Origin of the sequence: Acinetobacter bouvetii, from assembly GCF_902753875.1 — a bacterium.
Classification (GTDB): domain Bacteria; phylum Pseudomonadota; class Gammaproteobacteria; order Pseudomonadales; family Moraxellaceae; genus Acinetobacter; species Acinetobacter bouvetii_A.
This window is the reverse complement of the sequence record NZ_CADDTS010000032.1, coordinates 1-115,343: the sequence shown is the minus strand read 5'-3', so window position 1 is coordinate 115,343 and position 115,343 is coordinate 1. Positions and strand designations below refer to the sequence as shown.

The 115,343-nt window shown below is 40.3% G+C and carries 73 protein-coding genes, 8 tRNA genes and 1 pseudogene (1 of these 82 running past the window's edge); 53 read left to right on the top strand and 29 right to left on the bottom strand.

All coding sequences use genetic code 11. The features are described from left to right. Positions 1-29,095: the 3' portion of a tandem-95 repeat protein gene (locus tag FB6_RS09695; protein ID WP_174559800.1), read on the top strand. It extends 9,608 nt beyond the left edge of the window; only the last 29,095 of its 38,703 coding nucleotides appear in the window; the start codon falls outside the window, past its left edge; it ends in the stop codon at positions 29,093-29,095. 68 nt (positions 29,096-29,163) lie between these two features. Further along, positions 29,164-30,255, top strand: a complete 1,092-nt coding sequence (locus tag FB6_RS09690; RefSeq protein WP_174559799.1) for a hypothetical protein — start codon at positions 29,164-29,166, stop codon at positions 30,253-30,255. A 126-nt stretch (positions 30,256-30,381) separates the two neighbouring features. On the opposite strand, the gene FB6_RS09685 is transcribed toward FB6_RS09690, so the two are convergent. The 5 genes from FB6_RS09685 to FB6_RS09665 are packed head-to-tail and all read right to left on the bottom strand — an operon-like array spanning position 30,382 to position 38,401. After that, entirely contained in the window at positions 30,382-31,182 is an 801-nt protein-coding gene (locus FB6_RS09685) for an efflux RND transporter periplasmic adaptor subunit (RefSeq protein WP_174559798.1), read from the bottom strand. Continuing rightward, entirely contained in the window at positions 31,183-33,183 is a 2,001-nt protein-coding gene (locus FB6_RS09680; RefSeq protein ID WP_174559797.1) for a hypothetical protein, read from the bottom strand. Next, entirely contained in the window at positions 33,176-35,344 is a 2,169-nt protein-coding gene (locus FB6_RS09675) for a site-2 protease family protein (RefSeq protein ID WP_174559796.1), read from the bottom strand. Before FB6_RS09675 ends, FB6_RS09680 begins: the two co-directional genes overlap by 8 nt. Positions 35,345-35,348: 4 nt before the next feature. Further along, a complete protein-coding gene (locus tag FB6_RS09670) occupies positions 35,349-37,037 on the bottom strand; it encodes an efflux RND transporter periplasmic adaptor subunit (protein ID WP_217427335.1) in 1,689 nt (562 codons plus the stop codon). 29 nt (positions 37,038-37,066) lie between these two features. After that, positions 37,067-38,401, bottom strand: a complete 1,335-nt coding sequence (locus FB6_RS09665; RefSeq protein WP_174559794.1) for a TolC family protein — start codon at positions 38,399-38,401, stop codon at positions 37,067-37,069. A 786-nt stretch (positions 38,402-39,187) separates the two neighbouring features. Between FB6_RS09665 and FB6_RS09660 the strand changes: the two genes are divergently transcribed. Beyond that, positions 39,188-39,706, top strand: a complete 519-nt coding sequence (locus tag FB6_RS09660; protein ID WP_254592224.1) for a hypothetical protein — start codon at positions 39,188-39,190, stop codon at positions 39,704-39,706. 269 nt (positions 39,707-39,975) lie between these two features. On the opposite strand, the gene FB6_RS09655 is transcribed toward FB6_RS09660, so the two are convergent. Beyond that, positions 39,976-40,305 (bottom strand): hypothetical protein, encoded by a 330-nt coding sequence (locus FB6_RS09655; RefSeq protein ID WP_174559792.1) that lies wholly within the window; start codon positions 40,303-40,305, stop codon positions 39,976-39,978. Positions 40,306-40,631: 326 nt separating this feature from the next. On the opposite strand from FB6_RS09655, the gene apbC reads away from it, so the two are divergent. Further along, a complete protein-coding gene (apbC, locus tag FB6_RS09650; RefSeq protein ID WP_174559791.1) occupies positions 40,632-41,909 on the top strand; it encodes an iron-sulfur cluster carrier protein ApbC in 1,278 nt (425 codons plus the stop codon). A 152-nt stretch (positions 41,910-42,061) separates the two neighbouring features. On the opposite strand, the gene FB6_RS09645 is transcribed toward apbC, so the two are convergent. Beyond that, positions 42,062-42,610: a DUF2062 domain-containing protein gene (locus FB6_RS09645; RefSeq protein ID WP_174559804.1), complete on the bottom strand. Its 549-nt coding sequence runs from the start codon at positions 42,608-42,610 to the stop codon at positions 42,062-42,064. A gap of 272 nt (positions 42,611-42,882) precedes the next feature. On the opposite strand from FB6_RS09645, the gene FB6_RS09640 reads away from it, so the two are divergent. The 6 genes from FB6_RS09640 to FB6_RS09615 all read left to right on the top strand — a co-directional run bounded on the left by FB6_RS09640 (position 42,883) and on the right by FB6_RS09615 (position 50,513). Further along, positions 42,883-43,476, top strand: a complete 594-nt coding sequence (locus tag FB6_RS09640; RefSeq protein WP_174559790.1) for a LysE family translocator — start codon at positions 42,883-42,885, stop codon at positions 43,474-43,476. 142 nt (positions 43,477-43,618) lie between these two features. Then, positions 43,619-44,188, top strand: coding sequence for a dCTP deaminase (gene dcd / locus FB6_RS09635; protein WP_174559789.1), 570 nt, complete (start codon positions 43,619-43,621; stop codon positions 44,186-44,188). A gap of 245 nt (positions 44,189-44,433) precedes the next feature. Further along, a complete protein-coding gene (locus FB6_RS09630) occupies positions 44,434-46,140 on the top strand; it encodes a hypothetical protein (RefSeq protein WP_174559788.1) in 1,707 nt (568 codons plus the stop codon). Between the two features lie 10 nt (positions 46,141-46,150). Further along, positions 46,151-46,819, top strand: coding sequence for a hypothetical protein (locus tag FB6_RS09625; RefSeq protein ID WP_174559787.1), 669 nt, complete (start codon positions 46,151-46,153; stop codon positions 46,817-46,819). 32 nt (positions 46,820-46,851) lie between these two features. After that, on the top strand, positions 46,852-49,110 hold the full coding sequence (locus tag FB6_RS09620; protein ID WP_174559786.1) for a DUF6160 family protein: 2,259 nt from the start codon (positions 46,852-46,854) through the stop codon (positions 49,108-49,110). A gap of 23 nt (positions 49,111-49,133) precedes the next feature. Further along, complete coding sequence (locus FB6_RS09615; protein ID WP_174559785.1) at positions 49,134-50,513, top strand: hypothetical protein; 1,380 nt, start codon at positions 49,134-49,136, stop codon at positions 50,511-50,513. Positions 50,514-50,572: 59 nt separating this feature from the next. On the opposite strand, the gene FB6_RS09610 is transcribed toward FB6_RS09615, so the two are convergent. The 4 genes from FB6_RS09610 to FB6_RS09595 form a co-directional block, all read right to left on the bottom strand. Then, positions 50,573-52,288, bottom strand: coding sequence for a proline--tRNA ligase (locus FB6_RS09610; RefSeq protein WP_174559784.1), 1,716 nt, complete (start codon positions 52,286-52,288; stop codon positions 50,573-50,575). Positions 52,289-52,384: 96 nt separating this feature from the next. After that, positions 52,385-55,489, bottom strand: coding sequence for an efflux RND transporter permease subunit (locus FB6_RS09605; protein ID WP_174559783.1), 3,105 nt, complete (start codon positions 55,487-55,489; stop codon positions 52,385-52,387). Positions 55,490-55,512: 23 nt separating this feature from the next. Continuing rightward, entirely contained in the window at positions 55,513-56,640 is a 1,128-nt protein-coding gene (locus FB6_RS09600) for an efflux RND transporter periplasmic adaptor subunit (protein ID WP_174559782.1), read from the bottom strand. Between the two features lie 63 nt (positions 56,641-56,703). Beyond that, on the bottom strand, positions 56,704-57,348 hold the full coding sequence (locus FB6_RS09595; protein ID WP_174559781.1) for a hypothetical protein: 645 nt from the start codon (positions 57,346-57,348) through the stop codon (positions 56,704-56,706). A 279-nt stretch (positions 57,349-57,627) separates the two neighbouring features. Between FB6_RS09595 and pilG the strand changes: the two genes are divergently transcribed. The 6 genes from pilG to FB6_RS09565 all read left to right on the top strand — a co-directional run bounded on the left by pilG (position 57,628) and on the right by FB6_RS09565 (position 66,142). After that, entirely contained in the window at positions 57,628-58,011 is a 384-nt protein-coding gene (pilG, locus tag FB6_RS09590) for a twitching motility response regulator PilG (protein ID WP_004723803.1), read from the top strand. Between the two features lie 23 nt (positions 58,012-58,034). Further along, entirely contained in the window at positions 58,035-58,403 is a 369-nt protein-coding gene (locus tag FB6_RS09585) for a response regulator (RefSeq protein WP_174559780.1), read from the top strand. A 5-nt stretch (positions 58,404-58,408) separates the two neighbouring features. Continuing rightward, positions 58,409-58,945, top strand: a complete 537-nt coding sequence (locus FB6_RS09580) for a chemotaxis protein CheW (protein ID WP_174559779.1) — start codon at positions 58,409-58,411, stop codon at positions 58,943-58,945. A 45-nt stretch (positions 58,946-58,990) separates the two neighbouring features. Then, positions 58,991-61,063, top strand: a complete 2,073-nt coding sequence (locus FB6_RS09575; protein ID WP_174559778.1) for a methyl-accepting chemotaxis protein — start codon at positions 58,991-58,993, stop codon at positions 61,061-61,063. Positions 61,064-61,236: 173 nt separating this feature from the next. Further along, entirely contained in the window at positions 61,237-65,679 is a 4,443-nt protein-coding gene (locus tag FB6_RS09570; RefSeq protein WP_174559777.1) for an Hpt domain-containing protein, read from the top strand. A gap of 4 nt (positions 65,680-65,683) precedes the next feature. Beyond that, positions 65,684-66,142, top strand: coding sequence for a hypothetical protein (locus tag FB6_RS09565; protein WP_174559776.1), 459 nt, complete (start codon positions 65,684-65,686; stop codon positions 66,140-66,142). An 80-nt stretch (positions 66,143-66,222) separates the two neighbouring features. On the opposite strand, the gene dapE is transcribed toward FB6_RS09565, so the two are convergent. The 3 genes from dapE to FB6_RS09550 form a co-directional block, all read right to left on the bottom strand. Next, positions 66,223-67,359 (bottom strand): succinyl-diaminopimelate desuccinylase, encoded by a 1,137-nt coding sequence (gene dapE, locus FB6_RS09560; RefSeq protein ID WP_174559775.1) that lies wholly within the window; start codon positions 67,357-67,359, stop codon positions 66,223-66,225. A 118-nt stretch (positions 67,360-67,477) separates the two neighbouring features. Further along, positions 67,478-67,621 (bottom strand): entericidin A/B family lipoprotein, encoded by a 144-nt coding sequence (locus FB6_RS09555; RefSeq protein WP_174559774.1) that lies wholly within the window; start codon positions 67,619-67,621, stop codon positions 67,478-67,480. 123 nt (positions 67,622-67,744) lie between these two features. After that, on the bottom strand, positions 67,745-68,614 hold the full coding sequence (locus FB6_RS09550) for a DUF1853 family protein (RefSeq protein ID WP_174559773.1): 870 nt from the start codon (positions 68,612-68,614) through the stop codon (positions 67,745-67,747). Between the two features lie 96 nt (positions 68,615-68,710). On the opposite strand from FB6_RS09550, the gene FB6_RS09545 reads away from it, so the two are divergent. The 11 genes from FB6_RS09545 to FB6_RS09495 all read left to right on the top strand — a co-directional run bounded on the left by FB6_RS09545 (position 68,711) and on the right by FB6_RS09495 (position 71,348). Then, complete coding sequence (locus FB6_RS09545; RefSeq protein WP_174559772.1) at positions 68,711-69,094, top strand: YbaN family protein; 384 nt, start codon at positions 68,711-68,713, stop codon at positions 69,092-69,094. Positions 69,095-69,102: 8 nt separating this feature from the next. Beyond that, positions 69,103-69,618 (top strand): cell wall-recycling L,D-carboxypeptidase ElsL, encoded by a 516-nt coding sequence (gene elsL, locus FB6_RS09540; protein WP_174559771.1) that lies wholly within the window; start codon positions 69,103-69,105, stop codon positions 69,616-69,618. A gap of 306 nt (positions 69,619-69,924) precedes the next feature. Next, a tRNA-Val gene (locus tag FB6_RS09535) sits at positions 69,925-70,000 on the top strand. 24 nt (positions 70,001-70,024) lie between these two features. Next, positions 70,025-70,101 (top strand) — tRNA-Asp (locus FB6_RS09530). A gap of 50 nt (positions 70,102-70,151) precedes the next feature. Beyond that, positions 70,152-70,228, top strand: a tRNA-Asp gene (locus FB6_RS09525). Between the two features lie 21 nt (positions 70,229-70,249). Then, a tRNA-Val gene (locus FB6_RS09520) sits at positions 70,250-70,325 on the top strand. A gap of 13 nt (positions 70,326-70,338) precedes the next feature. Beyond that, positions 70,339-70,415, top strand: a tRNA-Asp gene (locus FB6_RS09515). 31 nt (positions 70,416-70,446) lie between these two features. Continuing rightward, a tRNA-Val gene (locus FB6_RS09510) sits at positions 70,447-70,522 on the top strand. Between the two features lie 46 nt (positions 70,523-70,568). Further along, positions 70,569-70,645 (top strand) — tRNA-Asp (locus FB6_RS09505). Between the two features lie 90 nt (positions 70,646-70,735). Next, positions 70,736-70,811 (top strand) — tRNA-Val (locus tag FB6_RS09500). Positions 70,812-70,886: 75 nt separating this feature from the next. Continuing rightward, positions 70,887-71,348, top strand: coding sequence for a DUF2750 domain-containing protein (locus FB6_RS09495; protein WP_174559770.1), 462 nt, complete (start codon positions 70,887-70,889; stop codon positions 71,346-71,348). Between the two features lie 636 nt (positions 71,349-71,984). Here the strand turns inward: FB6_RS09495 and FB6_RS09485 are convergent. From FB6_RS09485 to yccS, 3 genes are all read right to left on the bottom strand, one after another. Continuing rightward, complete coding sequence (locus tag FB6_RS09485) at positions 71,985-74,621, bottom strand: PepSY domain-containing protein (protein ID WP_174559769.1); 2,637 nt, start codon at positions 74,619-74,621, stop codon at positions 71,985-71,987. A 178-nt stretch (positions 74,622-74,799) separates the two neighbouring features. Further along, complete coding sequence (locus FB6_RS09480; protein ID WP_174559768.1) at positions 74,800-75,360, bottom strand: YcxB family protein; 561 nt, start codon at positions 75,358-75,360, stop codon at positions 74,800-74,802. Between the two features lie 85 nt (positions 75,361-75,445). Then, complete coding sequence (gene yccS, locus FB6_RS09475) at positions 75,446-77,620, bottom strand: YccS family putative transporter (protein WP_174559767.1); 2,175 nt, start codon at positions 77,618-77,620, stop codon at positions 75,446-75,448. A gap of 137 nt (positions 77,621-77,757) precedes the next feature. On the opposite strand from yccS, the gene FB6_RS09470 reads away from it, so the two are divergent. Continuing rightward, complete coding sequence (locus FB6_RS09470) at positions 77,758-78,975, top strand: multidrug effflux MFS transporter (protein ID WP_174559766.1); 1,218 nt, start codon at positions 77,758-77,760, stop codon at positions 78,973-78,975. 57 nt (positions 78,976-79,032) lie between these two features. Here FB6_RS09470 and FB6_RS09465 read toward each other — a convergent pair whose 3' ends face one another. Continuing rightward, entirely contained in the window at positions 79,033-79,740 is a 708-nt protein-coding gene (locus FB6_RS09465) for a nitroreductase (protein WP_174559765.1), read from the bottom strand. Between the two features lie 463 nt (positions 79,741-80,203). On the opposite strand from FB6_RS09465, the gene FB6_RS09460 reads away from it, so the two are divergent. From FB6_RS09460 to FB6_RS09425, 8 genes are all read left to right on the top strand, one after another. Beyond that, positions 80,204-81,544 carry a DcaP family trimeric outer membrane transporter gene (locus FB6_RS09460; protein ID WP_174559764.1) on the top strand — a complete coding sequence of 447 codons (1,341 nt, stop codon included), beginning with the start codon at positions 80,204-80,206 and terminating at the stop codon, positions 81,542-81,544. A gap of 283 nt (positions 81,545-81,827) precedes the next feature. Then, positions 81,828-82,841, top strand: coding sequence for a patatin-like phospholipase family protein (locus FB6_RS09455; protein ID WP_174559763.1), 1,014 nt, complete (start codon positions 81,828-81,830; stop codon positions 82,839-82,841). A gap of 296 nt (positions 82,842-83,137) precedes the next feature. Continuing rightward, positions 83,138-83,335 (top strand): hypothetical protein, encoded by a 198-nt coding sequence (locus FB6_RS09450; RefSeq protein ID WP_174559732.1) that lies wholly within the window; start codon positions 83,138-83,140, stop codon positions 83,333-83,335. A gap of 355 nt (positions 83,336-83,690) precedes the next feature. Continuing rightward, on the top strand, positions 83,691-84,212 hold the full coding sequence (locus FB6_RS09445) for an acyl-CoA thioesterase (RefSeq protein WP_174559762.1): 522 nt from the start codon (positions 83,691-83,693) through the stop codon (positions 84,210-84,212). Between the two features lie 130 nt (positions 84,213-84,342). Next, on the top strand, positions 84,343-84,906 hold the full coding sequence (locus FB6_RS09440) for a TetR/AcrR family transcriptional regulator (RefSeq protein ID WP_174559761.1): 564 nt from the start codon (positions 84,343-84,345) through the stop codon (positions 84,904-84,906). A gap of 27 nt (positions 84,907-84,933) precedes the next feature. After that, positions 84,934-86,121, top strand: coding sequence for an MFS transporter (locus tag FB6_RS09435; RefSeq protein ID WP_174559760.1), 1,188 nt, complete (start codon positions 84,934-84,936; stop codon positions 86,119-86,121). A 13-nt stretch (positions 86,122-86,134) separates the two neighbouring features. Beyond that, positions 86,135-87,028 (top strand): LysR substrate-binding domain-containing protein, encoded by an 894-nt coding sequence (locus tag FB6_RS09430; protein ID WP_174559759.1) that lies wholly within the window; start codon positions 86,135-86,137, stop codon positions 87,026-87,028. 149 nt (positions 87,029-87,177) lie between these two features. Beyond that, positions 87,178-87,792: a glutathione S-transferase family protein gene (locus FB6_RS09425; protein ID WP_174559803.1), complete on the top strand. Its 615-nt coding sequence runs from the start codon at positions 87,178-87,180 to the stop codon at positions 87,790-87,792. A 97-nt stretch (positions 87,793-87,889) separates the two neighbouring features. Here the strand turns inward: FB6_RS09425 and FB6_RS09420 are convergent, their stop codons facing one another. Together FB6_RS09420 and FB6_RS09415 are read right to left on the bottom strand one after the other, a co-directional pair. Further along, a complete protein-coding gene (locus FB6_RS09420) occupies positions 87,890-89,497 on the bottom strand; it encodes a bifunctional 3-(3-hydroxy-phenyl)propionate/3-hydroxycinnamic acid hydroxylase (RefSeq protein WP_174559758.1) in 1,608 nt (535 codons plus the stop codon). Between the two features lie 324 nt (positions 89,498-89,821). Next, on the bottom strand, positions 89,822-90,046 hold the full coding sequence (locus FB6_RS09415) for a hypothetical protein (protein ID WP_174559757.1): 225 nt from the start codon (positions 90,044-90,046) through the stop codon (positions 89,822-89,824). Between the two features lie 596 nt (positions 90,047-90,642). Between FB6_RS09415 and FB6_RS09410 the strand changes: the two genes are divergently transcribed. From FB6_RS09410 to FB6_RS09390, 5 genes are all read left to right on the top strand, one after another. Next, positions 90,643-91,647 carry a CobW family GTP-binding protein gene (locus FB6_RS09410; RefSeq protein ID WP_174559756.1) on the top strand — a complete coding sequence of 335 codons (1,005 nt, stop codon included), beginning with the start codon at positions 90,643-90,645 and terminating at the stop codon, positions 91,645-91,647. 116 nt (positions 91,648-91,763) lie between these two features. Beyond that, positions 91,764-92,294, top strand: coding sequence for a YaeQ family protein (locus FB6_RS09405; protein ID WP_174559755.1), 531 nt, complete (start codon positions 91,764-91,766; stop codon positions 92,292-92,294). Between the two features lie 89 nt (positions 92,295-92,383). Next, positions 92,384-93,007 carry an MgtC/SapB family protein gene (locus FB6_RS09400; RefSeq protein ID WP_174559754.1) on the top strand — a complete coding sequence of 208 codons (624 nt, stop codon included), beginning with the start codon at positions 92,384-92,386 and terminating at the stop codon, positions 93,005-93,007. Positions 93,008-93,096: 89 nt separating this feature from the next. Next, on the top strand, positions 93,097-93,435 hold the full coding sequence (locus FB6_RS09395; RefSeq protein WP_092818761.1) for an FKBP-type peptidyl-prolyl cis-trans isomerase: 339 nt from the start codon (positions 93,097-93,099) through the stop codon (positions 93,433-93,435). 127 nt (positions 93,436-93,562) lie between these two features. After that, a complete protein-coding gene (locus FB6_RS09390; RefSeq protein WP_174559753.1) occupies positions 93,563-95,437 on the top strand; it encodes a sensor domain-containing diguanylate cyclase in 1,875 nt (624 codons plus the stop codon). Positions 95,438-95,468: 31 nt separating this feature from the next. On the opposite strand, the gene FB6_RS09385 is transcribed toward FB6_RS09390, so the two are convergent. Beyond that, positions 95,469-95,915: a GNAT family N-acetyltransferase gene (locus FB6_RS09385; protein WP_174559752.1), complete on the bottom strand. Its 447-nt coding sequence runs from the start codon at positions 95,913-95,915 to the stop codon at positions 95,469-95,471. Between the two features lie 354 nt (positions 95,916-96,269). On the opposite strand from FB6_RS09385, the pseudogene pgaB reads away from it, so the two are divergent. The 3 genes and pseudogenes from pgaB to pgaD form a co-directional block, all read left to right on the top strand. Beyond that, positions 96,270-98,159, top strand: a pseudogene (gene pgaB, locus FB6_RS09380) (poly-beta-1,6-N-acetyl-D-glucosamine N-deacetylase PgaB); the annotation flags it as partial. A gap of 11 nt (positions 98,160-98,170) precedes the next feature. Next, a complete protein-coding gene (pgaC, locus tag FB6_RS09375; RefSeq protein ID WP_174559750.1) occupies positions 98,171-99,463 on the top strand; it encodes a poly-beta-1,6-N-acetyl-D-glucosamine synthase in 1,293 nt (430 codons plus the stop codon). Next, positions 99,453-99,866 carry a poly-beta-1,6-N-acetyl-D-glucosamine biosynthesis protein PgaD gene (gene pgaD / locus FB6_RS09370; protein ID WP_174559749.1) on the top strand — a complete coding sequence of 138 codons (414 nt, stop codon included), beginning with the start codon at positions 99,453-99,455 and terminating at the stop codon, positions 99,864-99,866. Before pgaC ends, pgaD begins: the two co-directional genes overlap by 11 nt. 78 nt (positions 99,867-99,944) lie before the next feature. Here the strand turns inward: pgaD and FB6_RS09365 are convergent, their stop codons facing one another. Beyond that, entirely contained in the window at positions 99,945-100,898 is a 954-nt protein-coding gene (locus FB6_RS09365; protein WP_174559748.1) for a DMT family transporter, read from the bottom strand. A gap of 73 nt (positions 100,899-100,971) precedes the next feature. Continuing rightward, complete coding sequence (locus tag FB6_RS09360) at positions 100,972-101,112, bottom strand: hypothetical protein (protein ID WP_174559747.1); 141 nt, start codon at positions 101,110-101,112, stop codon at positions 100,972-100,974. Positions 101,113-101,231: 119 nt separating this feature from the next. Here FB6_RS09360 and FB6_RS09355 point away from each other — a divergent pair, with 119 nt between their 5' ends. Next, entirely contained in the window at positions 101,232-101,714 is a 483-nt protein-coding gene (locus FB6_RS09355) for a hypothetical protein (RefSeq protein WP_174559746.1), read from the top strand. A 50-nt stretch (positions 101,715-101,764) separates the two neighbouring features. On the opposite strand, the gene FB6_RS09350 is transcribed toward FB6_RS09355, so the two are convergent. Genes FB6_RS09350 through FB6_RS09340 form a run of 3 tightly spaced genes read right to left on the bottom strand, consistent with a single transcriptional unit; the run spans position 101,765 to position 104,073 of the window. Then, entirely contained in the window at positions 101,765-102,328 is a 564-nt protein-coding gene (locus tag FB6_RS09350; RefSeq protein WP_174559745.1) for a TetR/AcrR family transcriptional regulator, read from the bottom strand. 12 nt (positions 102,329-102,340) lie between these two features. Further along, complete coding sequence (locus tag FB6_RS09345; protein WP_174559744.1) at positions 102,341-103,243, bottom strand: alpha/beta hydrolase family protein; 903 nt, start codon at positions 103,241-103,243, stop codon at positions 102,341-102,343. A 44-nt stretch (positions 103,244-103,287) separates the two neighbouring features. After that, positions 103,288-104,073 (bottom strand): crotonase/enoyl-CoA hydratase family protein, encoded by a 786-nt coding sequence (locus tag FB6_RS09340; protein ID WP_174559743.1) that lies wholly within the window; start codon positions 104,071-104,073, stop codon positions 103,288-103,290. 222 nt (positions 104,074-104,295) lie between these two features. On the opposite strand from FB6_RS09340, the gene pnuC reads away from it, so the two are divergent. The 3 genes from pnuC to FB6_RS09325 all read left to right on the top strand — a co-directional run bounded on the left by pnuC (position 104,296) and on the right by FB6_RS09325 (position 105,803). After that, entirely contained in the window at positions 104,296-104,880 is a 585-nt protein-coding gene (pnuC, locus tag FB6_RS09335) for a nicotinamide riboside transporter PnuC (protein ID WP_174559742.1), read from the top strand. Positions 104,881-104,897: 17 nt separating this feature from the next. Next, the gene (locus tag FB6_RS09330; RefSeq protein WP_174559741.1) at positions 104,898-105,170 is read left to right on the top strand and encodes a hypothetical protein; all 273 of its coding nucleotides are present in this window, start codon (positions 104,898-104,900) and stop codon (positions 105,168-105,170) included. Positions 105,171-105,305: 135 nt separating this feature from the next. Beyond that, a complete protein-coding gene (locus FB6_RS09325; protein ID WP_174559740.1) occupies positions 105,306-105,803 on the top strand; it encodes a DUF2505 family protein in 498 nt (165 codons plus the stop codon). Positions 105,804-105,839: 36 nt separating this feature from the next. Here the strand turns inward: FB6_RS09325 and FB6_RS09320 are convergent, their stop codons facing one another. Both FB6_RS09320 and FB6_RS09315 read right to left on the bottom strand, forming a co-directional pair. Beyond that, positions 105,840-107,162 (bottom strand): MFS transporter, encoded by a 1,323-nt coding sequence (locus tag FB6_RS09320; protein WP_174559739.1) that lies wholly within the window; start codon positions 107,160-107,162, stop codon positions 105,840-105,842. A 152-nt stretch (positions 107,163-107,314) separates the two neighbouring features. Beyond that, a complete protein-coding gene (locus FB6_RS09315; protein ID WP_174559738.1) occupies positions 107,315-107,518 on the bottom strand; it encodes an amino acid transport protein in 204 nt (67 codons plus the stop codon). 222 nt (positions 107,519-107,740) lie between these two features. On the opposite strand from FB6_RS09315, the gene def reads away from it, so the two are divergent. The 3 genes from def (at position 107,741) to FB6_RS09300 (ending at position 109,970) form a co-directional block, all read left to right on the top strand. Beyond that, positions 107,741-108,220 carry a peptide deformylase gene (gene def, locus FB6_RS09310; protein WP_174559737.1) on the top strand — a complete coding sequence of 160 codons (480 nt, stop codon included), beginning with the start codon at positions 107,741-107,743 and terminating at the stop codon, positions 108,218-108,220. 107 nt (positions 108,221-108,327) lie between these two features. Next, entirely contained in the window at positions 108,328-109,512 is a 1,185-nt protein-coding gene (locus FB6_RS09305; protein ID WP_174559736.1) for a GGDEF domain-containing protein, read from the top strand. Between the two features lie 26 nt (positions 109,513-109,538). After that, positions 109,539-109,970, top strand: coding sequence for a hypothetical protein (locus tag FB6_RS09300; protein WP_254592223.1), 432 nt, complete (start codon positions 109,539-109,541; stop codon positions 109,968-109,970). A 64-nt stretch (positions 109,971-110,034) separates the two neighbouring features. On the opposite strand, the gene dhaK is transcribed toward FB6_RS09300, so the two are convergent. Further along, positions 110,035-111,765 (bottom strand): dihydroxyacetone kinase subunit DhaK, encoded by a 1,731-nt coding sequence (gene dhaK, locus FB6_RS09295; protein ID WP_174559734.1) that lies wholly within the window; start codon positions 111,763-111,765, stop codon positions 110,035-110,037. A gap of 367 nt (positions 111,766-112,132) precedes the next feature. Here dhaK and FB6_RS09290 point away from each other — a divergent pair, with 367 nt between their 5' ends. Together FB6_RS09290 and FB6_RS16565 are read left to right on the top strand one after the other, a co-directional pair. Next, on the top strand, positions 112,133-112,894 hold the full coding sequence (locus tag FB6_RS09290) for a hypothetical protein (protein WP_174559733.1): 762 nt from the start codon (positions 112,133-112,135) through the stop codon (positions 112,892-112,894). 7 nt (positions 112,895-112,901) lie between these two features. Beyond that, positions 112,902-115,220, top strand: a complete 2,319-nt coding sequence (locus FB6_RS16565) for a DEAD/DEAH box helicase family protein (RefSeq protein WP_254592222.1) — start codon at positions 112,902-112,904, stop codon at positions 115,218-115,220. Positions 115,221-115,343 lie beyond the last annotated feature (123 nt).

Genomic DNA, 115,343 nt, shown 5'->3' with positions numbered 1-115,343 from the left:
CAATAAAGACGTCGACCTATATCAGATTATGCTGGTTGCTGGTGAGCGTTTAAATATTACTTCTTATACAAGTGATTATTTCCTCACACGAATTTTTGATGTAGATGGCAGAGCAGTTTACAGCACATATTATGGTGATGAATCGGGATCCAATTATTATACTGTAGAAAAAACAGGTGTTTATTATATTGGATTAAGTGGATACCAAAATAATAATTATAATCCGCTAACAGGAATAAATACTAAAAATGCATATACCGGCAATAATACAGTTGTTCTAAGTCGTCAGTCCGGATTGATTCGTCCAGTTACACCATTTACTGAGCAGATTATCCTGCCAGAAAATATCACTTCTACAGAAAACTGGTCTGGCAGTATTAATACCAGTTCATTCCAGGAATTTTATTTTGAAGTGAAGTCTGACGGTCTATATTATTTAGACCGAATCCAGTCCACCTATAATTCTTCAAATTATTATCAGGTTTCTGTGCTGGATGCTCAATCAAGAGTGGTAGGGATAGGCTTTAACACTGCTTATTATTTAAAAGCTGGTGTATATAAATACATAGTTAACAATACTTCTTATGCAGAAAATATCCAATTCAAATGGAGCAATCTGTCTGACCCGGCTACAGAGATTCAGCAGGGTCAATCTGCCACTCTAAATTATTCAAAAAATGCAACAGCCGATCGTGTATTTAAATTCTATGCCGAGGCTGGACAAACCATACAGTTTAATAGTTTGGGGCAGGTATCCGGCACTACGCCACTCTATAGAATTGTCAATGAATTCGGTCAAATTATTAGCGGCAACAACCTGAATTCCTCGCAAGATGGTGCTTTGATCAGCCTGAAACATAGCGGGCATTACTATATTGTTTTTGACGATATAACGAGTGGATATAATTCTGAATATTATCAATATTCCGGTTCTGTTTCGTTCCAGCTTGATAATGTCAATTTACAGAATATTCCTCAGTTGCGTTTAAATGACAAAACATCAGGGCTTTTAAATGCTGCAAATCAGGAAGCGACATATCGTCTGCAAGTAGATGAAAAGTCGACAATACTGCTTGATTTATTAACAGCAACGGATTCAAATGTTGTATTTACCATTATTGATCGTAATGGCAGCACCGTTTTTTCCGACAACTCAACCAATTTAATTAATAACCGGATATTGTCGCTTAACGCAGGTATTTATACGGTCAAAGTCAAAACAACATCGTTCAGCCAGCAAGCTTATGGTTTTAAATTTTTAGATTTAAAACAGGTTCAACAGTTGAGCAGTGGCCAGATTGTTGAAGACCGTCTTAAACCTGAAGGCGAGCTGTTTGCATATCAGATTGAAGCAAATGCCGGGGACCGTATATTTATCGATTTTGATGAGCTAATTGCACCAAGCTATGGCTATTACAATGGGCAGTGGAAGCAAAACTATTCCACCAGACTGATTGTGATAGACCCATACGGCCGTCAACAAGTTATTTCCAGAAATGATCTAAACAACCTGGGTTCAGAGTTTGTTGCGACGGTTTCTGGTCAGTACTGTATCTTGTTTGACGAATCAAACCGTAATGATATTGAGTTGCCATTCCGTATGGCGGTGTATGTGCATGCACCATCTAATCCTATTGTGATTGATACTGAAAATAAACCTCAAGTGAATTTGTCTGCACAAAATCTGAGTGTGAAGAGTGTTGATGGTGGCGCTATTCAGGCAGGCAGTCAGCTAGAGATTCAATGGACGGTCAGCAATACAGGTGATATTAGTACATTTGGTGATTTTACCGACCGTATTTTGATTAAACGTAAAGATACAGGCGAAATTATTGCAGAAAGTCTGGTGTCTTATTCTGAACAGCAACAAGGCAGTATCTTGGCACAGCAGTCAGTGATTCGAACAGCTGTAGTTAAACTTCCTGAAGGAAATTTAGGCGCGGGTGATTTTGAAATCATTGTTGAAGCGGATTTTTATAATCATCAAAAAGAAACAGTAGAAACCAAAAAAGATAACCAGACAATCTCAGACTTCGCCAGCGTATTAAGAAATTATCCTAATTTAACTGTGGAACAGCTGGCGTTATCTCCAACGCTGAACTGGCAGGCAGGTGAAACCGTTACGCTCAACTGGAATGTTAAAAACTCAGGTCAGGTAGCGGCTCAGGGCAACTGGGTGGAGCGTGTTGAAATTATTAATCTCACCACGGGAGCGGTTGTAGTCAGTAAAGATGTCCTGATGACTGAACAAAGCCTGAGTGCGAATAGTCATATTCAGCGTAGCTTTGACTTTATCTGGCCATCCGATGTACATGCTATTGGGCAATTTGCCATTAAGGTTAAAGTCGATGCCCTCAATGCTGTTCCGGAATACAGTGCACAGGGTTCACTGGAAAATGACAATGAAACCCGGATTACCGTAAGTGCAGGACCAGATCTGGTTGTTCAGAATTTACAGTTGATGCAATCGCAAATTCAGGCTGGTGATCTGGTCACGGTGAACTGGCAGGATGTCAATCAAGGCAGTGTAGCAACACCTAAGAACTATCAGGACCGGATTATTATCCGCGCCAAAAATGCAGATGGCAGTGCTGGTCAGATTGTAATGAATTTTGCTGTGGCATTTAATGGTAATGCTGCATTGCCATTATTGGCAGGTGAAACACGCGACCGCAGTTTCAGCTTCACCATGCCAGAAGGTGTTGAAGGTATTGGTCAGTTCATCATAGAAGTGGTTGCCGACAGCAACATTACCGGCCAAGGTGTGATTTATGAAGTCAATGTTTCAGGAAATGCCGAGACCAATAACAGCAAGACAGCAGCCTTTATCTCAAGCGCCAAAACTTATGCCGATCTGGCTGTATCTAACATTATTGTGCCGACAGAGATCGGTTCAGGTAATGCTGCTCAGATTCAATGGACAGTTTCCAACTTGGGTGACAAGGCTGCCGAAGGACAATGGGTAGACCGGATTGTCTTGAGCCGTGATTCAATTATTGGCAATGCTGACGATATTATTCTGGCCAGCTTTAATCGGATCAAAGAATTAAATCCGGGCGAAAATTATCAGCAAAATGTCACGATAAAAATTCCGACGCGTATAGAAGGCCAATATTACTTAGCGGTCACCAGTGATGTGAATCAGAGTGTTAAGGAACCTGATACTCGAGCAAACAATCAGTCTATTTCTGCTAAGCTAAATATTGTTAAAACCTTTACAGATTTGGTGCCGGAAATTATTTCATCTCCAGCTGCACTTGGGGTGAATGAATCAGGACGTATAGTCTGGAAAGTTAGCAATAATGGAAACTTGACGACAGATATTAACCGCTGGGTTGATACAGTTTATATCTCTACCAAATCCGTTTTTGATTCAACAGCAAGCATGCTGGGTTCAGTGACCCGTGCGGGAGGACTGGCAACCGGAGAATCTTATGAAGCCTATCTGGATTTCTCTCTGAATAAAGTGTTGGGGCAATACTATATTTTCGTCAAAACTGACAGTTATGGTGCCGCTTATGAGCCAGAACACACCGCTAACAATACTGTGGCGTCTGCGCCATTATCTCTTGAAGGTGAAAAACTTCCAGATCTACAGGTGTCTGACATTCAGGTACTCTCACAATGGCAATCCGGGCAACAGCTTAAATTATCCTATACGTTAAATAATACTGGAACAGCTGATTTTACTGGTTTGGTGTATGACAGCGTGCGTTTGGTGAATGTCAATGATCCTGCCCAAACTTATACTTTGTCATTTTCACCGTCGTCATTTAACAGAAATATAGTGAAGGGTGGGAAAGTTGTTCAGGAAGTCAGCTTTACTGTGCCGAATATTGCTTTGGGGCAGTGGCGTTTGGAAGTTATTTCAGATGAGCGCAATTATGTCCGTGAGCTGAACCTTGTGAGCCATACGGCAAATACCGTAATCCAAATGGTGAGTACGGATTTGGTCACTGGAAATATCCAAACCTCAGGTATTTTGCAGGGCGGTCAGGAAATAGAAATCTCTTGGATTACCTATAATCAGGGAGAGGCTCAAGCTGGCAATGTGAAAGATATTGTCTATCTGTCTCTGGATGATGCCGTCGATGGTAAAGACATCAAAATTGGCGAAGTTCTTCACACTGTAATTGCGGGTCAGTCATCTGTTTCGTCTGTATTGAATTATAAATTTCCGCTGGATTTATCAGGCAAATGGCGTTTGATTATTGTGACGGATGCCAGCAAGAACAATGCAGAAAAAGATGCAGAAACAAACAATACTACACTTCAGTCCTTAGATATTGCCAAAGCTTTATATGCTGATTTAGTGGTGACGGATATTCGTGTTCCTGAGCAGACCATTGGCGATCCGGCAATGTTCAAAGTGGAATGGACGGTTTCTAATATGGGAACTGGTGCAGGCATAAATACAACCTGGACAGATACCGTCATTTATTCTACAGACAATGTTCTGGGTAATTCAGATGACATTGTTTTAGGCAAGGTTGTACGCAATGGAGAATTACTGAAAGATGAAGCCTATACCTCATCTGTGGAATATCGTTTTGGTCCGAATTTCACCCGAAATGGATTTGTCTTTGTACAAACAGACAGCCTGAAACAGGTTTGGGAAAATGGACTGGAAGATAACAATACGCTCAAAGCGGATCATGCTGTCAATGTTATGCCAAAGGCTTATGCCGACTTGCAGATTGTCAATGTAGAGGTGGAAAATTTAGGCCAGTTATACAGTGGTGCTTCAACGCTGATTTCCTGGACGGTTGCCAATAAGGGTATCGGCATTACAGATAAAGACACTTGGGTGGACAATATCTGGCTCAGCAGTAATGCAGACGGTAGTGGTCAATTATGGCAGCTTGGATCTGTGAAACATCTGGGATATTTGGCTGCAAGTGGTGTTTATGAGCACAGCCTGAATATTCTATTACCAGATGGCTTAAATGGTACTTATTACCTGAATGTGGCTACCGATTATGGCAATAATGTTTTTGAGTTTATTTACGATAAAAACAATAGCCATAATGGTATTTCTACCAGTATCCAGCTTGCAGACTATCCAGATTTGGTTGTTGAAAATATTGTCCTGCCTGTATCTGCATTTGAAGGGCAGGAAATCGAATTTAGCTGGACGGTACGTAATATTGGTCTGAAGGATGCGACTGGCGTATGGAATGATTCAGTACGGCTGGTTTCCATAGATAACAGTAAAAATCCGATTGCGCTGGGTAACTACAGTTATACTCAGGGTGTGGAGATGGGTAAAACCTATACTCGCACGGAAAAAATCCGTTTACCGGCCCGCCTAGAAGGGGCTTGGCGTTTGGAAGTCACCACCAATACAGGCAATCAGATTTATGAACTGGCTGGCAATAGACAGAACAATATCCTGATTTCTGATGATGTATTGCGTGTTGACTTGAATGCGCGTCCAGATTTACGAGTTACTGATATAGAAATACCGGATTCGGTCGTCGCTGGTGGCAAAATCAGTGCGAAATTTACCGTATCCAACATGGGACCAATGGTGACATCATCCCAGTGGAAAGATTCGGTGTATTTATCTCTGGATGGAAAACTCAGTTCAGATGACATTTTAATTGGTCGTTATAACAGTGGTTCAGCTTTGGCAACGACGCAAAGCTATACTACCTTGACTGAAGATTTCACCATTCCGCTGCGTTACCGTGGTGACGTGTACATTATTGTTGTCGCGGATCAGACATCTTCTGTGGATGAATATCCAAATGAAACCAACAATGTCCGTGTACAGAAATTATTTGTTGAACCGGTTCCATTTGCAGATCTGGTTGCCAGCGATGTGGTTGCCCCTGATCAGGTGACTCATGGCAGTAAAATCTCAGTAGATTATAAAGTAACTAACAAAGGCTCGGCCAAAACACAGGGTGACGACAGCAGTATTACGAGCTGGGTCGACAGTATCTGGTTAACGGTGGACAAACGTCAGCCAAGTCCATCTAAGGGTGATATCAAACTGGGTGAAATACGTCATAGTGGTCATTTGGAAATTGGTGAGGACTATCTTGGTAATCTCACTGTCACCATTCCGGAAGGGACATATTCAGGGCAGTACTATATTACCGTCTGGAGTGACACTTATGATGTGATTCTGGAAGACACGCTTGCCAGCAACATTAATCTGGATGACCCATCTCAGTTTAATAGTAATAATTTCAAGGCAAGACCAATCAGTGTTCTGGGTTATACACCACCAGACTTTACGGTGGTTGATGTTAAGGCACCGATACTGACGCAAACCGGTAATGCTTACCAATTCAGCTATACTGTGAAAAACCGTGCAGATGAATTTGAGGGTAAATGGACTGATGAAGTCTGGCTGGCGGACAATGCAGACCTAAGCAAAGCCAAGGTTAAATGGAAACTGGGTGAATTTACCCAGAACAGAAAACTGGGCTATAACGAAACCTATACGGTAGAACAAAGTATTGCTGAGTTGGCGCCGTCTGTTTCCGGGCTATATCTGGTAGTACAAACCAACGTAGGTCAATTGCTCAACCAGAAAAATCAGGTGCGTACAGAAAAGGCCAAGGATAATAATGCATTAGCTATTGCTTCTGAGGTCATTAATGCCCCAGCCGATCTAGCAGTGAAAGAAGTACTGGTCGATTCTCAGGTTTATTCAGGTGAAAAAGTTAATATTTCCTGGACGGTTGAAAACAAGGGTGCAGATGTTTGGACTGGAACTCAGTCCTGGACTGATTATGTTCTGATTAGTGCATATCCAAACTATATGCCTGAATACTCAACTGTGATTGGTTCAGTGACTTATTCGAATGTTCAAGGGCTGAAGTCTGGACAGACCTATACGTCTACAGGCCAGTTCAATGTACCTGCCGGCTATGATGGCAAATATTATATCTATGTCATTAGTGATGCGCGGATGGGGTCGGGAGGCCGAGTATATTATCCATCTGAAGCCGAATCATGGCCAAGTTCAAATGATGGTGCATTGGAACATTATCTCTCCACCGTATTTGAAAAGGGTGTTGTTTCTAACAATATTAATCAGACTTCACTGGATATTATTTATCGTGAGCCTGATCTGGTGATTCAGGATATTCAGGTTTCCAATCCGGCTCCGGATGCGGGAGATACCATTACCGTTACCTGGACAGTGACCAATAATGGAACCCGAGATACCCGAGTTTCATCCTGGTATGACGGCATTTATTTGTCACTGGACGATAATATTGATATGGCTGACTATCCAGTGGTAGATCGTGGTAGTGAGTTTGAAGTTTTCTCAAGAGTCAAGCAAACCAAGATTTACAATGCTGAAGGTAAAGCGGACGTACTTAAAGTTGGGCAAAGTTATACCCAGTCCGTCACATTTACCCTTCCATCAGCAATTGGTGGAAAATTCAACATTATTGTCAAAGCTGACACGAACTATACCAAAGATTGGGAAGAGCCAGTTCCTTCTTTAATTCGTAAATCATTGGATACCATTGATAAAGTACGTCAATACGATCAGGGTGCTGTTTTAGAATTTAAAGATGAAGGCAATAATGAAAAATCGATTGAGCTGAACGTTAATTATGTCAGCCCACCTGATTTACAGGTGGTTTCGGTAAATAGCCCGCTGAGCGTGATTTCAGGACAGAAAGTCGATATTTCCTATGTTGTTAAAAACATGGGAGGAAAAACACCGGGCGATCAAAAATCCTGGACTGACCTGATTTATATCTCGACAGACCGTGTGCTTGACTTGAACAAGGATAAACTTCTGGGCTATGTCAATCATGGCACAGGATTAGCTGCAGATGCGGAATATACCGCCTCAATTCAGGCACAAATCCCGACAGAAATGAAGGGAACCTACTATGTCTTTGTGATTACAGATCCTGCTTATTATCGTGATGGCGCAACAGGCAAAGTATTTGAATTTGACAATGATCTAAACAATGCCACGACTGCATTACAACCCTTGTTGATTATTCAGCCAGACCCTGTCGATTTGCAGGTCACAGACATCGTGATGCCAGGTCAGGTGAAAACAGGTGAAAAGCTTACAGTTCAATATACCGTGCAGAATAAGTCCGAGTATCAGGCACATGGTCAGTGGTCAGATGCTATCTATCTGTCACGTGACAATGTCTGGGACAAGCAGGATCTTCTGCTTGGACGTTATACTCACAATGGTGGTTTAAACGCGCAGGGAACTTATACCGGTTCTGTGGAAGCGATGCTTCCTGCTATTCAGGATGGACAATGGTATATTGTCGTGCGTCCTGATATTTATAATGAAGTTTATGAAGGCAATATCATTTATACCGAAACAGGTCTAAATATTGCTCCAAATGAAGCAAATAACGAAATGGCTTCTGCATCTACCATTGCAGTGACAGTGCCAAAATTATTGCTCAATACCAGCACGGATCTGAATTTAAGCAGTGGTAACAGCTATTTATATAAAGTCGATGTTGGCGTTGGGGAAACCTTGCGTGTCCGTCTGGATTCCAGTGCGCTTCAAGGTTCAAACGAACTGTATATCCGTTATGAAGCGGTACCGGGCAGCGGTCAGTACGATTATGCCTATACACTGGCAAATTCACCTGATCAGGAAATAGTGGTGCCGACGACACAGGCCGGTAGTTATTATATTTTGGTTAAATCAAGCAACTCTGCGAAAAATACAGCAGCAACCATCATTGCAGAAACTTTACCGTTATCTATTACCAAAGTTACCCCTGATCAGGGTGGAACAGGTACTGACGATTATCGCTGGGTGACAGTCGATATTTATGGTGCGCAGTTTGCTGCAGGGGCACTGGTGAAATTAAGCCGTCCGGGTGTCTTTGAAATTGAACCAGAACGCTGGCAGGTGATTGATGCAACGCATATCCGTGCGGTATTTGACCTGCGTGAAGTACCCCATGGTCTGTATGACATTGTAGTAGTGAATCCAAATGGCGACCGTGTGACTGAACCGTATCGCTATCTGGTTGAGCGTGCCATAGAGCCTGATGTCACCATTGGTCTGGGTGGCGTGAACAGTGTCGAGCCAGGAAACAGCTCTTTATACAGTGTGTCATTGCAAAGTTTGACTAATGTGGATACGCCATATGTGCGTATTGATATTGGTGCGGTGGAAATGGGCTATAACGAGTATTTGCTTGAAGGCCTGAATTTACCATTCCTGATTTTTGGTTCAAACGTGGGTGGACAGCCTGCCGGCATTATCTATGGTGATCAGGCAAATACTCAGCAATATGGTGTAACGCCAACCGATCAGAGCCAGCTGAAAAATATTCCATGGGCAAGTCTGGACAGCACACTGAATACTGCGGGTATTAACCTTGCTCCAGGTTATGCATTTGACTTTAATGCTGCTGGTTTTACCGGTTTCACCTTTAGCCTGAAGACTTATCCAGGTCTTAAAGAATGGATTGAAATGGATTTTGAAGGGCTGAGAGAGCAGCTTTACATGATCCATCCTGAGTGGAAAACTCAGGGACTGCTGGATAATGGTATTTATGATTTAAATAAAATTGCACCTGGGCTAGCAACACGCTTCCTTGATCCAGAAGAGCGCCTGACTGATCAGGAAGCCATGGCGCTGGCTTTCCGTTTCAATATCACTGCGGCAGCAACACCAATCAGCCGTGCAGAATTCATTCAGGATCAGGTGCAGCATGCACTGAAAATGCGGGATGCCATTGTAGAAGATGCATCTGCAAGCATGAACCTGAAAGCACTGGCAGCTGATGAAACTCAATGGGTTCAAGGCTGGCTCGCGGCATTGGAGGAAGCAGGATTATTACGTCCGGAAAATGAAGCACCGGCCATTCGTGAGAACATTAATGTACTCAGTCTGACTGCCAATCTGGCAACAGGTCTGTTATTGTCTAAAGCAGGTGAAAGTTATAAATCACAGGCAAGCATCAAGGCATTCTTTGAACAGATTCAACAATGGTATGGCGATACGTCTAAGTGGGCGGGTGATCCTGAGGCATTAAAAGCGAAGGTGGCTTATTACGAAACGCGCTCCAATGATGAAGGCGTCTTTGTAGAAATCCCAGTGCCTGAAAATATCACTGCTGAAGATTTATTGTTGAACAATCAAGGCAACCCTCACTTTATTAACTTTAATGTATTTGTGGGTGATCAGTCCTATCTTGAATACCTGCGTAAACTTGGTCTATTGGATGAAGATTTCAATCCGGTAGGTGCTCAGGCACTGGCACTAAAACAGTACTTGCAGCAAATGGCGACTGTGAATAACGATGTGATTCGTGTACAGGGACCTTCGGTGATGCCGCATACAGATGGCAAATCCTATGTGCCGGCTGAAACTGCGTTGCCATATAAAATCAGTTTCCAGAATAGCAGTGAAGCGGCTTTAAATCAGATTCGTCTGGTTTCTCAGATTGATGAACAGCTTGATCCTTATAGCGTGCGTCTGACTGATATTAAAATTGGCGATATCAATATTCATGTTCCAGAGAACCGCAGTAGTTTCACCAGCGATTTTGATTTTACCTGCAGCCTTGGCTTTATTCTTCGAGTCAGTGCAGGTGTAGATGCTGAAAACAAAGTATTGAACTGGTTAATTCAGGCGATTGATCCTGCGACAGGTGAAGTGTCAAAACTGGATTTACATTCTTTATTAAAAATTGATGGAAATAGTAAAGGCTTTGTCGGTTATACCGTTCAATCATTGGAAACGTCGGCATCGGGTGAGGAAATTGTTACTCAGGCCCGAATTTATCTGAATGATACGCCTCCAGTAGACAGTCAGGTTTACAGTTATGTACTGGACAATCATCGTCCGACCACTGTGCTTAACGTAACTTCTCAGCAAAGCCCGGTTGCAGACCAGGTTCATTATAAAGTGAACTGGTCGGCACAGGACGATTTAAGCGGTATCCGTTATGTCACCTTGTATGTGGCTGAAAATGGCGGTGATTTTAAAATCTGGAAAAAACAGCTCACACAGGCTGAGGGTGAAGCTTTATTTGTTGGGCAGGCAGGAAAATATTATGAATTCCTTGCAGTTGCAACAGATATTGCGGGTAATCAGGAAACCGCCAAAGTCAGTAACGCCGTTATCCCGGATGATGGTTCACGTCAGCAGGTTCTAAGTGAAATTGGCAGTAATGAGTCGGTGCAACAGACTGCACAGATGCCTCAGGCGTCTCAGGACCGTGATTATTTAGATAATGCACTGTTCACAGAAGCACAGAAGGGCTTTGCAGGACAAATCGATAAAAATCAAAGTACAGACCTGAATTCAGTATTGTCGCCATTCACCTTGAATGCGTTTGCAAGCGGTTTTAATGCCAGCCAAGGGGAAGTAGGTGCGCTGGCAATGATTGAATTGCCGGATCTCAGTATTTTAGTGAGCGCAGGACAATACCGTAATCAGCTGTTTATTTATGGTGAAGATGGCGGTACGACGCAGAAACCATTATTTACTTTTGACCAGCCAATTATGGATATGGCAGTGGATTCCAAAGGTCAATTGTGGGTACTGACAGGTGCCGAGTTGTGGTTACTGGATTATTCTACAGGCCAGATCATAGAAAGATTCAAGGGGCCTGCGAATGAGCCATTAACGCATGCTATTGCAGTTGAACCAGAAACAGACCGTATTTATGTCTCTTCAGGAAATGGTATCGAAATTTTTGATATCAATGCTCCTGATGGTCAGCGTTGGACGCATTTCTCCAATTCGCTGGTGTCAGATCTTGCTTTTGGTCCTGATGGCCGTTTATGGGCAGTACGCTGGACCAGTGCCAATATTCTGTCCAACCTGGGCAAGACTGATATCATCAGCATGCCGTTATCAGGCAAGACCAAAGGCCGCGCTGAAGTTGAATATACTCTGAATGGCTTAATCGACAGTCTGGTATTTGGTCAGAAAGGATCGGCATTTGAAGGCTTGCTGTTTGCTTCAGCGAACAATAGCCAGCAGTTGACCAATAACAGCAAGTCACTGGTCAAAATTGAAAATTCATCCGTATGGATGATTAGCCTTGCCAAGCATCAGGCGGTTCAATTGGCCAAAGGGGGTTCACGTGGTGAATCCATCTTGATTACCCATGATCAGCGCATTCTGGTTGCACAGACCAATAGCATTGATGAAATTGCATTGCTGAAAGCACCAACAGTGATTTCAAGTTCAATTCAGGATGGTGCATATTTACCATTGCCATTAAGTTATGCAACGCTTGGTTTTGATCAGGCAATGTGGCTAGGCAACAATGGCAATGACAGCAGTGACGTTGCAAGTGTCCTTAACCCGGAGAATTACCGTTTTGTCGGATTGGGTAAAAATGTCAATCAAACCCTGATTCCTGAAGCGGTGAAATGGGATAAAGCAACCAATAGTGTCATTCTGACCTTGCCAAATATGGCAGCAGGTCAGTGGCGAATTGAAGTTTCATCAAATCTGCAAAGTGCGAAGCAGACCCGACTTGAGGGTGTCTATACTGCGGCATTTACCACAGTGACCGACTACAGCGCTTTCATCACGATTGAATTTGATAAAACCCGCGCTGACCGTCTGACTGGTACAGTCAGCTATGATGTAAAACTGACCAATATCGGACAGGACAATATTCAAGGGCCTTTATTACTCCTACTTGATCCAGGTCACTACTTTAATGGCGGCATTGTGGCAAGTCAGCAGGGACAGGGCGTTCAGGATGAACTGTGGCTGCTTGATCTGGGAAGCTATATACAGGCTCATGGCGGCAGCTTAAAAGCGGGTGAAAGTCTGTCTGGCATTACGGTATCTGTAGTGAAAGCAGAAGATTTAACGCTTTCTTCAGATGCTGCACGCTTATTAAAATTTGATCTTTCGCATCAGATTTATGCATTGCCGTATGACAATCAGCCTCCTGTGATTAGCTATGATGAAAATCAGTTAATTGCCAAGGTTAATGAAACCTGGACACTGGATTTGGATGCTGTCGATCTGGACGGTAATCAGTTCCAATGGAGTGTGGTCGAAGCACCACAAGGTGTCAGCATCACTTATCAAGCCGAAGGTCAAATCAATGATCAGGGCTATATCTCGCATGCACAATTGAGCTGGACGCCAAATACAAAAGATCGTACAGACAGTGAAATCCTGATTAAAGTCGTGGACAGTCGTGGTGGTGTGGCCTTTAAACGTCTGAAACTTGAAGTCGTGGGTGCCAACCATGTTCCTGTGATTTCTGCCATTCGTGATATTACCCTGACTGAAGGGCAAAGTCTGGCACAGCAACTGCTGGTGGCAGATCAGGATGGTGATCGTATTGCCATGTTGGTACGTAATCTGCCAGCAGGTGCTGAGTTTGATGCAGCTACTGGTATGCTCAGCTGGACACCGGCCTATGATCAGGCCGGAGTTTATGAAGGGATTGAACTGGTGGTATCCGATGGCAAACATGAAAGCCGTTACCAGTTCAAAATTACAGTGAAGCAGGGCTTTGAAAAACCTGTACTTTACGCCGTCGCTGAACAGCAGTTACGTGAAGGCGATCGTTTCACTCTACAGCTTGCAGGCCAGTTGCCACACGGACTGGAGCAATATTCGGGCTATGACATCGAACTGAAATACAGCGCAGAGTGGCTGCCAAGTGGAGCGACATTAAAGAAAGAAACCGGCTGGCTGGAATGGACGCCTGGTTTTGCTCAGGAAGGTCAATATGACATTCCACTGCGTCTGGTGGCAACCTATACGCCTAGCAATGGTGGTATCCCGGTCAGAACGGTAGCAACGCAAACTTTAAAGCTGATGGTTCATAATGCCAATGCAGCACCACAGTTCGAATCCGCAGCAAGCTGGACCGTATTGGAGGGTTCAAGTGTTCGCTTAAGTGTCTTTGCATTTGACCCGGACAATCCAGAATTTGAACCTGCATTCAAGTCTCATAGTCAGAGCCAGGCTGTTCAGATGACGGATATTACACCGTCAGTTAGCTATGAAGTGTCGGGCTTACCTGAAGGGGCAGTATTCGATCCGGAAACACTGGAAATTTACTGGAATCCGGGCTATCAGCAAGCAGGCATCTATAAAGTTCGTGTCGTGGCAACAGATGATGGAAATGGCACGGGAACCCCACTTTCCACAGAACGTATTTTTACCATTAACGTATTAAACGCGAACCGTGCGCCAGAAATTGGTGATCTGCAAAGTGTTATTGTGGATAAAGGTTCAGTGCTGGAAATACCGGTGTCTGCTACAGATAAAGATGGCAACAAGATTGATCTTCAAATTGAAGGTTTACCGCCATTTGCGACTTATGTTCAGGTTCAAACCGGTTCGGAAGTGAAAGGAATCATCCGCTTTGCACCAACTGAGGGACATCGTGGTGATTACACCATCAATGTAACCGCATTTGATAATGGTGATGGCGATATCAACCAAATACAGGCAACCAGCAAGAGTTTTGTGCTAACTGTAAGAAGTTATAGCGAAGCACCAATACTGAATGTACCAGCAAGCAGCGTTGCTGTGGCAGGTCAAACCATTCGTATTCCGGTATTTGTATCGGATCTGGATCAGGATGAGCTGAGTTATGTGGTTCAGGGCTTGCCGACAGGTGCGCAGCTGATTCAAAGTAATCAGTATGGCTATGCAGAAATTGTATGGACACCTACAGCAAATCAGGTTGGTCAGTACAATTTGAGTGTTCAGGTTTCTGACACTGGGTTGCCACCTGAAAATCTAGGCTACAGTGTACCTGCGGATTATGTTCCTGTTCCTAGCGTTGCAGTTCATGATATCAAGATCATTGTTCGCGCTACCAATGCTGCGCCAGAGCTGCTGGGTATTCAGGTCAATGCTGGCAGAACAACACATCAAGAAAATGATGTGCTGGTTATTGATGCTCAGGAAGGGCAAATGCTCAACTGGACCGTGCTGGTCAGAGACATAGATCAGGACTCGTTAAGCTGGTACTTCAGTCAATTACCTCGTGGTGTTAATATCACGACCCAGTCTTTGGGTAATGGTCAAAGCCAGTTGTCCTTCAGCTGGTTGCCAAGCATGTTTACAGCTCAGGGCAGCCTTGCTTCAGCGGAACTGGGACAATATAACTTTACGGTCACAGCAACGGATGGCAGCACGTCGCTTAACCAAAAACTACGCATCAATATCAGCAATGTCAATCAGCAGCCAGTCTTTAGCAGTGTACCGCTGCAACTGGTCTATGAAGGCGAAACCTTGGCCTTTAACTTGCTGGCTCAGGACGCCGATAACGACGCACTGCGCTATCAGCTGGTTCACGATGAAAATACACCAGAAGGTATCTTGGTGGACGCGACTACAGGTTATGTCGAGTGGACACCGACGGCCGACATGGTCAACAATGGCAAGGCTGATCAGCAAGCCTATGATTTAACCTTCATGGTCAGCGATGGACAAATCACTGTACTGAAAAAAGTTCAGGTTCGTGTGCTGGATGTAAATAAAGTACCATCCATTCAAAGTACAAACCGCACTCTACTTGTAGGTCAGGACTTTGGGCTGGATGTAACCAAAGCTGCTCAAAATAGCCTAAGTAATAACGGGAATATATGGGTAGCCGATGCAGATGGAAGTACACAGACTCAAGGCTTAACCGTCAGTTTTGATCAATTGCCTGAAGGCGCAATCTATGATGCTGTAACAGGAAAACTGAGCTGGACGCCTGGTCCGGGACAAATTGGCAAATTTGTAATTTATGCACGGGTTTCTGATGGATATGACACCGTTCGCCAAGCCATCACGCTGAATGTGGTTGCAGAACGCAATGCCTATACGCCTGATTTACATATTGAAACAACGCCAGCCATTCCTGTCCTTGCCGGACAAATCGTAACAGCGACCGTACGTGGAGATAGCTTCAGTGCCATTGCCTCAACAGTAGTTGAAGTTCGTGGTAGTGCAATGGGAACAGAGCAATGGCAAACGGTTGTACTGGATTCAACAGGTCGTATCAAGCTGACAGGTAAGCAGCCAGGTCTGATTGAAATCAGAACCACAGTTACCGATATTGATGGCTTTACCCAGCAGCAGACAGAAACAATCCGAGTGCGTGACCCATTAGATACGGTTGCACCGGTGCTGTCATGGCAGGGGCAGTTAAATGGCGCTTCTTTACTTAATCAGCCTGTTGTCATACAGAATCAGACTGACATTACAGCCTTGGTGAAAGAACAGCAATTGATGGGCTATAAGCTTGAAATTGCCAGTAATAAGGCCGGAAATTTGCAATGGCGTACATTGCAGGAAATCTCACTGAAAGCTGAATATAGCAACCAGATTGTCGACGTTTTGTCCCTTGATCCTGCATTATTTGCTAATGGCGCATATCAGTTACGACTGACCGCGTGGGATCTATCAGGCCGTTTGGAAGAAATTTATGCCAATGTTGAAATTAACAGCAGTCAAAAACAACTGAATCTGGCAACCAGCGTAGATGCGAGCTTCGCACTGGGTTCGCAGAATATAGATATTGTCCGCTACATGACAGCGGACAATACGCAGGGCGATTTTTCTAACTGGCTGACCAGTTTATTTGATACCCAGTTGACTCATAATCAGCGTTTGACCACCAGTATTGGTACTGTTGCAGCATGGCAAACAGGTGCACAGGTCTGGTTGCAGATTCCTCAGGGACTTACAGGACCTGATGCACAACAAATGCAGTATCTGAATTTCAGACTGGATTTACAGCGCACCTATGCAAATGGGGCAAATACTGGAATCAGCCAGTTAACGCCATTATTTAGTAGTGATCAGGGCTGGACATTAACTGCGCATAGTACAGAACAGCGCATGGTCGAGAATTTAATTCAACAAGGTCAGAGTTTGTATAGTGAAAGTACTGGCCTGGCTTGGGTACCATCGTACTTTGTACTGACTTCACCACAGGGTGTTCGTTATCTGCTTGATCAGTCTGGTCAGGTGATGTCTGTAGAGTTTAGCAATGGTGAAAAATGGCTGGTTGGTCAGAACAATATTGTTCTAACGGCCGGTCAGACCCAGCAATTCATTGAATTCAAACGTGATACTCAAGGTCGAATCAGCCAAATTACTGGCAAGACCGCAGCAGGCAACCAGATTAGCCTGTTGTACCGTTACAACTCTAATAATCAGCTGGAACTGGTACGCAACCTGATTACTGGTGAAGTGGTACAGCGTTATGTATACGCTGAAACAGGAGAGTTAAGCCTGGAGAAATCCACTGCTTATCTGGGTGCGACTGTGGACTGGATGAATTCATCTGCAACCCAGCCTCAGTGGCAGGGTCAGATTGACCAAGGGACACAATACTTTGATTTTGCACTTCGTGAGTCAGAACTTGCTTCTACCATTAAATCAATGGGGGCGTCGGGTGCCGTCATTGTTGCAGTAGAAACTGTCGGCAATGTTCAGGATATTGCTATTAATGGTGCAACAGTCGTATCACAGCAACGGGTTGGAAACAGACTGATTACGCTTGTGAGATTGACCAGTGCAGGCTTTAAACAGCTTGCTGTGACTGCTGAAGGAACGGTGAGTATTCGCCTTTCTGTTGCTGGTGACATGAATGCAGATGGTTATGTAGATGGCTTAGACAGTGCATTGTGGCAACAGGCCCAGACTTCGGCACAACTGCGTGACTTGAATGGAGATGGCATTGTTAACAATACCGATCTGCAAATTCTTTATGCCAATTATGGCTGGAAAACTAATCAGGCACCGGTGAATGTGATTGCCGATGGTGAACAGGTTCTGAAAACACATACTGACTTGACTGTAAGTGGTGCACTGAATCAGATTGCAGTGGACCGTGAAGGAGATGCTGTTTACTGGAATATTCTTTCTAGTGCGCATGGTACGGCACAATTGTCAGCCAATGGCAAGAACTTGAGCTTTAAACCTGAAGCAGGGTTCTCTGGCTATGCCACTGTGACTTTACAGGCCGATGACGGTTATGCCAAAGGTAAGCCAATCGAGCTGAGTATTTATGTCAGCGATGCAAAACTGGTACTGATTCATATTGAACGCCTTGCAGCACTTGCCTTGGGCAACAGTTCAACATTACAGATTACTGCTGACTTTGAAGATGAAGATGATGTGGTCTTAACGCCAGATTATTTACAGTTTATTAGTGATAATCCAGATGTATTGACGGTGGATGCACAGGGTAATGTTACGGCTAAAAAAGCAGGGATTGCCACTGTTCACGTGTCTGCTCGTGGTATTGAAGGGGTGAATGTAATATCTGTAGATATTAATCCTTATACACCTTATGTAGATGAAAATGGCTTTGAAGTAGATGTTTATCCAAAAGCAATCAATTTACCTCTTTCTGTAAGTAGACAGCTGAAAGTTCATGATGCTGATGGTAAATACATTTCAAATTCCAGTTCAGGGATCAAATATTATATTAGTAACAGTTCATTAGCGGAGGTAACAGCAGATGGATTAATCATACCAAAAGCTCTGGGAATTACTAAGGTAACAATCATTTATGAAAATATGCAAACTGAAATATTGATGCATATACAACAAGAGCAAATTGGGAAAATCAAAATTCCAAGTAAAGATGGTGGAATAACATCAGATTCTACAGGAAATGTTCTAATGGTAGCATCAGGTTCGTTGCCAGATAATACCGAAGTATCGATTGAAACTGTTTCTTTAGATAGTATCAGTTTACCTCTACCTGCTAAAGAACACTTAGCTGGACTTGCTGCATTTGAAATAGATTTGTCTGGAGAAACTGCATCTAAGCCGTTGCAATTGGCGATTAATGTAGGTGATTCATTTATAGACCCACAAACTGGGCAACATACACAATTAGAAGAAGGCTCGGAAGTTTTATTTTGGAGGAAAGGGACATTTGTAGATGAAAATGGAATAGAGCGAGAGACTTGGTGGTTATTAGATAATGGTTTTGTTGATGCGAATGGGGTAGCTCGAACTGCGAGTCCACCATATGGGGGAGTTTCTGTTTCAGGAATGGTTGTAGTTACAACGGCAGTTAAAGATGTTGATAAAAAGACAGGAGCAATGACTATTGTCCAAACTAATCAGGACTACTCTTTTATTTATAGTTTAATGGCCAATGCTGTTATGGGAATGGGGAGAGGTGTATTATTAGATACCTTGATAGATTCAGTATTTACATTATATGATAATTTCTCAGTGGTAACTTATACTCTCGCTGGTAGTTATAGTAAGGAAATCATAGTAAACAAAGATGATGGAGGAATAACAAAAGCGACGATCGATGTACCAAAACTGGATACTGAAGAACCTATAATTACAGGTTATTCATTTAATGCTAATACAAATGAACTGATAGTTGACGTTAAAAATGTTTCAATAGCAAATGAATTAAATATATGGTTAGTCCCACAGGGAGACCAAATAGATCAACCTGTAGATAGTGCAGATAAGGGTTTGATTTGGAAAAGCTATAGAGCCTTTTGGACGGACGTAGATAAGTATGTTATTAAAATAGATAATGGTGTAGCTCTTGGCTTACACAATATTTATCTTGAACAAAAAAATTATACTTATACTGATAATGGCATTAGAGTCGCTGGAGATTATTCAGAATATTCGGATCTTGTAAGTCTTCAAATTGAACCGCCAAAAGTTTCTATTGCATTAAGTAATACAGAAATCATTATTAGTGAACAAGGGAAAATAACAACTGATTTTGGAATTAAGCGTGTTGTTAAATTAGATGAAAAAGGTAACCAGATACAGTTATCTTTACATAGCAATAAAACAGATCCAATTGCATATAATGAAGATGGTTCTTTAGCTTTTATAGCTGGTAAAAACATTATTTATGTATTGGATATGATCTCTTACAAAATAGTTGAATCAATACATGTAAAAAGTTCAGGACAATATATTACAGCTCTTTTATATAATGATGGTTGGTTATATGTGAGTAGTTATGGCCCATCCTCATTGATTCGTATTAATGTAGATGAATTATCGACAGAGTTTTTGAGTGTTCAACAGACTTTAGATATTACTACTTCAGCCATCACTGGTTTTGGAGATATGGCTATTAGTCAAGGCAGATATTTAGCTGTGATCGCATCAGTATCAGATAAAGGGGTATTAGGAGGAATTGGTGGGGCTGTATATTATAAGAAAGATCCAGTAGGTGATGTATATATAATTGATTTAACTAAAATTGATTTCAAAGGTAATTTTACTGAAAATAATGCCATAGATGTAATTGATATTGGAGATCTAGGAAATATAGGTCAACGTCCTTTACGTATTACAGAAGGATTGTATTCTGGCGAATTTATAATGACGAGTCTTCGTGATGTAAATTATGGTCTTAGTACTATAAAAGTCGGGTTGGATAATAAAGGTAATTTTACTCAAACTTCAAAACATACCCGTATTAAGTTAAAACCAACGTATACATACGCAGATTATAATCCAGCTATTAGAACAAATAGACAAGAGATTCAAAACTCATCAGATGTAGTGTTAGTTAATTATAATAATATGTTATATGCCTTAGTTTCAGATTATAACTTCTGGTTTAATGATAGCTCTATAACAGAAGAAGGTATGTGGGGAGTAAATAAACGAATTGGAGGGAAAATTGGTATTATTCAAGATCCGTTTGGCTATTATGGAGACCCAATATTTATTGGATCAACTATACCAATTCAGGGAGCATCTATTGAAACATTAACCGTGACGGATGAAGGTCTATTACAGGCTAGTGCATGGATGGATGAAATGGGAGGCCCAGATGATGGTTATTATTCTCGAATGTTTAGAAGTATTTTTGTTTGGGATATAAAAAATTTATTGGACTCAACAAATAAGTTTATAGACCAAAATAAGGTTGATACACAAAAGCCAATTGAAGCTGCTTTACCATCAAGATATGATGATTTGACGGGTATGAATATTTTTAATAATTCGGTAAGAACTATACAAAGTTATTCACAGCAAAAAAATAATATTTTTGATTTAGATAGTGCTTTGAAAAATAATACTTCTGAAGAAGGTGGAAATGAAACACCAACAGAAGATAAAGAACATGTTGAGACAGAATACTTTGACTTGAAACTAATGGGAACTGCTGGTGTAGCTCTAACAAGAGAATATGCAAAAAACCTGTATATGAGTGCGATGGTTCAAACTGAACTATTGAACATCTTATATGGTTATTCAGAGCCTGAAGCTGAAAAAATAAGTATTGCAAAACAATTATTCCTATCTACATATGCAGATGATGTAAAAGGCAATAATCAATTATCTCTGACAGATAATGAGTTATTTGGGATCTTTGATCAATATAATGAACTATCTATTCAAGACTTAGAATTAATGTTAAGGGCTTCTTTCTTAACTGAACAGCTTTTGAATAAAGAAATGGGGTGGTTAATTGAACAACTTAATCTGCATTTACCTACACCGACAATAGGCATAGATGATCTAAATTCAACAGTGACACTTGAGTCATGGTCAGACTTGTTGAATGGCGAAGATGTTGAAATTCAAATTACTGAAAATTCTATTACAGCAAAATCGAAAGGAAAAAATTTAGTTGTTTCATTAATAGTATCTTCACAATTAGCAGTACCTGCAGGAAAAGTAGGAAACTCCGCTGCGAATTTAAATCGTCAAGCTGAAAGAGTTGTTCTAATGAGTAACACTTCGGCAAAGGCATCACGCCAGATTGCTCAGACCGGAACTAAGGTTGCAAATAAGATTAAGATTGGCGCTAATGTATCGAATGGAGGAAAATCAGTATCTAACGCTTTAGATGCTGGGAAAAAAGTTCAGCAAGCCAAAACATCAATGACACAGGCAATAAGAGAGTCAATAGCCAAAAATTCAAGAGCTATAAAAGCAATTGCAGCTACGGCAGCAGCAGCTACAGCAGCTTATTTGATCAAAGAAACAAGTACTAATAATCCAGAAAAGAAATCTGAAAGAAGTAAAACTTATTTTGTTGGTGGTACCTCTATTTTAACTGATGTAGCCTATAATAAATATAAAGAAATTATTGAAGGTGATTATTATGAGAATGGGGTTAAATACAATTTGACATATGGGGGAGATATTAAAAAACAGCAAGAATTACTTGTAAAGTATCTGAATGAGTTAATACAGGATAAATTTTTGTTTTCAGGTATGGGGGATAATATTAAAGTTGAACTGGTGAGTGGTCAACAAACAGGGCAAAAAACAGTTGATGGAGTTGGATATGCTAATGCTGTAATTAGTTTTAATTTTATGATACCGACATCAACTTCAAATGATGGTTTAGTGTTTGATTCGGTTGGTATGCCTGTATCCAAAGAAATTCAAATTAATACTAGAGATTGGGCTTTCCTTCAAAATAATTATATTTTTGAGAATAAAAGAAAAGTTAATGGTAATACTAAAGCAGAAATATTTTATACTCATGATGGTTCAGCGAATAAGAATAATGTTATGGCTGGATTTGATTTAACCTTTAGAACGCTTAAAAATAAGTTATTAAATCCGGCGATGTTGTTAGATAGAATTGAGATTGATTTAAATTATGTTGCCTTAAAGGATAAGTTTTTATTTGCTTCAGTTATTCAACATGAATTAACTGAAATTATAGAATTATATACTTTGGCAGCAAAAAATATTGTGACCGCTGATAGATTGAAAAAAATAGTTTCTGACAATACATATGCAGAACATGAAGATGCGAAAAAGGCAAGTGATGCATTACTTGCAGAACTTCAACAATCTCAAATTGATGATGAATTCTTTAAATCTAATGTTTTAGCTAAGTATCAAACTGAACAATTGAAGAGTCTTTATGGTGAATCAAAATGGATGGGAGATCTGCATGAAGATGCAGTAAAACAGCATATTGAAGATCAACATAGTATTTCTGATAGTGAATATTTTAGCCAAGTTAATTATCAGCTCTATGTTAAAACCAAAGTAGTCGATAACTATGGTGATGAAAAATACATTTATACTCCTAAAGAATATACATTTATTGATCCAAAATTAGGTGCATATACGCAAGAAGTTCGTGGTTATTTTGATGGTTTATATTTTGATGCAGAGAAGAAGTTACTTCAAATTGTCGAAGCAAAATCTTCATTACAACAATATATGCACGATGCTATTAAAGGGGGAACGAATAGTTTAGGAGCTGAACTTGCTGATAATTTGTATGAGGAAATCAAGAAAGCAATTGGATATCAGCCTAACCAGAAATATTTATATAGAGATATTTTAAAGCAAGATGATCCGAATGAAGAAATTGTGATTCGTATATTTAATAATGATTTAATTAAAAAGTTAAGAATTATAGAGCAACTAAATGGTATTACTATTCTTGTTGAAGGGAGTGATGGTGGATATTACCTAAATAAACAAAGCGATGTAAAATCTGGTAGCAATGTAGTGGGTGTAAACCGAAGTATAGAACTGTATTTACGTTATTACGAAAAATCTACGAGTTCGGGCACTGCAGAACAAAATATTAAATCTGCAACTGCTTATGATAAATATTATGTGGTCAATAGTAGTAACTATACGCAGTTTATCGATGGCTCAGTTAAACGCGAAAAAACACAACAAATGCAGGTTTTAATTTCTGAAGCCGCTAAGCAGCAGTATCAGATTAACCGTATTACAATTGAAAGTCTATTTAACACTGCACAGCAATATTGGGTCAATTTAGGTGTGAGTGCAGATTTGTTTGCAGGTGTATCACTTGATATTCAAGATATCGGTATAGGTAATACCATTGCCTATGTAGAAAATGGTCAGCATATTATTCTATCTCCAAATGCGGCTGGTTATGGCTGGTTTATTGATGAAACACCATTTGAACACAATGAATTTGATTTAAATTCCACTGCAAATTATGGTGAGGCAGAAGATCGAATCATTGCTGGACAAATTGATCTCTTGACGGTTTTAATTCATGAATTAGGTCATACTATTGGTTTATCAGATACATTTGTTGCTAAAATGATGATGGGCGGATTTATTCAGCCTGGCATTCGGTTATTACCAACTGCAGAAGATCTACGCGGCTGGGTAGTTCCTGAAGAATTACCACGCCAAAGCTCTGATATCCATTATTTTATTGTTGGTACTTTAGTTGCTAAACCTATTGGTGGCAAAGCTTGGGATAGTACAGAACTAAATATTCAGGATATGTTCCAAAATACTTCTACTGCATGGAATACATCTGGAAATGTCTCTCAGAAATTTGAAGATGTAATTTTACAAGAGATTAAACAGCAACACACCAACCTTTCCCAAGCCTTCAAAGTAGGTGAATACGACCGCGTTCTGACCTTTACCGTAAAAGATCAGCAATTGTCAGACTATAACAACCGTCCTGACGATGCTTTTGAAGTCGCCTTATTGGATGCTCAAACAGGTGAAGCATTGTTTAAAGTAAATGACTTAAACAATACCGATTCACTGTTTAACCTGCAGGCCAATGGAACATATTCACTTGCTCAGGGTATTGAGCGCATCATCAATGCAGATGGAACCCAAACCTTCTTCATTAACCTGGATCAGGCACTTGTGGGTCGTGAAGTCCTGTTGTCATTCGACTTGCTCGGTTTTGGTGAAGCAGACAGTCATGTGACACTCAGCAACATTCGTATGGTTGCCGAAAGTATGGCGATTAATGATCAGTACACACTGGATGAAGATGCAATACTTTCAGGCAATGTCCTGAATAATGATGTGCTGATTCATCAGACGGTAGACAATGTCATACTGGTCAATGCGCCACAACATGGTGAATTGATTCTGAAAGCCAATGGTGAATTTAGCTACACACCACATGCAAATTACTTTGGCGAAGACCAATTTAGTTATTACTTTGTGATGACTGATGGCACAGAATCTAAAGTAGCAACGGTAAAACTCGATATTCAATCTGTGAATGATGCTCCTGAATTTGTTCAACAACCTGAATGGGAAGTCATTGCAGGACAGCCTTTAGTACTGAATTTTGATCAGTATGTACAAGACATTGAAAATGATGATATTCAGGTTTCAATCACAGTACAGCCTGAGTTTGGTATGATCAGCTTTGATGCGCAAACAGGTCAGTATGTTTACTTGGTTGATAAAGACTTTGTTGGTACGGACAGCTTCAGTATTGTGCTTTCTGATGGCGATGCAACTTCTGAGACCTATACTTTCAGCATTAAGGTATTGGCATCAAATACAGCACCAGAGTTAGTTGGTCAGAACATCGTGACTGATGAAGATCAAGGCATTGTTATTGACTTACTGGCAACTGCACATGATGAAGATGGTGACGTGCTTACAGCTGTAGTCGTGACTCAACCTATACATGGAAGACTGGAGTTGCTTGAAGATGGACGCTATCAATATGTTCCGGCGAACAACTACAATGGTACTGACAGCTTCAGCTATAGCGTGAGCGATGGTGAATTAAGTTCTCAAGTTGTTTCTGTCAATATTGTGATTCATGCTGTGAATGATGCTCCAGAACTTAGTGCCCAGCAGTTGGCGACAGATGAAGATACTTCAGTGATCTTCAATCCATTTGCGACAGCTTTAGACATAGACAGTGTCAACCTGACTGCGGTTATTGTGGTGCAACCTCAGAACGGACGATTAACTCAAATCTCTACCGGTGCATATCTGTATGTGCCATATGAAAATTATAATGGAACTGACAGTTTCAGTTATCTGGTGAGTGATGGTGAGCTGAACTCTCAAATCGTAACGGTATCTATAGTCATCCACGCCGTGAATGATGCACCTGTGGCATCTCCGATGATCAAGATACTGGAAGAAGATACTGAAATTGTCTTCAGTTTATTGGGCAATGCCAAAGATGTGGATGGAGATAACCTAACTGCTGTGGTTGTGAATCCACCATTGCATGGGCAATTAACTGAAACACTGCCAGGAATTTATCATTATGTTCCGGAACCGAATTTTAATGGTAAAGTGATCTTCAGCTATTATGTGACGGACGGGGTTTTACAGTCTGAAACGGTAAATGTGCTGCTGGTTGTTACGTCAGTGAACGATAAACCTACACTGACACCACGTATTATCTCCATGGTAGAAGATGGCCAGTTAATGCTGAATCTGCTGGAAAATGCTCACGACGTTGAGGGGGATCAGTTAAGTATCGTCATTACTGAACCACCGCTTCATGGACAATTTACAGCGGCAGGTGGCGGTTATTACCACTTCATTCCTGAGCCGAATTTCAATGGTGAAGTGACGTTCAGTTATTACGTGACAGATGGTCAGCTTAATTCAGAAACCGTGAATATTCTGATTATTGTTAATGCTGTGAATGACGCACCGGTATTGTCTGCCCAGAATCTAGTGACGGATGAAGATACAGCACTTATCTTTAACCTGTTACTGACGGCTTCCGATGTAGATGGTGACAGCTTAAGCACAGTGATTGCCAATGCGCCAACCCGTGGTCAATTGGTTCAGCTTGCAGATGGACGATATCAGTATCAGCCAGTTGCAAATTATTATGGAACAGACAGTTTCAGTTACTTCGTCACGGATGGACAGGCCCAGTCTCAGATTGTGAATGTCAATATTACGATCAACCCAGTCAATGACATGCCTATAGCGAAACCTAATGCTATTCAGGGACAGGAAGATCAGGCTCTGATCCTGAAATGGTCGGATTTCGCTCTCAGTGATATAGATGGCGACACTTTAAAACTGTTGATTAGTTCATTGCCTGAACGCGGATTATTACAACAGTTTAAGGATAATCAATGGATCGGGGTTTCTTCTCTGACTCTACTTGGTCAAGCAGATTTTGATGCAGGGTATATCCGATTTGTTCCGGCTGCCAATGAAGCCAGTGATGCTTTAATTGCAGGTATAGGTAATAACAAGCAGATTTATGCTCAAATTGGCTATAAGGCATTTGATGGTCAGTTCTATAGCGAATCTGCATATCTGAATATTCAAATAGAAGCCGTTGCTGATCAACCTGTTGTATCTGTAGGTTCTAGCACAACTCAGGAAATTATCTTCCAGACTGGATGGGAAAGTGCCGTTAATAAGGATTCAACATCCACGCTTCTTGAACAAAATGTGTTTGAAGGTTGGACTTTACTGAAAGGGCTGGATTGCAATCTGTTTGGTACAGATGGTTTTGAAATCTGGAGCAATAATGACCGTATGGATAATGCCTTTGCTATAGCAAAAACTGTACAGGCAAAAGCAGGCAATGGTCAAAATTGGCTAGAATTGAACGATGCCGGCTTGTTCCAGGCTCAGACTCTCGGGATTTCTAGAAATGTCGAAACTGAGCTGGGCCGCAGCTATAACTTGAGCTTCGACTATGCAGGTCGTTTAGGCTTCAGTGAATGCTTTACCCAAATTGCAATTTATGTCGATGGTAAACGCATTGCGACTTATGCCAATACCAGTCCAAATGACCAGTTGAACTGGAAAAATGTACAGTTCAGCTTCGTAGGTACGGGCAAAGCACAAAATATCCAGATTCGTATTGATGCGCCACTGACTCACTTAAGTGGTCGTGGAGCAATGATTGATAATATTGTGCTTTCAACCCAAAAATCCTTGAATACGGGTAAAGAAGATCAAAGCATGCTGTTGCCTGAATTGCGGGCAACGTTGCAGGATGTGGATGGATCGGAGCAGTTGAAAGTTGCTCTGGTTGGATTGCCTGTGGGTAGTCAGCTCACAGATGGTACACATCAGTTTATTGTGACTGAACAGAAAACTGTAGCAGATATTACCGACTGGAATATGCAAACTCTGCAGCTGACTCCGCCTAAAGATTTCAGTGGTGAAATTAAGGTACAGGTTGTTGCGAGCAGCATTGAACGTGCAAATGGTAATGTTGCGACCGCAATTCACGAGCTGAAATTACAGATTGCTGCTGTTGCAGATGCACCTGTTCTGGAAACACAACAGTCGAAAAATGCCTTAACCAGCCTCCAAGTGTTCCAGACGGAATGGAGCGGTGTCTATAACGCCATACTGAATAAAAATGCAACCGTTGTTTATGGTAGCAGTCTAGACGGTTGGACAGGACACAGTGACCAGTTACTGAAACTTGATGCATTTGAGGTATGGCATGCTGGAGACCAGATTAAGAATGCTTCTGGTAAATTGGTCAGCTTGCAGGGCAAAACATCAAATGCCTGGATTCGATTGAATGATGGTAAGGATACCTTGTATCAACAAAATGCCATTGAAAGACGTATCAGCACCATCAATGGTAATGTCTATAACTTGAGTCTGGAGATGGCTGGCTTGCCAGGTCTTATTGCAGATTATGGTCGAATCGGTATTTACCTCGATGGGCAACGCATTGCATCTTTCGATGCGGCAAGCGATCTGACGGCATTAAATTGGCAGCAATACAATATTGACTTCAATGGTAATGGCAAAGAGCGTGTACTTCGCATTCAACTTGAAGGTAATCTGGCTGGTCGTAGTGCCTTTATTAGCAATATTCGCTTGGTAGAAACTTATATTTCTACGGCAAATACTATTTATGCGGCAATTGGCCAAACCACGTATTTACCTGTGCTGACAGCACGTTCTACCGATCTGGATGGTTCTGAAACGATCAAGCTGGAAATTTCTGGATTAAGTCAGGGTACGGTGTTGACTGATGGTACTCGCTATATCACAGTGCAGTCGGCGCAGCAGTGGATTGATATCAGTCAGTGGGATACAACTCAATTGCGATTTGCGAGTAATAGTAGTCAGAACATGAGTGTTCAGGTTCGGGCTACTGCGGTCGAGCAAAGTAATCAGCACAGTGCAAGCAAGCTGACTACAATTCAGGTGAATATGTTGGGTGGCACGGCATGTGCAACACCATGGCAACTGCTGAATGGCTTTGTTTCTACATGGAGCAATCACATTTCTTCTGTATCTTTAGCTGTACAAGCACAGTGGGCATGCCCAATTCAGTTTAATAGCACTATTGATTTTAATATTCTGAAATCAAGTCAGGATGAAGATGATGAATGGCTAATACTACGTGAGCAAAAACAATCTGATGCCTGGCTTAAGGCACTGGAATTGCAAGCCCAGCTGAACTGGAAAAAATTGATATAACTAAAGTAAAAGAGATATCCATAAGTGGGTATCTCTTTTTTTGAAATTTAAATTATTTAAGGAATAGTATGTCTGCATTATTTTATGTCTGGGATGCAACACAACATAACCCACTAATAACAATATCTACATTGGAGCAGGCGGAGTACTTTGCAACTCATCCTCAAGATATAGGTTTCACTGAAAATTTAAAAAACTGGCTCATTGAAGTTGAAGGTATCGTTACTAATCCTGAACTTGCAGAAAACTTTGATGAAGAAATTATCCAGTTCTTTAGTAATGTAAAAGGCTTTTTTAATTTTTCTACAAATGTTTTTGTCATCGAATATATACAGGAAAAAAGTAAATACCTTTATAAAATATTGGTTGATACACTACGTAAGTATAATCTCGTTGCTTTTGATGCAAAACATTATGTGTTTTTTAGTCGGGATGTTATTTTCCCCGATCAGAAAAGTATTGAACAGATGTTAAGCTCTGTCGAAGCAGTATCAAGAGAACAGTTATTACAATTTAAAGCTATACCACAAACACAAGAGAAGCTCAGTATTTTTGCAGATCAGTGGTTAGATTTAAATAAAGAATCTTTAAATTTTATAAAGCAGAGAAAAAAAAATCAATTTAACGAAACTATATATCATCGAGATTTTAATGATCAAATATATGAAGGTATATTAATACTATGTTCAAGTAAAAAAAATGTTTTAGCATATAGCCAAATTGCTTTGGGAAGTTATATTCAAATTTCATCAGAAAAAGCAATCCGTATACTACGCCAACATTTTATAGATGATCATACCTTGCAGTATTTACCCAATATTCATGGAATAGAGGGGGAAGCAATTCATTTTAATGATCCACAACAATTGCAGCACGTGTTACAACAAGTTTATGATTTTTTAATTTATGATGAAGAAAAACATAAAGATCTGGAAACTTTAAATCAGTGGTTGAATCATGGAGATGAAAAAGAATATATCACAGGTCTAGGTGCTATCTCACGTTTAGTGTTAGCAAAGTATGTTAATGATCCTTTATATAATCAATTGATGCAGGAAGCTTTGCCATATGTAAATAGAAATAGATTTTTTAAGAATATGACTTTAGAACAATTTCATGAAAGATTAGAGAAAGAAATAAAGGATATTTTAGAAAAATAGTAACATCAAAAGAAGGGCTGAAGGGTAGTGTTACATTTCAGCCCTAAATCTTAGAAGTAAATAAATGAAGAAATTATTAATACTTCTAAGTAACTTATATTAAGAGATACTCTTTAAAAATAGATTTTATAAGTACATCTTACAACGGATTCCACTTGGAAATTTTACAGAATTACTCAAAATTGTAGTACCTGCACTGAATGTTCCAGAACTGGCATCAATGACCTGATCGACATGATCAAGCTTTACCGTCGCTATAAATTTGTCAAAAGGTGCCTCAGGTACAATTTTGACAACTTGCCCTTTTTTAATTGAGCGGAAATATTTTAAAGGAATAATGGCATTAATTTTAAATTGATCAGTCTGGGCTATTTTTAGAATTGGATTTTTTCCTTCAGTTGGTCCAACCATGCTTCCAGCGTAAATATATTGCTGCATGACCACCCCATTAAACGGGCTGTAAATTTTTCTGCGATTCAAGTCAGCCTGACTTTGCTTATATTCAAATTCTGCCTGTTTCAAATTTTCTTTGGCCAATTGAAGTTCTGCTCGAGCCTGACTCAGTTCATTGATTGCATCATCATAAGCCTGCCTTGAAACAAAATTCTCAGCACTTAGTTGCTTCATACGCTCAGCTTTTTTTGTAGCATGAGTAATTTTAGATTGGGCTGTTGCGACATTTCCCTTTACTTGAGTACGGTAATAAGCAGTTTGGGTGGCTGACTTTTCAACATTGGCTTCTATTTGAGCCAGAATCTGACCTTTCTTGATTGTACTGCCAGCTTTAACATGTAATTGCTGTAAAGTCCCGGTCACAGGACTTCTGATTTCTACAATCTGTGCAGGCTGAACCATGCAGGCGAAATTAACCGTATTTGCAAAAATAGGGCAGCTGATGCCGGCGAGTAAAAGTAGTGAGTATTTCATTTAGTAAATTTTCCCCGCAAAACCAATTTGTGAGTTGAGCTTCTTGTCCTGTTTAAACATGGCTATCCGGTTACGGTAAGCTCGTTTCTGGCATTTTTTCTGCATGTGTTTAACTGCAAGAGTGAGTAAGTAATGTTGGATAAAAATAAGTGGTATGAGGTTGAGTAACCAGACAAACCATTTGGCATTTTGTTGTAATAAATCATCTGTGCCGCAGACATAGGCAACACATGATCCTTGATCTCCTTGACGTCCAGCCCGTCCATAAAGCTGCCGGTCAATTCGGGCAGATTCATGGAATTCAGTCAAAATGACATGTAAGCCGCCGGCCTGTTTGGTTTCAGGGCGCAGTTTGATGTCTGTACCGCGACCTGCCATGTTGGTTGCCACAGTAATTTTACCGCTATGACCTGCTTCGGCGATGATTGCCGCTTCCTGAGCATCTTGACGGGCATTTAGTACAATATGGTCAATATCTAAGTTTGTGAGTGCTTCAGCAATGGATTCTGATGCTTCGATGCTTCGGGTTCCAATCAATACTGCACGATTTTGATGTGCGATAGCCTGAGCATGACTGGCAATGGCCTTATATTTTTGCTCATTGGTTTTGAAATAGCGGTGTTTATACTGCTGACGTTTTGACGGAATATTTGGAGGAATCTGACAGACTTTTAAACGGTAGATCATCCATAGTTCACGGGAAACTTCCAGTCCCGTTCCCGTTAAACCAGATAAAAGCAGATATCTTCTAAAAAAACGCTGAAAAGTCATCTTTGCCAGCGTATCTCGTCCTTTAGACAGCTCAACGCCTTCTTTGGCTTCAATCAGCTGATGCAGTCCCTGTTCCCATGAGCGATCTGCCATGATACGGCCCGTACTTTCATCTACAATCTGAATTTTATTGTCCTGAATAATATACTGCTGGTCTTTATGATAAAGATGTAATGCCGTCAGCGCCTGCTGAACCAGAAGTATTTTCCAGGCATGATTGTACCAAATCGGGCGGATGGCATCGGGCAGGGCAACCTGCTTCTGTTCAGGAATATGTTCAATGTGAATGTGGTGTTCAGCTTCCCGAATCTCAAAATCAGTATCTGGATGAAGTTGTCTGGCCTGTGCAATAGCCCAGTGAATCACCTCCGGTTCGATCAAGCCTTCAGCTTCCTGTGAAATCACCATCGGGGTTTGAGCTTCATCAATAAATACACTGTCAGCTTCATCAACGATACAAAAATGCAATGCAGGAACAATCATGTCTTCTGCTGCAGACTGTCCAAAACTTAAATTGCGTAAATTTTCAATCTGACGCGGCTGGGTGCCTTTACCGGAAATATGATCTTTCAGGTAATCAAATACAATTTCATTGGCAGAGACATAGCAAATCCGTTTCTGGTAATTCTGCTTTCGTTCAGGGATTTCCATTTCACTGTTAATTGAACCGCTGCTTAAATGAAAAAATTCAAATAATGGGCGCAATTCTTCTTCATCACGTTGTGCAAGATAGGCGTTAGTCGTCAGTACATGGACATAATTACCAGTAGCTGCCATAAACGTTGCTGCTATGCCAGCAACCAGTGTTTTACCTTCACCTGTAGGCATTTCAGCGAGCCGGCCAGTTAAAAGAATATAGGCTCCCATAAACTGGACCGGATGAGGGTATATCTTAAACACTCTTGAAATGGCTTCACCTATACAGGCAAAGGCGATGGCCACATTGTCATAACTTGCTTTGACTGTTGATAATAAGCTCAAAGCTTCATTAAACGTCTTGACCAGTTGCTTATGATCTAGTTGGCTAAGCGCAGCCTTATGCACAATAATTTTTTGGGAAAATTGCTGTATGACTTTTCGTGAAATTTTTTTCGCAGGAATCCATCCCATCAAATTTGAAAAAAAGATCTCAAATTTATGCAATTCCTGATCCTGTTGTTCTTCTCTTGAAACGTAGGACAAGTAAAACGGATGTAAGGACAGATTTTTAATCACGCTCAGGTTAGACATAGAATTGCTCCAGGAATAACTGACGAAGTTTTCTAATCCATTGCAATGCTAAAGGTGAATAGCCCAAGTCAAATCGTACATATGCAATATCCCCAAACACGTTCGAGTCTATGGGTTTAGACAACTGAATATCGAGATCGAAATAATTCTGTAAGGCAGAAGCGCCGTCCTGATCGGTTGGATCAACGGTAATATTTCCGCCTGCCTGACTACCCAAAGCCGTGGAGAAAAGTTTCTTTTGGGTTTGTGGTGTACTTCTGACAATGTTTCCAGTGTAAATGGTATCAAAATGATTTTTAAAACGGATTTCAATACCTTTTAATCGGGTCTGTATCAATTCATAATCTTGCTGGACAACGGCACTGCGAATAAGCTGAGCAGGCTGGTCTATCACATAACCGATAATGTCACCGCGTTTATAAAACCGATGATCCTGCTCGATATGATCTTTTGCAAACCAGTGTCCAGCAATCGGACTATGTATATTTAGTTGATTTACTTTGAGTTGATATTGCAGAAGCTGCTGATCGAGTCCTTGTTTTTGTAATTCAAGTTTTTCACGCAATTGCACATCATCCAGAGAAGCCTGCCGAATTTTATAATCCGCTTCTTCAACCTGTAATTTTTGCAAGTTGTATTTTTCAGTGAGTTCAGCATTTTCCAGAGTAAAAAGAATCTGATTTTTTGCAATTTTATTATTGTTTAAATGAATTGTTTTTACGCTGCCTGATTCCATGGCCCGAATCATGGATTCTTCGGGTAACCAGACCACCGCTTGCTGAGTGGTGTAATAGGGAAATGGTAAAATGCAGAGGATGAAAATAAGGGATAGCATGATCCAACGAAAACGTTGAATAGCCTGGTCGCGATATTTGGACAAACTTGCCCCCTGATAAATATGCTTAATGCCTTTGTATATAGGCATGACAATGGTCATAAATGCAGAAAGAATGGCGAGCAAGACACCAAACATGAAATATTTTTGTGCCACAAACCAGATCAGACCCAGCATGATACTAATACGGTACAGGGGGGAGAAAAATCCGTACACGATAAGCCAGAACCGTTCTTTCTCTGCGGCAAACGGGGGCTGAGCAGTATTGGCTCCAAAAATATACTTGTCTGAAAGGTAAACCCAGTATTTTGTTGCCCGACCAGCAAGATTCGGAATTTCCAGTAGGTCTGAAAGAATGTAATAGCCATCATAGCGCATTAAGGGATTGCCATTGACCAGTACTGTAGAGACGGCGGCAATGAAGATGACATTATAGGCAAAGGCATGGACGAGCCCTGTTTCGGTAGAAACCCATAAGTAGATCGCAATGGCACCGAGTAACAACTCCATCATGATTCCAGCAATTGAAACAGCAATTCTTTGCCACTTGGATACAAAATGGTAAGAAGAAGACGCATCTACATAAGGAATGGGGATGAACAGAATAAACATCAGGCCCATTTCCCGGACATTTCCATTCCAGGCTTTAATGGCAAGACCATGAGCAAATTCGTGAATAATTTTCACAATGGGATAGGTCAGCCAAAGGATAAAAAGGTTACTGGTTGAAAGAACCCGATCTGATAAATTACTGCTTAGACTCTGCCAGTTTTCTGCCAACAACAATAAAGCTGGAATAACGATGAATAGCCACAATACAACTCCCCATACGTTAAAGATGGAGCGTGAAAGTTTTTTGCATTGATTGAAAAAAGCATCTGGATACAGGAGCGGAACTTTGAGACTTATCGGATTTAGAAAAGACTGTTTGAGTTTATTAAATTTGTGCTTTTTATAGCGTTTGGACATTTCCTCTGCATCAAACGAAACTTCTGTCTGTAGTAGGTCATTACTATACAATTGGCTGAGTAATTGAACCAATTCATTTTGGCTGATGGCTCTGTGTTGCTGATTAAACTGAACATTTTGCTGTTCAATATGTTCTGCGGCCTTATCCCATATTTGCTCAACATTGAATTGACCGTCCAATAAAGTAATGACATACCAAGTTTCAGGGTTGACCCGAACAAAACGTTGTGACATCGGCTCAAACAGCAGAAACCATGATTTCCCACGCAGGATACGTGGTAATACTTCTACATTCTGGCGTAGCTGAGGTCTCAGATGGCGAACCACATGCCAATGTTCAGAAAACAGGCTTTGCATGTAATTACCAGGTAGACCAGATTTTGAGTTTCATCCAGTTGATGAAATCTCTTGACCAGCGGAACAGCAAATTGGTTTTTCCAACGGTAATTTTCCCTACACCTTGCATGCCTGGAGTAAGGGCGGGAGGGGAGTTTTGCCAAGCCGCTTCAACCCTGAATCCATTGATATTATTCTGAACCGCTGCAACTGGCGTAATGCGTGTGACTTTGAACTTAAAAGTTTGATCAGGAAAGCTGGTGAGTTTCAAAACACCATTCTGTCCGGTTTTAACCAGATGAATGTCTTGATCTGCAACATGCAATATGACCTTATAAGCATCCTGCGATGCGATTTGAAACAGCTCTTTTCCTGTTTCTATAGGTGTGCCTGTTTGTTGTACCCAGTCGCCGTCAATCACTGTCCCGTGCAAGGGTGAAACAATATTGGTCTGTATTAATTTTCTTTGAATGGTTTGTATTTTAGCTTCTTGCTGTCTTATCTGATTGGTAGCGAGACCGCTATCTGTCAGGTTCTGTTCAGCCATAGCCACACGAAATTGATGCTGTGCCTGATCAAGTAAGCTTTGTTGTTCAGCCAATTGAATTTTTAAATCAGTATCATCAAGTTTGATTAAGGTCTGGTTGGCTTTGACTTTATCGCCTGGACGTACCAGTACTTGCGTGATAAATCCTTGCATCGGTGCTGCTATGATCCACCTGGTTTTTCCTTCAACATTCAGATTTGAAGTCACCAGCTTATCGACAGGAATTAGAGTAATGCCGATTAGAAAGATGCCTAATAATAGGCTGACTATTTTCCAGGCATAGTGACCTTGTTGGGTATATTTACCCAAAAAATGACGACCCGTGTGAATACTGTGTTGAACCAGACCTTGCTCTGCTTTTTTCCATAATGTTAATAATGGCTGCATTAAGTCAACATTGTTTTTTAGATATATCGTAAGTGCTGTATGGTCAGATTTTTGCTCAAATTTACGGTCTTTTGCCACAAGCACAGCCTGTACCACACCATGATTAAAAATGGGATAAGCCCACCAAAAAGGTTCATGAATTTCATGTTGTAGCATCACTGCTTGAAGTGCAATTTCCTTCATTTTCTGCATATCGGCAGAACCTTTTTCAGTCCAGGACAAATCTGATGAAACTAACCATTCAACATGATCTGCTGGTTGAACATAAAAATAGTTCAATTGAATGTTTTCATATTCCGAAAATTGGTTTCGAATATAGGTCGTGGTTTGATTGATCCATTCCTGGGCTGCAATTCGAAATTCTGACTGATTGATAACATATGCAAAAATTTCAAGCAGTTGTTCAGAATTCCATGCTTGCTGTAATTGCTGGGTCTGATGTTGATAAAACAACCATCCCAGACTGGTACGAATGATTTCTAAGGTAGCTTCATGAATAGGTGGAGCAAGATAAAGACCAAAACAGGATAGAGCATCTTGTTGGTTAAGCCGATAGCCCAGTAAATAGCCTGAATTCCAGCTTTGAAGATGAATTGGTTTTTCCTGAGACAGCAACGTTTTAATGCTGTTCCATTTTTCTTGTGAAATATCTTTAAATTGATGGGTTCCAAAACTTAAAAAATTTTCAAAGCAAACATCAATCACATTAATATTTAGTTGTTTCAGATTATTCAACCAGTGTTGAATGGGTTCGGGCATTTTTATAGTTTGTTCTTGCATATTATTGTCTGTCATATACGTTTAATTTATTAGCTTTGTGCGTAAAAAATTTGATCTATATTTACTAAATCTGCATCTGTGAAAGTACCGAGTATGATTTTGCATTTAATGTAATTTTGCCAGGCTTCGTACCAAGCACTTATTCTTTCCTGTTTGATTTCAAAGTATTTTGATTGTGCTTCTAGTACATCAGCATTCACGCGCATACCTACTTCATATGCCCGTTTATTGGATTGCCATGCAACCATTAAGGAAGATTCTGCTTCTTTCATACCATTGGCTTTAGACATTGATGAAAGCGTCGTGTAGAAACTTTCAAGCATTTGGCTTTGTTGTTTTTGAATTGCCAAGTTTAATTCATTTTTACTTTTATCAAGGGAAGCCTGTTTCTCCTTAATCTTAAAATGGGTTTCGGAGTTATACATGGGCACATTTAATTCAAACCCGTATAAATAGTCCCAGCCATCCTGTTTATTTGAAAAAGCAGTATCTTGAGATTCAAAATTTCGGCTGAGTTTGGCTGAAAAATTTAAGTTTGGGTATCTCGCTGCTTTTGCTTGTTTTAACTCTATTTTTGTTGCTTCTAAATTGAGTTCCGATATTTGAATTTGCTTATTGTTCTTTAATAAAAGTTGAGAAAAAAAATCTTGATCTGATATGGACAAAATCGGAAGCACGGCAAGTGAGTTTTGAATTTGCTGAATTGTGAAATCACCAGTTCCTATGAATTGCGATAAAATATTTTTTTCGCGGGATATTTCTAGATACAGGCTTTGTTCCTGACTCTGTAGAGTGGCAAGTTTGGCTTCAGCTTCTTTTAAGTCAGTAATTGAAACCATGCCTTGATCGAAATTGGCAGCAGCCATTCTTTTTTGTTCATAGATCAATTTTTTTTGCTGCTGCATCAATTGGTATTTAGAATCCAGATTGAGTATCTTGAAATATTGGTCAACAATATTTAATAGTAATTCATCATGAGTTGCTTGATATTGTACCAATGCAACTTTTTCAGATATCTGTGCAGATGAGATTTCTTCTTGTATAGACATATTAATGATTGGAAATGACATCTGAATCGCATAATTTCGAAGACGATAATCGATTTCTTTTCCTGCATCTCGTGCGCTAATCCCTTTTTTTTCTTGAGCTGTAAAGTTTATTTTTGGCTCATTGGCAGCTTTCGCCTGATTGATTTTCTGTTTGACGATTTCTTGTTGACTCAATGCAAGGGGAAGATGAGGTGAAAACTTTTTTGCTTTTACAAATAAAGTTGATAAATCATCAGCATGTACGTGATTCGAACATGAGATTGATAAAATGCTTGAGATTATCCCTATGCAAAAAACAAAAGATTCTTTATTCATAATGTGATTATTTGTATATTTTTTGAAACATTTTTGAGTTGCGTGTAATTTGCACTAATTTCATTTTTTTTTCAAGATTGTTTCTCGTACTGTATTTCTTGCAAAAGAGTATCAAATTTAATCTATTTTTAGCTTGAAATATTTCAATTCCATTTTTATTTTTCTGGTTTAATTTTTTAATGAAATGAAAAATTTAGACTTAGGTTCCACATAAATTATTCAGAAAATAGAATTTAAAAGATGAAATAAAATCAAAGTCAAATAAGCTGATTTAAATGTGTATCCGAACTATTAGCACAACTATGCTTTTATACAGATTGAGAAATACGCAATGTTATGTGAAATATTCTGCAATTTTTCAGTTGGCTTTTTCTCTATATCTGTAAATTGTTGTGACCCAATAATTTTTTATTCTGGAAAAATGTAGTTTGTAGTACATCGCATTGACCTGATCATAATGATTAAAAATAATGATATTGAAGGCGAGCTGGAATGCTGCAGGGCAAACAGCTGTCTAGAGACCGGTAGATCTATAGTTGGAAAAAATCGGTTATTAAGCCATTCGGAATGGCTAAACGGATTAAAAAATTTTGAAAATGAGTCATTTATTTGCATTTAAGTCGCCGAGCAGGAACTTATAACGTGATCAATTATTAGGTCTGATCTGGTTGTATCAATGTGTTTTTACTCATGATGCAAGGAGAACCTGTCATGAATTTTTCTAAAGTTTTCATCATTGCCGGATGGGTTACACTATCCATAACGACCACACTCGCTGCCGACCAAATGACCAAGGGTGCTAAAGCAAGCTCCGAGCAAGCTTCTTCCACGGCCAATACAAAAGATATTGCCAGTGCAATGAGTGCAGCACCGAAAAAGGTCGGTGCTGCAGCGACTATCGTGGTCGTGGAAGGGGACGGAAAGATGCGAACCTTGCGCAAAGGACACAATGGTTTTACTTGCATGCCTGACAATCCGACGACTCCAGGCCCGGATCCCATGTGCATGGACAAAGCAGCTCTAGAATGGGCCGAGGCCTGGATGGGGCACAAAACACCGATGGCAGGTAAGATTGGTTTAATGTACATGCTGGAGGGAGGAACAGATGCCAGCAATGTAGATCCTTATGCAAAAAAACCTACAACTGGTAACCACTGGATCAAGACAGGCCCGCATGTGATGATTGTTGGGGCAGAGCAAAGTTTCTATGATATGTATCCTAAAACTGCACAGCCAGACACTGGAGCACCTTATGTAATGTGGTCAGGAACACCTTATCAGCACTTAATGATACCGGTTAAATAAGGATTGATTAAATAAAAGTAGCAAGATTATGTTGGGTTTGCTGCAAGGCGGATGATCAAATCAGTTTTTCTGACTTGACCCCAGACAGTGCATGCTCTGTCATAGATTGTTCAATTGAAAATTCAGTAAGGTTGAAGCTTAAAGATCGTCATCTTTAAGCTTTGCTATTAATTATCATAGGTAAACCTTGCACAGATATAGGTAGATTAATCAAAGAAAAAGTGTGGGGAAATATTGCTTATCTAGATGGATCTATAAAAAAGTAATTTTCAGCTTTTCTTGAGCGGATCTTTAATGTCCTGATCTGTATTGAGCCATTCAATTTTTTTAACCTGATCATTAATAATGGTAATCGTATAAATCATATTCTCGATTTCATAGCGATAATCCATGGCTAAAGCCGAATTTTTACCTTCAATGATTTCATGTGTAATCATTGATGTTGGAGATAGTTTCATACGGTTTTCCATATCTGTAAAGGAGTCGCCTAAGCTGATTATTTGACCAGCAGGTGTGCGTATGGATGAGGTCTCGTTTGCTGCATGAGCAAAGCCCATCGCCGAGATAAAAATAAATGGTAGTAAGCCTTTCAAACGCATGGAATCCCCAAAGAATAATTCTAATAAATTTAATAATATGTAGCTAAAATAAAGCACAAAATACAAGCATTTTTGTATGAAAATTATTACAAAATAATTATTTTACCTGTCTGTTTAGCTTCATGTGGGAAATGATTGAGCTCTAGAGAAAAGGGGAGTTTAAAATGATTGAATGCATATTCAATACCAGCTAGAAGTTAAAACCAAGTAATGAAGTTGGATTTTTTTGCAACTTTGTAAAAGCAGAGCTTAACTTTGCTTAACCTTCACTGCATTTAAAGTTAAACTATGCTATTCAGCTGTATATCCATACTTGGAGTAAACTTATGTCGTGGCTTTCTTCGCTTAAATCTGTTTTTTCGCCAGCTCAGGAGGTGAAGGAAGAAGAAATCCAGAATGTGCTCCAAAGCTATATTTTGCCCAACTCCAATCATGCACTGAAAGACCGAATTACCCAGGTGAATGTTGAAGGTCGTATCTTACAAATTACCATTAATACCTATCCTGAAGAGGCGGATCATTTACAAAAAATTCATGATGATCTGGCCGATGCACTGGAAAAATGTGGTATCCAGGAACTGAATATGCATGTGATACAGCAAAAGCATGCTCAGGGTGAAAGCTGCTCTAACCATGATCATGGCAAACAGGGACATAGCTGCGCCAGTAATGCTCAGACGGCTACACCATCATCAGCTCAAAAACTTCCGCCTGTGGTGGATGCTTCCGGAAATACAGCACCGGCTGCAGCCAAACAGGATGAAGATCCAAACAATCAACCGATTCAGAAAGCAGCTCCCCAACAACGCGATGTGCCTAAACATCCACGTATCCAAAATGTGATCTTGGTATCTTCCGGTAAAGGTGGGGTGGGTAAATCGACCACAACGGTTAATCTGGCATTGGCCTTGCAAAAACTGGGTTTAAAAGTCGGAGTCTTGGATGCCGATATTTATGGACCAAGTATTCCGACTATGCTTGGTAATGCTGGCCGTACGCCTATGATTGAAGCAGAAAATTTTGTGCCGATTGATGCCTATGGTATGGCAGTGTTATCCATTGGGCATTTAACTGGAGATAACAATACGCCTGTAGCTTGGCGTGGTCCTAAGGCCACCGGTGCATTGATGCAGCTGTTTAATCAAACTTTATGGCCAGATCTGGATGTGTTGATGATTGATATGCCGCCGGGCACAGGTGATATTCAGTTGACCCTTGCACAGCGCATTCCAGTGACAGGTGCGGTGATTGTGACTACACCGCAAAATGTGGCGCTTATGGATGCGACCAAAGGCATTGAACTGTTCAATAAAGTGCAAATTCCGGTCATGGGTGTGGTGGAAAATATGTCGACGCATATCTGTTCCAACTGTGGTCATGAAGAACAGATTTTTGGTACCGGTGGTGGTGATAAGTTATCGGAACAATACCATATTCCACTGCTTGGTCGTTTGCCTTTAAATGTGCAGATTCGTGAAAATGCCGATGCCGGGAAGCCTTCCGTACTGGTTGGTGATGATGCGGCTGAAAGCTATATGGCGATTGCGCAAAAAATTGCCGATCAATTGCCTCAAGTAGAAAAGCCAAAAAACCGAATTTTCTAATGCTGAATTGAATAGCACTATTAAAAAAGCTCAACCTGGTTTGGGCTTTTTTTATCTCGGTGAGAAATATTTATAAAATAATCAATAATAATTTTTAGGATTAGATGATGTCTAAGTGGAGGAAAATGTGAAGGAGCAGAAGATGCTGGCGATTATTTCATAAACCGGCGCCGATTATAGTGCTGAACAATATTCCAACGCCAAAATAATCGTGTAATCACATATAGTATAACGGCAAAAATAAAGGCTTCTAATAACAGCCCGGATAAAAGAATTTTCGCCAGACTAAAATCAATGTGGCCGCTACCAAAGTGGGTAATCCAGTGACTGATCTGATGTAGTACGCCTAGGAGCATATCCTGATCAATCATGTTGACCCCGAATATTTTAGTGCCTAACCAAAAACCAAGATACAGGATTGGAACCAGGGTAAATGGATTGGTTAACCAAGCCAGACATAAACTCACTGGTAAATTGACTTCAAATAATAATACCGTCAGCACAATCAAAATACTATGAAACGGCAAAGGTAACATGCCCCAAAAGGTCCCTATAAAAACAGCTTTTGAAATCGACTTTCTGTTCACATACCAGAGTAGTGGATTTAAGGTGCGTTGACCAAAAATCTTCATCACTTTCATCTCCGCAATTTTATGGGGAGAAGGAAGCCATGATTGAAAGAATTGTTTTGCCATACGAATAGGTACTTGAGGAATAAGCTATTGTGCCTGAATAGATCACCATATACAGCTTAAGTATGACTTAAAGCCGACAGTAATGTTGAAAAAATATCAATTTTGAAATTTTTTATAACAAATGACGCTGGAGTTATACTTGAACTATGTAATTTAATTTATTGAAAATTATATAGTTATTGTTTAAGTGTGGGCACTTTGAAAAAGATATAAAATTCCTCAATTGCTAAGTACAATAAACTGATTTACTCTTCGCGCACTCTATAGAGAGAACGCATATGATTTCATGGCTGTTTATTGGTTTAGTCATTACCATTTTATTGACTCCTGGTCCAACCAATACTTTATTGGCATCTTCCGGTATTCAGGTCGGTGTGCGTAACTCTTTACGTTTGATTCCTGCCGAATCTTGTGGCTACCTCATCGCCATTACTGTTTGGGGCGTGATCATTGGGACTGTCTCAACTCAATTTCCAATAGTACCGACCATCTTAAAACTCATGAGTGCGTGCTATATCATTTTTCTGGCAGTTAAACTCTGGAAAACCGCAGATATTGAAGCGAGCTTTAATCTGCCTACCATTCGTCCTCGTGAATTATTTTGTGCCACACTATTGAACCCTAAAGCCTTACTGTTTGCTTCGGCTGTTTTTCCAAGCACTGCATGGCTCAGTGTGAATGATTATGCTGCGCATATTGCCATGTTCCTGATTTTAATTGTCCCGATTGCCTTGTTCTGGATTTTTATCGGTTCCGTTTTGGCATCCAATAAAGTGCGCTGGCTCAATCAGTCAAACTTGCAAAAAACTGCTTCAATAGTGTTGATCAGTTTTTCAATTCCCTTAAGTTATTCAGCTATTTTAAGTTTTTAAATTTTTTAAGGTTTTAAATTTGGGCGATACAAATGCACATTTTGTAAAAAATCGCATCATCGCCTGATCATCATTTCCATTACTGCCAATTTCAGTTAAAGTACAGCGCAATAATCGAATTAACTATTTTTGGATTGAAATAATGGCAATTAAGTCTGATCGTTGGATTCGCGAAATGAGCGAAAAACACGGCATGATTGAACCGTATGCAGAAAACCAAGTGCGTTATGACGAAGCGGGTGAAAAACTCATTTCTTATGGGGTTTCAAGCTACGGTTATGATGTTCGTTGTGCACGTGAATTTAAAGTCTTTACCAATGTACATTCAGCAATTGTCGATCCAAAAAACTTTGATGAAAACAGCTTTATCGATATTGAATCGGATGTCTGTATCATTCCGCCAAACTCTTTTGCTTTGGCCCGTACTGTTGAATATTTCCGTATTCCACGCAATGTCTTGACCGTATGTTTGGGTAAATCGACTTATGCGCGCTGCGGTATTATTGTCAATGTGACACCGCTGGAACCTGAATGGGAAGGTCATGTAACCTTGGAGTTTTCAAATACTACCAACTTGCCAGCACGTATTTATGCAGGTGAAGGTGTAGCACAAATGTTATTCTTCGAATCTGATGAAGTATGTGAAACATCTTATAAGGACCGTGGTGGTAAATATCAGGGGCAAACCGGGGTCACTTTACCTAAAGCCTAAGTTGTATAAATAATTGAATAAGCGGATCATTTTGGTCCGCTTATTTTTTGCCTGATTCATTCATCGGAAACTGGCTTCATTCGACCAGTTTTTTTTGCAATTGCATCAATATTCAGCATAATAAAAAGTTATAAAAACTTGGTAAGAACATTGTTGTAATGACAAATTAATAAAAATTCGACATACCAAGCTTAGGATGAATGAAAAATAATGATGCGGAGCATCTGATAAAAAGGAAGGTCGTGATGACTCAAAGTTGGAAGAATGCAGGATTCAAAAAATCCTGTTTGGCCAGTGTAATCGCAGTGTTACTAAGCCCGTCAGTTTATGCGCTTGAATCTTTATCCGATGATCACCTTGCTGATACAACCGGCGAAGGGATTGCATTGTTACCCGAAAATTTTAAAATGGTCTTTCAGGGTGCCAAAGATGTTTCAGCAGCATCTACTTATGGTACAGCCACCGATGCTGCAGCCTTATTAACTGCATCAACAAGTGATACAGGTTTCATTCGTCTTATTCCGACAGGTGAAAATTACGCAGGTTTAGCTTCAACAGTAACTTCAGCTCAGGCAGCTGCCAAGCAGACCAAAGCAGATATTTTTATTTATGGTTTGGCTCTGTCTAAAAGTAATGATCAATTAAATCAACGTTATAGTAACCAAGTTTTTACTTGGGGAAGTGCAGCCAATCCATGGTTGTTTAGAGCTGGTACAGAAAAACAGGTTCAGCAATTCCAATCAACAAATACAGCTGCAGATATTGGCTATCTGGCATTAGAAGCACCATTGGTTACGGTTGCTGCGGACGAAAGTGATAATAATATTAAATTAGGTTTTTGGTTAGATGCTTTCTCTCGTAAATGGGGATCAAGTAATGCGGTGAATATTATTACCGGAGCACCTGTAGCATCTCCAGTGAGTGGAGATAGCTCAAATGACCAAAATTTGGATAAAAACCAGCGTTTACGTCTACAATTTGTTGCAAATGGTCTGAGCTTAAATGGTTCGCAAGTACGTTTGTTTCAGACACAAAGTTCGAGTGTGGCACAACAAAATCAAACATTGGGGATTGCCAGTATCTTACGTCTGAATACCAATGATAATCCACAGAATATAAAATCAACAGACACAAATTTAGCTGCAAAAGCAATACGAATTAGCACGGCTGCTACGAATGACGGTACCTATTCTACTCCTGCTTTAGATCGTTCTGTAGCTCCAACTTTTGATAGTACAGAAGGTCTGTATATATATAGTCCAAATATAAACTTGGTATTAGGAAATATGTATCAACCCTTTATTGTAGGATCTGAAGGAAAAAACATTATTCTAGAAGTAACATCACTCCCAAAAGTTGATAGTATTTATAATAAAATTTATACCTATTATAAGGATACAGAAGCAACTTATGGAGCGGATACTTCCGGTGGATACTATAAATCTAAATCAGGCACTTACTATAGCACTGCGAATTTCTCCAGTGTCTCAACGCTTTACCGAAAAGATGTTAATGCAACAACTAAAGTGACGAGTTACGTTGCGGATCCTGCAGGAACCTATGTAAAAGACGATGTGAGCAAGGGCTATGTTGAATTGGTAAATACAGGCGCTATAAGCTCTCCAACCAAATATTCAATTAATAATCAGTCGGTTCTAACTACACTTGCGACTCAGTATAAAGGGTCTACATGTAATGTGAGTGTTTGTGGAAGTAATGTCTCACAAATTAATGCCACGAGTTATCAAGGTACAAGCGCAACCCATAGCAGTATTTCCATGGGCACTGTGGCACGTGATACAGCGAATACTTTAATTGCTAACCGTGATAGTACAGCTACCGGTATTATGTTTAAAAGTTCAACTGTAGGGGCTACCCCTGTTAATTTGGGCTCTGCAGCGATAGATGGGGTGTTGATTCAGCATTTAAAATTTAAAACAACAGGACTATAGGGGTTTTACAATGTTAAGAAAATTAATGACTTCTGTATTGTTGCTATCTTCTGGTTTTACACAAGCTGGCTTATCAAATTTAAATAATGACGATATGCAATCTGTTGTTGGTCAAGGTGGTGCAGATTTAAATTGGACCCTGTCTCTAAATCATAAATATGCAAATGATATGAGTTTAAATGCGATTTCAACAGTGGATTCTTCTGGGGTTACTACCGCAGCAAATTATGGATATGCATGTACAAACAATGTTTTGTGTCGTTTAGCGATTGCGCCGAATAATCATGCTGATAGTTCTGGCAATAAAAAATGGCTGGTCTTTAAACAAATACAAGGCACACTTCAAATTGATAAATTTTCACTGGATGGATCAACTATTTTAAACAAGGATAGCCTGCCTCAAACAGCAATGAAGCTGAGTTTCTATGATGATAAGCCTCTCAAAATAAGGAATTTAGGCTTTTCTAGTTTAGCTGTGGAAACAGATAAAACAGGTGAAGCAGGTTATCTGGATGCTACTACATATGCAAAGTTTAATTCGACTCAAGATGTACCAGCATTTGACAAAGGTGCTGAGACTGGATTTATGGGATTAAATATGCATGGCAACCTGCATATGTCAGGGAATCTTAAAATCTTTAGTTATAACTGCGCAGGGACAGCAACCAGTCGCTGCTAGTCAGCTCAAGATTGAAGAATAGGGATATTAAAATGAAAATAATAAAATTAAATATACTGACTGCCTGTGTGTTGGTTGCGCAATATGGTTATGCAATTCAAGAGCTAACAGATCAGACTCTTAGTCATGTGACTGGACAGGATGGCATTACCATCACCCATGAAATATCGAAAGCGACAATTAATCAAGCGAACTGGGTGGACTATACCAATACTGGCAATATGAAACTGGGGCTTTCGGACGTTGTGGTTACTGGTAATGGTCAAACTAATATAATGAGTCAGTTGGACTTTGATGTAGGCGCAACGACCAATGGTGCTGGTGTGAAAATAAGGGCAAGTGTTTCTCCTTTTCAGGCAACTGTAAAAGACATTATGCTCATTTGTGATTCATGCACTACTGATAAAAAACAAAGTCTAGGTTCTTTGGGTATTAAGACCACTACACCTTTTGTTATAAATTTAGAAACGACCAACGGTTTATTTAATCGAGATGCCAAGGCTCATCTTGATCTCAATTTGCAAAACGCCAGTATCAGTTATGGCTTAAATAATCATAATCTGACATTAAAAGATTTTAACTTTAATCTTTCTGCTGATGGCTATATGTATCTACAGCAAGGTGAAGGCATTGTTTTAACGACCAAGAGTAAAGATGGCACGGAAAATCATCTTGTTGATTTAGGGCGTGTAACTGACACGAGTGATACTAGTTCAACCAGAACGGGAACGAATGCAGCGACAAACCCTGGGGTGAATATCGATTTACGTTATGGTTCAGGCACTACGCAAAATAACCTGATTCGCATGGGGGCTTCTGGTGCCATAACCAATGGTACAATTTTCATCAATTCTGATCAGAGTGGTTATCAGGATTTTCGCCGTACGACCAATGGTACACTCAGTGCAAATACCACTGACTACCAGTCTTTGGGGGTGGGGGGGCTACATTTTGGTATGTCAGGGGAATTTACCAGAGCTGGAAATTCCTTACTGGGCACAACCCATGCGCCAACGACACTGGAAATTGGTCACACAGGTCATGGCAGTAATGCACTAGAATTTTCGAATCTTTCACCTTTGGCGATTCGAACATCTAACACCGATGTAAATGCGCTTAATAAACAAAATGCATATATTGATTTTGGCGATATATATATTAATACAGTGCGAACCAATAACTTAAGTTTTATTTATAACGATAATATTGAGAAGATTTTAGGGAAAAATGCAACAGAATCTAATCAGATCAGTTACCAAATAAATCCGAATAATGCTACACAGAATGCAGCCCTGATTGCGGTACGTGGCTTCGATTTTCAATCCATTGCACGTACTGCAAAATTTATTTCAGATAATTCAATTGCAAAACTGGAAAATCAGACAGCTACATGGGGTATAGGTATTCCTATTTACAACATGAATGCCAACTTGGCATTGTTTGCAAAGGGGTATAGACGCGGAACTGCAACAACAGACAGTAACGGCTTAGGTTATAACCTTGTTTTTTCTACCGATGGTTATGGTATAGATCAAAAAACCGGCAAACCGGCAACGACATCTATTATTATAGTTGATGGTGGAGTAGGAACATACGGTGAAGCAGTAAACTACTATGCTGGATTAAGAAATATTGACTCTTATATGAAGTCTGATGGTGTGATTGGCTTTGAAGATGATGGTATTTATATTAAAGCAGACCATTTATTGTTTGCGGCTAAAGCTGAAATTGCAATTGGGCAGTTACCAGGATCTTTATATAATTGTCCCGATAATGATGCCAGCTGTACTGCAAGTACTACGGCAAAAATTGTACCTATCGACAATTTTGCCAAAAAAGATGATGTATTGTCTTCTATCGCCTTTAAATTGGATGGTAAGGGGGAGTTGCTGATTATTCCGGGCGTAGAAAGTTCATCGGCAACACCTGATAGCAACTTTTTGTCTATGAAAGCAGACTTTACATTTAACGATCCTGCAGATACAGGCGGCAATGGAAGTTATATTAGTATCATCAATGAAGACACCAACAAAACTACCGGAGCAGTCACTGAATCCAGTGTGAATTTGAATAAATTGCAAGGTCATATTGGTCTGGAGTCTCGCATTAAAGTCAAAAGTGATACAGTGGTCATGGATAATCAATTAAAATTTAATTATGAAAATGCCACAACTAAAGTATTAAAAGCAGAATTAGCACTTTCACCTTCCGCAGGGAATATGCAAAAAATAGCGGATATTGCAATCACAGGTGGAACTATGCGCAGTACCTTAGGGATAACGCCGCGCTAAAAAAGATAAAAAGGGCAAAGAAGATGAAAAAAATAATATTGGCAACCATTGCAGCTTTGGTCTTAGTGCTGGGTATGACTAAAATGTCATATGCAATGACAACGCTAGATGATGAATCTCTTTCAGATGTGACAGGACAAGCTTTATTTTCACTTGTTAAAGAAACTGATTCTACCCAAGGACTGGATTTTTTTAAGCTTGGTTTGCAGGCAGAGTTATCTTTAAATACCAATATTAAATCCCTTCAGTTGGGCTGTGGGGGAGATAATGGCGCAGGTGGTTGTGATATAGATATTTCAAATTTATCTTTTGGTTGTGTGACGGGCTCTTCAGGTTCGTGTATTACACTTGGCTCAACACAAGATACGGTAGCCAATCAAACAGCTTTAAAAGACTTTGTTTTAACCAATCCCTTCTTTCAGTTTGCCATTAAGGGTGGAAGTAGTGCAGCTACCCGTCAGGTGGTTGGGGTTCGCTTAGGGGCAGAAAAAGCTGAAGGCCCGATGAGTATTGGAACTTTAAATAGCTTTAGTGGCTATTTAACTGGAGTGACGAATTTAAATATTCTAGCTCAGAATCGTATTGCTGTAACTTGTCAAGCAGGCACAATAGGTTGTGCCGCAGCTGATCAATCCAAATACTCAACAGATTTTTTAGGTGATTATGGTTTATTTGGCCATGATTATAAGCAGCAATATGCTGCAACAGGATTTCTCGGGGTTAAAGATGCAGAAATCACAAATTTAGGTCTTATTGCTGTTAGATATCGAGATTTGACCATTAATACAGCAGCTGCTTCTAAATCGGCGAATGTGACTGCTAACGGTACAAGGTTAACCCAAGTGAGTATTTCTAATCTGGGTTTAGGTGATATTGTAAATAATGTGGTTGAAGGATTGGAGATTGATCAACTATGTGCAGGAGACCCAGGTGATAAATGTAATGCTATTGGTACAGCAGGTATTGCGGGTACATTAATGCCATTGTTAAAAACGGGTATTAAAAACTATATGAAAGAGCAAACCTTAATAGGTTTGGGACAAGCAGTTCCTACGCAAGGAGCATTAGAAACAGATAGTAAATATGGTGATAAATTAACAACTTTACTTAACAATTATAATTTACCGTATAATTTAAGCAATGTGCATCAACTTGAAGTCAGTTCAAGTAATTTTGGTATCGCTCTAACTTCACTTTTAGGGGGAATTCAATATCCTGGATATGCAGCCAAAGTAGGTCGTGGTTGGTCTATGTACCTGGAGAAAGCATTTACGTTGGATATTACTGACTCATTAACTAACTTGATGTCGAACATGGTGCAAAATGGTCAAGCTGCAGCAGGTAATATTACGACCTTGGCACCCGCTTATCGGAACTGTTTTGGTTCATTAAATTTCTGTTAATAAAAAGTTAATAAAAAAATCCCGCGACTGAAGCGGGATTTTTTATGGAATATTACAAATTATTTTGCAATTTTAGCCAGAAGTTCTTCTTTAGAAATATTCACTGATTCAGCATCGGTACGGCCTTTATATTCAAAAGTCCCTGCATCCAGACCTTTTTCACCAATCACGATACGGTGTGGAATACCTGTAATTTCAAGGTCAGAGAATTTCACCCCTGGACGTTCATCACGGTCATCCAAAATTACGTCATAACCCGCAGCTTGCAGTTCTGCATAAAGTGCTTCAGCAGCTTCTAGCGTACGTGGTGATTTATGTGCGTTCATCGGTACAATTGCAACTTCAAACGGTGCAATTGCAGAAGGCCAGATAATACCTTTGTCATCGAAATTCTGTTCAATGGCAGAAGCCACCACACGCGTTACACCAATACCGTAACAACCCATGGTCACTACCAGCGGTTTACCGTCTTTACCAAGCACTTTACAGCCCAAAGCTTCAGAGTATTTTTTACCTAGCTGGAAGATATGACCCACTTCGATCCCGCGTTTAATTAGAATCGTACCTTTACCGTCTGGTGATGGATCGCCTTCAACCACATTACGTAAGTCATAAACTTCAGTAAAGTTGGCATCACGTTCCCAGTTCACGCCAGTGGCATGCTTGTCCACTTCATTGGCACCGGCAACAAAGTCCGAAAGTACAGATGCTGCACGATCTACAATAACGGTAATACCTTTTTCAACTAAACCTTGTGGGCCAATAAAACCAGCTGTTAAACCCAGTTCTGCAATTTGGGTTTCAGTCGCAAAAGTTAAAGGTGCTGCAATAGCCGTATGTTTTTCAGCTTTAATTTCATTCAGCTCGTGGTCACCACGAAGGAATAGGGCAACCACAGGTGCTGTTTTACCTTCTTCAGCAACACCTTGTACAAGTAAGGCTTTAACCGATTGAGCTGGGTCAGATTTTAAGAATGCTGATACATCTGCAATGGTTTTTTGATTTGGCGTCTCTACAAGTTTTAAGTCTTGAGTTGGAGCTGCACGCTCACCCACAAGAATGGCTTCTGCCATTTCGACATTGGCTGCGTAATCTGATTCAGTCGAGAAGGCGATATCATCTTCACCACTTGAAGCCAATACGTGGAATTCATGCGAACCTGAACCACCAATTGAACCTGTATCTGCCTGTACCGGACGGAAATTTAAACCAAGACGGCTAAAGATACGGCAATATGCAGCATACATATTGTCATAGGTTTCTTGTAATGAAGCTTGATCAACATGGAAAGAATAAGCATCTTTCATGATGAATTCACGTGAACGCATCACACCAAAACGTGGGCGAACTTCGTCACGGAATTTGGTTTGAATTTGATAGAAATTGATTGGCAGCTGTTTGTAGCTTTTCAATTCGTTACGTGCAAGGTCTGTAATGACTTCTTCATGTGTTGGACCAAGTACAAAGTCATTGGTATGACGATCTTTGAAGCGTAACAGTTCAGGACCATACTGAACATAACGGCCAGATTCTTCCCATAAGCTTGCCGGTTGAGTCACGGGCATCAAGGTTTCAAGCGAACCGGCACGGTTCATTTCTTCGCGTACAATCGCTTCTACTTTATTTAGCACACGTACACCCATCGGCAACCAAGTGTATAAACCCGAAGCCAATTTACGAATCATCCCCGCACGTAACATGAGCTGATGTGAGATCACTTCAGCATCATTTGGGGTTTCTCTTAACGTAGCAAATAAAAAGCGACTCGCGCGCATGGAAACTGTCCTGATAATTAAGCGTTAAAGCATAAGAGTATACGATAAAAAAATGAGGTGAACATTTCAGAATGTCACCTCATGGTTATGGATTTATTATGCCATGATTTTTCGGATTTGGCGCGTCATAAAATTCTTAAAGTCATCCAGGTAGGTAAAGATGACTGGCACTACGACTAGAGTCAAGAGGGTAGAGGTGATTACCCCCCCAATCACGGCATGGGCCATCGGTGCACTCTGTTCGCCACCTTCGCCTAAGCCCAGTGCCAAAGGAATCATGCCCATCACCATAGCGCTGGTGGTCATTAAAATGGGGCGTAATCGAGTTTTACCAGCCATAATAATGGCATCATAACGATCTTCACCGCGGTCCATGGCTTTTTTGATAAAATCAATCAGCAGAATGGCATTTTTGGTGACCAGTCCCATCAGCATGATAATCCCGATAATAGAAAACAGGTTCAGGGTGGAATTAAACAGGAAGAGCGCCAGAAATACCCCAATCAGGGAAAGGGGGAGAGAGGCCATAATCGCAGCTGGATGAATAAAGCTGTTAAATTGTGAACCGAGTACAATATAGATAAATACAATCGAGAGTGTAATAGCCGTCAGGGCATAACCGGCGGACTCTGCCATGTCTTTGTTAGCGCCTTGCGTAGCAAAGCTATAACCGGGTGGTAAATCAAAGTTGTCTTCAATTTTTTTAATATCTGCCCCAATATCACCCGCAGGTCGTCCTGCAGTATTGGCTTCGACCAGCACTTCGCGAGCCAAGTCACGACGGTTAATCTGCGAAGCGCCCAGACTTTCTCTAAATGTGGCTACACTGGCTAGTGGTACTAAAATAGGCTGTCCAGAAGCATCGGTTTTTTGTGAATTGAGGTAAAGGTTCTCAATGTCACTCGGCAGGGTGCGTTTACTTTGAGTCAAACGCAGATTGACATCATAGGTTTCACCTTTCTCATCTTGCCATGTGGTGACATCATCACCTGCGATCAGTGGGCGTATCACATTGGCAATCTGGTTTACCGAAAGACCTAAATCACTGGCCAATATGCGATTGATATCTACAGCCAACGTGGCTTTAGGTTCTTTTAGCGAGCTTTCCAGATCGACAATACCGTCAACTTTGGCAATTTCTGCAAGAAAACGGTCGGAGATTTTTTGTAATTCATCCAGATCGGGTCCTTTGATTGAAATCAGAACCGGTTTTTGTCCGCCGGAAACAGTTTCATCCGCGGAAGCGACCGAAGTGATGGTAATTCCAGCAACACTTTGCAGGCGCTGACGGAACTCGTTATTCAGCTGGGTGAGGGTTTTATCGCGTTCCAGACGTGGCGTTACACTGACCCGAATACTGACATGGTTTTTCCCACGGTCTGTGACTCCATTAATAATGCTGTACGTGTTAAGGACATCTGGCTGCTGGCGAATAATATGTTCAACTTGCAACAACTTGGCTTGTGAATATTCCAAAGATGCATCTACCGGTGTTTCAAATTTAATCCGGATTTCATTTTTATCTGGAACCGGAACGAACTCGGTCCCTATCAGTTTGGACAACCCCAATGCGCCAAAGAGTGAAGCAATTGCAACGATGAGGGTGATGACCCGGAAACGCAGTGCCAGTTTCAGCAATTTTTCATAATAGTGACTTAAATTATCCAGCTTATGCGAGATCCAGTTGAAGAATCGTTTGATTCTGCCGGGTTGCTTATTGGGATCGTGCTTTTCAGCCCAATGTGCGGACAGCATAGGATCAAGAGTGAAGCTGACAAACATGGAAATCAGTACTGCAGCGCTGACTGTGACCCCGAATTGATAGAAAAATTTACCAATAATCCCGCCCATAAATGCGACCGGTAAAAAAACGGCAACAATAGTCAGGGTTGTTGCGAGTACCGCTAAGCCAATCTCTTTGGTGCCGTCAAGAGCAGCTGTTACCGGGTCTTTGCCCATGTCAGTATGCCGGACTATATTTTCCCGAACCACAATGGCGTCATCAATAAGAAGACCGATACTGAGGGAAAGTGCCAACAGGGTCATCATATTGATAGAAAAACCAAAGGCCCAAATAAAGGTGAGTGTACCTAACAAGGCAATTGGCAGGGTTAAGCCAGTAATAGCAGTTGAGCGGAAAGAGCCTAAAAAAAGCAATACAATGAAAACTGCTAAAATTGCACCTTCAATGATGGTACGCGCGACATCTTTAATACTGCCGCGGATACCTTTGGAACTATCGACCACGACTTTAGCGATTGTTCCTTCAGGAAGTTGCTTTTGTATTTTTTCTATGGCCTTGTAGGTTGCATTGACCACTTCAATGACATTGGAATCCGAGCTACGTAAAATATCAATTGCGACTGCATTTTTACCATTTAAATATGCACTTGATTCAAGATCAGCCTGACTGTCTTCAATTTTTGCCACCTGTTTTAGGAAAATAGGTGCTCCATTTTTATTGGCTACAACCAAGTCACCAAAGGATTGTGGGTGAATGACTTTAGATTTGATTTCAACAACCAGTTCGGATGTGGGTTGTTTTAAAGTTCCACCCGGCACTTCAATGTTTTCACCTTTTAAAGTATTAATGACTTGATCGACACCAATTCCAAAGCTTTGTAATTTTTGTGGTTCAACTTCAATACGGATTTGACGTTGGGCATCGCCCAGTAAATTGACTGCACCTACGCCCGGAACGGTTTGCAATTGCGGAACAATACGTTGATTTAAATAGGAACTCAAATCGCGTAAGGGCATATTATTCGACTCAAAAACAATCGACATAATTGCATTGGCGGTCGGGTCATAACGTTCTACCACTGGATCTTGAATTTCATCACGAAAACCGGCTGTGACAGGAGCAATTTTATCGCGAATATCTTGCGCAGCCACGGCAGAAGAAACATCAAGATTAAATTCGACAATAATAGTCGAAAGACCTTCACTGGACTGGGAAATCACCTGTTTTAAACCTGAAATGGTATTGATTTTTTCTTCCATTTTCTTGGTGATTTCAGATTCAATTGTTTCAGGTGATGCCCCAGGATAACTGGTGTAAACAACGACAAAGGGAAAATCGACATCGGGAAATTCTTCAACATCCATGCGTTGCCAGGATGCCAAACCCAATACCAGTAAACACAGCATCATCATGATGGTGAAAACAGGATATTTAACACTAATTCGGGTAAACCACATAACAACAATCCTGTGCTTATTTTTTATTTTTGATTGATGATGACCTGTTGATGTATATCTTGATCATTGAATTTAATACGACTAATTCGGTCGCCGTGTTGTAGCCCTTGAACGACAGCTAAATTATCCTTATAGCGCTGTTCTAGAATGTTAAGTTTTACTTTTTCAATCTTGTTATTTCGGATAAGCCATACATAAGGTTGGTCTTTGATGTTCTGAATCGTGTCTAAAGGAATAAGTTGGCCTGAAACAGAGCTCGAAGACAGAATATAGCCTTCTACAAAAGCACCGATACTTCGAGAGTTAATGGTTTCATTGGGGTTGGCAAAGAATTCTATTTGACGGCTGGCGGGATCGGCAATCGGAGAAATACGGGTGACTACTGCACTAAGTGCAGCAGGATTGCCTTGAATCGTGTATTGAATATTTTGTCCAACTTTTAGAGCAGCTTGCATATCACTTGGCAGTTTGGCCTGGAGTTCTAAATGATTTGGATCAACAATTTCAAATAAGGTCTGCCCGGCAGCAACCGTTTGTCCTGTTTCAACCTGACGTTGGGTAATTACACCAGAAATTGGGCTGAGGATCGTTCCATCCCGATCGGCTTTTTCAGCAATATTCACATTTGCTTGTTGGGCGTGTACATTTTCAAGCTGTGCCTGATAGTCGACTGTGGCCTGTTCATATTCGACTTTGGAAATAAAACCTTGATCAAATAAGCGTTTTTTTCGCTGCATCATGTTTTTAGCCAGATTGGCCTGCGCTTGGGTGGAAGCTAAATTTGCTCTAGCTTGAGCTAAACGTGCAGCATTATCTTGATTATTAAGCCGAACCAAGACTTGACCTTTAGAAACTGCTTGACCAACCTGTGCATTTACAGCGGTTGCTGTGGCATTCACCTGGGCTTGAATGCTGCTTTGATTAACAGCACGAAGAGTACCTGTGAAGGCAGTTTTTGCTACAGATGTGCCATCTTGTACTACAACCAAATCTTGCTGAATCAATTCAATTTTTTTTGAAATTTCAACAGGTTTTTCTGTCTGGTCTTTTTTGCAAGCACTGAGCAGCAGGCTTAAACACAGGACACTACATGCTAAAGGCTGTATGTGATGGCTTAATTTATTTGTTTTAATACGCTGTCCTGATAGCATGCGTGTAAATCCTTTTTTTATTTATTGTTGCATAAATTAAGCTCATGATATAACAAATGCAATTTATTCAAGAGCTTTTAAGCGAGCGATAATTCTGTCGTATTCTGCTTGGGTATTTCGATAGTGCATTTGTAACGATTGAATCGTTTCTTTTTTAGCTTCAATATTTTTTTGATTATTATCTAGGGTGTTTTTTAAGTTGGTGGGAATGCCTTCAGCTTTGCGTAAATGTTCCATTTGCTGACGTTTAAAGAAAATACGGTCATTTTGTAATTGTTTAAGCTGGTCTTGTTGGAAGGCAATCTGCTTTTTAATACTTATGAGTGCATCATTACGCTTATTGGTGGCGACTTGACTGTTGCCATAGGCATTTTTGAGTTTTAAATCCGTTGCATTTTGTTTGGCCTGTGCAGCACGTTGTGGTGCCTGTTTAATGTCGGCTTCAACATTGTAAGCACGGTTGCGTTTAATCACCTGCATATTTTGATCTAGAGCTTCATACCCATAGCGGATATGATTGGGCGTAACATTGCTACTGAGATTGGCTACACCTTTGCTATCATAGTAACGATACCATGTGGCTTTTGGAGGAGCGTCAGCAGCAAATACAGTTGCAGAATAAAAAAATATGAAAGAGAGAAAAATGAATTTTCTGGTCATTTTTTTTTGCGCAATGAAAGCAAGTTTTTGTTTAAACTGACTTTGCATTGAAACCCCCAAGTAAAGTTGACTAAGTTACTTATTTTAAAAGTAATAAAAAGGGTATATTAGCCCCAAACTTGACAATAAAAAACTGTTCTGTGTCAAAAAAAAATCATTGGTCGGTAGAAAGTGTGAAGCTGTTGTTGAAAATATTGGAAAGTGAGTCTTTGTGCGGAAAATGTTCATTGATAATGCAAGTAAAGATATGTTAAAAATGTTCATAACTTGTAATAAAACTTTCGACCGAAATTGTTTGTACATTCTAAAAATGGGAAGGGTCATTAAATGGACGATAAATTCCAAAATCTAAAAGTCATGGTGATTGATGATTCAAAAACCATTCGTCGTACAGCAGAAACATTACTACAACGTGAAGGTTGTGAAGTCGTGACCGCGGTAGATGGTTTTGAAGCACTATCAAAAATTGCCGAAGCAAACCCGGATATCGTATTTGTCGATATTATGATGCCACGTTTGGATGGTTATCAAACTTGTGCATTGATCAAGAATTCTCAAAATTATCAAAATATTCCTGTCATTATGTTGTCAAGTAAAGACGGTTTATTTGATCAGGCTAAAGGCCGTGTTGTCGGGTCGGATGAATATTTAACTAAACCTTTCAGTAAAGATGAATTGTTAAACGCAATCCGTAACCACGTAACAGCATAAGTTTATTTTTATTGGGGAAAAGCATGTCACGTATCCTTATTGTCGATGATTCACCTACAGAAACATTTCGTTTTAAAGAAATTTTAACCAAGCATGGCTTTGATGTCATTGAAGCGGCGAATGGTGCTGATGGTGTCACAATGGCACAAGCAGAATTACCGGATCTTGTGCTTATGGATGTGGTAATGCCTGGCGTTAATGGTTTCCAAGCGACTCGTCAAATTGCTCGTGGTTCTACGACTAAACACATTCCAATTGTGATTGTCAGTACCAAAGATCAGGCAACAGACCGCGTTTGGGGTAAGCGTCAAGGGGCAAGTGATTATTTAACTAAACCTGTAGACGAAAAACAATTAATTGATGTGATAAAACACCACCTCAATGCAGGATAAGCTCTATGGCAGCTAATGGATTTATCGAATTACTTCGGATTGCAAAGCGTGGCAATAAAAACTACGTAACAACTGAAAATGAAGTAAACCGATGGTCAGGCATTGCTTTTGAGATGATGGGGCAATATTTTGTTGCTCCTTTGGGTGAAGTAGCTGAAGTGATTTACCCACCTAAATATACACCAGTCCCAAATACCCAATCGTGGGTTATGGGTCTGGCGAATATTCGGGGACGTTTACTTTCGGTCGCTGATCTGGCTCATTATGTTTCTGGGCATCGCAGTCAGTTTTCACCTACTCAAAAAGTATTGTGTATTAGTCATAATGACCATTATGTCGGTTTGGTTGTGGATCAGGTTTTGGGGATTCAACACTTTAACAAGAAAAGTTTCTTTTCTAAACACGGTGAGTTAGATCGCAATTTACAAGAATATTGTCAGGGCTATTTTTATCAACATAATCAACACTGGCATGTTTTCTTATTTAGTCGTTTATTGCAAAACCCAAAATACATGAACGCATCTATAAAATTTATAAACTAATCGTCGCACGCTGAAGAATGATAGCAAAACTCGGGGAGAAGCTGGATGGGCTTTAAACTTAAAAAGAAGAATACAGGTGAAGGCACCAGCCGTAAGGGTGGGAATGCTTTATTAGCAAAGATTCAATCACAAACAGAGCAATTATCACGTGTATTTGGTGACAGTGAGAAGTCCAAGCCTTTAATTATGGGGGCTGCTTTCTGTCTGGTCGTAGCACTATTCCTATTATTGTACTTGTTCTATAGTGTGCCACGTAATAACGAATTAACGCGTAGTGTCGGTGATTTACGTCTTTTATCTCAAACGATTTCACGTCAGGCGACTGAAGCAACTGCTTCGGGTACCAAAGAAGCAATTGATAAACTGACTCAATCGCAAAAAGATTTTACCGAAAACCTTGAAACGGTAAAAGATATCCATGCGCATACCATGGCGCTGGATGAAGTTGAGAAGCAGTGGTCAAAAGTATCTGAAGGGATTGATTTAATTGCTTCACAACAAAAAATGATTAACAAGCTTTACGATACCAACATTGCAATCGGTGAATCGATTCCAGGTATTCAGGCTGAATACAACTTGATGGTTGACCAAATGGCACGTCAAAATGTGCCATCTAATCAGGTTGTTATCGCGAAAAACCAGGTATTCATTGCAGAACGTATTTTACGTTCGATCAGTTCGGTATTGACTGGTAGTGATAACTCGCGTGAATCAGCGGATGACTTCAGTGCGGATACTGAAACCTTCGGTTCTTATCTGAATGCACAGCTTAATGGTAGTGCTGAACTGGGTGTAGAACGTATTGCTGATCCAACATTACGTGAATCACTGGAAGGTATTAAGTCAGAGTATGATGATGTACTGAAATCTGCATCTGCAACGATTCTGAAAAACTCGACTCAGATTGTAAAAGTCCGTCAGGCATCTTCTTCTATTTTTGCTCAATCAGATGAACTGTTAACCAACCTGAACAAACTGTCTACCGGTTCAAGTCTGGCAATTGCAATTCCTGCATTGTTCCTGATTCTTTGCTTGGTTGGCTTCTTGTTCTGTGTATTCAAATTACTTGCTTTACGTGGTCAGTCTGATAAACAGCGTGTAAGCAGTCTGCAAGAAGAATATGACCGTAACCAAAACGCGATTTTACGTTTACTGGATGAAATTGCAGACTTGGCAGACGGTGATTTACGTTCGTACGCAACAGTATCTGAAGATTTTACCGGTGCGATTGCCGACTCCATTAACTTCGCGATTGACCAGTTACGTGACTTGGTATCGCGTATTACCGAAACATCTCAAGAAGTAGCACAATATACGGCAAATACGCAGGGCATTACCAACCAGCTTGCCGAAGCATCTGAACATCAGGCACAAGAAATTGCCGGTGCATCTGCCGCGATTAACGAAATGGCAATGTCTATTGACCAGGTATCGTCAAACGCAGAAGAATCTGCTGTGGTTGCGGAACGTTCGGTACAAATTGCTGCTAATGGCGCAGACGTTGTAAACCGTTCTATTGAAGGTATGGATACGATTCGTGAGCAGATCCAGGAAACATCTAAACGTATTAAACGTTTGGGTGAGTCTTCTCAGGAAATTGGTAACATCGTTGCCTTGATTAACGATATTGCCGACCAAACCAACATCTTGGCATTAAACGCTGCAATTCAGGCATCGATGGCAGGTGAAGCGGGTCGTGGTTTCGCCGTGGTAGCGGATGAGGTACAGCGTCTTGCAGAACGTTCAGCATCTGCAACCAAACAGATTGAAGGTCTGGTAAAAACCATTCAAACGGATACCAACGAAGCCGTTATTTCAATGGAACAAACCACATCAGAGGTTGTTCGTGGTGCGAACTTGTCTAAAGATGCCGGTGTAGCACTGGATGAGATTCAAAACGTATCCAGCAACCTGGCGAAATTGATTGCCAGCATTTCCGATGCTGCAAAACTTCAGTCGGCTTCTGCTGGTCACATTGCAACTACGATGAACGTTGTACAAGAAATTACTTCTCAAACAACAACTGCAACATTCGATACAGCGCGCTCTGTATCTGAATTGGCAAATATGGCTGAATCATTACGTGAATCTGTAACTGACTTTAAATTACCTGACTAAGTTAATTCAAAAGCTTTGCAGTGATATCTCCTGCTTTCGGGCAGGGGATATTCATAAAACACAGATAAAGCATCGACAAGATGAACTTAACTTCAAAGTTAGGTCTCGCGTGATGGTGACAATTAAGTTTGAGCGACCTTCTTGGTGGCAGATAAACGTAAGAAGCCTAAGCTATGAAAGAAATATTAAAAAATTTAGTTGAAACGACAACGCTTCCAGAAGATAGTTATCTTGATCAAGATGCAGAAATTTTAGAAATTTTTGTTGAAGAAATAGAAGAGATCTTCGTTGAATTAGGTACTTTATTTACTACTTGGTTGGAAAATCCGAATGACCAAGAGACTTTAACGACCATTCGTCGTCATTTCCATACGCTCAAAGGGTCTGGCCGTATGGTGGGGGCAAAATCTGCGGGCGAGTTGGCATGGACCGTTGAAGATACGCTCAATCGCGTGATTTCAGGAACAGTCCCTTTAGATACAACAGTTCAGCGTTTTGCACAGACTGTATTCAAAATCTATCAATATAAATTATACCCAATTTTTAAAACGGTTCAGTTGGCTGATATTGACTTAAGACCTCTGGTTTTATTGGGGCAGCAAATACAGCAAAAGCTGAGTCTAGAACCAGCACTGGAAGAATTACTTCAACTGTCGAGTACATTGAAGACTGAAGACGGTATTACTGGGCTTGAGCTAAATGATCAGTTGGCTGTAGAAACAGAAGGCTTAGCAGCAACAGAAGAAGAGCCTGCTGTCACAGAAGATAATCATGATATTGAAGAAACGGTTGCAATCTTCATTGAAGAAGCGGAAGAGCATCTGCTGACAATTGACCAGTTCCTGAAAAACGAACAAGAACAGAAACAGGATTATAATGGTCTAATCCGTGCATTACATACGCTGCGTGGCAGCTCATCCATGGCTCAAATCGATCAAATTTTTGAAGCCAGTACCAAAGTTGAAAACTTATTTAAATCTTTGCTACAGGAAGAAATTGTCTCGACATCGAATCAAACATCGTTGTTGATTCAATATGCAGAATTTGTACGTGACTATCTACATACCTTAAGACAAGGTCAAACTCAGCAACTGGATGCTATCTATGCAACCTTTACTGCTGCATGGGATGACTACGGTTTTGCGGTCACTGAGTCGGATGATGAAGACAATCCACAAGGTCTGGTTTCCAAGCTGATCGAATTGAATATTGATTTGCTATTAGATGCAGAATTCGAATTTGATAAGCGTGCCAAAGTTGAATATCCAGAATATATTCAGGCCTTAAGCGAGCAAGCTCAACAATTATTAGAACATACGGATAACCGTGCGGCCTTAGGTATTCATCAATTTACTCAAGAGTTGAATTCAAGTTATCAAACATTAGTCTTGAAGCCTGAATTGCTGAATATTGATTATGCCTATGAGTTGTTTGGACAGGCGCATCAGGAATTTATCCATTTATTCGATACCTTGGCAGCAGGACAGCGCGTCATTTTGACGGAAGATGTACTGAAGATTTTAAATGATCTATCTGCATTTGTTCAGCAAGATCTTGAGCAGTTTGAAGCTCAACAAGCTGCTGTTGCAATTGAAACGGAAATTACGACTGCTACAGCAACAAGCAGTGTCGATCTGGGTCAGATATCACAAAAAATACGTTCAGACCGTGCACAAATGAACGCAGATGATGCGAATAATGATTTCGATGATGATTTGCTCGGTATTTTCCTGGAAGAAGCGGAAGAATTATTGGTGGGTATCGATCAGGACTTAAATACCTGGTCTAAAGATCAGTCCAATACGGCTTCTCTCAACAACTTGATGCGTTATTTGCACACTTTAAAAGGTGGCGCAAACATGATTCAGGTGACGCATATCGGCCTGATTTCGCATGAGCTAGAGTCTATTTATGAACGTGTAATCCGTCAGCAAATTGAGGTTACTCCACAACTCATCAGCATTATTCGTTTAGTACAAGATGATGTTTCTGACCGTATTCAGATTATCCGTGATGATCATATTGATTATTCAGGTACTGAATCGATTGAAATTCTTCGTAATATTCAAGAGATTGCCCAAGGTCAGTCTACAACTGCTGCAAGCTTTGTCGAAGTTGTGGATGAAATTGAGACTGATGTTGAAATTGAGGCGCTTACAGAAGCAGAAGAAGTTACTGCAACTGAAGATTTGTCTGCAGTAACAGCTGAATCAATGGTCGAATCCATTGCACCAGCTGTAGAATCGTTAGTGATTTCAGATCCAGTTGATGATGAGGAAGCGAGTATTCGCGCTATTGCCGAAGAAACCTTCCAGGAAGAAGCTGAAGAGATTTTACAGTCTACAGATAGTCTGCTGAAACAATGGTTTGAGCAGCGTAGTGACCGTAGCTTGCTTCTGCAATTACAGCGTGCAGCCCACAGTTTGAAAGGTGGCGCGCGTATGATTGGAAATGAGCCTGTAGCTGCCATTTCTTATCAATTAGAAACTACATTTGAACGTTTCGCGGTTCATCAATTTAATTCAAATGCCTATGACCCATTACTACAGACCACATTTGCATGGTTAAAACAGGCAATCTTTGAGCAAGATTATAGTAATTTCGATAGTGTCAAATTAAGCCTCGAGTCGATTGAATTTGTTGATGTGACGGCACAATTGCCAAATCGCGTTACTCAATCGGATAGCTTGTCTAGCGTTAAAGCCTTTGAATTTGTTCAGGGGGATGGTACTGAACCTCCTGCAATGATGGGTGAGTGGGATACAAGTACGCAGCAAGACAATAGCAATGAAATGATCCGTATTTCTGCCGATTTGGTAGAGAAGATGATTGATTTGTCGGGTGAAAATGCGATTAACCGTTCGCGTATTGAAATGGACTTGGGCCAACTTGGCACGACCTTGAACGAGATGGAGTTGGCGATCAAGCGTTTGGCGGATCAGTTGCGTCGAATGGAAGGTGAGTTGGAGTCACAAATTATTGCCAAGCATGGTGATAATTCGCGTTATGCAGACTTTGACCCCTTGGAGATGGACCAATATTCATCGTTAAACCAGTTGTCAAAGTCATTGGCAGAATCAGCATCGGATTTGGTTGACTTTAAAACTACCTTGTCTGAAAAAATTCGTGATACCGAAGGTTTGTTATTACAACAATCCCGTATTCAAGCTGAAATTCAAGAGAGCCTGATGCGTACGCGTCTGGTACCGTTCGATCGTTTATTACCACGTTTACAGCGTATTGTGCGTCAAACCTCATCGACCTTGAACCGTCCTGCAGAATTGGTGGTTCAAAATACAGAAGGTGAATTAGACCGTAATATTCTTGAGCGTTTGGTCACACCATTTGAACACATGCTGCGTAATGCGATTGACCATGGTCTGGAAGATACACCATTACGTCATGAATTGCAGAAACCTGAAGTGGGTCAAATTGTCCTGAACATTAGCCGTCAAGGTACAGATGTACTGGTATCGTTCAGCGATGATGGTAAAGGGATTGATGAAGCGAAAATTAAAGAAAAAGCACTCAGCTTAGGTTTAATGAAAGCGGATCAGTTGCTTGAAAAACAAGAAATTCTACAATTTATTTTCCATCCCGGCTTTAGTACTGCAAAAGAAATTACCCAAATTTCGGGTCGTGGTGTAGGACTGGATGTGGTTCAAAGCGAAATTAAAGCTTTGGGTGGACATCTTTCTGTAGATTCAGAATTAGGCAAAGGCACGACCTTCACCATTCGTGTACCAACCACTGTGGCGGTGAGTGATGCCTTGATGGTGAAAGCTGGCGATCAGCAATTTGCTATTTCCCTGGCACAAATTGACCGTATTGTCCGTATTGCACCATCAACACTGGAGCAATACTTCAATAGTAAAGAAGACTTCTTTAAAATTGACAATACCAGTTACAAGCTGCGTTATCTGTCCGAGTTCGTTTCTAATCAGCCTTTGCCGCGCTTAAGTAGTATTGGTCATTCTTTACCGGTACTGCTCATTAAGGGTAACAGTGGACAAACTATTGCCTTGCTGGTGGATCAGTTGATCGGTTCACGTGCACAAATTGTGGTGAAACCAATTGGTCAGCAATTCTCTAGTGTAGGTGTTATTGCCGGTGCAACTATTTTGGGTGATGGTCAAGTCTGCCTGATTTTGGATGGTCAGAATATTGCCCGACAAATTCAGACTACACAGCGCATCAAACATGTGTCCGATCAGCGTGATCTGTCGCGTTATAACAACGCTCGCCGCCTGATTATGATCGTGGATGACTCGGTGACTGTACGTAAAGTGACTTCACGTTTGCTCGAGCGTCAAGGTTATGATGTGGTGACAGCGAAAGATGGTGTCGATGCGATGGAACAGCTTGAAAATGTGAAGCCGGACTTGATGCTGCTTGATATTGAAATGCCGCGTATGGATGGTTTTGAAGTGACCAATCTGGTCCGTCACCATGAGGTACATCAAGACTTGCCGATTATCATGATTACATCTAGAACGGGTGAGAAGCACCGTGAGCGTGCATTCAGCTTGGGTGTAACCCACTACATGGGTAAACCGTTCCAGGAAGCAGAATTGCTGAGCAATGTTGAAAGTTTGCTAGAAGCCAGCCAGGGGTAATTAAATGAGCCAAAACAATGTTTCAAACTCTGCTGTTGATCAAATTTCACAACAAGAGTTACATCATCTGATTACGGTATCTACTGGATTCATTGATACCTATATCATCCATTGTCATGGTAAAGAAGCCATGCTGCTTCCACAAAATATTGTGCTATCCGCACTGGATAGTGCAACAGAAGTCCCCTTTGTCGAATGGCATGAATTGAAACTGCCTGTTTATGCGGTCAACAACCCAGAGCGTAAAGCGGGCGTGGCTTTAGTGATTGAAGGGGATGATGTCAGCCAGCGTTTTGCTCTGATGTGTGATGAGATGCCTAAAACCATCCGTCTGCGTATTTCTGAAGTGGTCGATGAAGAAGCTAACCAGAATGACCCTGCGGTGTTCCAATATGTACGCATGGGCGATCAGGTGTTCCATGTACCAAATTTGGCGCAAATTCAGTCTTCTTTAGGTTTGTAATGTCGATGCCTTAATTTAGTTTGCATAAATCTAAAGCATAAAAAAAGGAACTTTAAAGTTCCTTTTTTATTTTGAAATTTTTAGTTGGCAAGTAGGTTTTCTAGAATCTGTTCATAAATTTCAGCAAGCGGTTCTAAATCGGCCACGTTTACATGCTCATCAATTTGATGAATGCTGGCATTCAATACACCCAATTCAAGCACTTGCGCACCTGTAGGCGCAATAAAGCGACCATCTGAAGTACCACCACTGGTAGAAAGCTCGGTTTCAATTCCTGTGACATTACGAATGGCATTTTTAGCGGCATTCACCAATTCACCAACAGGCGTGAGGAAAGGTAAGCCAGACAGGGTCCATTCAATATCATAATTGACCTGATGACGATCCAGAATTTCCAGCACACGTAATTTTAATTGTTCCGCAGTCACTTCAGTTGAATAACGGAAATTAAATAAAAGATTCATGGTGCCTGGAACCACGTTAGTTGCACCGGTACCAGCTGAAATGTTCGAGATCTGGAAAGAGGTAGCGGGGAAATATTCATTGCCATTGTCCCACACCGTATCACACAGTTCAGCTAGTGCTTTAGAAGCGGTATGAATTGGATTGATAGCAAGATGTGGATAAGCTACATGGCCCTGTTTGCCTTTGACAGTCAATTTGGCATTCAATGAACCACGACGGCCATTTTTAACAATATCGCCCAATTGATGGGTACTGGATGGCTCACCGACTAAACACCAAGTCATCTTTTCATTGCGTGCTTCCAAAGCTTCAACCACTTTGACTGTGCCGTTGATTGAAGGGCCTTCTTCATCGGAAGTGATCAGGAATGCAATAGAACCTTTATGGTCTGGATGCTTCGCCACAAAGCGTTCAGAAGCCACCACCATGGCTGCCAGTGCGGTTTTCATGTCAGCACTACCACGGCCATACAGTTTGCCATCACGAATTTCCGGTATAAAAGGATCTGAATTCCAGTCATCCAGACTGCCTGTAGGCACCACGTCGGTATGGCCTGCAAAACATAACACAGGGGCTTCAGTCCCTTTACGGGCCCACAAATTATCGACATCTTCAAAACGCATCGGTTCAATATTGAAGCCAATTTTTTCCAAGCGCTCTGCCATGATGTTTTGGCAACTATGATCGACTGGTGTCACAGAAGGTTGACGTAATAACTGTAAACTAAGCTCTAGGGTTTCTGAGTGGTTCATACCGGCTAAATCAATCGAAAATGTGCCAATATAATAGGGGAATCATCCGGATAAGGGGAGTTTTAAATATAAAAAAACCTTATCAGGAGATAAGGTTCTTATCTAAACATATAAAGAATTACATTTTATCTTCAGCTTTTTCAGCAGTATTGGTTACAGCATTTCCAGCCTTGGATACGTCTTTACCTACACCTTTAAATGTATTACAACCAGTCAAAGCAAAAGCAAGAATCAGGGAAGCAGCGAGTATTTTTTTCATCATCATCTCCAAGTAATTCATTATTTTGATGTGAATTTAGGTTAAATAATACACAGGGTAAAAAATATGAGTTTTTGATGGTAGAAAAGTAATCAATTGTTATAAAAATAGACATTTTTAATAATGTTAATTTTCAAGTTTTTGAGCAAGCAATGGGGCATGTCGAAACATGTAGAAATTGTTGGTCTCTTTTTGCCGATATAAACCATTGCTCCACCACTGGGCTGTGTCACTGCTGATATGTTGCTGCGGACAAATCCATTCCAGGCGTTGCAAACGATAGAAATGCGCACTTTGCGGTGGAATACAGCTGCCCCAATAGCCCAAACGACGCTGAAAATTGACCCAATCTGGAATATGCTGCGGTGAATGCTCAATCGGCAAGTACAGTTGACCTTTGAGCACGGCAAAACGCTGTTCAATGGGATAATCCAGTGCATCTGCAAATTGAAACTGTTTCTGGCTGAAATGATTTAACTTGCGAACTAGGGTATCGCTACGGTTCAAGCCATACCAATAGGCCAAAGATAAATCCCTCTCTGCCAAATAGTATTTTAAGGCCACTTCCCAGTGTTCTACTTTTCCGGTTTCATGATTGAATAACACAAAATCCAGTTCACCCAGCGTTTTTGGCCCGGCTATTTTTTGAATACTATGCCCCAGCAATTGATAGGGATGCACGTTTTGATCCAGCAGCCAAAACCAGATAAACATTTCAAAGCGCAGTCCCAGACGGGTACTTTTCAGCTGCTGCAAAAAGATTTCCAGTTCCTGTGGATGTTGATCTAAATACCTTAATCTGGCCTGATAATTTTGAAAATGCGTTTGCCAGGTCACATTGTCATGTAATTGAAAAACATGCTTTAACACCAGCTCGGAAGGTATTGCAGATAGAATATTTGGACTGGCAACGCAAAAAGCCAGCTGCCGAACCAGTAAATTTTTAAACTCGAGCCAAGGTTCTTCAAGAAGAGGTGCTTGATGGACAGCAAACATGGTAACCCCCGGCGAAAAATGAAAAAGTGCAGAATTACAACGGATAATATGCAAAAACACTTTATACTACCGTAATTAGTTGTGTAGGGCAGTGCTATGAAGACGTTGTTTTGGCGAAGTTTGGTGATGATTTTTGTCATCCTGGGCTTTATCGGAGCACTTTTACCGGGTATGCCAACAACAGTCTTTCTGATTTTAGCTGCCTGGTCTGCCTCTAAAGGCTGGCCACAAATGGATGCCTGGTTGCTGAATCATCCTAAATATGGGGCAACATTAAGAGCCTGGCGTGAAAATGGTACCGTGCCGCGTAAAGCCAAATGGTTCGCCAGTATCATGATGCTGATCAGTGCAATCATCATGCTATTTACCAATGCGCCGCTTTTGGTCAAAATTTTCACTGATTTGACCATGCTCAGTGTGGCGATCTGGCTGTGGTTACGACCCGAACCCTCCGCTGTATCCATTAAAGAAGTCGAGTAATCCCGATCATGTCATATACCTTAGAACAAGCAGATGTGTTGATTGATTTGGCTGAACAAACTTTAATTTTGCCCAAGCACAATAAATTTTATGTTATCTCAAGTGGTAAAAACGGCATTGGTGAGCAAGAAAATTCCGGTAAAACGCCCCGGGGCTGGCATAAGGTGGCGCTCAAGTTTGGTCATACTTCGCCTAAAAATGCAGTATTTAAAGCTCGGCAGGCCACTGGCGAAGTTTATGATGCCGCGTTGGCTGAGCAGTTTCCTGAACGGGACTGGATCTTGTCGCGCATTCTCTGGTTAAGTGGTCTGGAAGAAAATGTTAATCAGGGTGAGGGCTGCGACACCTTTAAACGTTATATCTATATTCATGGCACACCCGATAGCGAACCGATGGGGATTCCCATGTCGCATGGTTGCATTCGTATGCGTAACGATGATGTTGTGGAATTGTTTGGTCTTGTCGCTGAAGAAGCTTTGGTCTACATTTCTGAACACACTTTAAATACACAGATTATAAAATAGACAACCAGCCATCAAGGCTGAAACAAGTTTGTTGGAAAATAGGAATATTCTTCTATTTTGATGGCTTAAAAAATAGCATTATTTCTCGGCTGTTCAAAAAAACAGGCGCGATTTAGGCTGAAATGTTGATCTTCAATTTAAGGTTTTTTGCAGAAAATCTAAAATAAGTTGCAGAAATTGTTTGTTTTTATAGCGAATAACTTATTTTTTAATCACTCAAACGCAAAAAACCAAAAACAGGCAGAAAAGCGTTTGACAGGCTGCATAGATTCTCTATAATGCACCACACAAACGATGAAGTCGTAAGGGCGCTTAGCTCAGTTGGTAGAGCGTCTGCCTTACAAGCAGAATGTCGGCGGTTCGATCCCGTCAGCGCCCACCAAGTCTTTACGTTAAGATCTTTAGTGCAGCGGTAGTTCAGTTGGTTAGAATACCGGCCTGTCACGCCGGGGGTCGCGGGTTCGAGTCCCGTCCGCTGCGCCACTTAAGTTCTTGATAAATTGTTTGTACCACAATAGCGACATTGTGTAAGTGCAGCGGTAGTTCAGTTGGTTAGAATACCGGCCTGTCACGCCGGGGGTCGCGGGTTCGAGTCCCGTCCGCTGCGCCATTTACATGATAGACCTTTTGAGGGCGCTTAGCTCAGTTGGTAGAGCGTCTGCCTTACAAGCAGAATGTCGGCGGTTCGATCCCGTCAGCGCCCACCAGATTTTTTGCGATGCAGCGGTAGTTCAGTTGGTTAGAATACCGGCCTGTCACGCCGGGGGTCGCGGGTTCGAGTCCCGTCCGCTGCGCCATCCTTAAAATCAAAATTGTAAGACCCTTTAAGGGCGCTTAGCTCAGTTGGTAGAGCGTCTGCCTTACAAGCAGAATGTCGGCGGTTCGATCCCGTCAGCGCCCACCATATCTTTTAAAGATATAAAGTTTACTTCCTAAAGAAGTGACGTGATGCAGCGGTAGTTCAGTTGGTTAGAATACCGGCCTGTCACGCCGGGGGTCGCGGGTTCGAGTCCCGTCCGCTGCGCCATTTTCTAGAATCCTTGTACTAGAAAGTGTATAATCAAGCAAGATTTCTTTCTTGCGTCATAAAAATAGCAACGCTATTTTTATTCCTCAAGGGCGCTTAGCTCAGTTGGTAGAGCGTCTGCCTTACAAGCAGAATGTCGGCGGTTCGATCCCGTCAGCGCCCACCATATATTTTTCTTGATCAAATCTTTCTTTTTTCATAGAATTACAAGTTAATAATAATATTAACTATTGAAAAAACGATGAGAAATCCATATCAACGCAAAGCTGCGTCCAAAAATCAAAATAATACCTACAATGCTTTAGATATCTATAAGCAATTTATTGAAACAATTGTAGCTCAAGGTTATGTATCCGCTTTATATGATGATGGTTGGGCACTGTGTGCAACACCTACAGGTCAGCGTGCATTTGCAATTTGGCAAAGCAAAGGTTTGGCAAAACTATTAATTAAAGATAATTGGCAGCACTATCAAATTCAGGAGATTTCACTCAAAGATTTTGTTGAAAAAGTCATTCCTTTTTTACGTCAGGAACAAACTGGTGTGTCTATGGATTTGACACCTGAAGGCCAGAATGTTCTGGTTGCCCCGGAAAAGTTATTGTTAGATATCAAGAATTATTTGTATCAGGTTTATGTGCAAAAGCCAGAGTTGTTTCAGAATAATCAATTACCTTTACCTCGTAATATTCGTTTGAATTGATTTAGTATTCATGTAATAACCAGCCGCTAATAAACCTAAAATATTCTCGTAACCAAGCATTATAACGAATATAAAGTGGTGTTGAAGTACTTAGCGTAATAATGTGCTGATAGCCTTGGTGTTTGGCAATCGCTTTGGTACGTAAAAGATGAAAGTCACTGCTGGCAATGACAATGGGCTGATCGAGTCGAATCTGATGCGCTAAAAGTAAGGGCTGAACATTCCGCTAATTTTGTTCGGTACTGGTACTTTGATCTTCCAGAAGAATGCGTGAGGGCTCAATTTGATACTGTTGTTGCAGATAATTGAACATCAATCACTTTAGCTTCAGAATTCTTGAAATCCCAGGCTTCTAGTCATGATCAGCAGAGTTACAGGATGATATCTTACATAGGCAGCATTGACATCGAATCGCCGTTTTTAGCTGGGAGAGGGCTGACTATTTTCGAGACTATTTCCCTGAGTAATGATTGCCACTGCGGATGATGAAACTCAGGCTACATTTAAAACTGCTGGACATAAGATGGTGATTCTGGATACAGGGAATACCTAGAGTAAACGGATTTAATTTTTTAGAAATATTGATTGTTAAATAAAAAAACCGGGCGCTGAGACCCGGTTTTTTATCAAGTTTAATTAGTACACATCACGACGATAACGGCCTTGTTGACGTAACTGATCAACAGCCGCTTCACCTAAAATCTCGATCAGCGCCTGATCGACATCACTGGCCATGCCATTGATGCTACCGCACACATAAATCACGGCTCCCTGATCAATCCATGCTTTAAGTTCCTGCGCTTGTTCACGCAGTTTATGATGCACATAGATTTTTTCGGTCTGATCACGTGAGAAGGCTAAATCCAGACGTTGCAGCATGCCAGTGGTTTGCCAGGCTTCAATGGTACTTTGATAGAAGAAGTCGTGTTCACGTTGACGTTCACCAAAAATCAGCCAGTTTTGCGTATAGTCCAGACGGATACGTGCATGTAACAAACTCATCAATCCGGCAAGGCCTGTCCCATTACCAATACAAATCACCGGACGGTTATCATCAATCAAGTGGAAAGATTCATTGGTCCGAATACGCAAGGCAATATCACTATTGAGAGCGGTGTGATGGGTCAGCCAACCTGAACCTAGTCCGAGTTGACCTTGAGCATCCGATTGCTGACGTACTACTAAACGCAGCACTTGTTGCGACGGAATGCTGGCAATTGAATATTCGCGGGCAGGCAGGGTATTCAGCTGTTCCAGTAAATGATCCATATTGGCAAAAGGTTCAACTTCAAGCGTTAAATCTTTATCCCATAAGGCGTTTTCAATCGGGATTTGTAACGAATCGACCTGCGTATTCGGCTGGATTTGATATTTTTGCATAAAGCTTGCAATACGTTCAGCGCTATTGCCGGGTTGAATCTCGGCAATATCACCGGCTTGCCAGACCACTTCATGTTTTGGCTTCAATTCGATATTGAAGGCAGGTGCACCCAAGCTGTCTGGATTGAGCAAATCACGCTGAGCTAATGTCCATGTATCGAAGGTTTTTTCGATATTCATGGCCTGTAATTCAAGTTTGGTGACTTTGGCTAAAGCCGCATTCCATGCCTGAATGTGCTGATTGTTGCCATTATCGACTTCAATCGTGGCAAACAGTTGCTGTGCCGCATTCTGTTTAAGCCATTCATCAATACGATGACCAAAGCTACAGAATGTCTCCGGATATTCACGGGAACCTAGAGCTAGTACCGCATAGTGCAGATGGCTTAAATCCACTTGCGCTGAAAGGACTTTCTTGGCAAAACTTGAAGCCAAATCCGGTGCTTCACCGGTGCCATAGGTACTGGCAACAAATAAAACCTGTGTGGTATTTTTTAAATCATCCAGAGTTAAATGTTGCACCGATTTCACGTTGACCGGTTGAAGCGCTTCTTGCAGGCTGGTGGCTGTACGCCAAGCCAGTTGTTCAGAAATACCGGTTTGTGAGGCATAGGCAATCAGCCAAGGTTTGGCATTGGCATCAATATTTACCGCCGTTAAGCTATTACGTGCCGCCAGTGTCAATTTCTTCTGTTTACGACGTTTCAGGTATAACATCCAGCCAGTCACAAAGAACAATGGCATAGCCAGCGCAGCTAACATGGCCAGAAATTGGTAAACCGGACCAAAGAAGCTGCCGCGGTGTACAGGCAGCATACTGCCCATGATTTTTTCATTTAACTTTTGATCTTCATACAAATCCATTTTTTTAATGGTTGCAGTTTTATAGTCAAATGTGGCTTTATTGCGGGCACGTTCGTGTTGTGGAACGGCATCCATAAAGGTGAGTTCAACTTCGCCATCGGCTTTTTTAGGCAGGTTGATGGTTACACTGGAATAATCACGCCCCACTTGTGCATTAAAGCCTGTCCAGGTCTGGCTTAAAGCAAGATTGATCTGTTCAGGGCTTAAACCTTTTTTCTCACCTTCTCCACCGCGTTGATGCTCACCAGCTGGACCCTGTTGCGGAGCGCCTGAAGCATGTTCACCACGTGGGCCAGCTTCACGGTTGCCACGACGTTCGCCACCTTTGCCTTGATCTTCACCGCGTTTTTCTTTGGGCTGTTCGACTCCCATGACGCTATACAGGCCACTACGCCACCAGCCATAGGACCAGGTTAAACCACTACACGCCATAATCAGGAAGAAAATCACCACCCAAGTTCCTACTACGGCATGTAAATCCCAAAGGAAATTACGACCTTTGAGCTGAGGTTTTAACATGAACCACTGCTTAAACGAGTGCTTTTTTGGCCAGCGCAGATATAAACCACTGAAAATAAAGATCAGCAACATCAGGGTACATGCGCCGGTAATCTGCTTACCGACCGCACCAGCAGTTAAAGTACGGTGTAACTGCTGGATAAACTGGAAAAATTCTTTGCCTTTAACTTCAGGTAGAATTTCAGCCGTGTAGGGGTTAATCATCATGTTATAACCCTTACGTGCGCCTTCTTTGACAATATTAATGCTAGAAGCGTCAGTAGGGGCCTTGGCGATGGTGATGCTGTTGATTTTCATCTCGGGGGTGGTTTGATGAAAATGCTGATAGACTTCGACCGGCGTTAATTTGTCTCGATTTTCAGCTTGAACCGTATAACTGTCTGGGCTCAGCCATTTTTGGATGGGCTGTTCATACGAGTAAATCGCACCGGTAACGCCCATAATCGAGAGGATTAATCCGGCAGTAATACCCAGAAACCAGTGAATCTGAAAAAAGATTTTTTTTAACATAACCGAAAAGGGGGGTGAAAAAGGACAGAATTAGCGCGAATTATAGCTGAACTTATAGGAGAGAATGTGGATTTTAGAATTAATATTTATTCTCATTATCATTATTGATGGGCAGTTTAAAACGCAATAAAAAACCCCCAATATTTGGAGGTTTTTGGTTCCAGTAGGATGATCTGGCTTAAATCTGTTTGGCTTCACCAACCGTTTCAGTCAGGTGTTTGCGAATGGTATTAAACGAAAAGTTCTTAGAATCCATGCGTTTTGGCAGGATGTAAGCGCCTTGCTGACCTTTGACCTTGAAGTTAAGTAGCATAAAGTCAGGTGTGTTATACCACTCATACACATCTTTCCAGCCAATTGCACCCACACCTTCCTGCGCGCCCATTTGCTGACGCATGATAATGCCGTGCGGTTGTACGCCTAAACGAATGCCTTTAATTTCCTGAACCGGAAATTCATTCATTTTACGTTTGACATACCATTCCAGACCGAATTTACGGATGAGGAAGTAGGCGAGCACACAGACCAAAGCTACCCAGCAAAAAATGGTGGAATAGTTTTTTAGCAAGATGATGCCGACAATGGAAAGCAGGGCAACGGCTGCCATGATAATCCAGGCTTTAGTGCCAATTTTATTGGTGCTACGCCAGATGGCGAGTTGAGCTTGACGTTGCTCAGCCTCTGAAATTTCATAGTTCACAGGCTGTAAGGTATAAGCGTATAAATTTTTCGCGGTCATAATGAAAATAACAAATTTAGAACTGTAAAAAGTTTAGCATTATTTAGACCCATTCAGTGAGTATATTGTTCCAAAATCATCCTATTTATAATGAGGCTAATTCAGTGGCTTTTTCATCACGGTCATGGCTTAAACTTTGCTTTAAACGACTGAGTTGATTCAGAATACTTAACATTAAGGATAATTGCTGCAAAACAATTAAAGATTTTTGATCATCTTCCGTATTTTGGCTTAAACGTTGCCGTATTTCATTCAACATATTCTGTGCCGTCAGATCGGGAACTTCATCTTTTAACAGTGCACCTTGAATATCATCCAGTGCTTGGTCTAAAAGCTGCAATACTTCCTGATCTTCAATTTTTTCACGGTGCGCGCCCAGTGCCGCAATATAGCTGAGCAGAGTGTGATTCAGACACAGGAATTCAAAAGCCAGGCTCTTTTGTGTCGGATCAAAATCCGGTTCTGTGGCCAAGGTTGAAATTAGTGAGGCAACTTCAGCATCATTATTATGCGCAGCACGACGTACCACACGATATTTCAAACCGTTATTACGGCCGTTTTTGTATTGTTCAATCACTTCGGCCAGATATTCACATTGAGCAGTCAGTGAACGACTGATACTGCGCGGTAGGCGACGGAATTTCCAGTCGGGGAAAATAAAGCTCACCCCAAACCAGGCCAAAGCACAGCCAATCAAGGTATCAATCATGCGTGGCATAGCGGCAGCAAAACCCATACCGTCGAGGTTAAAGTTAATTAGCGCCAAAATGGTAATAAAGGCCGTGGCTTGGGCATATTGTTTACTGCGCAGTTCGAAGAACAGCACACCACTTAAAATCAGCAGCAATAACTGGCCTTCCACCGAAGGAATAAAATATAAAATGGCATAACCGAGAATAATACCGACCAAGGTTCCAACAATCCGTAAACGCAGGCGGCGTTTGGTGGCATTAAAGTTAGGCTGACTGACAAATAATGCGGTTAATAGTACCCAATAACCATATTGAATATTGGTGACTTGTACAAAAATATAGCCAATCAACAGCACAATGGACAGACGAATAGCATGTCGAAACAGTACCGATTCCGGGCTTAAGTGCTGTTTAAAACGGATCACAATATCATCCCAGCCTTTTAAGTCGTCGTCTTTGAGCTGGTTTTCAATATGCTTGGTTTTATCAAACTTGATATGACGCTCTGTTTCCACGTTGCGGAGTTGAGCATCAATCGACTTTAAATTTTGATACAGGGAAAATAAGGCATTCACCCAAACCTGATCATATTGCTGTTCAGCGCGTAATTTTTCTAGAGACAGCTTTAAATTGGCAAAGGCATGTTTAAAGCGTTTATTGTGATGATAGGTTTCACGGTTCAAAATACTGAGGCTTAAATCTTTACAGGCCTTACCCTGAATGGACAGAATCCGTTGAAACCGAAACAGAATATCACTGTGTTCAAAAATTTTAACCAGTTTTTGATAATCAATATGTGCTGAATCTGCACGTTCATGAATATCTTGGGCGACAAAATAGTATTGCAGGCTGCGGCGGGTATCTTTTTGGCCACGGTCACCCTTTAAGCGGGTTAACAGGGCGGTTTTCATTTCATTGAAAATACCCACCAGTTTGCCATTTTCCAGCGACAGTTCAATCATGCTTTGCTGATAACTGCTTGGAGTCATGTCGACATCAAACAGGTTGGATTTGGCAAATAGAAAATCACCGAGCGATGAATAGCACTGCGACAGTTTGTCCTGCACCTGACGAACCGGAAAGAGTAAAAAACTGATGGTGGAAATCAGGCCATACCACATTGCACCGGCAACCAGAAGTCCTGCTTGCGTATACCAGTGATCAAATAATCCTACACCCAGCATGGAATAGACTGAAATCACCAAACAACCATAGGAAATGGTGGCATAGCGACGTCCCAGCGAGCCCAGTAAAATCAAGCCTATACAAGCAATAATCAATCCCAAAGCGAATAAAATGGGATGCGGAAACAAGAAATAAATAGATGTTGCAGTTATAAAAAAGCCGATATAGGTATAAATCAGGTTCATGATCCGTACAGAAAAACGGTCATCAATATCACTTAAACCGGCGGCAACCACCCCTAAGGTCAAGGGAATGGTCGCTAACTGGTGCCCGATAAAATAGGGCACAAAGGCAGTTCCTGCAAATGCAATGATCATGCGCAGGTTATACATAAACGTGGTGTTATAAGTCGCTTGTTTAAGACGTGTTAGCCAAGATTTCAAGTTAGATCCTTACCACAAGATGATTGCTTTAGAGAGGGAGTGGAATTATGTGAAATTTCATTCTCAATCCTTAGAAATAATACTATGGACAGTGTAAGCTTGTCTTTAAAGCATCCATTTAAAAATGAAATATCAATATGTCTGTACCGCAATCTACACGGCAATATTCCACGGCATGGATCATGCTGCTGGCCTTGTTGACCTCTTTAGGCCCACTGTCCATAGACATGTACTTGCCGGCCTTGCCGCAAATGGCGCAGGACTTTGGTGTCAGTACGCAAATGGTGGCCAATACCTTGCCGGCTTATTTTTTAGGTTTGGCTTTGGGTCAATTGATTTATGGTCCCTTAAGTGACCAGATTGGACGCAAAATTCCTCTGTATTTTGGTTTAAGCCTGTATGTGGTGGCAAGCCTGCTGTGTATTTTCGCCACCGATGAATGGAGCCTGATTGCGGCGCGGATTTTACAGGCAGTGGGTGGCTGTGTCGGGGTGGTGATTGCACGCGCTGCAATACGCGACCGTCTGGATATACAGGCATCGGCACAAGCCTTCGCCAGCATGATGATTGTGATGGGGATTGCACCGATTATCGCGCCAAGTTTAGGCGCATTGGTATTGCAGTTCTTTAGCTGGCAGGCAGTATTTGTATTTTTAACCTTGATGGGGTTGATCTGTCTGGTATGTGTGCATTTTTTCTTTAAAGAAAGTTTGCCGCCTGAGCGCCGTTTAAGCTTGAATGTCGCCCAGATTATCCGGCTGTATGGGCGTATTTTTAAAGATCCGAGTTTTAAATGGCCGATGCTGGCTGGGTGTTTTTCTGGTGGGATTTTATTTTGTTATATCAGTTCCTCTGCTGCGGTGTTGATGGATGATTATGCTTTATCTCAACAGCAATTTGCCTATGCTTTTGGTCTAAATGCCTTTGGTATCATGCTGTTATCGACCTTGAATAAAAAGCTTGGGCATCAATTTTCAGTACTTAGCCGTTTGAAAATAGGCGGGATAGTCCAGTTGTTTGGCGCATCCATATTACTGGGTGCGGGTTTGTTCGGTCATAGTCCATTGTGGGTGGTATTGATTGGTATGTTCTGGGCCGTGGCGGGCATTGGTTTTACCGGGCCAAATGCCATGGCCTTGGCGATGTCGGAACAGGGTGCGCAGGCGGGGACAGCAAGTGCCATTATGGGCAGCATGCAGTTTGCCTGTGGTTTATTGGGCGGGGTGATTTTGAATTTTCTGGTGTGGGGCTCACTGCTTAATATGGGAATTCTGATGTTGATCTTTGTGGGCATTACCTTGCTTTCTATTCTGCAGCTCAGCCGACAGTTGGAAAACAGAAGTTTAAATCCTTAAATATAGGCATATAAAAAGAGACCTAAACATAGGTCTCTTTTCTTTTAGAAAAACGGCTTATTCATCCATAAACACAGCAAATTCTTCAATGCCAATACGTGGGGTCACAAAGGTATTAACAATATGCTCAGGATCGGCATAACCGAGGGCAATGGTACACACCAGTTCTTCATCTTCCGGGGCATTGAGTACATCTAACACGATGGAATGAAAATGGTTCCAGGCCGCCTGCGGACAGGTATCTAGCCCACGTGCTCTGGCTGCTATCATCACGTTTTGAATCATCATGGAAATATCCATTTTTGATCCAATGCCCATGGCTTTATTGACGGTGAAATACAGGGCAACCGGTGCATCAAAGAGCTGATAATTACGCAGTTGCTGACGCGCCATTTTTTCTTTTTCGCCTTTTTGAATATTCAATAAGCCATATAGCCCCCAGCCATTTTCACGACGACGGTCAATGAAGGGCGAAATCCATTTTTCTGGGTAATAGGCAAAGGTCTCTTGATACTGCTGGGCAAGTTCAGGCTTGGTATAAAGTTCAATTTGCGCATTACATACACGCTCGATCATTTCATCCCGTTTCTTGCCTGTGACCACATAAACTTTCCAGGGCTGGGTATTGGTACCTGAAGGTGCCCGGCTGGCGACAGTTAAAATATCTTTAATAATTTGCGGATCAACCGGTTGATCTAAAAAAGCACGGATAGACTGACGTGAGGTAATGGCATGATCGACATAATGAACTTGTTCTAAATTCATGAAAATTCCTTTTGAAATGATTTTTATTGCAGTGCTTTAGAAGAGGGAAAATGCCATCTCATCAATAGATAGCGTGGTTGGCTAAAATTAAACAGACAAGGCGTGAAATGTAAAGAATGATGATTCTATTTTTAAATCAAATTCTTATACATTAGTCGAATGTGAATACATCAGATTTGCCCAACCCTTTTGCTAAGTTTAGGAATATATTGATTATTATTTGATTGATGGAAAAAAATAAGATTGTTTTTTAATCGTTGGACAAGAAAATCGATTTTAATATCAGTCATAAATTGCTAGATTGTGGCTACATATGGTTTACATATGTTCTACTTTTATAAGATTTTAAGCTTTTTATAAGTAATAAGCAGAACATGCATGATTCTTTGGGCTTTTCATTATTTTTTTAAGTTTATAAAGATCATAAATGCACGGATGCGAAATATTTAATTAGGAGATCAGAATGAGTCGCTTACTCAACGGTAAATTTATGACTAAAGGTTTAGCTTTGGCTGTGACTACAGCAATGGCAAGCACAGCATTTGCTGGCACAGCTGAACAAAAACAAATTCAAGAATTACGTCAAGAAGTTGAAGCATTAAAATCTTTGATTCAGCAGCAGCAACAAGTTCAACAGCAGCAACAAACTCAAATTGAACAAGTCAAAGCTCAACCTGTTCAACTGGCAGCAGCACCCGCAGCAAAACCAGAAACTTCAGCAACTGGTTTTAAAACCAAAGCCGGTGCTAATGTAAACTTATACGGTTTCGTTCGTGGAGATGCGAACTATATTATTGAAGGTGCTGATAACGATTTCGCTAACGTTTCCGGCGTTACTAATTCAAATTCTGTAAAAGACAAGTTACGCGCTACAGCGAAAACTACACGTTTGGGCTTAGATTTCAATGCACCAGTGGGTGATGCTAAAGTGGGTGGTAAGGTCGAGGTAGACTTTGCCAGTAATGACAACGCTAAGTCTGAAAACCTGCGTATTCGTCATGCTTATTTAACTTATAATAACTGGTTGTTTGGTCAAACCACTTCAAACTTCCTGTCTAGTCATGCACCAGAAATGATTGACTTTAGCACCAACATAGGCGGTGGTACTCAACGTTTGCCTCAGGTACGCTATAATTTTAAACTTGCACCGAAAACACAATTGTTTGTTGCTGCGGAAGAAGGTGACAGTAAAGCTTCTGCAAATGTAACAGCTACTGCAGTTGCGGATTCAACAGTAAAATATAGCCTTCCAGTTTTAACTGCAAAAGTCACTCAAGGTTTTGCAGATGGAAAAGGTAATGCATCTGGCCGTGCTTTAGTTGAACATCACAAAGTTCAAGGTAGTAATGATGATAAAGTGGGCTGGGGCTTGGCTGCAGGCACGACCTTTGATGTCACTAGCCAGTTGAAATTGAATGGTGATGTGTCTTATGTAGAAGGCAACAGCAACTATTTATATGGTGCAAATACAGCATATGTTGTAGGTACTAATGGTAATATTGAACAAAACAAATTTACTGCAGTACAAGTGGGCGCAACCTATAAGTTCAATGAAAAGCTTCGTTCAACTTTAGCCTATGGCGCATTATTTGCTGATAACGATACTACTTATGCAAAAACCTTCAAAGATGCTGGCAACACAACAGCAAACAAAGAAGTACAGCAAGCTTGGTTAAACATGATTTATTCACCAGTTAAACCAATTGACCTAGGCATTGAATATATTAATGGTAAGCGTGAAGCATTCACAGGCAAAACATTTAAAGATAACCGTGTCGGTTTAATGGCAAAATATAGTTTCTAACTCGAAATTGCACAAAAAAGAGGCGACTGGTTCGCCTCTTTTTTTATGGAGATCTATCTTTAAAAAATCTGGAGAAAAATAAATTTAGTGCTAATAAGCACTTGTCACATTTGGCAAAGCCAGCTTATCAAATATAAAAGAAAAGATGAGATAATATAAAAATAAGGGTTATGACTCTGAACTTTTAGGACTAGCTTTAACGAAATACTACTGTTTCAGAAACAGTTAATCCTTAAAATGCTATGTTTTTGCCAAAAACAGCTTGATTTATTTTAGGTGGTTCATGATCAACATCAAATTCAGTTTTATTGTTTTAGCCATATTGGGTTTAGCAGGATGCCAAACAGTTTCTCAGCCTAAGCTTACAGTGGGTTCTACAGGACTATCTGAATCACCAACTGTTGATGCACAGGTTCGTGCTGACCGCATTGATTTTAAAAAACTGAAACAACAGCAACATCGTCCGATTGTGGCATTGGTGCTGGGTAGTGGTGGCGCACGTGGCTATGCGCATATTGGGGTCATTCAGGTTCTGGAACAGCAGGGTATTCATCCTGATTTTATTGTGGGAACCAGTGCTGGAAGTATTGTGGGTTCAATTTATGCCAGTGGTAAAACCGGTGATGAATTACGTGAAATTGCTTTGAATATGAAAGCCAATGATGTGCGTGATGTGAAACTGGATATGAAAGGCTTTTTTGATGGAAAAAAAGTTGAAAACTATGTCAATCAGCAAGTCAACAATACGCCGTTAGAGTTATTGAAAACCCCTATGTATGTGGTAGCAACAGAGTTAAAAGAAGGCAAGAAAGTCGTCTTTAATTATGGCAATACTGGGCAGGCTGTACGTGCTTCAGTTTCTATTCCAAGCATGTTTATTCCAACCAAAATTGGTGAGGACGAATATGTTGATGGTGGTTTAGTCAGCCCCGTTCCGGTCGATGTGGCACGTGAGTTAGGTGCAGATATTATTATTGCCGTGGATATTCTTGCTCAACCGATGCATACCGAAACCAGTAATGTCTGGGGAATGTTCAATCAGAATATTAATATTATGCAAAGCCGCCTAGCAGAAGAAGAACTTAAACATGCCGATATTGTGATTCAACCCGATTTAAGAGAAAAAGGTCATATTTTTGATGTTAAAGGTCGTGAAATGACGATGCAGGCAGGTGCAGAAGCAGCGACCAATCAGCTAAGTACTATATCCGCTGTACTTAGTCAGAAGCATTATCCAATTGGGCGTAAAATTCATCAATTTACCGTGCAAGATGAATTAGCTCATTCCAATGACTGAACTAAGGGCAGTTGAAAGCAGCTGCCTATATTGAGTTATATATTTGGGGTTTATACAGACATATGTGGGAGAATTGTTTAAAAGCTTTAAAAAAAGCAGTCTTGATATTGTAAAGATAAATTAATCAATTGATATTGTTGAATAAAGTTAATTAAGTGGTTAAAACTTTTGTTTCATAGTATTTTTATATTAATGTGTTTTTGTTCAATGATTTAAGTTTACCAGTAAATAAAAAATCACTACACTTATTTCTATTCTAAATTGCAATAAAAAGCATGTTATATAGGAATGGTTAAATGAATAACAGTACGACGGCAATAGAAAATATTAAAATTGGTCAGAAAGTAAAAATGGCAAGCATGGGACATTTGATATTTACTGTGACTGCAGAAAACCATGATGGTACCTATACGGTAGAAACCCGCTTAGATCAACAAAATGTTTTGAGTTACGGCAATATTTCCAAAGAGATGCTGCGGATTGTGTCTGTTTAATTTGGTCTTTATGTTTGATCTATTTATTGTGATTTAAAGGATTTATTTTTTCTCTGTCCTATTACTGACGATTATTATAGTTAGTGGCTTCCAGAGCAAAATCTGAATGTTTTTAAATGTATAGTCTTTTTTTTGTAATATTATTTTTAGAACATATATTCTATTAAAATCAAGCTTTAATAAAAAAGCTTATGCGTCAATAAGTTGACTGATTTAATATATATTTTCTTGAATGATGTCAAAATCACTATAAATAATAATGATGATTTTATTGCCAATTTGAACATTCTATTTCGCTGAAAAACGATATAATTACCCTATATACTATTGTCTGTTAAAAAATCTAGAGAACGCGATGTCCACATTAGATCAAATTGCTCCAGCGTTAGATGACCAGTCGGAATTGACCATGTCAGTTTTAATGACTCCTGATATGGCAAACTTTTCAGGAAATGTTCATGGTGGAACAATTTTAAAATTGTTGGATCAAGTTGCATATGCATGTGCAAGCCGTTATTCAGGTAGTTATGTGGTGACTTTATCAGTAGATAAAGTCAACTTTAAAGAACCGATACATGTTGGCGAATTGGTTACTTTTCTTGCCTGTGTGAATCATGTGGGCCGTACTTCTATGGAAATCGGGATTCGTGTAGAAGCTCAAAATATCCAGAAGCGCACTGTTCGTCATACCAATAGCTGTTATTTCACTATGGTTGCCGTAGATGAAAATGGTAAGCCTAAACAAATTCCTGCATTAAACCTCGACAATGACTGGAAGCGTTGCCGTTTTGAAGCTGCTGAACAGCGTAAAGTAGCACGACTTCAGGAAAGCCATCATCCATCGTGCAGTATTTATAAAAAAACCTCGCAATGCTAATCTTGCATTGAATGAAAAGGCCGTTTAAAACGGCTTTTTTTTTGTTTTAAAAATGCTTGAGATCTATACAAACAATGAAAAACGGCATATTATGAAACGATACGTTTCGTTTCGTTTTTTGTGTGACGATATGATTGAAATCGAAAAAACTTCACGCCGTCAGCAATGCATCTTGCAGGCTGTTATTGCAGCACTACAAGAATATGATTACAGTCATCTCACAGTTGAAGATATTGCAGCTCGTGCAGGTGTGGGTAAATCAACCATATACCGCTGGTGGAAGCATAAATCTGATTTGGTGTTTGATGCGTTCAAAGAGCAGACGACTTCAATTTTTGAACTGGATTTTCAGCAGAGTCTGGAATTTAATCTGAATCAGCAGTTGTTAAAACTCTCCCATGCATTGAATCATCCGGTGGGTCGTGCCTTATTGGTTGTCATGGCAGAACATCGTGAAGCTGCAGGCGAATTTTTTAAACAGTACCTGTTACCGCGTCGCGAGCAGACCCGCAAGCTCATTCAAGTTGCGATTGAACGTCAGGAAATTATTGCAGACTATCCATTTGAGCTGATGCTTGATGCATTGTATGGTCCGATTCATTATCAAATTATTTTTTTCAACCGCATGCCGGATGAAACGTACATTCACAATCTTGTGGGTTTGCTGCTGCAACCTGTGCTGGTTCAAAAGTAGCGATGAGCTACATCTAAGTAGGTCATTATGTCTGCGACGAACACCGAGCGTTTATGGAATCGCTCATTCATTTTATGTCTGTTTAATAATCTGTTTCTATTTACTTATTATTTTGCACTATTAACTATCTTGCCTGTCTATATTATGAAGGATTTAGGCGGGACGATAAAAGAGGCCGGATTGGCCCTGACTTTATTTCTCGTTTCTTCTATTGCAGTGCGTCCCTTTTCTGGATTGATTGTTGAAAAATTAGGGAAGAAAGTCGCTTTTCGCGGTTCAGAATTGCTATTTATGCTTTTCGCGTTTAGCTATTTATTTGCTGACAGTATGTGGATTTTACTGGTTATCCGTTTTATACATGGGATCTGGTTTAGCGTTTTGACCACGGTGACGGTGCCGATTGCCAATGATTTTATTCCTGAGCAGCGTAAGGGTGAGGGCATGGGCTATTTTGTCATGTCGACCAACCTTGCCGTAGTATTCGGCCCACTGATAGCTTTAACCGTGCTGCAGTTTACTGGTTTTATCCAGCTGTTTGCGATTTTAACTGCCGTCATTTGTCTGGGCTTTATTTTCTGTTTAATCATACCAGTGCATGAAAATAAAGCTGAACTTATAAACAAGGTAGAAAAAGTTCGGCTAAGTTTTCATGACATTATTGAAATGCGCGCTGTCCCGATTGGATTTGTGGCTTTACTCACTGCATTTGCCTATTCCAGCATCATGAGTTTTATTACTGCCTATAGTGAAGCTAAGGATTTATTGGCCTATACCAGCCTGTTTTTTATTGTCTTTGCCATTTCCATGATTGTGGTGCGACCGTGGGTGGGGAAAATTTATGACCGTAAAGGGGCAAGTGCGATCATTTATCCATCCTTTATATTCTTTGCTTTAGGCTTGGTCGTGGTCAGTTTTGTTTCAAATCAATGGATGTTGTGGTTATCTGCTATATTTATTGGCATTGGCTACGGTTCATTATTTCCCTGTTTTCAGACAGTGGCAATTCAGTCTGCGCCGAAACAACGCATGGGACATGCAATTTCGACTTTTTTTACCCTATTTGATTTTGGTATGGCAATAGGTTCTGTGATTTTAGGATTGATCATCGCCTATTATGGATATCAACTGACTTATCTATTCTGTGCTGTTATGACTGTGATTACTTTATTTGTTTATAAATACACAGTTGCACCATCACTTAAACGACTTAAATAAAGAGGTATAGCTGGTGGAATTACGTCATTTACGCTATTTCGTTGCTGTTGCAGAAGAGCTAAATTTTACTAAGGCCGCACAGCGGATGTGTACCGTACAGCCATCTTTGAGCCAGCAGATCAAAGACCTTGAAAATGAAGTGGGTGTTCAGCTACTGGTGCGTTCAAATCGTAAGGTTGAATTGACCGAATCAGGCAAAGTTTTTTTGAAAGAAGCCTTGTTGAGTCTGGAACATGCGGAAAAAGCCATTTACGATGCCAGACAAATTGCCAATCTGAATAAAGATCAGTTAAACATTGGTTTTGTTCCAGTGGCGGAAATGAAAATTTTCCCTTATATCATGCCGAATATACGTGCACATTTCCCTGATATTAAAATCAACTTTCACAGTTTGACTGATGCACATCAATTCAAGGCATTGAAAAAAGGTGAAATTGATATTGCCTTTACTCGCTATATTGATGAATCGGGTGAGTTTGAACATGTGCAAATTTTTAGCGAACCTTTGGCATTGATTGTTCCTAAAGATTCACCTGTTGCTGATCAGCGTCATATTAGTATCAAGAGTTTTAATCAGCAGGATTTTGTCATAAGTGATGAGGATGCTTCGCCTCAGTTGCATAAAATCATCACCGACTTTTTTAAGCAATCCAAACTGAATGTGAACGTGGTGCAGCGATCGACCAATATTTTACTCAATGTCAATTTGGTGGGCATGGGTGTGGGCTGGAGTCTGGTACCTGCTTATGTGATTCCGCTTTTGGGTGACAAAATTGTCGTGAAAAATACCATTGAGCCTTTGCCGATGATTGATCTGTATGCCAGTTATCGTAAGGGTCAGAGCAATGAAGCGATCGAGCTGATTCTTAAAATTTTGAAAGAGCAATTCTATATGGGCTTCTTCTAAGTCTTTATTTTAGTCAAAATGCGGTGCTTTTTTCGCAGAAAAAAGCACCGTGGTCGAATGCAATCCCGTCACATCATAATCATTAACAGACCTGATAAATCAATTTATACTCGACCTTTAAAATAACAATATTAGGTCAATGAGAAATGATGAAGCTGTATAACAATTTACAATCACGCGGCATGACACTTTTCCCTTTATTGAAAGAGCTGGGTATAGAAGATCAGATTGAACAGATTCAGGTAGCTTATGCAGACATGCATCAGGCTGAATATACGAGCATTAACCCGATGGGAAAAGTGCCTTGTCTGGTGGATCAGGGCGTGGTGATCTCTGAACTTGCAGCCATATTTACTTATCTGGCAGACAAATATATTGAAAAAGGCTTGGCTCCCGCACTGGGTGATCCGAAGCGCGGTGCTTATTTAAAATGGATGTTTTTTTGTCATGGACCATTGACTGAATATATGGACATGAAAGGTTTACATATTTCAAATGAGCAAATGGAAGGAAAGCGCAGCAGTTTGACCTTTGGTAATGAAGACAGTGTATTTTCTTTTTTAAAAAAAGGGATGCAACAGGCCAATCCCTATTTACTGGGGGAGAAAATTTCAGCGGCAGATTTATATCTGGCTTATTGGCTGGTTTTTGCAATTTCTTTCAAAATACTGCCTTATCTGGATGAGTTTAGACCTTATATTCAGTTGATAGCACAGCGCGATTCAATGAAAGATGTACCGTGGTTTCAGAAAATAAATGATTAATTTAATTATTTAATAGAAGCGGAAATAAAAAAGACCACGCTTTCGCGTGGTCAGGGCCTCTGAATATGATTCAGTGAATGTATTTTTTATATCTTGATTATTTTACATGCAGCTTTTTAAACAACTGTTGGCTCACGTGATCTAACGTTTGTGGAATAGCCAGTGCTGCCACAAAACGGTCAGGACGTAAAATCACCACCGATTCAGAAGTTTTACCAAACCAGCTGCGAATATCGGTACCGATATCGCCAACAGTAATCACGCCATCAAATTTCTTACGCTTTTCATTGCCAAACTGAACTTCTGGAATGACCTGAATAAACTTAACGCCTAATTTTTTCCAGACTTGCATGGTGGCATCCGAGATACCCCATTGTGGATCAACACCCCAAGCCAGAATCGCGAAGTCATTGCCAATCACGTCATCCAGTAAAACTTTTTCACCAGATTCAAGTTTGACATGCGGCTGGATAAACATTTTCCCGATTGGCGATTCTTTTTTACCATCTGCCAGTAAAGCACCGTCATGATATTTCGGCATTGGTTTGAAACGCATTTCAAGCAAATATTGTTTAATCGGCTTGATGTAATTCAGTGCATACGCAATACCGTCACGAACAAAACCTTGCCATTTTTTTGGTGGCGCAAGTACGTGACCAGCCATCACAGAAAGATCAATCATGGCTTTGGCATGGTCTTTACGTTCAACCTGATAAGAATCTAATAGGTCAGGAGTTGCTTTACCTTGAATCACCAAGGCCATTTTCCAAGCCAGGTTAAAGGCATCACGCATACCGCTGTTATAACCTTGACCTTGCCATACTGGCATAATGTGCGCAGCATCACCGGCCAATAAAATACGGTCAATACGGAATTTATCTGCAATACGGGCATTGTGTGTATAGACACGTTGACGGATCACTTCGATATTTTCAGCATTTGGCAAAACTTTAGACAGCAATTTAGCGATGTTTTCAGGTTTGCTTAACTCTTCCTGAGTTTCGCCTGGCATTACCATAAACTCAAAACGACGGATACCGTGCGGCAGGGCAGCAGAAACGTAAGGGCGTACCGGGTCACAGCATAAGTAAATGTGTGGTGTGGCTAAAGGATCATTTTCAATATCAATTACGATCCATTGGTTTGGTGCAGTTTTACCATCAAAACCAATATTTAAGGTACGACGTACAATCGAGTTACCACCATCACAGGCAATTAAGTATTGCGCATGAATGGTTTCTTCATTTTGATTTTGATCTTTAAGTTTTAGTGTAACGCCATTAGAATCCTGAGTAAATTCATTCAGCTGACGTGAAAACAGTACTTGAGTTTTTTCATACTGTTTTAAACCTTGTAATAATACATTGTCGACTTGTGGCTGAATAAAAGCATTACGACGTGAGAAACCGAATTCACGCGTTAATGGCTGAATATCTGCAAAGCAACGGCCTTTAGGTGTTAAAAAGCGCATGGCGTGGTTAGGTGTGGTATGTGGCAACACTTGGTCGACCAAACCGAGTGATTGAATGGTACGTAACGACTCATCATCAATACCAATGGCACGTGGGTAATCAATCAAACTATCCAGTTGTTCAATGATAGTCACTTGAACACCTTGTTTACTTAAATAGTTTGCAATTGTTAAACCAACAGGACCTGCGCCCAAGATAGCTACTTCAGTCGTTAAATTCGTTTTGTTGCTCATAGCGAATGTCCATTCAATCAATCCACATTTGAGTGTATTAACGGTGAAATTGAGGGTCTAAACAAGCTATTCCATAGTAGATATATTGAATGAAATAAAAACGATGTGAAAAGCATTTAATTATTAAATGTTTGAAAAATAAAAATAAATAATATGATTGATTATATTATTTTTAGGACTAATGATCATTTTTTTCTATCATTTGATTATGGTAGCCCGAGTATAAAAAAGCCGAATTATTCACATAATTCAGCTTGTTGCACTAAATTATTCATACATAAGATTAAGCGGAGGTGAATAATTTAGAACTGGATTCTAAAAATGTTATTGTGCTGGCTTCGTTGGGTTTTCCTCAACAGCAGCCTCAGAAGCAGGTTGGGATGATGAAGGTTGGGCTGTAACACCTTCAGTCACTGGCGTTACGGGTAATTCTTGAGTCGAAACAATCACTTTTGCTTCTTCTTTTTGTTGTTTATCCGTAGTTGCAGCAAATGTTCCAGTAGCAGCAAGAGTTAAAGTTGTAGCCAGTAAGGTTTTTGTAAATTTCATGTGAAGCATCCTTTATTGTTTAAGAAGTTTAGCTCCATATTTTCATCACCAAATATGGGCAGGACTCATGCTAAGGGTGATGTAGTTTCAGGGCAATCGATGCAACAAATGGAAACAGGACGGTTAACCTGAGCAATACATTTAAGGTTTTATTGTTTTTTACTGTAAAAAATAGGCAAAAGCTGGCAGAAAAAATGTATGCAGATGTTTCTATTTATAGTTCTAAACATTTGATTTGTTACTGTTGAGAAACAAAAGCAGGCTTTCTTGCTGTTGTTTTATGCAAATACTGCTTATGCTCAAATGTAAAAAAATCTTTCAGAAAGCAAGCTAAGGCAAGTTTAATTCATCTTTTTATGCACTTAAAATATAGAATAAAGACGGTATTACTCTAGATCTGGTAGTGTTAGAAAAACTGAAGCCATAAAAATAAATGCAGCAGGGTTTAAAATCAGCTGAAGCGATTGCCATGTGACATGGAAAAAATTAAAGTGATTATTATAAAGTGACTATATATCTGTTGATATTTCCCAATTTTTAATGAGCAGTGCTCATAGGCATGTATTGCTCATCTTCACCTGAATAGCGAGTCTATTTTGAAACTGATTGCTCCCACCCAAGCTGTACCGACCCATATCATTTCTGGATTTTTAGGGGCGGGAAAAACCACTTTGCTCAAGCATTTGCTGAGTCTAAAACCAGAAAATGAAGTGTGGGCAGTGCTGATGAACGAGTTTGGTCAAATAGGGGTGGATCAGCAAATGTTGCCGCAACCCCAGGGCTATGAAGTGAAAGAGTTATTAGGAGGATGCCTGTGTTGTAGTAGCCAGTTGCCGATGCAAATTGCTTTATCTCGGCTTTTGTCAGAAAGCAAGCCGGATCGGTTGTTTATTGAACCTACCGGATTGGGGCATCCCGCACAACTATTGGAGCAACTGACCGAACCTCACTGGCAAGCACATATTGCCATGCGCGCATTAGTCACCGTGGTTGACGGTTCACGCTTGCATGATGCACATTGGACTAAGCAAAACCTGTATGCGGATCAGTTGAAAGCAGCACAAATTATTGTGGTTTCACATACAGACCGTATGGATTTTGCAGATGATCAGGCTTTAGCTGCATTAAAAACCGAATATCAGGCCTTTCAGCAAAGCTGGTTGTTGAGCAGTCATGGGCAACTTTCTCTTGCACAAATTGATCTGCCTTATCTGGGGACAGAGCGTAAAATTCAGCCTTTATTGAAGATTCAAAAATCACTACCCAGCGGACAAAGTCAGCCTGAAATTAAACAGTTGCCGTATCATTATGTCGAAACAGCGCAAGGGTATAGTGTGGCTGGCTGGAAATTGCCCAAGCGCTGGCAATTTGATTTTTATGCCTTGCTGGATTTGCTGTGTGAACAGCAAGATTGGTTACGGATTAAAGGGATTTTTAATACCAATCAGGGCTGGAAAACCTTTAATTTTAATCCTGAACAGTTTAACTATCAGTCGAGTGAAGAAGGCATTGATAACCGGATTGAAATTATTGTGCAGGATCAGCGCGATTGGCAACGATTTGAAGAACAGCTGTTTCAATGTCAGCTTAATCAAGATTAATAAGGTTCTATTGGTAAGTTGTCTAAAGTCATTTATAAAATGTCACAGACCCTAAAACAGGGCAGCAAAATAACGCCAAATCTTATATGCTAGGCGCCAAATTTGAGGACTTTGTTATGGCGCTGAAAGCAACAATTTATAAGGCAGATTTGAATATTGCCAATATGGATGATCATCAATATGGTGATTATCAACTGACCATGGCTTTGCATCCATCTGAAACCATTGAACGATTGATGGTACGCATTTTGGCCTATGCGCGTTTTGCCGATGAAGCCTTGGAATTTACCAAAGATTTATTTGAAACGGATGAACCGGCACTTTGGGAAAAAGACTTGACCGGTCAGCTGATCAAATGGATTGAAGTGGGCAGTCCAGATGAGGATAAAGTAAAAAAAGCCAGTGCCCGTTGTAAGCAGGTGGCAGTCGTTAGTTATGGCTCAGCTGTAGATGAATGGTATAAGCGCAATAGCAAATTAAAAACCTTAAGCAATGTTGAAGTGTGGAAACTCTCTACAGCAACCACAGAAGCATTGCCACAATTATGTGAACGTACCATGCAATTACAGCTCAATGTGATGGATGGTGAATGGACACTGATTGGTGACAATGCCCAAGTCGTGGTGGAATGGGAACAGTTACAGTAAATCGATACAGGATGCAGGTTTAGGCTTGCATCCTGAACATAAAATTGCGTATATCTAAAAACAATAACAATGAATAAAGGGAAGAATTCATGCATCCCGATGTCTATCGTTTGCTGATCGCCCTGTGTATTGGTGCAATTATTGGTGCCGAGCGTGAGTACCGCAGCAAATCTGCTGGCCTGAGGACCATGATTATGGTCAGTCTGAGTTCCTGTCTATTTACCATACTGTCTTTAAAAATTGGTCTGGATAGTCCGGACCGAATTGCAGCCAATATTTTGACGGGCTTGGGTTTTTTAGGTGCAGGCGTGATTTTCAAAGATGAAAATCGAATTTCTGGCATTACCACAGCCACCACCATCTGGATGACAGCTGCTTTGGGTATGGCAGCAGGGGCTGGCTATGAACTGTTAAGCCTGTTTGCCACTTTAATTGTACTCATTGTTTTGATTTTCTTGATTTATGTTCAGGATTTTATAGAAGCACTGAATCAAGCACGTACTTATAGAATTATTTGCCATTATCAACAAAAAACTTTAGATCATTATGAAGATTTATTTAAAACCTATGAAATGAAGGTTGTACGTAGTGTGCAACATAAAACCGAGCATCGAATTAGTGGACGCTGGATTTTAATTGGTTCAGCAGAGAATCATAAAAAACTGACGGCCTATTTATTGAATGATGCCAATATTCAGGAACTCAGCTTTTAAATAGCTAAAGTTTAAATCCTAAAGTTTTTACCTGAATCCTGTTTATAATAGTGATTGAAAAATTGGTGCTCAGTTTTAGGTAAATGATCATGATAAATGAACTAGAAATTATTGATTTAAAAGTTGGAGAAGGTAAAGAGGCGGTAAAAGGCGCGTTAATTACCACGCATTATACTGGTTGGCTGGAAGATGGAACCAAATTTGACTCATCTATTGACCGTGGTAATTATTTTGAAACCGTAATTGGAACTGGCCGTGTCATTAAAGGCTGGGATCAGGGTATTATGGGCATGAAAGTAGGTGGTAAGCGTAAACTGCTGGTTCCTGCACATTTGGCTTATGGTGAGCGTAAAATGGGTAAAATCATTCCTGCAAATTCAAACCTGATTTTTGAAATAGAATTATTTGATGTTAAAACACGTGATTAATCTCAAGGGAATCATGTTTTAAAAATGATCTGCAAGAAACAAGGATGAATCTTGCAGATCATTAAAAAATCATTTGAGTTTTATTTTTTTATCGTTACATTAAGAAATAGCCAGGCGTAATTTAAGGATGATTCGCTTTTTGGATACGATCAAAAAAAGCATAAATTTTTCTAGGTTATTTATTTTAGCCTGTTTGTGTGTATTCACGTGGAAAAATCACGTATGGGCACAATATGAGTCAGCGCCTGAATCTTATTATTTACATCAAAAATTATTAAACTCAATTGAGTTTTCTGACAATAGTACGACACCCTTAAAAGGATATTGGCAATATTATCCTAAGCAGTTTATTGTTAAACCCAGTTCGGTCTTAAAATCTGAAACGACATCTTTACCGATTTCTTTTAAAGAGCTTACCGGAACCAATCAGAATTACGGCACTTTCGTCGGACATTTTAAAATACCAAAACAATATATAGGGCGGCGTATTGCCATTTTTATTCCCAATGAATATGGGGCTTACCGAATGTATCTGAATGGAGATTTCATGCTCCGTTTGGGGGAAGTTGGTAAAGATGCAAAAAGTCATAAAACTGAAAATGCACCTAAAATGGCTTTTTTTGTTTTAGAAAAAGAATATTTTACCCTGACTATTCAAGCTTCAAATTTTGATCGTCTGCATGGCGGTTTAGAAAATCCAATGCGCATTGGTATTGCTAAAACAGTCAGTCGGCAGTTCCAGCAGCTCATGATGAGTATAGGCTTGATCTGTGGTGCAGTTTTAGGTGTGGGCGTATTTACCCTGATGTTTTCCGTATTTCAAGGTGAAATAGGGCGTAGCAGTATTCGGGTATTTGTGTTTGGTATTTTTATCCTGTTTTTGGCTTTGCATAATTTATTTTCGGCACCTTATGCCTATACGGCATTTACAGATCTCAGCTGGATATGGGGCAGACGTTTAGAATACCTATTTACCTATTTTGCAATTGCAACTTTTCTGAGTTATATGTATTTGTTGAATCGGCGCTACTTGCACCCGATTGTTTATTATGTCGCGATGGCAATATTTATCGTAGATATTGTGGTTACGGTATTTACTGAACCAGAAATGTTTGAGCGTTTAGGGTTTTATAGTTTTCTATTTAGTCCGGTGGTGCTGTTAAATTTTGCCTATGGTTTTTATTTAACCCTCAAGCTCAAAGAGCCATATTCATCTACTAATGTTTGGGCTGTGATTTTATTATGTGTGACTTTTTTGCATGATTTTTTACTCACCCTGAATTTAATTGACTCTTTTAATTTATCCTTTTTATCGACCAGTTTTTATGCCTTGCTGATCATGTTTCAGCAATCTAAAAACTATGCGCATCATACTTATCATATCGAGCAGCTGAATAATAATTTGCTGGAGTTGAATAATTCTCTGGACAATAAGGTAAAGGAGCGTACTTCGCAATTGCATCGGCTCAATGAACAGCTAGAACGACAGATTCAAATTGATGCCTTAACGGGGGCTTATAACCGCCGCGCTTTAAACGCAGAAATACAGCGGTTATTTACCCTGACTCAAAATCACCGTAATCATACTTTGGCTTTTGCCATGTTAGATGTAGATTATTTTAAAAATTATAATGATTATTATGGACACCTGAAGGGTGACGTTATTTTAAAAGATCTGGTAAAAGTAATACAGCAGGCTTTGCCATCGTCAGCTTATGTGGCGCGTTATGGGGGAGAAGAGTTTGCTATTATCCTGCATAATGTTCCGAGTGCTGTGGTTTTAAATGTGTTGCAGCAGGTCTTGGATGCAGTACGACAGATGCAAATGGAACATCTAAACCGACCAGACCAAAAATCCTATGTGACCTTGAGTATGGGAGTTGCATGGATGGATCAAGACCATGAATATGTAAATATACATGAACTGATGAAAGCTGCTGATGTTCAATTATATGCGGCTAAACATGCAGGTCGTGATCAATATCAGGCGCGACGTGCTTAATGAACCGTATGTGCATACCAGGAACGTCGGATCAGGCAAGATAATTGACTAAGGCAATAAGCGTTTTATTTGAAATGCCGCGCTGTCGAGTTTCAAAGCCATATTTTTGATAGAAAGCAAGCGCTGTTTGAGTGCTATCCAAGGTGATTTTTCGTCGTTTTTGCTGTTGAGCATGAGCAATAACATGAAAAAGCAAGGATTTACCTATACCTTGCTGCTGCGAGTCAGGAGAAACGTAATGCAGCAAAATTTTTCCCTGATCATTGACCAGTATAAAGCCTAAAATATATCCATTGATGACATGTACCCAGCTATCATTATAAAGCAGCCACAACAGCAGATTTTCTTGACTGATATGTTCTAAACAGATTTGAATCTGGCTTTCCTGATGTTGATGGTCTAAGACGCACGACCGGATACTGGCATGAATTACCTGAAGAATGTCCGGAATATCTTGAATTTGTGCAGTTCTTATCATCACATATCATTTTTATTTAATTTAAGTATTTTATTTAAAAGTAATTATTTGACTTACAACATAGCTATCTTGTTGCATTTTTTAGATATTTCATTTTCAGAAAGTATACTTTTTTAAGGTTCATTTCAGTTTGATTGATTACAAAGGTAGATGGAAATCTCTGAATAGCTTCCCTCATGAACAGAAAACATATCCTGTGAATGACCATGGGATGATGTTCAGTGCATAAAAAGTTTTTTGAGCGCCTTTTCAATGACAACTCGCTTTCTTTCAACCTTGCTCTCTGCCTCGCTGTCCGCCGTATTATGGCAAACTCCCCATTTGGCCTGGAGTAGAACATTAGCAAAAACTCCAACCTTGACAGTGATTGGTTACCATGAAATTACCGATACCAAGGCTGCACTCATTCCAGACTATGCTGTAACGACCAAACAATTTCAGCAACATATTGATTGGCTGAAAAAAAATGGCTTTCATTTTATTAATGTTAATCAGCTGATTCAGGCACATCAAGGTAAATATAATTTACCGAGCAAACCGGTTTTATTGACGGTAGATGACGGCTATGAATCTTTCTACCAAAATGCCTATCCGGTGATTAAAGCCAATAAAATACCGGTTGTACTGGCTGTTGTTGGTTCATGGCTGGAGCCTAAAGAAGGGCAAAATATCGATTTTTCAGGCGAGCAGATTCAGCGTAATAAAATGCTGTCCTGGGAAGAATTGAAAGAAATGCAAAATAGTGGGCTGGTTGAAATTGCCAGTCACAGTTATAACCTGCATCGTGGAATTCTAGGTAATCCACAAGGCAATATGGAACCTGCGGCTGTCACCCGACTGTATGATCCCAAGTCGGGAAGTTATGAAAATGACCAACATTATCAGCAGCGTATTACTCAGGATTTAAAACTGAATAACCAGTTATTGACAGCACATGGCCTAAAATCGCCACGCGTGATGGTGTGGCCTTATGGTCATTACAATATGCAAACGGTGAGTATTGCCAAACAGTTAGGTATGCCCATAGCCATCAGTCTGGATGATGGTGCCGATTCAGTGAAAAATTCTTTGGGACAACTGAACCGTATTTTGGTGGAAGGCAACATGACCACGCAGGATCTGGCTCAGGAAATTCAAAATCGTCAGCAAAATTTAGGCGACAACAACCGTCCACAAAAAATTATGCATATCGATCTGGATTATATTTACGACAAAGATCCAATCCAGCAAGAACGGAATCTGGATCATTTGCTCGACCGGATTGTGGCCATGAAAGTGAATACCGTGTATTTGCAAGCCTTTTCCGATCCGGATGCCAATGGTTCAGCGGATATGGTGTATTTCCCGAATCATTATTTACCTATGCGTGCAGACTTGTTTAATCGCGTGGCCTGGCAAATTCAGACCCGGACACAAGTCAGTCGGGTCTATGCCTGGATGCCGCTTCTGGCTTGGGAATTGCCTCAAAATAATCCAGTGTCCAAAGATGTTGTGGTTACTCAACAAGAGAGTGATTCTAAACATCTGAATATGGGGTATCACCGCTTAAGTCCTTTTTCTCCAGATGCGCGTAAAACCATTAGCGGAATTTATCAAGATCTAGCAAAAACAGTGCCTTTTAATGGCATCTTATTCCATGACGATACCACCTTGTCTGATTATGAAGATGCTAGCCCTGAAGCCTTGGCTGCTTATGCGGCTATTGGTTTACCCAAAGATTTGGCCGAAATTCGTGGTAATGATGCCGAACTGGAAAAATGGACTGCATACAAGACCAAATATATTGATGACTTTGCCATGCAGCTTGCAGATGAAGTACGTCAATATCATCCATTTTTACTGACTGCACGAAACCTGTATGCACAAGTTGCACTGAAACCTTATGCAGAAAACTGGTATTCACAGTCTTTGGAACAGTCAATTAACCGCTATGATTTCACAGCGATTATGGCAATGCCATATATGGAGCAGGCGACTGACAGTGATGCTTTTTATCGGGATATTGTCAATCGGGTGAAACAATTTCCTAATGGCATGAAAAAAACGGTATTCGAATTACAGTCGGTAAACTGGCGAACCAATCAAAAAGTTCCTTCTGAAGAAATGGCTAAAACCATTCAGTCTTTATACGCGCAAGGTGTTTTGCACGAAGCTTATTATCCGGATGATCCGATTCAGGACTATCCAGATACTCATGTTTTGCGTCAAGCCTTTGATTTGAAATCAAGCAAACTTATTCCTTAAAGGAATTTTATATGTCAACGCTCCAGCATTTTTGGCATTCTGCATTGCACTTTGTGTTTTATTATCCATTATTTATGTCGTATCTATGGATGATTGGTGCACTGATTTTTTATTGGAAAGAACGACAGGAGCCGGTCTATCAACAACCGGAGAGATTGTCTTTTTATCCTAAAGTGGCGGTATTGGTGCCTTGTTTTAATGAAGGTGATAATGCTGAAGAAACCTTAACTCATGCCTTGGCTCTGGACTATCCCAACTTTGAAGTGATTGCGATTAATGATGGCAGTTCGGACAACACCGCTGATGTGTTGAACCGTTTGGCCAGTCAGCATGAAAAATTACGTGTGGTTCACTTGGCGCATAATCAGGGCAAAGCCATGGCCTTGCAGGCAGGAAGTCTGCTGACCGATGCTGAATATTTGCTGGGAATTGATGGCGATGCCTTGCTGGATCCACATGCAGCCACCTGGATGCTACGCCATTTTCTGGAAGATGACACGGTTGCCGCAGTCACAGGGAATCCGCGGATTCGTACCCGTTCAACCTTGATCGGGCGGATACAGGTTGGAGAGTTTTCATCCATTGTTGGCATGATTAAACGGGCACAGCGCAGTTTTGGCCGTTTATTTACCGTGTCTGGCGTGATTACCGCCTTTCGTAAGAGTGCGGTGCATGAGGTGGGCTATTGGTCACCGGATATGTTGACTGAAGATATTGATATTACCTGGAAGCTGCAACGTGCAGGCTGGAATATTCATTTTGAACCGAATGCTCTGGTCTGGATTTTAATGCCGGAAACTTTTCAGGGCTTGTGGAAACAGCGCCTGCGTTGGGCTATGGGGGGAGCACAAGTTCTCATCAAAAATATTGATGTCTTGTTCAAACCAAAACTGAATTTTTTATGGCCCTTAATCTGTGAATTGGTCTTGACCCTGGTTTGGTCTTATCTCATGTTGTTTATGGCGATTCTTTGGGTGCTGCACTTTATTATACCGCTCGGTATCAATGGTATTAGTTCACCTTTCTTGCCTTATGGCACCGGCATGCTCTTAGGCGTGACCTGTCTGTTGCAATTTGCTTTGAGTAAATGGATGGATAGCCGTTATGAACCTGCACTTAGTAAAAACTATTTCTGGATGATTTGGTATCCTTTTGTGTTTTGGTTAATTACCTTGTCTGCCAGTATCGTAGCCTTTCCAAAAGTATTATTACGTGGTCATGGACAGCGTGCACGTTGGGTCAGTCCGGATCGTGGCATACGTAATTCAACCATCAAGCCTGAGAGCGTGATTCATGAAAAGTAATCCTTTAATTATTGACTTGCGCCACTATTTACCATGGCATAAACGTTATGCCTCCAATACCTCTACGGCCATGCTCTGGGTAGTCTGGTTATTGTTATGGCGACCACTACTGATTGTGCTTGGTATCGTAAGTCTGCAAAAGCAACATGTCGTACATCAACTTTTTTCAGCCTTTGGTATGGGGATTGAACATGGGATAAGTGCACTACTAGCATGCGCTGTTGCCTTGTTACTGTGGTCGAATTTTGTGCCTGCTAAAACCATCAAGCATAGTGCGGCCAAAAGTCTGTCTGATTATGGACAGCATTTTGAATTGCCGGTACAGGATATTGAGCAGGGGCGTCAGCAGAAAATCAGTGTGGTGCATTATGATGATCATGGCAAAATGATTCGCATTGAATAGTGGCTGAATAGAAAAACATTCATTTGTGTTAATGAATTGAACAATCCCGAGTCGGCATCACACTCGGGATTTTTTTATTTAAACTTCTGATCGTTTAGCCAAAGAATAAAGAACCAAACCACTACAGAGTAAAACCAAGCCAATAATGAGATCTGCCCCCAGTGACTCATGGTTGAGCCAGCTTCCCCAAAGGGTTGCCAGTACAGGTGTCATGATGGTAATGAGCATTAGGGTGGTGGGATTGACCTTGTTCAACAGCTGGTAATAACAAATCATTGCCAATACTGAAGAAAATAATGCGCTATAGATCAGGGCAACAGTCGTTTGAAGGGAGGGAAATTGAGTGGGTAGATCTGCCCAGAAAAAAGGCAGTAACAGGCTATAGCCTAACCATGACATTATTGTCGAACCAGTCATTTGGCTAATCGGATGAATATTGGCATTAACCTGAAGTACCGCAAATGCCGAAAGTACATAAAACAGCATGGCTATTATTTCTAAAACAACGCCAAAATAATCTAATTTCAAGTTTTCGGAACTTAGTCCCAAGGCAAAAATCAGACCCGTGATGCCCAGTATTAGCCCCAGCCATTGATAAGCACTAAATCGTTCATTTTTAAATAGAAAAATCGAGAGCAAACCCGATACTAAGGGTGCAATTCCATAAATAATTGAAATCATGGCTGATGAAACTTTGGATGCTCCCATATAGCAAAAACTCATAGATAGAAACAAGCCAAGCGCACCAGCCGCATAGCTCAGCAACGCCTGTGGATGCAGGGGTATTTTAAGTTTGAACACAGTCATAAAAATCATGGCGATGGGGATGGCTAAACTAAATCGAATAAATAAACCCCACGCCCAATGAAGTTCATGCACTGTCCAGACCGCTGCAAGTGGAGTGAGTGACCAAATCAGTACGACACTAATAAATTGACCGGCTGTAGCGAGGCGTGAGGATTGGATAATAGATGCTACAACCGGTGCAGACAGCGGCTTGGGGAAGTCATTTTTATTCAATGGACTATTCATTTGTTATTTCCTTATCTTTAGGCAATAAAAAAGGTCGCTGTTGAGGCGACCTTGGGAATGGCTTTTGTGATCATTACTCTAAGTTACAATCACCATCTAAATAGCAAGGCACCTCATTGAAAAAGTCCACACGTCGGGCATCGGCTTTGCAGACTTGAATGTCCAAAGCGTTCCAGGCCGAATAAGTAGATTGAGGGTATGCCATAGCAAACATGAAAAAATTCTGAAGATGTATTATTTCTATAGCATAATTTTTTAAAATTTGTATAATTTTTATTCTAATTGTTTTATATAATATAAAGATAATAACTGTTTACTCGAGAGAGTGGCGCTATGATAAAAATATTATTGTGGTTGTGTATTTGCATTGTGTTGATAGGGCTGTGGAAAGTTGTTTTTAAAATTATTTTTCATCAACATTATCATCAATTCAAAATCAATCAGTTAGCCGATTTGAACAACTCAGCACCTACATTAACCAAGCCATTATCAACACATGAAGTACGGATTGATGAAGTAGAAGAATATGAGCAGCAATTATTTGATGATGTCTGCGAGCTGTTTTTTGAACGTCAATTGACTGAACGGAATTTAAATCAGGCCGTTGTGCTTCAAGAAGGGGTATATAAAAAAATGCCGGCCAAGGCCCGAACCCAGATCCGTAAGCTTGATTTAGAAGAATGGTCGATTTTCTGGACCTTTTACGATCAGTCTTTGGAATACTATGTGGGACGCTATGGGGTGTTTTATACCCATGTGGACCGTTTTGGCGATGAACATAAACGTGAATTCAAGGAACTGCATAGCCGGGTTTAATTAAGTACTACAATGTAGTCTTTCACGTAGTAGCCTCAAGCTGTCAATCATTAGGCAGCAGTTAACTGTTTCAAAATGCGTTGTTTGACCTGATCCAGATAAAACAGATCATCATTCAGGCGATACATTAAAATGGCTCCTTCATAATCGGCCACACTTTGCTTGGCTAAAATTTTGGCCTCATCTTCTTGTAGTTGAAGCCTAAATAATTGATAAAAAGCCATTTCCCAATGCTGAAAGATCGCGCGAATTTTATCTAACAAATCGGCCGAATGATAGCGTGCTTCCAGTGACAACATACCGACCAGACAGCCTTTGACTTCATAACTAAAAAACTGGACGGCACGGGTATGCATCTGGTCAAAATATTCTGCGGCTGAAATTTGAGTATTTTCATTTAGTTTAAATAAATGGCTATTTAAATAGTGTTGGGTCAGTTCAAGTACATCCAGCAATAAGGCTTCTTTGCTGGGATAGTAATAGTAAAAAGAAGCTTTGGTCAGTCCACAGGCTTTGGCGAGCATCTCCATGCTGGTTCCAGCATAGCCATACCTTTTAAACTGCAAGGCACAGGCATTGAGAATTTGCTCACGGCTGAGTTTCTGTGGACGCATTAGTTTGGATTCCTAGTGGTTTTGTGAGGCAAGCAGATCATCGAAAGTATTCCGGATATCATCCCAGATTTTTTCTGAACCTTTGCGGAAATACCCCATATGTCCAATCTGTTTCAGGCCATAATCGGCAGCTGAAATATTGATGAACTGCATTGGGGCTTGCCGGTAATGTTGCATAAAGGCATGGCGTGAATTCGGCAAAGCCCAGTCATCATCCAGCGCAGAGACAGCATAAATCGGCGTTTTCACTTGTGCATATTGCCCGATTAAACGCTGCTGGTCAGGATCTGCAAAAAAGTAGGTGGGATTTTTACACCATTTTCGCCACTGTTTATAGACATCAATCGGCAAATCTGCACCCATATTCAACTTGCTCCATGGCAAGTAACCTTTCATGGCCACCATCGGTGGGAAAATAATATTCCAGATCACCTGAACCTTGATTTTTTCCTTTAAAGGCATATAGCCATGCCAGCCGGCCCCAGTTCCAAAACAATACATAGCGCTGACTTTGGCATGATTGGGTACCAAACCGAGGGCCTGTCCACCATAAGAATGACCGACCATAAATAGCGGCAGTTGATCTTGAGCCAGATAATCAATCGCGCCGGCTAGATCCAGCGTTCCCCAATCCAGATAGGACATTTTAAAGCCTTTGAGTGTTTTAGGCGCCGATTGCCCCACACCTCGATAATCAAAAGTCAGGAGCTGATAACCAAATTGGGTCATGTATTCGGCAAAGCGACGGTAAAATTCTTGCGGAACGCCGGTGGCACTGGAGAGAACAAGATTGGCCTTGAATCCGTGGCGTGGTGTATACAGCGTTCCAGCCAGCGGGTAACCATCCGTGGCGAGGAAGGCTTGGGAACTGCTTGTAAATGGTGGGTTTTGTCGTTTCTGATGGGTATTTGGCATGGCAAACTCGTTGTTATGGGTATGCAAAAGGATGAATTTTTAAATTAGCGACCTTTAAATTCAGGGGCACGTCGTTGCAGCATGGCCATGACGCCTTCCTGTATATCCTGTGTTTTTAAGAGCGGGTTTAAATGTTGCTGCAAATGGGCAAATGCAGTTTCTGCACCGTGTTCTGCGGCTTCTTTGGCAGAAGCAAGTGTGGCTTGGACAGCCAGAGGGGCAGCCTGAGCAATGCGTTCGGCCAGCTCAATGGCACGTTGTAGTGGTGGTTGAGACGTGATTTCAGTAATCAGGTTTAAATCCAGCGCAGTTGCAGCATCAAACGAATCACCTGTAAGCAAATAGCGCATGGCCTTGGACCAGCCTGCGGCCTGTACAAAACGCACGGTTGCACCGCCAAAAGGTAAAATACCGCGTTGAACTTCCATCTGGGCAAACTGGGTATTGTCCTGAGCAATGGCAATATCGGCATTCAGCATCAGTTCAATACCGGCGGTATAGCAAAAGCCTTGTACGGCCACAATCACCGGTTTCTTGCGTGGACGTGAGGTGGTGCCCCAAGGGTTAATCTGCTGCTGATCAAAATCAAACACGCCGCTTTCCAGTTTAGGCTGTAATTCAACCAGATCCAGGCCAGCAGTAAAATGTTCACCATGTGCAAAGATCACGGCACAGCGTAATTCCGGATGATTTTCATATTCCGTCAGCGCCAGTGACAGGTCTTGAATCATATGACTGTCAAAGGCATTTCGTTTTTCGGCACGGTCGAGGCCAATCAGCAACAGTGTTCCGCGGATTTCTCGACTGACTTTTCCTTGTTGTTGGGACATTTTTATTCTTCCAGATTGATCACTTAATAAGTTTTTAAACGATTGTTAGAAAACTGTCAAACCTGAGCAGTCACATTTTCAATGGCTATGGCAATGAGAAAATCAACAGCTAATGGCGCTGTACTGATTGGCGAGCAAGGGGACAGAATGGTGATAATTTAGCTTGCGTTCAGCGCTATTTTTTTCATAATAGCAACACTGTTTAAATGCCTGTTGATTGCTATGTCACCTTTAGAAATTGTTGCGGTTATTATTAGTCTGATTGGGGTGGCACTCACCGTTAAACGCAACATGTGGTGCTGGTGGTTCAACTTTGCGGCATTTGTTTTATATGCTTATTTATTTTACGAATTTAAGCTGTATGGTGAAACCATTTTGCAGTTCTTCTTTATGGGGGTGAATTTCTATGGTTTCTATCACTGGCTGAAGGGAAAACAGCAAGATCATGACATCCGCATTGAACCGATTGCCACAAAAACAGTGATTTTCCAAATGCTGCTGGCTGCAATTGGCGGTTTAATTTTTGGTTTAACCCTAAAACATTTTACTGATGCCGCGGTGCCAATGCTTGATTCACAGCTGGCGGCATTTAGCCTGCTGGCAACCTACTGGACCAGTCGTAAGCATATTGCAACGTGGATTCTGTGGGTGTTTGTCGATATTATTTATGTCGGCATGTTTATTTATAAAGATTTATTCCTGACTGCCGGTTTATATGCTGCATTTGTCGGTTTGGCTGCATTTGGCTGGTGGCAGTGGGAACAGGTGAAAAAGAAACAGGCACTGACCCAATTTAAAGGGGTTTAAAGTTAAGGAGTCGAGGGATGCTGATTGATTTTATCCAACATCAAATCAAGCAATTTGATGACCTGGCATCCCGGATTCAGGCGGAACCTGAAAAATATATCCATTTTGATTCAGTGTCTGACTTTTATAAAGCAGAATGGCTAAAGGACTTTCCTAACGGTACGACATGGACCACGACCGGTCTGGATGATGGCGCCGAACAATTTTATGCGCTCATTGAATACCGAAACCATTTTCTCAGCATTTCCTGTACTGAACAAATTGAAATACGATGTGGCATTCGTGATTAATGGCTCGGTATACACAGCCAATGACAACATCATCAAAATTCCATTAGACTGCACGGCAAAATAAATTCGATCAGTGATGATCAATAATTTAAGCTCTTTCAAAGTACTCACTAAAAAAACAAAGGAAAATAAAAGATGGGACATCGTTTTACTGTGAATTCTACAATTCAGGGTGTTTCAATTGACCAGTTCAAACAGCTTGCTGCAGATACTACTTTGCATGAAGCTGTGTGCAGACGTATTCCGGGAGAGAATCTGGAAATCATTGAATCCCAGATTCAAGGTGGAACTTATACCTTACGCCGTGCCTATAATCTGGATGTCAACATTCCGGATATCGCCAAGAAATTTCTGAAAGATGCGTTCCGTGTTAAGCGTACCGATATTACCAATTTAACTGCTTTAACCTCGACTATTGAATTAGGTGCCAATCTTCCTTTAGAAGCGAACTGTGAACGTGCAGTAACAGGGAATGATCAACAAGTTCATATCACCTTGAACTGGCATGTCAAAGTCAAAGTTCCTTTGATTTCAGGTATGCTAGAAAAACATGCAGAAGGCGAAATTCGAAAATTTAGTGCGCTGGAAATTGAAATTGTAGAAGACGAACTGAAGAAAAATCTTTCCGCCTAATAGATAAAAGCCCTTCAACTGAAGGGCTTTTTAAGCTTAATCGTTGACAGGATTTTGTGTAGGTGAGGCAGCAGGATTGGCAAAAGGTTGTTTTTCAAATTTGCCCAGATACAACATTGCAGTAAAGAACGACACCAGACACACGACCCAAATATAATACATCGCACCAATTTTGCTATACAGGCTTAACCACTGCACCAGAGGCAAGGTGATTCCGCCGGCTATGGCATAGGCCAGATTATAGGAAAATGAAATACCGGAGAAACGAATCTGGGCAGGAAACATTTTCACCATACTATAAGACACCATACCTACCGTACCTGAAAATAAGCCCAGCAACATATACAGCATAAACACAGTTGCAGGTGCGACATATCCCAGACTGTTATAGAAAATGCCGGCAAGTACGGCAACTGCCAGTGAACCCGATAAAATCACTTTGCCTGCGCCAAAACGGTCAGCCAGCAACCCTGCCAAAATACAGCCCAGCATTTGCATGATGATTGCAGCACTTTGCATTTTAAAGGCATCGGCACGTTCAAAACCAAAAGCTCCGGTCAGGAGATTCGGCATGGCTAAAATCAGCACCACCACACAGCCCGTCAAAAACCAGGTAAATAACATGCCAATCACGACCGCAGTTTTATGCTCGGTTAATACCTGTTTCACCGGCATTTCTTTAGAGAGTTCCTTACGTTGCTGCATGGCTTTAAAGACGGGTGTTTCTTTCAAATAACTGCGTAAATAAAGTGCGATTAATCCGAAAATCCCGCCAGCAATAAAGGGAATACGCCATGCCCAGTCATGAATTTCAGGTTCTGAAAACTTGATGGAAATAAACAGTGACATGAGCGCACCCAGCAAAATCCCTAAAGATAAACCCGCAGTAAGCAAGCCATTGGCAAAGCCGATTTTTCTTTCAGGCACATGCTCGGAAACAAAAGTCCACGCTGCAGGAATTTCCCCGCCAATTGCAATACCCTGAACCACACGCATCAGCAACAGTAATAATGGTGCTGCATAGCCAATGCTTTCAAAGGTCGGCATCACCCCGATCATTAAGGTCGGTAGCGCCATCAGTAAAATGGATAGACTGAATAAACGCTTACGCCCAATCAGATCACCAAAATGCGCCATAACCACTCCACCCAATGGGCGAAAGAAATAGCCTGCGGCAAAAATTCCATACGTGTTCAGCATGGCCCAAAAAGGGCTTAAGCCACTGGGAAAAAACAGTTCGGAAATGATTTTTGCGTAAAATACGTAAATGACGAAATCGTAAAATTCGAGTGCGCCGCCTAAAGAGGACAAGCCCAGCGTGCGTTTATCTTCACGGGTGAGACGAGGTATTGCTTCCATGCTTTAAATTTCCATCAGTCAGCAAAAATTAGGATTTAAGAATATAATTTCTGGTCTCATTCTAGTGACTTGTTTTTTAGATGAAAAATCAATCTTTCTTTTGAGTCTAACAACTTAATTTTATGAATAATAAACAATAATTTTACTATAGATTAAAGGCGTATAAAGTAGGGAGTCAGGGAGAGGGTAATTCCAACGAGACTCAGCATGACCGTATTTTCCACAAAATAGGGAAAGATCATTAGCACCAAGCCGCAGACCAAGGGCATAGTGACTTTTTGCTTTTTTCCATACATAAAATAGCCTAAGCCAATGGAACTAAACACTACGCCAAGCAAGAGTTGAGCTGTATTCATATTTTATATTTGTTAAAGAAATTTAGTGAAGTATAAAGAAGTAAAATTAAAATCGACTTAAAAATGAACGGTGATTATATGTGGATTTATGTGCATAAAAGATGCAATACATGTTTAAAAACTGAATATCCAATTTGTCATTTCAAGATTAATATAAATACAGGATTTAGCCTGGCTCATGCGCTTAATAGGGTATGAGTCTTTAAGATTAGGAATAAATTTATGAGCTGCATTTTAGCCGTTGCACAGCGTGGCGAAGCTATTTTGAATCTAAACGCTGCAGAAGTTGCCAGTTCTGAGCTGAATAGCCCATGGTTAAAGCAACTTGCTGAAGCAATGCATAGCACCATGTTACAAAAGAATGGAGTGGGTATAGCTGCACCGCAAGTCTATGTGTCCAAACGGCTGATTATTGTCGCTTCACGTCCCAATCCGCGTTATCCCGATGCACCTGAAATGGACGCCGTGGTGATGGTTAATCCTGAAATTCTGGAAAGTTCTGCAACGACAGTATTGGGTGAAGAGGGCTGTTTAAGTGTACCGGATGAGCGTGGCCAAGTCGCACGTGCTGAAAGCATTAAGCTGCGTTATTTAACGGTAGCCGGTGAAGTTGTGGAAACTTTATTTAGTGGTTTTCCTGCCCGCATTGTGCAGCATGAAATAGATCATTTGAATGGGGTGCTGTTTATTCAAAGACTATAAATTATACATTGTTTATTTTTTGTACAAATGATAGGATTAAGAGGCAATAAAAATTTATAAATTATAAAGACATTAATAAAGAAATGAGCTTGCTTAGAAAAATTCGTATGTCGATTTTTCATTATTGGGGCAGATTCAGGTTTCATCTACTTGAATCAGATAATTTGATTATTTACTGGCCCAATTTTGATAAAGGGGTATTGTTACTGATTTTTGGTGCATTATGCCAAGTCAGCGCAATCAAATGGTATTTGTTCAGCTATTTCTCACCAGACAATCGGGTCTGGATCAATCCTGACTTTTTTCTAATTCGTATTGTGACCGTATTCACTACGCTGGTGATTTTTTCATTCTTAACCCTATTGAGTTTTCGTTATAAAAGAAACAAGAAATTTCGTACATTTATTGCTTATTTTGCACCGCTTTTTTTTGGCGGGGTGATGATTTATGCAGGTTATACCGTTGGTATTTATAGCCCTGCGACCATTGCTGGTTTTGTGAATATCGTACTGATTGGCCTCGTATTTTACTCACGGGAAATTATCTACAGCATTGCCATACCTGCATCTATTTTTACCGTCGTTATCAGTTATCTCACTTATAATGGCATGATTCGTTATGCACCCGTGTTTAGTGATGTACTCACGATGAGTGAGTTTTATCATAATAAATTCTGGATTGGCAGCATGGCAGAAGTCTATCTGCCCATCTTGTTAGTTTCAGTACTGTTTTTTGAAATTTTGCTCTCGCAATGGCGGCGCCGTGAAAAAATTATTAAAAAAATGAGTCAGACTGATGGTCTGACAAATGTGTTCAACCGGCGTTATATTGGTGAAGAGCTTAGTGCATTAGAACGTAAAAACAAAACGGCTTATGCTGTAATTTTATTGGATTTAGATCATTTCAAACTGATTAATGATCAATATGGACATGATGTAGGCGATACTGTTTTACAGCGCGTGGCAGCAATTTTATGTACCACAACAAGGGAACAAGATATTGTGGGGCGTTTTGGTGGTGAAGAATTTATTTTAATTTTAAAAGATCAAAATTTGCAGCAGGCGATAGAAATAGCTGAGCGTTGTCGCAGAATTATTGAACTCGAAGATGTTCAGATAGAAACTGGTGAAAATTTAAAGATGAGTGCAAGCTTTGGTGTTGCACTCTCACTACCTCATTTAAATAAAGAACAAACGATTCGAATGGCAGACCGGGCTTTATATCTGGCTAAGCAGAAAGGGCGCAATCAGGTACGACATTATTTGGAGTTAAACTTGGTTCCTAGCGCTTAATATCGTGTTTTTCAGGATGTATGCTCATGCAATCTTTTATATTTTCTTTAGGTATTGAAACAGTTCAATTTAAGATGGATGTTCAAACTATTGAAATTGACAAAGGTCTCGGTTTTATCGAGTCACAAAGTGTTAGGAATCAAAGGCTTGATGCGCTGGCTATTGAAAATATGATTGAAGTGATTGAAGAAATACTCGAGCAGCTCAAACTGGATTATAAAACTCAACGAATTGCACAGATTTCGGATGCATATCTACAGCAGCTCTCGCATCTATTCTTCCAAAATGCGCGGGTGATTGACCGTATCAAGCTGGAGCATGCCTTTAATGAGTTTGTGGAGCGTATGGAATATTATGCTGAACAGGCTGGATTTGATTTCAAGCTGTTTGCCTATTTCGTTTTTGTACGGGAGATGATGCATCACTTGAATGTGGTTGAAATAAAGCTGCTCAATTAAAAAATAATGAATATTTTATTCACAGTAAAAAGCCCTGAATGATCAGGGCTTTTAAGCATTGAACTTATTTAATCAGCGCAGCAATCTCGCTAAAGATGACCCCCAAACCATGTGCACCAGCATCAGGGTAACCGAGGCTTCGGTCACCGACCGTACCGGCACGGCCCATACGTGCCACAATCGCTTTGGTATTTTCAGCGCCTTGAACTGCTGCTTGTGCGCCCAATACAAAGTTTTCTTTAAATGATTTGTCTGTATTTGCAGACCATGAATTTGCACATGGAACTAAAGCATCAATTAAGGTTTTATCGCCAACCACAGCACCGCGACCAAATGAACGCTCGCCCGTGGTTTGAATGCCTTTAACCGCATCTTGCAATAAGGCTGCAAAGTCAGCGACAGAAAGCGTGTCTTTACCTTTGATTGATTTGCTGGCTGCACGGAAAGCTGAACCCCAAATTGGGCCAGATGCACCGCCACAATGTTCCATAATGATCATTGAACAATTTAGTAAAAAATCATCCATACGTTCATATTGAGTTAATTCCGCCCAATGGCGTTTTAATTGTTTAAAGCCTTTAGCGACGCTCATGCCAAAGTCGCCATCACCTGCATGGGCATCGAGTTCACAAAACGGCACTTCATTCTTAATAATGCAGGCACTCATGGCATCAATGACATAGCGCATATTTTCAATGCTAAATTGCTCATTCACAATTTGGGCATGCTCTGCGTGAGTTTCAATTGCAGTATTCAGTGTTTGTTCTGCTTGTGCATTGTTTACAGCAAACTCAATTGGCAGGGCAGCCGAACCATCCATTTTAAAGGCAGGGGTGTTGGCTTCAGCATCGAGGTAGCCTTTGAGTTCATCATCTAACTCAAGTAAAGATACTGATGCGCCAGCCATGTCGATACTGGTCATGTAGTTGCCAACAAAGCTGCGATAAATTTTGATACCTTTGGCTGCAAGCTGTTGGCATACGTCTTGGTTAAACACATACAGTTCTTGCATCGGTGTTGAACCAAAACCGTTAATGAGCACAGCAACTTCTTTGAGTTCAGGACGGTCTAAAAATAGGTCATCGACGATGCGCTGTGCCAACTGGTTCGATGGCAAGATTTTTTCACGACGAATACCGGGTTCACCATGAATACCGACACCGTATTCCATTTCATCTTCAGCTAAAGAGAAGGTTGGTGTACCTTTGGCAGGCACTGTGCATGAATTAAATGCAAAGCCTAAGCTGGTGACATTGTCTGCGGCTTTTTGTGCAATGGCTTTGACTTGAGCTAAATCTAAACCTTTGGCTGCTGCTGCACCGGCAATTTTATGTACAAATACCGTTCCTGCTACACCACGGCGGCCAACAGTATATAGACTGTCTTTTACGGCAATATCATCTGCGACTTTTACATAATCAACGTTGATACCATCGTCAGTTGCAAGTGCTGCGCCATTCTGGAAATTCATCATATCGCCAGAATAGTTTTTGATGATCATCAATGCACCTTTGTCAGATGCGACTTGTTGTAAGGCTTTATACACCTGAATTTGCGAAGGCGATGCAAATACGTCGCCACATACCGCAGCATCGAGCATACCTGTACCGACAAAGCCTGCATGTGCAGGTTCATGACCGCTACCGCCGCCACTGATGAGTGCCACGTTGTTGTGTTTTTCTTTACGTGAAATGATTTTATATGCTTCATTAAATTGAAGCTCTGGATGAGCCAGTACAAGTCCTTTGCACATTTGGACAACGAGGTTTTCTGCGTTGTTCATGAGTTTTTTCATTGATACACCAATGGATTATGAATATGGGGAGATTTAAAGGTGATTATTATAAGGAAAATGCGTGGTGTCTGACATAAAAGTGTAAAAAGGGCGGTTAAATAGTTTCTCTTCAAATTAATAAACCTCTCCCTAACCCTCTCCTGTAAGGAGAGGGAACTTTCATTATTGAATTAACCAGATTATTAAATCAGATGACGCTCCCTCTCCCTTTGGGAGAGGGCTGGGGTGAGGGTCTTCAAAGCAAATTCTTGATTTGCATCTTTATAGGAAAAACTAGTTTTATAGGTGTTGTGAATTATTTTTAATCAAAGTAAGATGATTTAATGTTTTTTAACTAATTAATTTATTTGAATTTATAGGTGAAAAAATGAAGGTGTATAAAAAGGAGAGACTTGCACCAAACATAGAACTACATGTAATGCACATTGGTGAGTTCGACAATGAATATATTAAAATAATTGATGAAGAAATAGTCAAAATTTGTGAAGGCTATTCTCGTAGTACAATTGAAGAAGTAAAAAATAGATTATTGGAATATCTAAAAACGAAAGATTTGCGTGGTCAGCAAGGAGCTATATCTGAATTTCTTATACATCTATTTTTAAATAACAATAATTACAAGCAAGATTGTTTATTCTTTAATCTTGAAGATGGCAGTGCGAAAAAAGGATTTGATGGGGTATACAGTAAAAACGATGAAATATTTCTGGTTGAAAGTAAATCTGGTGGATGTTTAACCAAAAATATCTCACATTTAAATAAAATTAGAGAATCTTATAGTGGACTAGAGCAATATCTAACAGGGAAAAGTCACCGAAGAGATGGGAATCCTTGGATCAATGCATATAATCATGCAAATCAGAGAGATGTTAAATCAAAAGATAACATAATAGATAAAATTTGGCAGTTAAGAAAAGATTTTCAAAATGGAATTTTTTCACAAGTGCAAGACTTTAATTTAGTTCCATGTTCAACAATTTATTTGAATGGAGAGTGGAGTAACTTATGGTCGGATAACTTATTACAGGAAAAGGCAAAGTTGATAGGGTTAAAGGGGAAAACTATAAAAATTCTTTCAATAACAAATGAAGATATCAGTAATTTTATTAAGTATTTAGAGGTTAAGTAGACAGATTATGGATGGGATAAATCAAATAAAAAAATTGAAAGATATCGATCCTTTTCAAATCATAATTAGAAAATTAACTACAGGCGTTCAACTTGAGTATGAGGAATTAAGCTTTATACTTTCGGTGTCAATTTTATTTTTACAAGAATATCAAAAAGATAAGAGGAGAATAACTTACTTTAATTTTGCTTATTTTGTAATTTTGAAAGTAGCCTTGATAAATAAATTATATCAACCTTTATTTGATCTTAGTCTCAATGTTGGATTTTATCCGATAAATAGATTTATTTATGAAAAAAAATTAATAGAATCATTTAGTTTAGAGAGTATAAAGAATGATGTTGAAGTTGATGCTTATAGATATGATAAACACATTGAAATGTATCAACAACGTTTGAATAGAACTGAAATTTTATCAAGTGAAAGTTTAGATAATGTATATATTGCACCTACTTCATTTGGTAAAAGTTCATTGATTTTTGATATAATAAGAATAAATTATAATAAGAAAATTTCAATAATAGTTCCAAGCAAATCCTTAATATCGCAAAGTATAATCGACTTAAAGAAAATTTTTCCTGATAGAAAAATAATATTTAATGAAGATATGTATGACAATGAAGAGAGTTTTATAAGTGTTTTTACACAAGAAAGAGCATTGAGATTCTTCTCAAAGAACAAAAAAATATACTTTGATGTAATGATAGTTGATGAAGCACATAATTTACTGCCTAATGATTATAGAGCTGTAATATTAGCTCGAGCTATTAGAAGAAACAGATTTAGATCAAGTAATTCAAAGCATTATTATTTGTCTCCATTGATTAATGAATCTAAAAGTTTACAACTTGAGGCTAATCAGGTTTTTTTTGAACGTAAAATAAAGTTAAATATCAAAGAGCCAGACTACTTTGAATTTAAAGAAATGGGAGATTTTTTTAAATACAATCGATTTTTAGATGAAAGTTACAGATTAGGTTGGTGTGAAAATTTATATGAATATATTAAATATAATCAAAAGAATAAAAATTTCATTTATTTAAGATCTCCCAAAAAAGTAGAGGAGTTTTCAAAAAGGCTTTGTCATCGATTAGGCTTAAATGAAAAATTAGCGTCTTTATCTAAAATTTTATCTGATAATTTACATGAAGATTTTTATTGTGTTGATTACATTAAAAAAGGATTGATTTATTTACATGGTGGTATTCCTGATTTAATAAAAGATTTTTTGGAATATAAGTTTGAAACTGAAGCTGATATTAAATACCTTGTTGCGAATTCTGTTGTTTTGGAGGGTATTAATTTTCCAATTGAGGTGTTATTTATTTTAAATACAACAGATTTGAGGATTAAAAATTTGATTAATTTAATTGGAAGAGTTAATAGGTTGAATGAGGTTTTTAGTAATGATAATGATGATTTGTTAAAATTAAATCCAAATGTTCATTTTGTCAATGATACTTATTTTAATGGTAAGAATCGTGATATGTATCATAAAATGAAATTATTGAAAAGTAGTTTATTTGAGGATAGTGTAGAAAACCCTGCCTTGCTAAATACAATAAATGACCAACTAAAAAATAAAAATACTGGTATTAATGTTGTTCAGGATAACTCTACTGAAAATATAAGCACTGTAAGGGAATTAGAAGACTTTCTAATTTATGATGATCAAAAAGATAATTCACTACTGAAGACCATAATTGAACAAGATGTACATAATATTTATAATGAATTTAATCAAGTGCATGAAATTTTATTTGGAAGAATGGAAAGGTATTTAATTTCATCATTTTGGATGGGTTTAAACATAATAGATAAAATTTACTATTTTTTTATTAAGGACTTTGATTATGATCTAAAAATAAAGTCGAAAAAATTTTTGAGATTTAATTACAAAAATACTCGAAAATATTATAATAATTTTGTTTATAGAATGCATAATTTATCTTTAAAATCGCATATTAATCACATCCTAAAGTACTATGATTGGTTGGGGCGTAACAATATCTCTAAATATAAAAAATTTTACATAGGGGCTGGATTTGGGGAGATTCCTTATTGGAGTGGTAATAAAAATAATACATGTATCGATTTATCATTAAAGAGTAGAAAACAACGTGCCAATCTAGCATTGGTTCATCTGAAAAATGAAACTGATTTTGTTAATTTTGATCTTTTAAAATTTGTAAATATATTATATGAGGTAAAACTGATTACTGAGGCTGAATACAATTGTTTTATATACGGAAGTGAGCAGAGAGAAAATATTAATTTATTTAAAGCAGGTTTAAGTACTCAACTTATTAGTTTTTTAAAAGCTTAGATTCTCAAATGAAGTGCAACAGAGATTAAATTATTGGAAGGAAGCAAGATGAGCTAGCATTTTGCTTCCGACCGACCAAAGTCAAAGTTGCATCATGAACTATACTCATCTCACTCTAGAAGA

Bases quoted from the DNA above. Each gene is read 5' to 3' on its own strand.
- FB6_RS09355 (WP_174559746.1), top strand. From the start codon at position 101,232: ATGATAAAAATATTATTGTGGTTGTGTATTTGCATTGTGTTGATAGGG.
- FB6_RS09465 (WP_174559765.1), bottom strand. From the start codon at position 79,740: ATGAATTTAGAACAAGTTCATTATGTCGATCATGCCATTACCTCACGT.
- FB6_RS09455 (WP_174559763.1), top strand. From the start codon at position 81,828: ATGATCAACATCAAATTCAGTTTTATTGTTTTAGCCATATTGGGTTTA.
- FB6_RS09685 (WP_174559798.1), bottom strand. From the start codon at position 31,182: ATGAAATACTCACTACTTTTACTCGCCGGCATCAGCTGCCCTATTTTT.
- apbC (WP_174559791.1), top strand. From the start codon at position 40,632: ATGTCGTGGCTTTCTTCGCTTAAATCTGTTTTTTCGCCAGCTCAGGAG.
- FB6_RS09640 (WP_174559790.1), top strand. From the start codon at position 42,883: ATGATTTCATGGCTGTTTATTGGTTTAGTCATTACCATTTTATTGACT.
- FB6_RS09385 (WP_174559752.1), bottom strand. From the start codon at position 95,915: ATGATAAGAACTGCACAAATTCAAGATATTCCGGACATTCTTCAGGTA.
- FB6_RS09300 (WP_254592223.1), top strand. From the start codon at position 109,539: ATGCAATCTTTTATATTTTCTTTAGGTATTGAAACAGTTCAATTTAAG.
- pgaC (WP_174559750.1), top strand. From the start codon at position 98,171: ATGTCAACGCTCCAGCATTTTTGGCATTCTGCATTGCACTTTGTGTTT.
- FB6_RS09405 (WP_174559755.1), top strand. From the start codon at position 91,764: ATGGCGCTGAAAGCAACAATTTATAAGGCAGATTTGAATATTGCCAAT.
- FB6_RS09470 (WP_174559766.1), top strand. From the start codon at position 77,758: ATGTCTGTACCGCAATCTACACGGCAATATTCCACGGCATGGATCATG.
- def (WP_174559737.1), top strand. From the start codon at position 107,741: ATGAGCTGCATTTTAGCCGTTGCACAGCGTGGCGAAGCTATTTTGAAT.
- FB6_RS09290 (WP_174559733.1), top strand. From the start codon at position 112,133: ATGAAGGTGTATAAAAAGGAGAGACTTGCACCAAACATAGAACTACAT.
- FB6_RS09680 (WP_174559797.1), bottom strand. From the start codon at position 33,183: ATGTCTAACCTGAGCGTGATTAAAAATCTGTCCTTACATCCGTTTTAC.
- FB6_RS09630 (WP_174559788.1), top strand. From the start codon at position 44,434: ATGACTCAAAGTTGGAAGAATGCAGGATTCAAAAAATCCTGTTTGGCC.
- FB6_RS09675 (WP_174559796.1), bottom strand. From the start codon at position 35,344: ATGCAAAGCCTGTTTTCTGAACATTGGCATGTGGTTCGCCATCTGAGA.
- FB6_RS09545 (WP_174559772.1), top strand. From the start codon at position 68,711: ATGAAGACGTTGTTTTGGCGAAGTTTGGTGATGATTTTTGTCATCCTG.
- FB6_RS09395 (WP_092818761.1), top strand. From the start codon at position 93,097: ATGATAAATGAACTAGAAATTATTGATTTAAAAGTTGGAGAAGGTAAA.
- FB6_RS16565 (WP_254592222.1), top strand. From the start codon at position 112,902: ATGGATGGGATAAATCAAATAAAAAAATTGAAAGATATCGATCCTTTT.
- FB6_RS09315 (WP_174559738.1), bottom strand. From the start codon at position 107,518: ATGAATACAGCTCAACTCTTGCTTGGCGTAGTGTTTAGTTCCATTGGC.
- FB6_RS09345 (WP_174559744.1), bottom strand. From the start codon at position 103,243: ATGCCAAATACCCATCAGAAACGACAAAACCCACCATTTACAAGCAGT.
- FB6_RS09495 (WP_174559770.1), top strand. From the start codon at position 70,887: ATGAGAAATCCATATCAACGCAAAGCTGCGTCCAAAAATCAAAATAAT.
- dcd (WP_174559789.1), top strand. From the start codon at position 43,619: ATGGCAATTAAGTCTGATCGTTGGATTCGCGAAATGAGCGAAAAACAC.
- FB6_RS09415 (WP_174559757.1), bottom strand. From the start codon at position 90,046: ATGAAATTTACAAAAACCTTACTGGCTACAACTTTAACTCTTGCTGCT.
- FB6_RS09585 (WP_174559780.1), top strand. From the start codon at position 58,035: ATGTCACGTATCCTTATTGTCGATGATTCACCTACAGAAACATTTCGT.
- FB6_RS09305 (WP_174559736.1), top strand. From the start codon at position 108,328: ATGTCGATTTTTCATTATTGGGGCAGATTCAGGTTTCATCTACTTGAA.
- FB6_RS09565 (WP_174559776.1), top strand. From the start codon at position 65,684: ATGAGCCAAAACAATGTTTCAAACTCTGCTGTTGATCAAATTTCACAA.
- FB6_RS09365 (WP_174559748.1), bottom strand. From the start codon at position 100,898: ATGAATAGTCCATTGAATAAAAATGACTTCCCCAAGCCGCTGTCTGCA.
- pnuC (WP_174559742.1), top strand. From the start codon at position 104,296: ATGTCACCTTTAGAAATTGTTGCGGTTATTATTAGTCTGATTGGGGTG.
- FB6_RS09445 (WP_174559762.1), top strand. From the start codon at position 83,691: ATGTCCACATTAGATCAAATTGCTCCAGCGTTAGATGACCAGTCGGAA.
- FB6_RS09450 (WP_174559732.1), top strand. From the start codon at position 83,138: ATGAATAACAGTACGACGGCAATAGAAAATATTAAAATTGGTCAGAAA.
- FB6_RS09320 (WP_174559739.1), bottom strand. From the start codon at position 107,162: ATGGAAGCAATACCTCGTCTCACCCGTGAAGATAAACGCACGCTGGGC.
- FB6_RS09330 (WP_174559741.1), top strand. From the start codon at position 104,898: ATGCTGATTGATTTTATCCAACATCAAATCAAGCAATTTGATGACCTG.
- FB6_RS09425 (WP_174559803.1), top strand. From the start codon at position 87,178: ATGAAGCTGTATAACAATTTACAATCACGCGGCATGACACTTTTCCCT.
- pilG (WP_004723803.1), top strand. From the start codon at position 57,628: ATGGACGATAAATTCCAAAATCTAAAAGTCATGGTGATTGATGATTCA.
- dapE (WP_174559775.1), bottom strand. From the start codon at position 67,359: ATGAACCACTCAGAAACCCTAGAGCTTAGTTTACAGTTATTACGTCAA.
- FB6_RS09440 (WP_174559761.1), top strand. From the start codon at position 84,343: ATGATTGAAATCGAAAAAACTTCACGCCGTCAGCAATGCATCTTGCAG.
- FB6_RS09620 (WP_174559786.1), top strand. From the start codon at position 46,852: ATGAAAATAATAAAATTAAATATACTGACTGCCTGTGTGTTGGTTGCG.
- FB6_RS09555 (WP_174559774.1), bottom strand. From the start codon at position 67,621: ATGATGAAAAAAATACTCGCTGCTTCCCTGATTCTTGCTTTTGCTTTG.
- FB6_RS09325 (WP_174559740.1), top strand. From the start codon at position 105,306: ATGGGACATCGTTTTACTGTGAATTCTACAATTCAGGGTGTTTCAATT.
- dhaK (WP_174559734.1), bottom strand. From the start codon at position 111,765: ATGAAAAAACTCATGAACAACGCAGAAAACCTCGTTGTCCAAATGTGC.
- FB6_RS09625 (WP_174559787.1), top strand. From the start codon at position 46,151: ATGTTAAGAAAATTAATGACTTCTGTATTGTTGCTATCTTCTGGTTTT.
- FB6_RS09460 (WP_174559764.1), top strand. From the start codon at position 80,204: ATGAGTCGCTTACTCAACGGTAAATTTATGACTAAAGGTTTAGCTTTG.
- FB6_RS09435 (WP_174559760.1), top strand. From the start codon at position 84,934: ATGTCTGCGACGAACACCGAGCGTTTATGGAATCGCTCATTCATTTTA.
- FB6_RS09340 (WP_174559743.1), bottom strand. From the start codon at position 104,073: ATGTCCCAACAACAAGGAAAAGTCAGTCGAGAAATCCGCGGAACACTG.
- FB6_RS09480 (WP_174559768.1), bottom strand. From the start codon at position 75,360: ATGACCGCGAAAAATTTATACGCTTATACCTTACAGCCTGTGAACTAT.
- FB6_RS09670 (WP_217427335.1), bottom strand. From the start codon at position 37,037: ATGCAAGAACAAACTATAAAAATGCCCGAACCCATTCAACACTGGTTG.
- FB6_RS09485 (WP_174559769.1), bottom strand. From the start codon at position 74,621: ATGTTAAAAAAAATCTTTTTTCAGATTCACTGGTTTCTGGGTATTACT.
- FB6_RS09350 (WP_174559745.1), bottom strand. From the start codon at position 102,328: ATGCGTCCACAGAAACTCAGCCGTGAGCAAATTCTCAATGCCTGTGCC.
- FB6_RS09400 (WP_174559754.1), top strand. From the start codon at position 92,384: ATGCATCCCGATGTCTATCGTTTGCTGATCGCCCTGTGTATTGGTGCA.
- FB6_RS09660 (WP_254592224.1), top strand. From the start codon at position 39,188: ATGACCAAGGGTGCTAAAGCAAGCTCCGAGCAAGCTTCTTCCACGGCC.
- FB6_RS09605 (WP_174559783.1), bottom strand. From the start codon at position 55,489: ATGTGGTTTACCCGAATTAGTGTTAAATATCCTGTTTTCACCATCATG.
- FB6_RS09360 (WP_174559747.1), bottom strand. From the start codon at position 101,112: ATGTTTGCTATGGCATACCCTCAATCTACTTATTCGGCCTGGAACGCT.
- FB6_RS09550 (WP_174559773.1), bottom strand. From the start codon at position 68,614: ATGTTTGCTGTCCATCAAGCACCTCTTCTTGAAGAACCTTGGCTCGAG.
- FB6_RS09615 (WP_174559785.1), top strand. From the start codon at position 49,134: ATGAAAAAAATAATATTGGCAACCATTGCAGCTTTGGTCTTAGTGCTG.
- FB6_RS09575 (WP_174559778.1), top strand. From the start codon at position 58,991: ATGGGCTTTAAACTTAAAAAGAAGAATACAGGTGAAGGCACCAGCCGT.
- FB6_RS09690 (WP_174559799.1), top strand. From the start codon at position 29,164: ATGTCTGCATTATTTTATGTCTGGGATGCAACACAACATAACCCACTA.
- pgaD (WP_174559749.1), top strand. From the start codon at position 99,453: ATGAAAAGTAATCCTTTAATTATTGACTTGCGCCACTATTTACCATGG.
- FB6_RS09420 (WP_174559758.1), bottom strand. From the start codon at position 89,497: ATGAGCAACAAAACGAATTTAACGACTGAAGTAGCTATCTTGGGCGCA.
- FB6_RS09580 (WP_174559779.1), top strand. From the start codon at position 58,409: ATGGCAGCTAATGGATTTATCGAATTACTTCGGATTGCAAAGCGTGGC.
- FB6_RS09655 (WP_174559792.1), bottom strand. From the start codon at position 40,305: ATGCGTTTGAAAGGCTTACTACCATTTATTTTTATCTCGGCGATGGGC.
- elsL (WP_174559771.1), top strand. From the start codon at position 69,103: ATGTCATATACCTTAGAACAAGCAGATGTGTTGATTGATTTGGCTGAA.
- FB6_RS09570 (WP_174559777.1), top strand. From the start codon at position 61,237: ATGAAAGAAATATTAAAAAATTTAGTTGAAACGACAACGCTTCCAGAA.
- FB6_RS09600 (WP_174559782.1), bottom strand. From the start codon at position 56,640: ATGCTATCAGGACAGCGTATTAAAACAAATAAATTAAGCCATCACATA.
- FB6_RS09665 (WP_174559794.1), bottom strand. From the start codon at position 38,401: ATGAATAAAGAATCTTTTGTTTTTTGCATAGGGATAATCTCAAGCATT.
- FB6_RS09595 (WP_174559781.1), bottom strand. From the start codon at position 57,348: ATGCAAAGTCAGTTTAAACAAAAACTTGCTTTCATTGCGCAAAAAAAA.
- FB6_RS09610 (WP_174559784.1), bottom strand. From the start codon at position 52,288: ATGCGCGCGAGTCGCTTTTTATTTGCTACGTTAAGAGAAACCCCAAAT.
- FB6_RS09390 (WP_174559753.1), top strand. From the start codon at position 93,563: ATGATTCGCTTTTTGGATACGATCAAAAAAAGCATAAATTTTTCTAGG.